117 protein-coding genes and 5 pseudogenes (2 of these 122 cut by a window edge) are annotated in these 113,755 nt (G+C 52.0%); 45 read left to right on the top strand and 77 right to left on the bottom strand.

Annotation, left to right across the window (positions count from 1 at the left end; genetic code table 11):
- Nucleotides 1–860, top strand: the 3' end of a protein-coding gene (gene katE / locus FDX14_RS12670; RefSeq protein ID WP_042308832.1) for a catalase HPII. Its footprint begins 1,399 nt before the window's first position; the window shows 860 of its 2,259 coding nt (coding positions 1,400–2,259); its start codon lies off the left edge, out of view; the stop codon is at nt 858–860.
- 37 nt (nt 861–897) lie between these two features.
- On the opposite strand, the gene chbG is transcribed toward katE, so the two are convergent.
- From chbG to osmE, 7 genes are all read right to left on the bottom strand, one after another.
- Complete coding sequence (chbG, locus tag FDX14_RS12665) at nt 898–1,656, bottom strand: chitin disaccharide deacetylase (RefSeq protein WP_042308835.1); 759 nt, start codon at nt 1,654–1,656, stop codon at nt 898–900.
- Nucleotides 1,657–1,668: 12 nt separating this feature from the next.
- Nucleotides 1,669–3,024 carry a 6-phospho-beta-glucosidase gene (locus tag FDX14_RS12660; protein ID WP_038640160.1) on the bottom strand — a complete coding sequence of 452 codons (1,356 nt, stop codon included), beginning with the start codon at nt 3,022–3,024 and terminating at the stop codon, nt 1,669–1,671.
- A gap of 124 nt (nt 3,025–3,148) precedes the next feature.
- Nucleotides 3,149–3,988 (bottom strand): transcriptional regulator ChbR, encoded by an 840-nt coding sequence (gene chbR / locus FDX14_RS12655; RefSeq protein ID WP_003030617.1) that lies wholly within the window; start codon nt 3,986–3,988, stop codon nt 3,149–3,151.
- A gap of 13 nt (nt 3,989–4,001) precedes the next feature.
- Nucleotides 4,002–4,349 (bottom strand): PTS N,N'-diacetylchitobiose transporter subunit IIA, encoded by a 348-nt coding sequence (gene chbA / locus FDX14_RS12650; RefSeq protein WP_038640158.1) that lies wholly within the window; start codon nt 4,347–4,349, stop codon nt 4,002–4,004.
- 54 nt (nt 4,350–4,403) lie between these two features.
- Nucleotides 4,404–5,762 carry a PTS N,N'-diacetylchitobiose transporter subunit IIC gene (gene chbC, locus FDX14_RS12645; protein ID WP_006684840.1) on the bottom strand — a complete coding sequence of 453 codons (1,359 nt, stop codon included), beginning with the start codon at nt 5,760–5,762 and terminating at the stop codon, nt 4,404–4,406.
- A gap of 87 nt (nt 5,763–5,849) precedes the next feature.
- Nucleotides 5,850–6,170, bottom strand: coding sequence for a PTS N,N'-diacetylchitobiose transporter subunit IIB (gene chbB, locus FDX14_RS12640; RefSeq protein ID WP_003030620.1), 321 nt, complete (start codon nt 6,168–6,170; stop codon nt 5,850–5,852).
- 301 nt (nt 6,171–6,471) lie between these two features.
- Entirely contained in the window at nt 6,472–6,810 is a 339-nt protein-coding gene (gene osmE, locus FDX14_RS12630) for an osmotically-inducible lipoprotein OsmE (RefSeq protein ID WP_006684842.1), read from the bottom strand.
- A gap of 209 nt (nt 6,811–7,019) precedes the next feature.
- Between osmE and nadE the strand changes: the two genes are divergently transcribed.
- Nucleotides 7,020–7,850, top strand: a complete 831-nt coding sequence (gene nadE / locus FDX14_RS12625) for an NAD(+) synthase (protein WP_042308840.1) — start codon at nt 7,020–7,022, stop codon at nt 7,848–7,850.
- Nucleotides 7,851–7,976: 126 nt separating this feature from the next.
- A complete protein-coding gene (gene cho, locus FDX14_RS12620; protein WP_137349634.1) occupies nt 7,977–8,864 on the top strand; it encodes an excinuclease Cho in 888 nt (295 codons plus the stop codon).
- On the opposite strand, the gene ves is transcribed toward cho, so the two are convergent.
- Entirely contained in the window at nt 8,824–9,399 is a 576-nt protein-coding gene (gene ves / locus FDX14_RS12615; RefSeq protein ID WP_061381460.1) for an environmental stress-induced protein Ves, read from the bottom strand. The two genes, cho and ves, sit on opposite strands and share 41 nt — an antisense overlap.
- 132 nt (nt 9,400–9,531) lie before the next feature.
- Here ves and FDX14_RS25170 point away from each other — a divergent pair, with 132 nt between their 5' ends.
- Nucleotides 9,532–9,672, top strand: a complete 141-nt coding sequence (locus FDX14_RS25170) for a hypothetical protein (protein WP_154050572.1) — start codon at nt 9,532–9,534, stop codon at nt 9,670–9,672.
- A 25-nt stretch (nt 9,673–9,697) separates the two neighbouring features.
- Here the strand turns inward: FDX14_RS25170 and spy are convergent, their stop codons facing one another.
- The 6 genes from spy to astC all read right to left on the bottom strand — a co-directional run bounded on the left by spy (nt 9,698) and on the right by astC (nt 16,556).
- Complete coding sequence (gene spy, locus FDX14_RS12610) at nt 9,698–10,183, bottom strand: ATP-independent periplasmic protein-refolding chaperone Spy (RefSeq protein WP_003832537.1); 486 nt, start codon at nt 10,181–10,183, stop codon at nt 9,698–9,700.
- A 348-nt stretch (nt 10,184–10,531) separates the two neighbouring features.
- A complete protein-coding gene (astE, locus tag FDX14_RS12605) occupies nt 10,532–11,497 on the bottom strand; it encodes a succinylglutamate desuccinylase (protein WP_061381461.1) in 966 nt (321 codons plus the stop codon).
- Complete coding sequence (astB, locus tag FDX14_RS12600; RefSeq protein ID WP_061381462.1) at nt 11,490–12,833, bottom strand: N-succinylarginine dihydrolase; 1,344 nt, start codon at nt 12,831–12,833, stop codon at nt 11,490–11,492. Before astB ends, astE begins: the two co-directional genes overlap by 8 nt.
- A complete protein-coding gene (astD, locus tag FDX14_RS12595; RefSeq protein WP_137349633.1) occupies nt 12,830–14,308 on the bottom strand; it encodes a succinylglutamate-semialdehyde dehydrogenase in 1,479 nt (492 codons plus the stop codon). The genes astB and astD overlap by 4 nt, the downstream gene beginning before the upstream one ends.
- Nucleotides 14,305–15,339: an arginine N-succinyltransferase gene (astA, locus tag FDX14_RS12590; RefSeq protein WP_061381464.1), complete on the bottom strand. Its 1,035-nt coding sequence runs from the start codon at nt 15,337–15,339 to the stop codon at nt 14,305–14,307. The genes astD and astA overlap by 4 nt, the downstream gene beginning before the upstream one ends.
- Nucleotides 15,336–16,556: a succinylornithine/acetylornithine transaminase gene (gene astC, locus FDX14_RS12585; RefSeq protein WP_061381465.1), complete on the bottom strand. Its 1,221-nt coding sequence runs from the start codon at nt 16,554–16,556 to the stop codon at nt 15,336–15,338. The genes astA and astC overlap by 4 nt, the downstream gene beginning before the upstream one ends.
- 444 nt (nt 16,557–17,000) lie before the next feature.
- Between astC and xthA the strand changes: the two genes are divergently transcribed.
- From xthA to FDX14_RS12540, 7 genes and pseudogenes are all read left to right on the top strand, one after another.
- Complete coding sequence (gene xthA / locus FDX14_RS12570) at nt 17,001–17,807, top strand: exodeoxyribonuclease III (RefSeq protein WP_038640136.1); 807 nt, start codon at nt 17,001–17,003, stop codon at nt 17,805–17,807.
- A 223-nt stretch (nt 17,808–18,030) separates the two neighbouring features.
- On the top strand, nt 18,031–18,687 hold the full coding sequence (locus tag FDX14_RS12565; RefSeq protein ID WP_167371266.1) for a TVP38/TMEM64 family protein: 657 nt from the start codon (nt 18,031–18,033) through the stop codon (nt 18,685–18,687).
- Nucleotides 18,684–19,394 (top strand): TVP38/TMEM64 family protein, encoded by a 711-nt coding sequence (locus FDX14_RS12560; RefSeq protein ID WP_137349632.1) that lies wholly within the window; start codon nt 18,684–18,686, stop codon nt 19,392–19,394. The genes FDX14_RS12565 and FDX14_RS12560 overlap by 4 nt, the downstream gene beginning before the upstream one ends.
- Nucleotides 19,395–19,425: 31 nt before the next feature.
- Nucleotides 19,426–20,567, top strand: a pseudogene (locus FDX14_RS12555) (ABC transporter substrate-binding protein).
- Nucleotides 20,540–22,075, top strand: a complete 1,536-nt coding sequence (locus tag FDX14_RS12550) for an ABC transporter permease family protein (protein ID WP_137349631.1) — start codon at nt 20,540–20,542, stop codon at nt 22,073–22,075. Before FDX14_RS12555 ends, FDX14_RS12550 begins: the two are co-directional and overlap by 28 nt.
- The gene (locus FDX14_RS12545; protein WP_042308867.1) at nt 22,075–22,707 is read left to right on the top strand and encodes an ATP-binding cassette domain-containing protein; all 633 of its coding nucleotides are present in this window, start codon (nt 22,075–22,077) and stop codon (nt 22,705–22,707) included. The genes FDX14_RS12550 and FDX14_RS12545 overlap by 1 nt, the downstream gene beginning before the upstream one ends.
- A gap of 87 nt (nt 22,708–22,794) precedes the next feature.
- Nucleotides 22,795–24,102, top strand: coding sequence for a sulfurtransferase (locus tag FDX14_RS12540; protein ID WP_061381521.1), 1,308 nt, complete (start codon nt 22,795–22,797; stop codon nt 24,100–24,102).
- 44 nt (nt 24,103–24,146) lie between these two features.
- On the opposite strand, the gene FDX14_RS12535 is transcribed toward FDX14_RS12540, so the two are convergent.
- Both FDX14_RS12535 and FDX14_RS12530 read right to left on the bottom strand, forming a co-directional pair.
- Nucleotides 24,147–24,770, bottom strand: coding sequence for a CDP-alcohol phosphatidyltransferase family protein (locus FDX14_RS12535; protein ID WP_079224499.1), 624 nt, complete (start codon nt 24,768–24,770; stop codon nt 24,147–24,149).
- The gene (locus tag FDX14_RS12530) at nt 24,763–25,332 is read right to left on the bottom strand and encodes a carboxymuconolactone decarboxylase family protein (protein ID WP_137349630.1); all 570 of its coding nucleotides are present in this window, start codon (nt 25,330–25,332) and stop codon (nt 24,763–24,765) included. Before FDX14_RS12530 ends, FDX14_RS12535 begins: the two co-directional genes overlap by 8 nt.
- A 79-nt stretch (nt 25,333–25,411) precedes the next feature.
- Between FDX14_RS12530 and FDX14_RS12525 the strand changes: the two genes are divergently transcribed.
- On the top strand, nt 25,412–25,825 hold the full coding sequence (locus FDX14_RS12525; protein ID WP_170973591.1) for a pyrimidine (deoxy)nucleoside triphosphate diphosphatase: 414 nt from the start codon (nt 25,412–25,414) through the stop codon (nt 25,823–25,825).
- On the opposite strand, the gene FDX14_RS12520 is transcribed toward FDX14_RS12525, so the two are convergent.
- The gene (locus FDX14_RS12520; protein ID WP_170973592.1) at nt 25,785–26,045 is read right to left on the bottom strand and encodes a YnjH family protein; all 261 of its coding nucleotides are present in this window, start codon (nt 26,043–26,045) and stop codon (nt 25,785–25,787) included. The genes FDX14_RS12525 and FDX14_RS12520 overlap by 41 nt on opposite strands.
- Nucleotides 26,046–26,297: 252 nt before the next feature.
- On the opposite strand from FDX14_RS12520, the gene gdhA reads away from it, so the two are divergent.
- Entirely contained in the window at nt 26,298–27,641 is a 1,344-nt protein-coding gene (gene gdhA, locus FDX14_RS12515; protein ID WP_038640089.1) for an NADP-specific glutamate dehydrogenase, read from the top strand.
- An 89-nt stretch (nt 27,642–27,730) separates the two neighbouring features.
- Here the strand turns inward: gdhA and topB are convergent, their stop codons facing one another.
- The 3 genes from topB to FDX14_RS12500 form a co-directional block, all read right to left on the bottom strand.
- On the bottom strand, nt 27,731–29,677 hold the full coding sequence (gene topB / locus FDX14_RS12510; RefSeq protein ID WP_061381470.1) for a DNA topoisomerase III: 1,947 nt from the start codon (nt 29,675–29,677) through the stop codon (nt 27,731–27,733).
- Between the two features lie 4 nt (nt 29,678–29,681).
- Nucleotides 29,682–30,725 (bottom strand): selenide, water dikinase SelD, encoded by a 1,044-nt coding sequence (gene selD, locus FDX14_RS12505; protein WP_061381471.1) that lies wholly within the window; start codon nt 30,723–30,725, stop codon nt 29,682–29,684.
- Between the two features lie 116 nt (nt 30,726–30,841).
- Nucleotides 30,842–31,393, bottom strand: coding sequence for an NAD(P)H nitroreductase (locus tag FDX14_RS12500; protein ID WP_137349627.1), 552 nt, complete (start codon nt 31,391–31,393; stop codon nt 30,842–30,844).
- A 174-nt stretch (nt 31,394–31,567) separates the two neighbouring features.
- Here FDX14_RS12500 and sppA point away from each other — a divergent pair, with 174 nt between their 5' ends.
- On the top strand, nt 31,568–33,424 hold the full coding sequence (gene sppA, locus FDX14_RS12495) for a signal peptide peptidase SppA (RefSeq protein ID WP_137349626.1): 1,857 nt from the start codon (nt 31,568–31,570) through the stop codon (nt 33,422–33,424).
- Here sppA and FDX14_RS12490 read toward each other — a convergent pair.
- Nucleotides 33,421–34,512: a GlxA family transcriptional regulator gene (locus FDX14_RS12490; protein ID WP_137349625.1), complete on the bottom strand. Its 1,092-nt coding sequence runs from the start codon at nt 34,510–34,512 to the stop codon at nt 33,421–33,423. The two genes, sppA and FDX14_RS12490, sit on opposite strands and share 4 nt — an antisense overlap.
- On the bottom strand, nt 34,509–35,444 hold the full coding sequence (locus tag FDX14_RS12485; RefSeq protein WP_061381473.1) for a DMT family transporter: 936 nt from the start codon (nt 35,442–35,444) through the stop codon (nt 34,509–34,511). Before FDX14_RS12485 ends, FDX14_RS12490 begins: the two co-directional genes overlap by 4 nt.
- Before the next feature lie 200 nt (nt 35,445–35,644).
- On the opposite strand from FDX14_RS12485, the gene ansA reads away from it, so the two are divergent.
- Together ansA and pncA are read left to right on the top strand one after the other, a co-directional pair.
- The gene (gene ansA / locus FDX14_RS12480) at nt 35,645–36,661 is read left to right on the top strand and encodes an asparaginase (protein ID WP_042308891.1); all 1,017 of its coding nucleotides are present in this window, start codon (nt 35,645–35,647) and stop codon (nt 36,659–36,661) included.
- Nucleotides 36,662–36,674: 13 nt separating this feature from the next.
- The gene (gene pncA, locus FDX14_RS12475) at nt 36,675–37,313 is read left to right on the top strand and encodes a bifunctional nicotinamidase/pyrazinamidase (protein ID WP_137349624.1); all 639 of its coding nucleotides are present in this window, start codon (nt 36,675–36,677) and stop codon (nt 37,311–37,313) included.
- Between the two features lie 34 nt (nt 37,314–37,347).
- On the opposite strand, the gene FDX14_RS12470 is transcribed toward pncA, so the two are convergent.
- A complete protein-coding gene (locus FDX14_RS12470; RefSeq protein WP_042308893.1) occupies nt 37,348–37,701 on the bottom strand; it encodes a hypothetical protein in 354 nt (117 codons plus the stop codon).
- A 305-nt stretch (nt 37,702–38,006) separates the two neighbouring features.
- Here FDX14_RS12470 and chiD point away from each other — a divergent pair, with 305 nt between their 5' ends.
- Nucleotides 38,007–39,260, top strand: a complete 1,254-nt coding sequence (gene chiD / locus FDX14_RS12465; protein WP_042308894.1) for a chitinase ChiD — start codon at nt 38,007–38,009, stop codon at nt 39,258–39,260.
- A gap of 94 nt (nt 39,261–39,354) precedes the next feature.
- Entirely contained in the window at nt 39,355–39,699 is a 345-nt protein-coding gene (gene yajD / locus FDX14_RS12460) for an HNH nuclease YajD (protein ID WP_003832478.1), read from the top strand.
- A gap of 43 nt (nt 39,700–39,742) precedes the next feature.
- Here the strand turns inward: yajD and FDX14_RS12455 are convergent, their stop codons facing one another.
- Entirely contained in the window at nt 39,743–40,018 is a 276-nt protein-coding gene (locus FDX14_RS12455) for a YeaC family protein (RefSeq protein ID WP_079224512.1), read from the bottom strand.
- 42 nt (nt 40,019–40,060) lie between these two features.
- Complete coding sequence (gene msrB, locus FDX14_RS12450; protein ID WP_006684886.1) at nt 40,061–40,474, bottom strand: peptide-methionine (R)-S-oxide reductase MsrB; 414 nt, start codon at nt 40,472–40,474, stop codon at nt 40,061–40,063.
- Between the two features lie 341 nt (nt 40,475–40,815).
- Here msrB and gapA point away from each other — a divergent pair, with 341 nt between their 5' ends.
- Nucleotides 40,816–41,811, top strand: coding sequence for a glyceraldehyde-3-phosphate dehydrogenase (gene gapA, locus FDX14_RS12445; protein ID WP_003030697.1), 996 nt, complete (start codon nt 40,816–40,818; stop codon nt 41,809–41,811).
- Between the two features lie 72 nt (nt 41,812–41,883).
- A complete protein-coding gene (locus FDX14_RS12440; RefSeq protein ID WP_137349623.1) occupies nt 41,884–42,768 on the top strand; it encodes a D-hexose-6-phosphate mutarotase in 885 nt (294 codons plus the stop codon).
- A gap of 62 nt (nt 42,769–42,830) precedes the next feature.
- Here the strand turns inward: FDX14_RS12440 and FDX14_RS12435 are convergent, their stop codons facing one another.
- The 4 genes from FDX14_RS12435 to FDX14_RS12420 all read right to left on the bottom strand — a co-directional run bounded on the left by FDX14_RS12435 (nt 42,831) and on the right by FDX14_RS12420 (nt 45,785).
- Nucleotides 42,831–43,685 carry an aldo/keto reductase gene (locus FDX14_RS12435; protein WP_137349622.1) on the bottom strand — a complete coding sequence of 285 codons (855 nt, stop codon included), beginning with the start codon at nt 43,683–43,685 and terminating at the stop codon, nt 42,831–42,833.
- A 179-nt stretch (nt 43,686–43,864) separates the two neighbouring features.
- Nucleotides 43,865–44,215 (bottom strand): hypothetical protein, encoded by a 351-nt coding sequence (locus FDX14_RS12430; protein WP_137349621.1) that lies wholly within the window; start codon nt 44,213–44,215, stop codon nt 43,865–43,867.
- A gap of 10 nt (nt 44,216–44,225) precedes the next feature.
- The gene (locus tag FDX14_RS12425) at nt 44,226–44,468 is read right to left on the bottom strand and encodes a hypothetical protein (RefSeq protein WP_048214371.1); all 243 of its coding nucleotides are present in this window, start codon (nt 44,466–44,468) and stop codon (nt 44,226–44,228) included.
- A 570-nt stretch (nt 44,469–45,038) separates the two neighbouring features.
- Nucleotides 45,039–45,785 (bottom strand): MipA/OmpV family protein, encoded by a 747-nt coding sequence (locus FDX14_RS12420; RefSeq protein ID WP_042308904.1) that lies wholly within the window; start codon nt 45,783–45,785, stop codon nt 45,039–45,041.
- A 433-nt stretch (nt 45,786–46,218) separates the two neighbouring features.
- Between FDX14_RS12420 and yeaG the strand changes: the two genes are divergently transcribed.
- The 5 genes from yeaG (at nt 46,219) to FDX14_RS12395 (ending at nt 52,416) form a co-directional block, all read left to right on the top strand.
- Nucleotides 46,219–48,153 (top strand): protein kinase YeaG, encoded by a 1,935-nt coding sequence (gene yeaG, locus FDX14_RS12415; protein WP_042308906.1) that lies wholly within the window; start codon nt 46,219–46,221, stop codon nt 48,151–48,153.
- 202 nt (nt 48,154–48,355) lie between these two features.
- Nucleotides 48,356–49,639 (top strand): YeaH/YhbH family protein, encoded by a 1,284-nt coding sequence (locus tag FDX14_RS12410; RefSeq protein WP_042308907.1) that lies wholly within the window; start codon nt 48,356–48,358, stop codon nt 49,637–49,639.
- 154 nt (nt 49,640–49,793) lie between these two features.
- Nucleotides 49,794–51,284 carry a diguanylate cyclase DgcJ gene (dgcJ, locus tag FDX14_RS12405; RefSeq protein ID WP_042308909.1) on the top strand — a complete coding sequence of 497 codons (1,491 nt, stop codon included), beginning with the start codon at nt 49,794–49,796 and terminating at the stop codon, nt 51,282–51,284.
- Nucleotides 51,285–51,328: 44 nt separating this feature from the next.
- Nucleotides 51,329–51,844 carry a YbaK/prolyl-tRNA synthetase associated domain-containing protein gene (locus FDX14_RS12400; RefSeq protein WP_137349620.1) on the top strand — a complete coding sequence of 172 codons (516 nt, stop codon included), beginning with the start codon at nt 51,329–51,331 and terminating at the stop codon, nt 51,842–51,844.
- A 125-nt stretch (nt 51,845–51,969) separates the two neighbouring features.
- The gene (locus tag FDX14_RS12395) at nt 51,970–52,416 is read left to right on the top strand and encodes a DUF441 domain-containing protein (protein WP_042308914.1); all 447 of its coding nucleotides are present in this window, start codon (nt 51,970–51,972) and stop codon (nt 52,414–52,416) included.
- On the opposite strand, the pseudogene FDX14_RS12390 reads toward FDX14_RS12395, so the two are convergent.
- Nucleotides 52,393–53,191 (bottom strand): annotated as a pseudogene (locus FDX14_RS12390) (AraC family transcriptional regulator). The gene FDX14_RS12395 and the pseudogene FDX14_RS12390 sit on opposite strands and share 24 nt — an antisense overlap.
- 99 nt (nt 53,192–53,290) lie before the next feature.
- Between FDX14_RS12390 and FDX14_RS12385 the strand changes: the two are divergent.
- Nucleotides 53,291–54,478 (top strand): CynX/NimT family MFS transporter, encoded by a 1,188-nt coding sequence (locus FDX14_RS12385; protein WP_042308919.1) that lies wholly within the window; start codon nt 53,291–53,293, stop codon nt 54,476–54,478.
- A gap of 37 nt (nt 54,479–54,515) precedes the next feature.
- Here the strand turns inward: FDX14_RS12385 and FDX14_RS12380 are convergent, their stop codons facing one another.
- Entirely contained in the window at nt 54,516–55,223 is a 708-nt protein-coding gene (locus FDX14_RS12380; protein ID WP_042308921.1) for a CTP synthase C-terminal region-related (seleno)protein, read from the bottom strand.
- A gap of 198 nt (nt 55,224–55,421) precedes the next feature.
- Between FDX14_RS12380 and FDX14_RS12375 the strand changes: the two genes are divergently transcribed.
- Entirely contained in the window at nt 55,422–55,769 is a 348-nt protein-coding gene (locus tag FDX14_RS12375) for a DUF488 domain-containing protein (RefSeq protein WP_042308923.1), read from the top strand.
- 7 nt (nt 55,770–55,776) lie between these two features.
- Here FDX14_RS12375 and FDX14_RS12370 read toward each other — a convergent pair whose 3' ends face one another.
- Nucleotides 55,777–56,028 (bottom strand): putative hemolysin, encoded by a 252-nt coding sequence (locus FDX14_RS12370; RefSeq protein ID WP_079224523.1) that lies wholly within the window; start codon nt 56,026–56,028, stop codon nt 55,777–55,779.
- 186 nt (nt 56,029–56,214) lie between these two features.
- Between FDX14_RS12370 and FDX14_RS12365 the strand changes: the two genes are divergently transcribed.
- From FDX14_RS12365 to yoaJ, 3 genes are read left to right on the top strand one after another with little or no spacing between them, the layout of a single operon-like run.
- A complete protein-coding gene (locus tag FDX14_RS12365) occupies nt 56,215–57,240 on the top strand; it encodes a sensor domain-containing diguanylate cyclase (RefSeq protein ID WP_137349619.1) in 1,026 nt (341 codons plus the stop codon).
- A gap of 47 nt (nt 57,241–57,287) precedes the next feature.
- Entirely contained in the window at nt 57,288–57,386 is a 99-nt protein-coding gene (locus FDX14_RS12360) for a YoaK family small membrane protein (protein ID WP_038640017.1), read from the top strand.
- A gap of 2 nt (nt 57,387–57,388) precedes the next feature.
- Complete coding sequence (gene yoaJ, locus FDX14_RS12355; protein ID WP_137349652.1) at nt 57,389–57,463, top strand: protein YoaJ; 75 nt, start codon at nt 57,389–57,391, stop codon at nt 57,461–57,463.
- Between the two features lie 48 nt (nt 57,464–57,511).
- On the opposite strand, the gene FDX14_RS12350 is transcribed toward yoaJ, so the two are convergent.
- Nucleotides 57,512–57,760, bottom strand: a complete 249-nt coding sequence (locus tag FDX14_RS12350) for a GlsB/YeaQ/YmgE family stress response membrane protein (protein WP_137349618.1) — start codon at nt 57,758–57,760, stop codon at nt 57,512–57,514.
- A gap of 361 nt (nt 57,761–58,121) precedes the next feature.
- Here FDX14_RS12350 and fdhF point away from each other — a divergent pair, with 361 nt between their 5' ends.
- Nucleotides 58,122–60,269, top strand: coding sequence for a formate dehydrogenase subunit alpha (gene fdhF, locus FDX14_RS12345; protein ID WP_061381492.1), 2,148 nt, complete (start codon nt 58,122–58,124; stop codon nt 60,267–60,269).
- Between the two features lie 52 nt (nt 60,270–60,321).
- Here fdhF and FDX14_RS12340 read toward each other — a convergent pair whose 3' ends face one another.
- The 10 genes from FDX14_RS12340 to FDX14_RS12295 all read right to left on the bottom strand — a co-directional run bounded on the left by FDX14_RS12340 (nt 60,322) and on the right by FDX14_RS12295 (nt 68,149).
- Nucleotides 60,322–60,966, bottom strand: a complete 645-nt coding sequence (locus tag FDX14_RS12340; RefSeq protein WP_042308932.1) for a hypothetical protein — start codon at nt 60,964–60,966, stop codon at nt 60,322–60,324.
- Between the two features lie 219 nt (nt 60,967–61,185).
- Entirely contained in the window at nt 61,186–61,368 is a 183-nt protein-coding gene (locus FDX14_RS12335) for a DUF1869 domain-containing protein (protein WP_003832433.1), read from the bottom strand.
- A gap of 3 nt (nt 61,369–61,371) precedes the next feature.
- On the bottom strand, nt 61,372–61,734 hold the full coding sequence (gene yeaR / locus FDX14_RS12330; RefSeq protein ID WP_061381493.1) for a DUF1971 domain-containing protein YeaR: 363 nt from the start codon (nt 61,732–61,734) through the stop codon (nt 61,372–61,374).
- Nucleotides 61,735–61,907: 173 nt separating this feature from the next.
- Nucleotides 61,908–62,546 (bottom strand): leucine efflux protein LeuE, encoded by a 639-nt coding sequence (gene leuE, locus FDX14_RS12325; protein ID WP_137349617.1) that lies wholly within the window; start codon nt 62,544–62,546, stop codon nt 61,908–61,910.
- 139 nt (nt 62,547–62,685) lie between these two features.
- The gene (zinT, locus tag FDX14_RS12320; protein WP_137349616.1) at nt 62,686–63,336 is read right to left on the bottom strand and encodes a metal-binding protein ZinT; all 651 of its coding nucleotides are present in this window, start codon (nt 63,334–63,336) and stop codon (nt 62,686–62,688) included.
- A gap of 88 nt (nt 63,337–63,424) precedes the next feature.
- The gene (locus FDX14_RS12315) at nt 63,425–64,015 is read right to left on the bottom strand and encodes an ATP-binding cassette domain-containing protein (protein ID WP_042308939.1); all 591 of its coding nucleotides are present in this window, start codon (nt 64,013–64,015) and stop codon (nt 63,425–63,427) included.
- Nucleotides 63,999–64,793: an ATP-binding cassette domain-containing protein gene (locus FDX14_RS12310; RefSeq protein WP_079224531.1), complete on the bottom strand. Its 795-nt coding sequence runs from the start codon at nt 64,791–64,793 to the stop codon at nt 63,999–64,001. The genes FDX14_RS12315 and FDX14_RS12310 overlap by 17 nt, the downstream gene beginning before the upstream one ends.
- On the bottom strand, nt 64,787–65,599 hold the full coding sequence (locus FDX14_RS12305) for an ABC transporter permease (RefSeq protein ID WP_042308942.1): 813 nt from the start codon (nt 65,597–65,599) through the stop codon (nt 64,787–64,789). The genes FDX14_RS12310 and FDX14_RS12305 overlap by 7 nt, the downstream gene beginning before the upstream one ends.
- Nucleotides 65,589–66,563 (bottom strand): ABC transporter permease, encoded by a 975-nt coding sequence (locus FDX14_RS12300; RefSeq protein ID WP_061381523.1) that lies wholly within the window; start codon nt 66,561–66,563, stop codon nt 65,589–65,591. Before FDX14_RS12300 ends, FDX14_RS12305 begins: the two co-directional genes overlap by 11 nt.
- Nucleotides 66,563–68,149, bottom strand: a complete 1,587-nt coding sequence (locus FDX14_RS12295; protein WP_061381497.1) for an ABC transporter substrate-binding protein — start codon at nt 68,147–68,149, stop codon at nt 66,563–66,565. Before FDX14_RS12295 ends, FDX14_RS12300 begins: the two co-directional genes overlap by 1 nt.
- Nucleotides 68,150–68,577: 428 nt before the next feature.
- Between FDX14_RS12295 and FDX14_RS12290 the strand changes: the two genes are divergently transcribed.
- Together FDX14_RS12290 and FDX14_RS12285 are read left to right on the top strand one after the other, a co-directional pair.
- Nucleotides 68,578–70,665, top strand: a complete 2,088-nt coding sequence (locus FDX14_RS12290) for a TonB-dependent receptor (protein WP_137349615.1) — start codon at nt 68,578–68,580, stop codon at nt 70,663–70,665.
- A gap of 341 nt (nt 70,666–71,006) precedes the next feature.
- On the top strand, nt 71,007–71,297 hold the full coding sequence (locus FDX14_RS12285) for a Bor family protein (RefSeq protein ID WP_042309317.1): 291 nt from the start codon (nt 71,007–71,009) through the stop codon (nt 71,295–71,297).
- Nucleotides 71,298–71,425: 128 nt separating this feature from the next.
- Here the strand turns inward: FDX14_RS12285 and FDX14_RS12280 are convergent, their stop codons facing one another.
- Nucleotides 71,426–71,632, bottom strand: a complete 207-nt coding sequence (locus FDX14_RS12280) for a hypothetical protein (RefSeq protein WP_137349614.1) — start codon at nt 71,630–71,632, stop codon at nt 71,426–71,428.
- Between the two features lie 166 nt (nt 71,633–71,798).
- The gene (gene pdeG / locus FDX14_RS12275; protein WP_137349613.1) at nt 71,799–73,322 is read right to left on the bottom strand and encodes a cyclic di-3',5'-guanosine monophosphate phosphodiesterase PdeG; all 1,524 of its coding nucleotides are present in this window, start codon (nt 73,320–73,322) and stop codon (nt 71,799–71,801) included.
- 237 nt (nt 73,323–73,559) lie between these two features.
- On the opposite strand from pdeG, the gene FDX14_RS12270 reads away from it, so the two are divergent.
- The 4 genes from FDX14_RS12270 to yibB all read left to right on the top strand — a co-directional run bounded on the left by FDX14_RS12270 (nt 73,560) and on the right by yibB (nt 76,222).
- Complete coding sequence (locus FDX14_RS12270) at nt 73,560–73,832, top strand: hypothetical protein (protein ID WP_042308953.1); 273 nt, start codon at nt 73,560–73,562, stop codon at nt 73,830–73,832.
- 149 nt (nt 73,833–73,981) lie between these two features.
- Entirely contained in the window at nt 73,982–74,521 is a 540-nt protein-coding gene (locus FDX14_RS12265; RefSeq protein ID WP_042308955.1) for a cytochrome b, read from the top strand.
- Nucleotides 74,522–74,721: 200 nt separating this feature from the next.
- Nucleotides 74,722–74,964, top strand: coding sequence for a DinI-like family protein (locus FDX14_RS12260; protein WP_061381500.1), 243 nt, complete (start codon nt 74,722–74,724; stop codon nt 74,962–74,964).
- Between the two features lie 400 nt (nt 74,965–75,364).
- Entirely contained in the window at nt 75,365–76,222 is an 858-nt protein-coding gene (gene yibB, locus FDX14_RS12255) for a protein YibB (protein ID WP_137349612.1), read from the top strand.
- Nucleotides 76,223–76,352: 130 nt separating this feature from the next.
- Here yibB and FDX14_RS12250 read toward each other — a convergent pair whose 3' ends face one another.
- From FDX14_RS12250 to FDX14_RS12205, 10 genes are all read right to left on the bottom strand, one after another.
- The gene (locus FDX14_RS12250) at nt 76,353–77,312 is read right to left on the bottom strand and encodes a YbgA family protein (RefSeq protein ID WP_137349611.1); all 960 of its coding nucleotides are present in this window, start codon (nt 77,310–77,312) and stop codon (nt 76,353–76,355) included.
- Between the two features lie 13 nt (nt 77,313–77,325).
- Complete coding sequence (locus FDX14_RS12245; RefSeq protein WP_042308962.1) at nt 77,326–77,856, bottom strand: DUF3833 domain-containing protein; 531 nt, start codon at nt 77,854–77,856, stop codon at nt 77,326–77,328.
- A complete protein-coding gene (locus FDX14_RS12240) occupies nt 77,853–78,380 on the bottom strand; it encodes a hypothetical protein (RefSeq protein WP_137349610.1) in 528 nt (175 codons plus the stop codon). Before FDX14_RS12240 ends, FDX14_RS12245 begins: the two co-directional genes overlap by 4 nt.
- A complete protein-coding gene (locus FDX14_RS12235; protein WP_042308966.1) occupies nt 78,380–78,862 on the bottom strand; it encodes a DUF2878 domain-containing protein in 483 nt (160 codons plus the stop codon). Before FDX14_RS12235 ends, FDX14_RS12240 begins: the two co-directional genes overlap by 1 nt.
- Nucleotides 78,859–80,079, bottom strand: coding sequence for an SAM-dependent methyltransferase (locus FDX14_RS12230; protein WP_042308967.1), 1,221 nt, complete (start codon nt 80,077–80,079; stop codon nt 78,859–78,861). Before FDX14_RS12230 ends, FDX14_RS12235 begins: the two co-directional genes overlap by 4 nt.
- Nucleotides 80,076–80,798 (bottom strand): DUF1365 domain-containing protein, encoded by a 723-nt coding sequence (locus FDX14_RS12225; RefSeq protein ID WP_137349609.1) that lies wholly within the window; start codon nt 80,796–80,798, stop codon nt 80,076–80,078. The genes FDX14_RS12230 and FDX14_RS12225 overlap by 4 nt, the downstream gene beginning before the upstream one ends.
- Before the next feature lies 1 nt (nt 80,799).
- A complete protein-coding gene (locus FDX14_RS12220; RefSeq protein WP_042308970.1) occupies nt 80,800–82,056 on the bottom strand; it encodes an NAD(P)/FAD-dependent oxidoreductase in 1,257 nt (418 codons plus the stop codon).
- On the bottom strand, nt 82,053–82,772 hold the full coding sequence (locus FDX14_RS12215; RefSeq protein WP_042308971.1) for an SDR family NAD(P)-dependent oxidoreductase: 720 nt from the start codon (nt 82,770–82,772) through the stop codon (nt 82,053–82,055). The genes FDX14_RS12220 and FDX14_RS12215 overlap by 4 nt, the downstream gene beginning before the upstream one ends.
- Nucleotides 82,769–83,203 carry a nuclear transport factor 2 family protein gene (locus tag FDX14_RS12210; RefSeq protein WP_137349608.1) on the bottom strand — a complete coding sequence of 145 codons (435 nt, stop codon included), beginning with the start codon at nt 83,201–83,203 and terminating at the stop codon, nt 82,769–82,771. Before FDX14_RS12210 ends, FDX14_RS12215 begins: the two co-directional genes overlap by 4 nt.
- Nucleotides 83,204–83,407: 204 nt before the next feature.
- Nucleotides 83,408–84,136: a MerR family transcriptional regulator gene (locus FDX14_RS12205; protein ID WP_042308973.1), complete on the bottom strand. Its 729-nt coding sequence runs from the start codon at nt 84,134–84,136 to the stop codon at nt 83,408–83,410.
- Nucleotides 84,137–84,174: 38 nt separating this feature from the next.
- Here FDX14_RS12205 and FDX14_RS25425 point away from each other — a divergent pair.
- Nucleotides 84,175–84,330: pseudogene (locus FDX14_RS25425) on the top strand (integrase); the annotation flags it as partial.
- 101 nt (nt 84,331–84,431) lie between these two features.
- Here FDX14_RS25425 and icd read toward each other — a convergent pair.
- Entirely contained in the window at nt 84,432–85,682 is a 1,251-nt protein-coding gene (gene icd, locus FDX14_RS12195) for an NADP-dependent isocitrate dehydrogenase (protein WP_042308974.1), read from the bottom strand.
- A 201-nt stretch (nt 85,683–85,883) separates the two neighbouring features.
- Here icd and rluE point away from each other — a divergent pair, with 201 nt between their 5' ends.
- The 7 genes and pseudogenes from rluE to FDX14_RS12160 all read left to right on the top strand — a co-directional run bounded on the left by rluE (nt 85,884) and on the right by FDX14_RS12160 (nt 91,523).
- A complete protein-coding gene (gene rluE / locus FDX14_RS12190) occupies nt 85,884–86,507 on the top strand; it encodes a 23S rRNA pseudouridine(2457) synthase RluE (protein ID WP_137349607.1) in 624 nt (207 codons plus the stop codon).
- A 9-nt stretch (nt 86,508–86,516) separates the two neighbouring features.
- Complete coding sequence (locus FDX14_RS12185; protein ID WP_042308976.1) at nt 86,517–86,978, top strand: NUDIX hydrolase; 462 nt, start codon at nt 86,517–86,519, stop codon at nt 86,976–86,978.
- Nucleotides 86,979–87,031: 53 nt separating this feature from the next.
- Nucleotides 87,032–88,138 (top strand): tRNA 2-thiouridine(34) synthase MnmA, encoded by a 1,107-nt coding sequence (gene mnmA, locus FDX14_RS12180; RefSeq protein ID WP_061381741.1) that lies wholly within the window; start codon nt 87,032–87,034, stop codon nt 88,136–88,138.
- Between the two features lie 34 nt (nt 88,139–88,172).
- Entirely contained in the window at nt 88,173–88,814 is a 642-nt protein-coding gene (hflD, locus tag FDX14_RS12175; protein ID WP_042309320.1) for a high frequency lysogenization protein HflD, read from the top strand.
- 3 nt (nt 88,815–88,817) lie between these two features.
- Nucleotides 88,818–90,188, top strand: coding sequence for an adenylosuccinate lyase (purB, locus tag FDX14_RS12170; RefSeq protein WP_016153410.1), 1,371 nt, complete (start codon nt 88,818–88,820; stop codon nt 90,186–90,188).
- 589 nt (nt 90,189–90,777) lie between these two features.
- Nucleotides 90,778–91,227, top strand: a complete 450-nt coding sequence (gene aac(6')-If, locus FDX14_RS12165; protein WP_202614065.1) for an aminoglycoside N-acetyltransferase AAC(6')-If — start codon at nt 90,778–90,780, stop codon at nt 91,225–91,227.
- Nucleotides 91,228–91,284: 57 nt separating this feature from the next.
- Nucleotides 91,285–91,523: pseudogene (locus FDX14_RS12160) on the top strand (DinI-like family protein).
- Between the two features lie 265 nt (nt 91,524–91,788).
- On the opposite strand, the gene FDX14_RS12155 reads toward FDX14_RS12160, so the two are convergent.
- From FDX14_RS12155 to FDX14_RS12055, 21 genes and pseudogenes are all read right to left on the bottom strand, one after another.
- Nucleotides 91,789–92,559, bottom strand: a complete 771-nt coding sequence (locus FDX14_RS12155) for an LEM-3-like GIY-YIG domain-containing protein (protein ID WP_121528922.1) — start codon at nt 92,557–92,559, stop codon at nt 91,789–91,791.
- A gap of 228 nt (nt 92,560–92,787) precedes the next feature.
- Entirely contained in the window at nt 92,788–93,372 is a 585-nt protein-coding gene (locus FDX14_RS12150; protein WP_121528921.1) for a DUF4376 domain-containing protein, read from the bottom strand.
- Nucleotides 93,373–93,383: 11 nt separating this feature from the next.
- Nucleotides 93,384–95,270: a prophage tail fiber N-terminal domain-containing protein gene (locus FDX14_RS25625; RefSeq protein WP_161959059.1), complete on the bottom strand. Its 1,887-nt coding sequence runs from the start codon at nt 95,268–95,270 to the stop codon at nt 93,384–93,386.
- A gap of 41 nt (nt 95,271–95,311) precedes the next feature.
- A pseudogene (gpJ, locus tag FDX14_RS12140) lies at nt 95,312–98,696 on the bottom strand (phage attachment tail tip protein J).
- 71 nt (nt 98,697–98,767) lie between these two features.
- The gene (locus FDX14_RS12135) at nt 98,768–99,445 is read right to left on the bottom strand and encodes a tail assembly protein (protein WP_121528919.1); all 678 of its coding nucleotides are present in this window, start codon (nt 99,443–99,445) and stop codon (nt 98,768–98,770) included.
- Nucleotides 99,343–100,077 carry a C40 family peptidase gene (locus tag FDX14_RS12130; protein ID WP_121528918.1) on the bottom strand — a complete coding sequence of 245 codons (735 nt, stop codon included), beginning with the start codon at nt 100,075–100,077 and terminating at the stop codon, nt 99,343–99,345. The genes FDX14_RS12135 and FDX14_RS12130 overlap by 103 nt, the downstream gene beginning before the upstream one ends.
- An 11-nt stretch (nt 100,078–100,088) precedes the next feature.
- Nucleotides 100,089–100,784, bottom strand: a complete 696-nt coding sequence (locus FDX14_RS12125; RefSeq protein WP_121528917.1) for a phage minor tail protein L — start codon at nt 100,782–100,784, stop codon at nt 100,089–100,091.
- Between the two features lie 9 nt (nt 100,785–100,793).
- Nucleotides 100,794–101,123 carry a phage tail protein gene (locus FDX14_RS12120; protein ID WP_121528916.1) on the bottom strand — a complete coding sequence of 110 codons (330 nt, stop codon included), beginning with the start codon at nt 101,121–101,123 and terminating at the stop codon, nt 100,794–100,796.
- A gap of 9 nt (nt 101,124–101,132) precedes the next feature.
- Nucleotides 101,133–104,285, bottom strand: coding sequence for a phage tail tape measure protein (locus tag FDX14_RS12115; protein ID WP_121528915.1), 3,153 nt, complete (start codon nt 104,283–104,285; stop codon nt 101,133–101,135).
- Nucleotides 104,257–104,574 carry a phage tail assembly protein T gene (locus tag FDX14_RS12110; protein WP_121528914.1) on the bottom strand — a complete coding sequence of 106 codons (318 nt, stop codon included), beginning with the start codon at nt 104,572–104,574 and terminating at the stop codon, nt 104,257–104,259. Before FDX14_RS12110 ends, FDX14_RS12115 begins: the two co-directional genes overlap by 29 nt.
- 17 nt (nt 104,575–104,591) lie before the next feature.
- Nucleotides 104,592–104,996, bottom strand: coding sequence for a phage tail assembly chaperone G (gene gpG, locus FDX14_RS12105; protein WP_121528913.1), 405 nt, complete (start codon nt 104,994–104,996; stop codon nt 104,592–104,594).
- Between the two features lie 45 nt (nt 104,997–105,041).
- Complete coding sequence (locus FDX14_RS12100; protein ID WP_121528912.1) at nt 105,042–105,785, bottom strand: Ig-like domain-containing protein; 744 nt, start codon at nt 105,783–105,785, stop codon at nt 105,042–105,044.
- Nucleotides 105,786–105,795: 10 nt separating this feature from the next.
- The gene (locus tag FDX14_RS12095; protein ID WP_121528911.1) at nt 105,796–106,197 is read right to left on the bottom strand and encodes a phage minor tail U family protein; all 402 of its coding nucleotides are present in this window, start codon (nt 106,195–106,197) and stop codon (nt 105,796–105,798) included.
- A complete protein-coding gene (locus tag FDX14_RS12090; RefSeq protein ID WP_121528910.1) occupies nt 106,194–106,778 on the bottom strand; it encodes a phage tail protein in 585 nt (194 codons plus the stop codon). Before FDX14_RS12090 ends, FDX14_RS12095 begins: the two co-directional genes overlap by 4 nt.
- A gap of 3 nt (nt 106,779–106,781) precedes the next feature.
- Nucleotides 106,782–107,024 (bottom strand): DNA breaking-rejoining protein, encoded by a 243-nt coding sequence (locus FDX14_RS12085; RefSeq protein WP_252182529.1) that lies wholly within the window; start codon nt 107,022–107,024, stop codon nt 106,782–106,784.
- Between the two features lie 25 nt (nt 107,025–107,049).
- A complete protein-coding gene (locus tag FDX14_RS12080) occupies nt 107,050–107,373 on the bottom strand; it encodes a DUF2190 family protein (protein ID WP_001107910.1) in 324 nt (107 codons plus the stop codon).
- 88 nt (nt 107,374–107,461) lie between these two features.
- A complete protein-coding gene (locus tag FDX14_RS12075) occupies nt 107,462–109,576 on the bottom strand; it encodes a ClpP-like prohead protease/major capsid protein fusion protein (protein ID WP_161959058.1) in 2,115 nt (704 codons plus the stop codon).
- A complete protein-coding gene (locus FDX14_RS12070; RefSeq protein WP_161959057.1) occupies nt 109,494–111,029 on the bottom strand; it encodes a phage portal protein in 1,536 nt (511 codons plus the stop codon). Before FDX14_RS12070 ends, FDX14_RS12075 begins: the two co-directional genes overlap by 83 nt.
- Nucleotides 111,026–111,232 carry a DUF6148 family protein gene (locus FDX14_RS12065; protein WP_121528907.1) on the bottom strand — a complete coding sequence of 69 codons (207 nt, stop codon included), beginning with the start codon at nt 111,230–111,232 and terminating at the stop codon, nt 111,026–111,028. Before FDX14_RS12065 ends, FDX14_RS12070 begins: the two co-directional genes overlap by 4 nt.
- A complete protein-coding gene (locus tag FDX14_RS12060; RefSeq protein ID WP_121528906.1) occupies nt 111,229–113,337 on the bottom strand; it encodes a phage terminase large subunit family protein in 2,109 nt (702 codons plus the stop codon). Before FDX14_RS12060 ends, FDX14_RS12065 begins: the two co-directional genes overlap by 4 nt.
- Nucleotides 113,324–113,755: the 3' portion of a DUF1441 family protein gene (locus tag FDX14_RS12055; RefSeq protein ID WP_121528905.1), read on the bottom strand. Its footprint extends 60 nt past the window's final position; 432 of the gene's 492 nt are visible here — the last part of the coding sequence; its start codon lies beyond the right edge, outside the window — the gene reads right to left on this strand; its stop codon occupies nt 113,324–113,326. Before FDX14_RS12055 ends, FDX14_RS12060 begins: the two co-directional genes overlap by 14 nt.

Genomic DNA, 113,755 nt, shown 5'->3' with positions numbered 1-113,755 from the left:
ACTGGCCACGAGAAACGCCGCCGGGGCCAAAACGTGGTGGATTTGAGTCGTATCAGGAGCGCATTGACGGGAATAAAATTCGTGAGCGTAGCCCCTCTTTCGGCGAATACTATGCCCACCCTCGCCTGTTCTGGTTAAGCCAGACGCCAATAGAGCAACAGCATATTATTGGCGGATTCAGTTTCGAACTCAGTAAGGTGACCCGGCCTTATATTCGCGAAAGAGTGGTCGATCATCTGGCGCATATTGATACTACGCTGGCGCAGTCCGTGGCCAGCAACCTCGGTTTTGAGCTGACCGAAGAGCAAACCCAGATCTCCCCTCCGCCGGATGTCAACGGATTAACCAATGCGCCTTCGCTTAGTCTATATGCGGGTTCAAAAGGTGATATCAAAGGCCGCGTGGTCGCCATTCTGCTCAATGATCAGATAAAGGCGGACGATCTGCTCACCATTATGCAAGCCCTGCAGGCGAAAGGCGTTCATGCCAGGTTGCTCTATTCCAGAATGGGTAATGTGGTTGCCGACGATGGCTCCGTCCTGACGATCGCGGGCACCTTTGCCGGCTCGCCGTCGCTGACGGTTGATGCGGTTATCGTTCCGGGTGGGAATATCGCGGATATCGCCATGAATGGAGATGCTAAATATTACTTACTCGAAGCGTATAAACACCTGAAACCTATCGCCCTGGCTGGAGATGCTCGCCAGCTTAAAGCTGCATTGAATATCACAAATCAGAGTGAGGAAGGCGTGGTAGAAGCGGACAGTGCAGACGCACAGTTTATGGATACCCTGCTGACACTGATGACTGCGCATCGTGTCTGGTCGCGAGCCGGAAAAATCGACGCGATCCCTGCCTAAAAAAATGCGGCGCATAATGGCGCCGCAAACTCAGGAATTACACGTTCAGAAAACTGCCAAGACGATAACCGCGCTCCGCAATAGCATATTTCAGTGACGAAGACGTCAGTACGTCAAGCTCAGTTAAGCGGGGGTAACAGTAGGCACTTTGACGAATAGTGTCATCAATAAAGGCTGGATGACACATAACTTCCAGTGAGGACTCTCCCCGGTCTGCTGAGGCGTCAAGCGTTTGTAAAAACAGCGCCTCAGAAATCGCTTCGCCATAAAACTCGCTGCTGAATCCCTGGGAAGTACGCAACCGGTCGGGTAAATCAGACGCCTGGAATACCGCCTGACGATCGATACGCAACGCAATCCCTCGTTCGGCTGCAAAGCTTGCGACAATGGGGAAAATCTGCGGGAACATATGCACATGGTGATGACTATCCAGATGCGTCGGTTCCCGCCCAAACAGGTCTATAAAACGCTGATACTGTGCGGCCAGCTCTTGCGAAATTTCATCCAGCGGCAAAGCATCTTCCTCTGCCATCTGCCAGATCCATTTCCCCAGCAATCCGTCACGTGTAAGGCCCGGCATAGGCGTCAACGGTCTGCCCAGCGTCAGAACAAAGTGCATCCCGACGGCAAGTGCAGGTATGTCACGACTCAGCTGTACCGCATGGTCAATCGCCGCGCCATTCACCAACGCCGTCGTCGAGGTGACCACGCCATTGCGGCAGGCTTCAACAATGCCGTAGTTTTGTCCTTTACTCAGGCCAAAATCATCCGCATTTACAATCAGTACGCGTTCCATAGCCGACCTCAGTTAGTGTTGTTCGCTTTTCAGTTTCTCAATGCACCCGGCGAAATTTGGCAGCCATTGTTCATGCGCCAGAATCAATTCACGCGCGAGGACTTCAGCATCGCGGTCAGAATGCACCAGCGGGCTCAGGTTCAGTGCCAGCAGCACGTCATTTAGCTCGCCGCTCAGTGCCGCGTTGCTCGCTGCCACTTCAAAACCTTTAATGGTATAGATAAGACCAAGGACTTTCTCATCAAAATGAGTAATACGTGGGTGTGGCGTGGCGCCGTTGCGTCCCAACGTGCAGGTCATTTCTACCGCCCAGTCCGCAGGAATGTTATCGACATGCCCATGGTGTGGAATGTTGACATAGTGTTCGGTCTGCTTGTCGTTGTAGATAGCGTTGATCACTTCACAGGCTGCATCAGAGTAATAAGCGCCACCGCGCTGCTCCAGCTCTTTCGGCTTAACGTTCAGCTCAGGATTTTTATAGAGATCAAAAAGTTGTTTCTCAACTTTCTGTACCACCTGAGCGCGTGCCCCGCCTTTATAGTATTCACCCATTTCAATCGCCAGCATCTCTTTTGGCTTGAAGTAGTAGAGCAAATAAGAGCACGGCAGCAGTTTCAGCGAACGAATCAGTCCTTCACTAAACGGCAGGTCAAAGATGTTCTTCACGGTAGACGCTTTCAATTCGCCCGATGCGACGCCATCCAGCAGCTCATCAAAACGTGACACGCCGTTCACCAGTACGTCTTTGATAAAGACCATATGGTTCAGACCGAACAGATCGATAGATAAATCATCGCTCTCTTTGAGCGCCAGCACATCGCTAATGAACATTTTCATGCCGACGGGAATATTACACACGCCGATGAATTTCTTGAAATTCGTATGACGATAGACCGCTTCAGTCACCATCCCGGCCGGGTTAGTAAAGTTAATCACCCACGCATTAGGGCACAGTTCTTCCACATCTTTCACAATGTCAAAAATAACCGGAATGGTACGCAAACCTTTGAACAGACCGCCCGCACCGTTCGTTTCCTGTCCCAGATAACCGTGGCTCAGCGGGATACGCTCATCCTTCTCACGGGCTTTAAGTTGCCCTACTCGCAGCTGAGTGGTAACGAAATCCGCATCTTTCAGCGCTTCGCGGCGATCCAGCGTTTTATACAACTTCATCGGGACGCCCGCTTTGTCGATCATCCGCTGGCAAAGGTCAAAAATAATGTCCAGCTTCTCTTTACCACCCTCTACATCAACCAGCCACAATTCAGAAACCGGTAATTCGTGATAGCGCTTAATAAAGCCTTCAAGTAATTCAGGGGTGTAGCTGCTCCCGCCACCGATAGTGACGACTTTTAATTTCTGGCTCATACGTTCTCCCTTCAGTGTCAAAACACTGACATGTATTATGCTCAACCCGTATCTCAGGTATAGCGTGGCTGTCCCGACGCTATTTAGGGCAAGCTATAAAAAATGAGTTATTGGAAAATAATATCTACTGATTAAATTCAGTTAATTTCTTACGATAGCTATTTGGCGTAAACGACGTCAGTTTTTTAAACGTTTTAATAAACAAACTTGGACTACTGTAACCAGACTCATAAGCAATATCCGTTACAGAATAGTTAGTCATTTCCAGCTGTTTTTTAGCAAAATTAATGCGAATTTCATTAATGATCTGCATCGGCGTTTTACTGTAATAACGCTGGGTTGCGCGGGTCAGATACTCCTGGGATTTCGCGGACAGGTGTACCATATTTTCCAGCGCATTCTCGCTAAACTGCCGTTTGTCGTGCATGGTCTCGACGGTGGTCTTAAGCCACTGAGGAATATCATCCAGCACCTGCTCTTCGCGATGATGGCGCAGTCGATTAATAATATAGAAGGTGACCACTTCTACAAATTCATCGAGTCCGCTCTCACGAAAGTTCAGTGATGCAATAACCGTTTCAATGTAGGTAAGAAACGAGTTATTCGCCCGATAGACCTGCGATGCAACGAAACAAAATGGCAGCAGCGGGTGGTAGTGCTGTTCAAAAAAACGTTTACTGATACCGACGTTGAGGATCCTTGTCGCACCGAAATCATAGAAACTCTGGTGATGCGATCCCAACGGGATAAAAACAAAGTCCCCGCGCTCAAGCAATACGCGTTTACCGTTGATTTCCTGATAATAGCGTCCGGTTAAAACCAGCGTAAACTCATAGTAGTCATGCTGATGCAGCCCACTGATGCTCTCAGTTTTGTTATAGATGAACACATGGAAATTTTTGCCATTAAACAGTTGCTGTTCATAGACGGTTTTGATTTCCGGTGCGTTAATCTGTAGCTGCATTGCGCACTCCTCGCTATTTCAGCTTCTCGTGAAGTTCAATCAGTTCAGTGACCAGCTCGCGCGCCAGCATCGACGTCATCAGGTGATCCTGTGCGTGGACCAGCACCAGGCTGACTTTCATTTTACCTTCGCCCTGATCGCCTTCAATCAATTTCGTTTGCACGAGGTGCGCTTCGTTCAACGCCAGGCGAGACTGATCCATCATGGTCTTCGCTGCTTCAAAATCACCCTGCTTGGCCATTTTGAGCGCGCCGTATGCCAGGCTACGCGCCTGACCCGAATTGATGATGAGCCCCATCACCACTTCTTCAAGTTCTTCTGCTTCTGACTGCGTGTCGACGATATTCTCGATATCCAACATACTTTTTCCCTCTGGTTCAGTCCGGCATGACGGTGAAGCCATGCCGGATTAAATTTAGAATTTCAATGCGTTAGCGATATCTTCTTCGCTTTCTTCTTGATCAATAACGTTCTGAGCTTTGTTGGCTACCACCACGAACGGCAGGTAAACCAGCGTTGCGATACCGAGGTTGAACAGCGCGACCAGCAGAGCGGCGACGCTACCGTTGGTGTTAAAGAACGCGCCCAAACCGGTTGGCATGGTCCACGGTGCGATGTTGGTAATCGGTGGAATAATGCCTGAGTAGTAAGCTGCCAGCGTAATCGCCGCCAGAATCGGCTGCACCAGAATGAACGGAATAAACATAACCGGGTTCATGATGATCGGCAGACCGAACAGGATAGGTTCGTTAATCTGGAAGAGACCTGAAGGCAGTGCCAGCTTAGCAACCTGACGATAGTCTGGACGACGCGATGCCAGGAAGATAGCGATAATCAGACCCAACGTTGCCCCGCTACCCCCAAGGAAAATATAGGAGTCGAGCATCGGTTTCGCCCAGACGTGGAACGTCTTACCGGCTTCCAGCGCGGCGTCTACGGAACCAAACTGTTGGTAGATAGAGATGTTTTCCAGCGCCCATGGCGTCATGATTCCGCTGTCCAACGCAGTCAGCGCCAAAGAACCGTGAATACCAAAGAACCACAGCAGCGGAACAAAAATCACATAGGCCCAACCCACTACGCTACCCAGCGATGCCAGCGGCGTTGAAATGGAATCCATAATGATCTGATGGAAGTTGGTACCCCAGGTGTTCAGCGCCCAGGCGATGATCCCCATAATGGAGAGAATAAGGAAGCCAGGAATCAGCGCAGAGAAGGAACGCGATACGGACGTCGGTACGCTATCAGGTAATTTAATCACCCAATTACGATGGACCACAAAAGTGAACATTTCCGCGACCACCAGGCCGATAATAATACCGGAAATAATATTGGCACCACCCAACCAGTTAGCACCAACAGCATAGGCTTCACCCACGCTATATGGCGTTACGGTCATAAACGCGGCGACAGATAACAACCCGGCAGCCAGTGAGTCGACCTTGCGTTCTTCCGCCAGCGCCATACCGATAAAGAACGGCGCCATCAAGGACATGATACCCAACGTACCGTTATAGACGTTTCCACCGATGCCCTTCAAACTATTCAGCGTTTCAATAGTTGAAGCATCAAGTCGAATGCCCATCGAATAAAAAAACGACCCCTCCCCAAAGCTCAGGAAAACGTTATTAATTAATACAAACATTGCCCCTGCGAGGGTTAACGGCATCAAACGAATAAAACCGTTTTTGATTGCATTAACGTGTGGCTGCTTTCCAATTTTTACAGCAAAAGGAAGGAGTACCTTTTCAAGTGAAGCAATAGCGTTACTCATAGAAAAATACCCTTAAATACCGCAATTAGTAATTGCGGTGAATGTTAATGAAATAACTCTTTGACGGGAAAAATTAAAATAAAATAATTAATTTGCTGCGGCTTTTTTAATTGCTGCAACAGCAGCCTTAAGCACGCCTAAACCATCGACTTTGCCATACAGCAGCGAGTCAATTACTTCCACAGGCTTGTTGGGTAACAAACGCTGAATTTCGGGCAACATATAAGCAATTTGTGGACCTAATAACACAACATCGGCCGCTGGGCCTTTTTCTCCAGCCAGCGTTTCAGGAAACGCTTCAATAATAACCGGCACTTCGTATTTTTCGGCCTGAGCACGCATCTTCGAAACCAACAATGAAGTCGACATGCCCGCAGAACAAAACAGATAAATGTGTTTCTTTTCCATTAAAACGATCCTCATGTGCGATTATCTGTCAACCAGACACTCCGCAAGCCATAACCTGCATCCATGCTCTGGGTAACTTGCGTCAGCTAAATTACTTTTTTAGGTGGCTGAAACGAGTATACGGGATTGTACCGGTGGATGGTATTTCCTTGACCAACTAAATTGTCTCTCCTTGACCTGTCGTTATGACCCCCCTCACATTTCGGGCAAATAATTCGCGGCAATAAATAAGATCGTGCGGCACAAAAAAACCGGCGCGATGGCCGGTTGTTCAGAGTGCTCAGGCAATAAGCAGTTGTTACTACTTCGCTGCCTGTGGGTCTGTGTCGTACTCTGCGCAGGTCTGGTAGCCAGAGTTGATCACATGGCCGGTATCGTCTAAAGCAACAAAATAGGTTTCAGCTTTACCATCTCGTTGACCCAGGATGTAGGTCTGACAGGTCCCGCGCGCATGGATCATGCTTACTTCTGAAGAAGGCTTACCGGCAATCTGCGCGACTTGCGCCCGACTCATCCCTTTCTTCACATCCTTCACTACGGGCTGAACAAATTGGTCTTTGGTACGATCATAGGCCGTACACCCCGCCAGCATAGTCAAAACAGCCGCTGCACCCAGAATTCCTGTTAGATTCTTGTTCATTTTTTCGTCCTCTTGTTTTTCAGCGTGTTATGTAAGCCTGGAGCACAACAACACATTTTTCAAGCAATCAGATGATACTTAGGCCGTTTCGGAAAATTCTATTAAAACAAAATGATGTTATATCAGGCTTGCATCCCTTGTCGTTTGGGCCTCAACGCGTTAGCTTTAACATATCATTTTTTATCATTTTATTTTTCACAGGGGGTTGCATGACTCTGCAGCAAGAGATAATCAAAGCGCTTGGCGCAAAACCGCACATTAATGCAGAAGAGGAAATTCGTCGCAGCGTAGATTTCCTCAAATCATACCTGCAAACTTACCCCTTTCTGAAATCACTGGTGTTAGGAATTAGCGGCGGACAAGACTCAACACTCGCCGGGAAGCTCTGCCAAATGGCCATTTCCGAGCTCCGCCAGGAAACAGGGAATGACGCGCTACAGTTTATTGCGGTGCGTTTACCATATGGAGTTCAGGCTGACGAACAGGATTGCCAGGACGCCATTGCCTTTATACAACCGGACCGCGTACTCACCGTCAATATTAAAGGTGCGGTGCTGGCCAGCGAGCAGGCGCTGCGCGAGGCGGGTATTGAGCTGAGTGATTTTGTGCGTGGCAATGAAAAAGCACGTGAACGTATGAAGGCGCAATACAGCATCGCCGGTATGACCAGCGGCGTTGTCGTGGGTACCGATCATGCAGCAGAAGCCATCACCGGATTCTTCACCAAATATGGCGATGGCGGTACTGACATCAACCCAATATTCCGCCTGAACAAGCGCCAGGGTAAACAACTGCTTGCCGCGCTGGGTTGCCCGGAACATTTATATAAGAAAGCACCGACCGCCGATCTTGAAGACGATCGCCCTTCTCTGCCGGATGAAGCCGCATTGGGCGTGAGCTATGACAACATCGACGATTATCTGGAAGGAAAAACCCTGGCTGCCGACGTCGCGAAAATAATTGAAGGTTGGTACGTGAAGACTGAGCACAAACGTCGCCCACCCATCACCGTGTTTGATGATTTCTGGAAAAAAGCGTAATTTTTTCTGCCTCAGGCCGGATAGCGCCCCTCTTGCTGCTCTCCGGCCTAAGGGGCATGGCCATGCCGCTTTTTTAATCGCCCCTCAGCTGTTATACTGGATGGATAACCAGCAGCGGAGTGAAAAGTGGTACGCCGTCAATCAGCCCCTCGCCTGACATTAGAGGCAGCAGCAATTTATGAATATCCTGAGCATCTGCGCCCATTTTTGAGTGCGCTTCCCGCTGTGCCCGGTGTCTATCTGTTTCATAGCGAAAGCGACACCATGCCGCTTTATATAGGCAAAAGTGTTAATATTCGCAGCCGCGTGTTGTCGCACCTGCGTACCACGGACGAAGCGGCAATGCTGCGCCAGTCCAAACGCATTAGCTGGATTTGTACGGCTGGAGAAATTGGCGCCCTACTGTTAGAGGCGCGGCTGATCAAAGAGCAACAGCCTCTGTTTAACAAACGTCTGCGGCGCAATCGTCAGCTTTGCGCCCTGCAGCTCACCGACCAGACTGTGCAGGTTGTTTACGCACGAGAGATTGATTTCTCCCATTCCCCCAATCTGTTTGGTTTGTTTGCCAATCGTCGTGCCGCGCTACAAACATTGCAAAGCATCGCCGATGAACAGCAACTGTGCTACGGCCTGTTGGGGCTGGAGCCCCTGAGTCGCGGGCGCGCCTGCTTTCGCTCAGCGCTAAAGCGCTGCGCCGGAGCGTGCTGTGGGAAAGAGAGTCCGCAGGCGCATCATTCGCGCCTGCTGGAAGCGCTGGAAAGAGTGCGCGTCATCTGCTGGCCGTGGAACAATGCCATTGCGCTGCAAGAAACCCGCGCTGAAATGACTCAGTACCATATCATCAATAACTGGTTTTGGCTGGGCGCCGTTGCAACGCTGGATGAGGCGACAACCCTGGCGAGAATGCCGGCTGGCTTTGACCATGATGGCTACAAAATTCTCTGTCGGCCTGTTCTGTCTGGCAAATACGATATTATTGAACTGAATCCGGAGAGTGTCCCGGCATCCAGTTAATCTCGCTGAACAGCAGTTTCCCCTCACGCTCCAACAGGCGCAGGGTGTGTTTACCGTCGTGCCAGCTCGCGCCCTGATCGGCCGTCAGCAGTTTCTCACCCAATTGCCAGGCGCCACTGATAACAAACACAACGCCGCCACGAGAACCAAAGGTCGTAAAAGTGCGATCGGCAACTCTGACTTTCGCCTGGCAAACATCTCGTCGGGTCATGATATTAAAATCCATCGACATCCGTCCTTCCGTCAGCTTTGCTTTTACTACCTTGTCACCAGCAAAAGTAAAAGGTTGATGCTGTTTCAGGGTGTGAGTGAACATGTTCGCCTCTTCCAGGGTCACTTCACCTCCTTCCAGCAAGGTAATAACGCGTTCTACGCCCGGGAAAAGAGAAAACTCTCCGTTCGCTGCAAGGGAGGCGATACTCGCCCGCCAGTGAAAATCGCGTGTTGCTGGCGGAAAACAGCAAATCTCTCGCGTTTCTCCCGCCCCATTGCGCCACAGACTAACCGGCATTTTGCGGATATCGAAATATTCCATCACCCCTCCAGAAAGGCGTAGCACGTCAACCTGCCGTGAACAGCCAGCCATAAATCATCATTGTGATATTTACCCTGCAGAGTATCGTTATCGGCAACAGGGTTGGTTAGCCTTAGCGCTGAATACGGTATTTTGCAAAAAAGATTAACGCATCATCCTGGCGAGAAAGAAAAAACCGCCGATCCTGCCCACATCGTTAAACGTGTTGTGGACAAGAGCGGCGGTCTTGAGTTTGTTGCACACTGTGCGGCACTGAACGCCGACACAGCATGACTAATTTAGTGTAGACGCCTGGCGTTTACTCAGCAGCTTCCGGCATTTTACCTTTCTGCGCTGCGCGTTCTGTCAGACGCTTCTCAAAATTGGCATTAAACTGCTTTTTCTGTTCCGGCGTCAGAATGTTGTAAATCTTGTTCTGGGTTTCCATGTGCGCCAGCATGTTGGCTTTGCGCTGTTCTTCCATCTTCGCAATCTGCGCTTCGGCTTTCGCTTTATCGAAGCTATCGCTGGCGATGATGTCGTGCATTGCGCGGCGTTCTTCCAGCGGCGGACGTTTCATCTGATCGCGCTGACCTTTCATAATTTCGCGAATCTGCTGTTTCTGCGCGTCGGTCAGGTTCAGGTCTTTGAACATCATGTCGTGATGCGGGGCGAACTTCCCGTTGTGATGCATCATTGGTTTGGCATCCGCTGGCGCAGCTGTTGTGGTGTCAGCAGCATGGGCCAGGTTTGCAGCGCCCAGCGCCAGGGTAGAGGCAACAAACAGAGCAGTCAGTTTACGCATAATTTCTATCCTTTCTTTCAGTTATTTTTACGACATTCATGCGACTCTTATGCAATGTGATGTCGTGTTGACGAGATTAACTTTACCGGCTTAAGCGTCAATTAATCAGAGCAACGGTAAAACAATGAAAGTGTAAAAAACAAACTTTCATCAATTATGGAGAAAAAAAGAATAAATTGCGCAGAGTTGAAATGAAAAATTACAACCAGATGATTTTGAAAGAATTATGAAGAACTATACCTGAACTGTGATTATTAAGGAAGCAACTTACCAGGAATAATCCGTAATAAAGCTAAAGCGCACGTAAAAATAAGCCCTCAGAAATAAACCTGAGGGCGGTTATATTTATCAAAACCTTTCGAGCATCAATCCGGCCCGTAAACCACAGGCCACGTTTGGGTTCGGAAAAAGAACGTATTCAACGTCATGGGTGACGATAAAACGTTCATCTCCGTCCTGCGCCAGTAACGTTCCCTCGGTAAAAGGGGTAAAGTTGAGCGTCTGGTTATCCATGTGGAGAATAAAATCGTTGCTCCGCCGTGTTATCTGAGAGACCACACGGTAGCGCAGCGGGGAGGTTTCTCCCGTAGACACTCGCTCGCCCCGCAGCAGCTTCGCCATCGCATCTGCTGTGCGTGCAAACTGGGTCAGATCGTTTTGCCCGAACGGCAGCGCTTTACCCAGCTCCAGCGTACAGGCCAGCGCGCCAAAATGTTCAGCGCTAAAATGGGTGAAGGTGCCGCCTGGGGTCTGGTGGAAAACCAATGCCTCCAGCCCCGCATCACCGAGCCAACCCAGAAAATTTTCGTCCCAGGCAACGTTGCGTTGTGGCAACACGCCAAAGCGCAGATGCTGTGAGCCGCGAATCGCGGTGTGAAGATCCAGATGCCAGCGCACAGGCTCTTTCGTGCGCGAGTAAAAATCTTCCAGACACAGCTCAAGCTCATGAGCTCTATGCGTTTCTTCACTCTCGGCAAAACTCTGCCACCGGCCACCAAACATACGGTTCAGGTCGCTATGACAATAACGTTTCCCCGCAGCCAGCGCCTGCGGATTACCGAGAATCACCAGCAGGCGCCATGTTAGCGCCAGCTCACCGTTAAACAGTCTGGTCAGCAATGAATCAAGTATTTCTACCGGCGCGGTTTCATTGCCGTGAATCCCCGCAGAAAGCACCAGCGACTGTTCAACCGGCGCAGTTGGTGTCAGTTCCAGCACCCCGTGACCAAGCCATTGCCAGACAAAACCGTGAATTGTGCCCTGCGTTTTCTCCGGTACGCTACCCGCGAGTGTCAGGGCCAGAAAATTATCCATGGCTCGTTGTCTCCTGCTGGAAGGGATAAACAGAGCCGAGATTGAGCAATTGCGTCAGTGAATCCAACGCTTCACGCCCTTCGCGCAACAACTGCGGATCCGCGAGGTCCGTTGCGACAAGGCGATCGCGATAGTAGCGGTCGACCCAGTTATTCAGCGTATTGAACAGCGTGTCGTTCATGATAACCGCCGGATTCACGGCCTGCAGCTCCTGTGGGGTAAGCACCACTCGCAGGCGTAAACAAGCCGGGCCGCCGCCGTTGGACATGCTTTCGCGCAAATCAAAGACCCGCAGGTCATCGATCGGATTGTCATCTGCAAGCAAGCGGTTCAGATATCGCCACACGCCAGCATGCTCCCGACATTCCTGCGGTAAAACCAGCATCATCGAACCGTCGTCACGACTCAGTAATTGGCTGTTAAACAGATAGGTCGTTACCGCATCCTGCACCGACACCTCTGCGGTCGGAACTTCCAGCGCAGTAAAACCAGCCACCTGACGTCGTAGTTGCTCTAACAACGCTTGCTGTCTGACAAACGCCTGCTGATGACAAAACAGCACCTGACGATTCGACACCGCAATCACATCGTTATGAAACACGCCAAGATCGATGACGTCCGGGTTTTGCTGAGCAAAAACAAGCTGATGTGGATTGACCTGATTGAGTCGGGCTACGGCTTCACTGGCTTCACGGGATTGCCTCGCCGGGTAGCGCCTCGGCTGTGACGCGTTCCCCTCTTCACGACCGTAAATAAACAGTTGTACGCCGGGATCGCCATAGTCCCCGCCGAGTCGGTTATGGTTTGCCGCCCCTTCATCACCAAACAAAGCAACCTGAGGCAACGCGCCGTGAATCGCAAAGGTACTTTCATCGCGGAAAATCGAGCGTAACAACGCTTCGGTCGTCGGCGCTTCCAGCGAACGGTGGAACTTATTATTCAGATTCGCCACCGTCAGATGCACTTTTCCGTCCAGTGAATCTGCCGAAGGACAGACCGTTGCCGCATTCGCCACCCACATAGGTGATGCGGAGCTGGCGCTGGAGAGCCAGTGCGGCGCCTGACGCGCCACCTTGTCCAGAATCTGCTCATCACTGCCGCAAAAGCCCAACTGACGCAGCGCCGGGATATAGGGACGTTCATGAGGCGGGATCACCGCCTGAGGGAATCCCGCATCCGCCAGCGCTTTCATTTTTAACAAACCCTGCTTCGCCGCCAGACGAGGGTTCGACACCTGAAAACGGTGGCTGGTCGAAGCCTCATTACCAAATGACAGTCCCGCATAGTGATGGGTCAGCCCCACCAGACCATCGAAATTTACCTCACGCGCTTTCATCGTTTATCCTCGCGAGAGAAATCCAGACCGGGGCTGAGCGCCGACGGCAGAGTTAAGGCCGGCGATTCCAGGCTCGCCATCGGCCAGGCGCAATAATCGGCGGCATACCACGCGCTGGCGCGATGGTTGCCGGAAGCGCCCGCGCCACCAAACGGCGCGGTGCTTGCCGCGCCGGTTAACGGTTTATTCCAGTTAACAATCCCGGCCCGCGCCTCCAGCAGGAGCTGATCAAACTGGCTGCGATCGGGTGAAACCAGCCCGCAAGACAACCCAAAGCGGGTGTTGTTCGCCATACGAATCGCGTCATCAAAGCTGTCGTAGCGCCAGACGCCGAGCAGAGGACCAAAAACCTCTTCATCGGGTACGTTTGGCACGTCGGTCAGCTCAATAATACCAGGGGTCAGCAGCGACGTTCCGGCTTTCACCATGCGTGGCGCCAGCAGCGTGTGCCCCCCCAACGACGCCAGACGTTGCCAGGCATCATAAACGTGCTGTGCAGCCTGTTCAGAAATCAGCCCACCTAAAAACGGCTGCGGTTCTGCATCCCAGTGACCCGGCATTAGTCGTTGGCTGACTTCCACCAGACGCGCGAGGAACGCGTCCCCCTGCGCGCCGTTTTTAACCAACAGGCGACGGGCGCAGGTACAACGCTGCCCGGCGGTGACAAACGCGGATTGAATGGTCAGATGTACTGCCGCATCTATATCTTCCAGGTTCTCAATGATCAGCGGGTTGTTGCCGCCCATCTCCAGCGCAAGGATTTTTTCTGGCTGGCCGGATAACTGTCGATGCAGCTGATAACCGGTATTGGCACTGCCGGTAAACAGCAGACCATCCAGATCATCCAACGCGCTCAGCGCCTGCCCCGTTTCGCGTCCGCCCTGCACCAGATTCAGCACGCCCGGCGGCAAGCCCGCCTGCTGCCACAGTTTTGCCACGGCTTCACCGGTCCACGGCGTCAGCTCGCTGGGCTTGAAAATCAACGTGTTGCCTGCCAGCAGAGCCGGAACAATATGGCCATTGGGCAAATGGCCCGGGAAGTTATACGGGCCAAATACCGCCAGCACGCCGTGCGGTCGATGGCGCAACGTCGCCGCGCCATCCGGTAGTTCACTGTGCTGCTCCCCGGTACGCGCATGGTAAGCTTGCACAGAGATAGCAATTTTATTGATCATCGCCGTCAGTTCCGTGGCAGCTTCCCAGCGCGGTTTGCCGGTTTCCCGGGCGATAATCTGCGTTAACTCGGCTTTATTGCTTTCCAGCAATGAGGCAAATTTTTCAACAATAGCCTGACGTGCGCTAAAGGGGTGTTTAGCCCAACCGGCAAAGGCTGCGCGCGCAGCACGGCACGCCTGCGCCACCTGGGTTGCATCGGCGTCATTGCCCTGCCACAGCACATCACCGCTTACCGGATTCGTTTTCACCCGACGCTCGCCAAGCCCCGTCACCCAGTCGCCGTTTATCCATAATGTCATGCTGTTTTCTCCTCTGCACAAAGACGCACAAAACGTACATGGTCGCCCGCCTGACATTTCAGGGCGTCCAGTTGCGCCGCCGTCAGTACCAGACGTTGGGTATCCGGGTCAGCGCGAACCAACATGACGCGGAAGTTTTGATAGTTTTCATTGGCGACCAGACAGGCCGGGTAATCGCCGGTTGCAGGCTGACCTTCCGCCACCTCCACCAGTCTGCTTTTACGAATCGCCCGTACCCGGTCGATATCGCATTCCAGCGTCGGCCCGCCGTCGAAAATGTCGACATAATTGCGGTAGCGAAATCCTTCTTTCTCCAGCACCGCTCGCGCTGGTGCGGTTTGCGGATGTACCTGACCAATTACGCTTTGCGCTTCATCAGACAAGAAATGGGTATAAATAGGATGCTTGGGCATCAGTTCAGCAATAAAGGCTTTTTGTCCGGTGCCGCAGAGAAAATCCGCCCGGCTGAATTCCATGGAGAAAAAGCGTTTGCCGAGGCTTTCCCAGAAGGGGGAGTAACCGTGCTCATCGATTACGCCGCGCATCTCGGCCACGACCTTTTCATTAAACCGGTCACGAAATGCCGCCATAAACATAAAGCGCGACTTAGACAACAAATAGCCGTTGCCCTCTTTACGCCAGTCGGGATCGAGGAACAGAGAGCAAAGCTCGCTGCTACCCGTGTGATCGTTGCTCAGAAACAGCGTCGGCAGCGCGTTATATACGTTCAGTTCTTTCGAGGCATGCACCAGCGTGCCAACCCGATAGTTGTACCAGGGATCGTTAAGCCCCACCGCCACTTCGATGGCACAAATCCCTGCCACGGTTCCACTGGCGCTGTCTTCAAGTACAAAAACATAGCCTTGCTCACTTTTCGGCAACTCACCGCGCCAGGTTTGTAGCGAGCGCTCGATACGCGCCATCAGCGTGGCTTCATTCGCCGGTAACGAGGTCAGCCCACCGCCGGTCTTACCGGCCAGTTGCATCAGCGCGGTGATATCAGCGCGTTCAATAGGACGAATCACCATCATGATGAACCTCCTGCTTTAATGCGTTCGCAGGCCAGCGCAAAACGATCCAGTCCGCTAGCAACCTCTTCTTCGCTGACGTTTAACGCTGGCGCAAAGCGCACCACGTTAGCGCCGGCGATCAGCACCATCACTCCGGCATTGGCCGCCTCTTGCGAGATGAGTTTCGCTTTCCCGGCAAATTCCGCGTTCAGTACGCAGCCGATCAGCAGGCCGAGCCCACGAATTTCACTAAACAGTCCAAAACGTTCGTTAATGGCGTTAATACGCTCCACAAACCAGTCGTGGCGCTGCTTAACACCGTTGAGCATATCCGGGGTGTTAACAATCTCCAGCAGTTTGCCCGCCACCGCCGTGGCCAGCGGGTTTCCGCCGTATGTTGTACCGTGCGTACCAACCGTCATCACGCTGGCACAGTCTGCCGTCGCCAATAACGCGCCGATGGGGAAACCGCCGCCCAACGCTTTGGCTGTCGTCAGCAGATCTGGCGTAACGCCATAGTGCATATAGGCATACAGTTCGCCGGTACGGCCTACTCCGGTCTGGACTTCGTCAAAAATCAGCAGCGCATTGTGGCGATCGCATAATTCACGCAGCCCCTGTAAGAATTCATTTGTTGCCGGTACTACGCCACCTTCACCCTGCACCGGTTCAACGATGACCGCACAGGTGGTGTCATCAATCAGTTGGCGGGCTGAGTCGAGATCGTTGTAGACGGCATGGCGGATATCCGGCGGCAGCGGCGCGAAATCTTGTGAATAAGCAGGCTGTCCTCCGGCGCTGACGGTGAACAGCGTGCGGCCATGGAAAGCATTTTTAAACGCCACGATGCCGCTCTTCTGGCTGCCAAAACGATCGTGAGCAAATTTACGCGCCAGCTTTAATGCCGCTTCGTTTGCCTCCGCGCCGGAGTTACAGAAGAAAACACGCTCGGCGAAGGTGGCGTCAATCAGCTTTTTCGCCAGACGCAGCACCGGCTCGTTGGTGTAGCCATTTCCTGTGTGCCAGAATTTGCTCGCCTGGTCGTTTAATGCCTCGCGCAAAGCCGGATGGGCGTGCCCCAGCGCGTTAACCGCAATGCCTCCCGCGAAATCGATATACTCTTTACCCTGCTGATCCCACAGACGTGAACCTTCACCACGCACCGGAATAAAAGTAGCCGGAGCGTATACGGGCATCATCCATTCATCAAAATTTTCACGCGTAATTGACAGAGACATAGCGACCTCAACGGTAAATAAAAAGTTATTTATATGTTAATAAATATAGTATTTGCGGTGTAAATGTAGATTGCAGGGTTCGTGCCAGCCAGCAAAAAAAGTGCATAAACAAAGGTCGGTGACGGAATATCAACAGGTTACAACGTGGCGATATTCACTTTACGCGCATAAAAAGTGAATATGTTCGCGCATCAGGCGACTAAATAGAGGAAAAACCGCAGTTTTATTCAGTTGCCAAATATAATTCTGGAATTGTGATCGTATACGAAATTTATCGGAAATTATTGCTCTGTTCTGACGCGCCTCGCGCCAAAACGGTGCAGTTTTTGCTCCATCGTTAACACCATTGGCAATCATTGTTGGAATCAGGTGACAAGAAGCAGTCAGCCAGCGGAAATTCTGCTACCATCCTTGCACTATTCATCTTGCAAAACGGCAGCGACTATGAAATTTGTCTCTTTTAATATCAACGGCCTGCGTGCCCGTCCTCATCAACTGGCAGCCATTGTCGAAAAACACCAACCGGATGTGATTGGCTTACAGGAGACAAAAGTCCACGACGACATGTTCCCTCTCGAAGAGGTAGCAAAGCTGGGTTACAACGTCTTTTATCATGGTCAGAAAGGTCATTACGGCGTGGCGCTGCTAACGAAAGAAACGCCAATCGCAGTGCGTCGTGGCTTCCCGGACGATGGCGAAGAAGCGCAGCGTCGTATCATCATGGCGGAAATCCCATCCCCTCTGGGCAGCATTACCGTGATCAACGGCTATTTCCCGCAGGGCGAAAGCCGTGACCACGAAACCAAATTTCCGGCCAAGGCCGCGTTTTACCAGAATCTACAAAACTATCTGGAGACTGAACTGAAACGCGACAATCCGGTATTGATCATGGGCGATATGAACATCAGCCCAACCGATCTCGATATCGGCATTGGCGAGGAAAACCGTAAACGCTGGCTGCGTACCGGTAAATGTTCCTTCCTGCCGGAAGAGCGTGAGTGGATGGAGCGTCTGCTGGGCTGGGGTCTGGTGGACACCTATCGTCATGCTTATCCTGAAAAAAATGACCAGTTCTCGTGGTTTGATTACCGCTCAAAAGGCTTTGATGATAACCGTGGCCTGCGTATCGATCTGCTGTTAGCGAGCAACCCACTGGCGGAGCGCTGCGAAGAAACCGGCATCGACTATGAGATCCGCAGCATGGAAAAACCGTCCGATCATGCGCCGGTATGGGCTAAATTCCGCGTCTGACCTCCTGCGATTTTTCACTCTCCGGGCCTCGCCTGGAGAGTCTGTTTATTCTGTGTAAAATCAATAAATCGACGGTAATACATTGTTGTGTCCGGGAATTTATTATATCTTCGCGCGCACTTTTCGCTGACGAAAACGCTGCGTTACACTCGGTTTTACAGGAGAACCCCCATGAAAAAGAAGTTCGCATAACGCAGAATACCGGCTGCTGATCGTCGCGGTCCTGTTCTGCATTCTGGCGGGAGTTTTCCATTATTTCGGCCTGACCGACCTGATAACCAATTTCCAGCATTTACAAGACGTCATCCGCCAAAGCGGCATGTTCGGCTATACGCTTTATATATTGCTGTTCATCATCGCGGCGCTGTGTCTGATCCCCGGCAGCATTCTGGTGATCGTCGGCGGTGTGCTGTTTGGCCCTGTCACAGGGACGCTTGTCTCGTTAGTGGCGGCAACCGTCGCCTCGGCGCTGTCGTTTTTGCTGGCTCGCTGGCTTGGTCGGGATCTACTGCTGAAATACGTTGGGCACACGGCGACTTTTCAGGCAATCGAGAAAGGCATTGCCCATAGCGGATTGGACTTTCTGATCCTCACCCGACTCGTCCCACTGTTCCCCTATAATATTCAAAATTACGCCTATGGGCTGACGGCGATTCCGTTCTGGTCATTTACTGTGATATCTGCGGTAACCACCTTGCCCGGCATCTTTATCTATACGCTGATGTCGCACGAACTGGCCAGCGAAGGCATGACTCTGGCATTTATCGGCAAACTCAGCGTTGCGGGCCTGGCGTTATTCATTCTTATTCAGGCGGCAAAAGCCTGGGCCAGATATAAACATATCGATCCGTCGTCCAGCCACGAGTGTGCAGGTAAATGACAAAGCTGAACAAAGCGCGATTAACCCGCTATTACCGGACAGGATTAATAGTTGTGCTGCTGCTCGCGCTGATGGCATGGATGTGGATACCTGGCGTCAGTGATTTTCTCCGGGACAGCCTGGCGGCGTTTACTACGCTGGATCAACACGCTCTCGAGAACTTCATTCGTTCGTATGGGACCCAGGCGGCGGTTGTATCGTTCTTCCTGATGATCTTACAGGCCATCGTCGCGCCGCTTCCCGCCTTTGTGATTACGTTTGCCAATGCCTCGCTGTTTGGCGCGTTTTGGGGCGGTGTACTGTCCTGGAGCAGCGCGATGGTCGGCGCAGCGCTGTGTTTTTTTATTGCCCGCGTTTTGGGTCGCAGTGCGGTGGAAAAGCTGACCGGGAAAACAGTGCTGAACAACATGGACACTTTTTTCGAACGTTATGGCAAGCACACTATTCTCATCTGTCGCCTGTTGCCTTTTGTGCCCTTCGACCCGGTAAGCTATGCCGCAGGCCTGACCTCGATTCGTTTTCGCCACTTTCTCCTCGCCACCGGCTTCGGTCAGTTACCCGCCACGATTGTCTATTCGTGGGCCGGTAGCCTGTTAACCGGCAGTACATTTTGGTTTGTTACCGGCCTGTTCATCCTGTTTGCCCTGAGCGTGGTGATTGCAGGAGCAAGAAGCCTTTACCTTGAGCGTCAACGGAAGAAAACCTGAGACATACGCCATTTTTAGCAATGGAGATATTATGCGTTACTGCTTATTGTGCCTGAGTTTGCTGCTCTGCCCGCTGGCGGCTTTTTCCCAGGACGCCAGCTGGCAGCAAATCAAAAATGACGCCCGCGGTCAGACGGTATGGTTCAACGCCTGGGGTGGCGATAACGCCGTTAATCAGTATCTCGACTGGGTTAGCGGCGAGATGAAAACGCACTATGCCATTAAGCCGACGCCGTTAAACGCATCCAGACCGAGGCGGCATCCGGGCGAACAACCGGCGGATCTGTCGACTTATTGTGGGTAAACGGTGAAAACTTCCGCACATTAAAAGAAGCGGGTCTGCTGCAAACCCAGTGGGCGCAGGCGTTACCTAACTGGCGCTATGTTGATACCCGGAAACCGGTCAGCGAAGACTTTGCCATCCCCACGGAAGGGGCAGAATCGCCATGGGGCGGCGCACAGCTAACCTTCATTACCCGGCGCGATCTCACTGCCCAGCCGCCGCAATCCCCGCAGGCGTTACTTGAATTTGCGCAGGCGCATCCTGGCACAGTAACCTACCCGCGCCCACCAGACTTTACCGGAACGGCTTTTCTCGAGCAGTTGTTGATTATGCTCACCACGGAACCGCAAGCATTGAAAGTTGCGCCGGATGCCGCCACATTCGCCAACGTTACCGCTCCATTATGGCATTATCTTGACGCTCTACACCCTGTACTATGGCGTGAAGGCAAAGATTTTCCGCCCACGCCTGCGCGGATGGATGCGTTGCTGAATACCGGTACGCTGCGTTTATCATTGACCTTTAACCCAGCCCACGCGCAGCAAAAAGTGGCCAGCGGCGAATTACCCAAAACCAGCTATAGTTTTGGTTTCTCACAGGGCATGATCGGCAACGTGCATTTTGTCACTATTCCGGCGAATGCCCGCGCCAGCGCCGGAGCCAAAGTCGTGGCAAACTTTCTGCTGTCTCCCGAAGCGCAACTGCGTAAAGCTGACCCTGCTATCTGGGGAGATCCTTCGGTGCTTGATCCGCAAAAACTGCCAGACGAACAGCGTGACGCCCTGCTGACGTATATCCCGCAAGGACTCCCTGCCGTACTGCCAGAACCACATGCAGCCTGGGTAAACGCTCTGGAACAAGAATGGCTACGCCGCTACGGTACGCATTAATTCTGTTGCTGTGGGGCATCATGACGGCAGTTTATCTGCCGCTGGTGCCTGCAACGTTCTCTCTGCTAGCCCCAGCACTTCGCACCACGCACTGGCTGGCGCTCTTTGACGATCCTCAACTCCCGCAGGCGTTGCTGGCAACGCTGGTTTCCGTAAGTCTGGCGGCGTTCGGCGCACTGACCATTGCGCTGTTGGCGATCCTCTTTTTGTGGCCTGGCGCTGGCTGGGCGCGACTGTACTCACGCCTGCCGTTGCTGCTGGCGATCCCGCACGTCGCATTCGCGACCAGCATGCTGTTGATTTTTGCCGAAGGCGGCATGCTCTGGCAGTGGCTGCCTTTTCTCAACTCGCAACCGGACCGCTATGGGATTGGACTTGGCATCACGCTGGCGGTGAAAGAGAGCGCCTTTTTGTTGTGGATCCTCTCAGCCCTGTTGAGTGAAAAACAACTTTCACAGCAGGTTATCGTCCTGGATTCGCTCGGTTACAGCCGTTTGCAATGCCTGAACTGGCTGGTTCTGCCCTCCATCGCCCCTGCGTTAGGCAAAGCCATGCTGGCAGTCGTGGCCTGGTCACTCTCCGTTGTGGATGTGGCCATCGTCCTTGGCCCCGGAAATCCGCCCACGCTTGCCGTGCTGAGCTGGCAATGGCTCAGCCAGGGTGATGCCGAACAGCAGGCCAAAGGCGCACTCGCCAGCCTGCTGCTGGTGTTGTTGCTATTTATCTTCGCGCTGGTGGGCTATCTGTTCTGGCGTGGCTGGCGGAGCATGATTCCAGCAGTAAACGGAATACGCCTGCGTTTTTCGTCCGCTACAATCGCACGCCCGCTGGTACAACTTTTGCCCATCAGCGGAGTGGTATGCGCCCTGGTACTGGCGCTTTGCGCCAACTATTCATCGCTCAACAGCGAGGCGCTCAGCAATAGTCTGCAACTGGGACTCATCTCCAGCGTGCTGGGATTACTGATACTCTTTGCGTGGCTGGAATGGGGACCGCAAACCGGACACCGTTGGGTCTGGCTGCCCATTCTCCTGCCCGCGCTGCCGCTGGTCACCGGACAGTATCTGGTGGCGTTATATACCGGACAAGATGGGCTGATGACGACCATCATCTGGGGCCACCTGCTGTGGGTGATGCCGTGGATGCTGTTTGTGCTCAAACCGGCGTGGCAACGCATTGACCCACGATTGATTCTGATTGCACAAACGCTGGGCTGGGCGCGAGGCCGCATATTTTGGCGGGTAAAATGCCCGCTGCTGTTACGCCCGGCACTGATCGCCTTCGCGGTTGGCTTCTCGGTCAGTATTGCCCAATATATGCCAACCCTGTGGTTAGGAGCCGGACGCTATCACACCCTGACCACCGAGGCGGTGGCATTAAGCAGCGGCGGCAGCACGGCTATTTTAGCGACACAGGCGCTATGGCAACTTCTGTTACCGCTATCCGTTTTCGTACTGACGGCGTTTTTCGCCGCGTGGCTCGGCCGCTTTCGACAAGGACTCCGTTAATGCTCATCGTTCAAAGCCTTTCAGTGTACCGGGGCGCGACAACGCTACTGAAAGACGTGAATTTCCAGGTTAACAAAAGTGACATTGTCACTATCATGGGACCTTCCGGTAGTGGTAAGTCTTCGCTGTTTTCGTGGATGGTCGGCGCATTATCCCCTCAGTTTCAGGCTTCAGGCGAACTGTGGCTCAATGAACGGCGCATAGACACGCTGCCCACCGCGCAGCGCCAGATTGGCATCCTGTTCCAGGATGCGTTGCTGTTTGACCATTTCAGCGTTGGGCAGAATTTACTGCTGGCCTTACCCGCCAGTTTGCAAGGATCCGCCAGACGCCATACTGTTGAAAACGCCCTTACGCGCGCGGATCTGGCAGGATTTTATCATCGCGACCCGGCCTCACTCTCCGGCGGCCAACGATCGCGTGTCGCCCTGCTGCGCGCACTGCTGGCTCAGCCTCAGGCGCTGCTGCTCGATGAACCCTTTAGCAGACTGGATGCGTCGCTACGCGATACCTTTCGCCAGTGGGTCTTTACCGAGGTGCGCAAGTTGAATATTCCGGTGGTACAAGTTACGCATGATGCGCAGGATGTCCCGCCAGCAGGTCGTGTATTACAGATGGAAAACTGGGCGTGAATGTGGCGATATGCTGCGTTAACGCAAGGTTTTAACTTAACCGGCGGCACAGAATGTCGTCTTCTTTTTTCAACGTCGGGCTATTCGATGAAACGTGTTTCTCAAATGACCGCGCTGGCACTGGCTTTAGGGCTCGCTTGCGCTCCTTCCTGGGCTGCTGAAACAGCACAGACCCTCACCCTCAACCAGTTACAGCAAAAGCAAGGCGCGGCGATCGATACCCGTCAGAGCGCTTTTTACAACGGCTGGCCGCAATCGCTCAATGGTCCTTCCGGACACGAACCCTCTGCACTGAACCTGTCTGCCGCCTGGCTCGACAAAATGAATGATGAACAACTCAATGCCTGGGTTAAGGCGCATCAGCTCAAAACCGATGCGCCGGTGGCGTTGTATGGCAGCGATAGCGAGATGCAGGCCGTTAAATCCCGCCTGCAGAAAGTCGGTTTTAGCCATATCTCCACCCTCAGTGACGCTCTTGCGGATCCTGCCCGCCTGCAACGTCTGCCGCACTTCGAACAACTGGTTTACCCGCAGTGGCTGCACGACCTGCAGCAGGGAAAAGACGTGACCGCCAAGCCGTCGGGTGACTGGAAAGTGATTGAAGCCGCCTGGGGAGCGCCGAAGCTGTATCTGCTCAGCCATATCCCCGGTGCGGGCTACATTGATACCAACGAAGTCGAAAGCGAACCGCTATGGAATAAAGTTTCCGACGCGCAGCTTAAAACCATGCTGGCGAAACACGGCATCCGTCACGACACCACGGTGATCCTCTACGGTCGCGACGTCTACGCCGCCGCGCGCGTGGCGCAAATCATGCTGTATGCCGGTGTGAAAGATGTGCGTCTGCTCGACGGCGGGTGGCAAACCTGGTCAGATTCCGGTTTACCGGTGGAACGCGGAACCCCGCCGACGGTGAAAGCGGAGCCTGATTTTGGCGTTGCTATCCCTGCCCAACCACAGCTGATGCTGGATATGGAACAGGCTCGCGGCCTGTTGCATCGCCAGGATGCATCGCTGGTCAGCATCCGCTCGTGGCCTGAGTTTATTGGTACCACCAGCGGCTATAGCTACATCAAGCCAAAAGGTGAGATCGCAGGCGCACGGTGGGGCCACGCGGGGAGTGATTCCACGCATATGGAAGATTTTCATAATCCGGACGGCACCATGCGCAGCGCGGATGATATCGCCGCCATGTGGAAACAGTGGAATATCACGCCAGACCAGCAGGTTTCTTTCTACTGCGGCACCGGCTGGCGTGCTTCAGAAACGTTTATGTATGCTCGTGCGATGGGCTGGAAAAACGTCTCTGTTTACGACGGTGGCTGGTATGAGTGGAGCAGCAATCCGAAAAACCCGGTCGCCAGCGGTGAACGTGGTCCGGACAGCAGCAAGTAAAATGGTCACGATTGCCGGATAAGCGCATCCGGCAACGCAAGACATTACGCCTGACGCTGAACCGATTTCAGCGTCAGATATCCGCTCCAGATCCGGGTAAACGTCGTCATCCAGCACAGCGCGCCAAAGACCCACGCCAGCACGGCAAAATATCCCGGGAACAAACAGCCCAAAACAAACAGCAAAATAGTCTCGGTGCCTTCGGTTAGCCCTCCCAGATAATAAAACGATTTATGCGCGTAGCCTGGGTTATCAATATCGTATTTCGCTGCCAGGGCAGCGAAGGCGAGGAAGCTGCTACCAGTACCCATAAACGCAAACAACAGCCAGCCCCCAGCCAGTGCGTTTTGCGCAGGTGCGGCAAGAATAAAACCAAACGGTACTAAGGCGTAAAACAGAAAATCGAGTGAGATATCGAGAAATCCTCCCGCGTCGGTTAGCCCTCTGCGCCGTGCCAGCGCCCCGTCCAGCCCGTCAAACAAGCGATTAAGCACAATGACCACCAGCGCCGCCAGATACCAGCCTAACGCCAGAAATGGCAGGGCCAACACGCCAATAGCAAAACCGACCAGCGTCAGGCCATCCGGGGTAATCGCTGGTTTATCAATAATGCCCACACCGCGATGCAACAGCGGTTTTAACCGTGGATGAAGATGACGGTCAAGCATGCGGGCGTCCTTTAAAACTGTCGCACAGTCCTTGCGAAGGAATATCGAGGGCGGCATTAAAACGCGCCGAGAGATTTTGAAACGCAATCAGCGCGGTCATTTCAGTAATGACGTCATCGGTAAAATGCTGCTTCATTTGCGTTTTCAGCGCATCGTCAACCTGCGGTGGCGTGGCGGTCACCGCATCCGCATAGGCCAGCGCTATGCGCTCTTCTGCGTTAAACAGCGTTGATTCTTGCCAGTTGGCGACCTGCAAGACTTTATCCAGCGCGCCACAGCGTTCCGCCAACCGCAAACTGTTGGCATCAACGCAGAAAGCACAGTGGCACACCTGAGAAACGCGGGTCATTAACAATGCGCGCATCACCGGCGTTAAGCGCGCCTTTTTACGCTCCAGAAATCCGACAAACAGCGCCACCAGCCAGAACAGAAACGGCATCCGCCCCCACCAGCGCGTGGGATGCAGCACATCGCCATAATGTTTTTTCTGCGTCGCGACGAGCAGTTGCAAACTGGAGGGAATACGCGTTAACGGACTTACCCACGAGTGAGGATCGTTCAACGATGACTCCTGAATACTTTAGATAACTCAAAGATAAATATAGTATGTCATTTTCTGCTGTTAGATCTTGATGAATATGATGAAAACCCTCGACGTGGTCGCTGCTATCATTGAACGTGATGGCAAAATTTTACTGGCTCAACGTTCGCCGGATGCGGATCAGCCAGGCATGTGGGAGTTTGCTGGCGGTAAGGTTGAGGCGGGCGAAAGTCAGCCCGAGGCGCTGATCCGTGAACTGCGTGAAGAGTTAGGGATCGACGCGGTCGTTGGGCGCTATATCGCCAGCCACCAACGTGAGGTTTCGGACCGGCTGATCCATTTACATGCCTGGCATGTGCCGTCTTTTCAGGGAGAACTGAATGCGTATGAACATCAGTATATTGTCTGGTGTTCACCCGAAGAGGCGCGGCGTTATCCGCTGGCGCCTGCCGATATCCCACTGTTAGAAGCCTTTATTCTTTTACGCGCCGCCAGACCAGCGGATTCGTGCTGATCGTTTTATCATCGCGCTGGCACTGAAGCAGTACACCATCCGCTTTAATCACCGCCCCTTCGGAATAGTTTTGATCCTGGTAAATACAGCACTGACTACAGGGCTGCGCTCGCTGCCCGCTGGAACTGAACACTTCCGGCGGCACATTCACCTGCACATCCGGGCGATAAAGCTGATTTGCCAGCGTCGCGCAGGACACCAATACCAACGCTCCTGCCATGATTAAACGGCGCATATTCTTTCCTTTGTGACTGACAGTTATGCTCAGTATAACGGTATAAATCGGCAGAAACTTTAGTCCCTCCCGTCATCGTTTTTGGTTATGACCCACGCCACGATATTAATTTACTTAGCGGGGTTAATTTTTTCTTGCGTCCCGTCACGCTGCTGGTGGTATAGTCAAAAACTGCAAAACACTTAACACAAATATCAAAAATATAACCATATCAATACATAAGAGGTTTTTATATCTATGGATCAGACATGTTCTCTGGAGTCGTTTCTTAACCATGTACAAAAGCGCGACCCAAACCAAACCGAGTTCGCGCAAGCCGTTCGTGAGGTAATGACGACACTGTGGCCCTTCCTTGAGCAAAACCCACGTTATCGCCAGATGTCACTGCTGGAGCGTCTGGTTGAGCCGGAGCGCGTGATCCAGTTCCGCGTAGTCTGGCTCGACGATCGTAATCAGGTACAGGTTAACCGTGCGTGGCGCGTGCAGTTTAGCTCCGCCATTGGCCCATACAAAGGCGGTATGCGTTTCCACCCTTCCGTAAACCTGTCGATCCTGAAATTCCTCGGCTTCGAGCAGACCTTTAAAAATGCCCTCACCACGCTGCCGATGGGCGGTGGTAAAGGCGGGAGTGACTTCGACCCGAAAGGTAAAAGCGAAGGTGAAGTGATGCGTTTCTGCCAGGCACTGATGACCGAACTGTTCCGCCATTTAGGTCCTGATACCGACGTCCCGGCGGGTGATATCGGCGTGGGTGGTCGTGAAGTCGGCTTTATGGCCGGGATGATGAAAAAACTGTCCAACAACAGCGCCTGCGTCTTTACCGGTAAAGGTCTCTCTTTCGGCGGTAGCCTGATTCGCCCGGAAGCAACCGGCTATGGTCTGGTGTACTTCACCGAAGCGATGCTTAAACGTCATGGCCTCAGCTTTGAAGGCATGCGCGTGGCGGTCTCTGGCTCCGGCAACGTTGCACAATTCGCCATTGAAAAAGCCATGGAATTTGGCGCCCGGGTGGTGACCGCCTCCGACTCCAGCGGCACCGTGGTCGACGAAAGTGGATTTACCAAAGAAAAACTGGCGCGTTTGTGCGCGATCAAAGACAGCCGTGACGGTCGCGTGGCGGATTACGCCCGTGAGTTTGGTCTGACCTATCTGGAAGGCAAACAGCCGTGGTCGGTTCCGGTCGATATCGCCCTGCCGTGCGCCACCCAGAACGAACTTGATGTCGACGCGGCACGCGTACTGATCGCCAACGGCGTGAAAGCTGTCGCCGAAGGGGCAAACATGCCGACCACCATCGAAGCTACCGACCTGTTCCTCGAAGCGGGCGTACTGTTCGCGCCGGGTAAAGCCGCCAACGCCGGTGGCGTAGCGACCTCTGGGCTGGAAATGGCGCAAAACGCCGCACGTCTGGGCTGGAAAGCGGAGAAAGTGGACGCGCGTCTGCACCACATCATGCTGGATATTCACCATGCCTGCGTTGAATACGGCGGCGAAAGCAAACAAACCAACTACGTACGTGGCGCCAACATCGCGGGCTTCGTGAAGGTTGCCGACGCGATGCTGGGCCAGGGTGTGATTTAATATTGTCTCTGTAGAACCGTAGGCCGGATAAGGCACGGGGGCCGCATCCGGCAAAGCCTGATGGTGCTACGCTTATCAGGCCTACAGACCTACACGCCTGCCTCTTCGGATGGCGGGCTTTTTTTTGCCGGGCGTTTACGCGGCGCGCTCTTTTTCTTATCGCCACCACTGCCACCCGGCGCGACAATTCCCCGGAAGCGCCGTACCGGTGTACTGCGCGCCTGATCGATGAGTTGATACAGCGTTCCCACCAGCGGCTGCATGAAATCCTGATAACGACACTGTTTTTCGCTGATTTGGGTCAGAATAGATTCCCAGTGCGCGGTCATATCCGGACGCGTCGCCATTTCCGGCAGCGAGTGAAACAGCGCTTTTCCGGCATCGGTTGAATGGATATAGCGCCCTTTTTTCACCAGGAATCCGCGCTTGAACAGCAGCTCGATAATCCCGGCGCGCGTCGCTTCCGTACCTAATCCATCCGTGGCGCGTAGGATCTTTTTCAGATCTTTATCCTGCACAAAGCGCGCAATCCCGGTCATCGCTGACAGCAGCGTCGCGTCGGTAAAATGGCGTGGCGGCTGAGTCTGACGTTCAACCACTTCGCCTTTTTCGCACAGCAATTCATCATCTTTAGCCACCACCGGCAACGGCGTTCCGTCGTTATCTTCATCGCGCTCTTTGTTGCCAAGCAGCGTGCGCCATCCAGCCTCCGCCAGAAAACGCGCTTTGGCGACAAACTTGCCTTTGGCAATATCCAGCTCAATAACGCACTTACGGAATACCGCATCCGCACAAAACTGCATCAGATACTGACGGGCAATCAGGTTGTAAATTTTCGCTTCGTTGTCATTCAGGTTGATGGACGAACTGCGCGCGGTAGGAATAATGGCATGGTGGGCATCCACTTTTTTATCGTCCCAACAGCGGTTTCGCGTATCGGGATTTACCGCCGGTTGCGGGAGCAGATCCGGCGCATGAACGCTAATCGCGTTCATTACCGCATGACGTCCGGCAAAATGTTCTTCCGGCAGATAACGGCTATCCGAACGTGGATAGGTGATCAGTTTATGGGTTTCATACAGCTTCTGGCAGATATCCAGAACGTTCTGCGCACTCAAGCCAAAGCGTTTCGCCGCTTCAATCTGCAACGCCGACAGCGAAAACGGCAGCGGCGCGGATTCTGATTCCCGTTTATCGTTATAGCTGGTGACGAGCGCCGGCTGGCCGTTAATACGGTTCACCACGTGTTCGGCCAGCGTACGATTCAGCAAGCGCCCCTCTTCGTCCTGATACGGCTCACATGCTTCGCTGGGCTGCCAGATAGCGGTAAACCGCTCGTCGGCGGGCGTCACGATATGCGCTTTCACTTCAAAGAAATCTTTGGCGACAAAGTTTTCAATCTCTTCATCGCGACGCACAACCAGGCCGAGCACCGGCGTCTGTACGCGCCCGACCGAGAGTACCCCTTGATAGCCCGCGTTACGCCCAAGAATGGTGTAAGCGCGGGTCATATTGATGCCGTACAGCCAGTCGGCCCGCGCGCGCGCCAGAGCCGACACGCACAGCGGGATGAACTCACTGTTGGCGCGCAGACGCTCAATAGCCCGTTCGACAGCCTGCGGGTTGAGGTCGTTGATCAGACAACGTTGCACCTGCTGGCGCTTTTCGGGAGCCAGTTGCAGGTAATCCAGCACTTCATCCACCAGCAGTTGTCCTTCACGATCGGGGTCTCCTGCGTGAATAACTTCGCTGGCTTCATGCAAAAAGCGCTTGATAACGTTGAGCTGTTTGGTCACCGAAGGACGCGGCTGCAGTTGCCACTTTTCCGGGACAATCGGCAGATCGACCAGACTCCAGCGCGCATAACGGCTGTCGTAGGCGTCTGGCTGCGCCTGCTCAAGCAGGTGACCAATGCACCAGGTCACCACTTGTCCGTTTCCGCATTCAATAAAACCGTCACCTTTGCGATGCGGCTTTGGCAGCACATCGGCGATAGCGCGCGCCAGACTCGGTTTTTCGGCAATAAACAACCGCATCGAGTTAACGGATCTCAACCATGGCGCGACCGCCACGAGCTTCCACTAACTCACCAATTGCAGTGAGATCGATACCAAACTGCGCCGCTGCCGCTTTCACTTCGGCTTCCGCTTCCGGCGTTACCGCCAGCAGCAAACCACCAGAAGTTTGCGGATCGCAGAGCAGGTCGCGTACCGGCTGCGGCATTTCACCCATCAGGTGTCCGTAGCTGGCAAAGTTACGCTGGGTACCGCCCGGCACTGCGCCCTGCGCGATGTACTCTTCAACGCCTGGAAGCTTAGGAATATCCTGGTAGACAATCTGCGCCTGAACGCCTGCGCCCTGACACATCTCGCTCAGATGTCCCAGCAGACCAAAACCGGTAACGTCGGTCATGGCTTTCACGCCCTCGATATCGGCAAATGCCGCACCGGCAATGTTCATCCGACACATCACTTCAGTCGCCAGCCCAATATGTTCGTCCTTCAGCAGCGATTTTTTCTCTGCGGTAGTCAGAACGCCAATGCCCAAAGGCTTGGTCAGGAACAGTTTACATCCCGCCTCGGCGGTGCTGTTTTTCTTCACGCGTTCAGTCGGCACAACGCCGGTAACCGCAAGGCCGAAGATAGGCTCCGGGGCATCGATAGAGTGACCGCCCGCCAGCGCGATACCCGCCTGACGGCAGGCAAAGCGTCCGCCTTCGGTCACTTCGCGGGCGATTTCCGGCGCCAGCTTATCAAGCGGCCAGCCCAGGATAGCAATTGCCATAATCGGTTTGCCGCCCATAGCAAAAATATCGCTGATGGCGTTGGTGGCGGCGATGCGGCCAAAATCAAACGGATTATCGACAATCGGCATAAAGAAATCGGTGGTGCTGATAACGCTGGTGCCATTACCCAAATCGTAGACAGCGGCGTCATCGCGGGTTTCATTACCCACGAGTAAGTTTGGATCAACAAACTTCGCCTGCTCGCTGTGCAGGATGGTTTCCAGCACTTTAGGGGAAATTTTACAACCGCAACCGGCTCCGTGGCTGTATTGCGTTAAACGAATAGCTTGCTCGCTCATGGACATCTCCTGTCATTGCAATTCGGATATGGTAGCGCTCATTCCATGATGTGGTAAGAGTGACTGTCTGAATTCAGGTGTCTTTGCTCATAATCCAGACAGTTTTGCCGTTGATATCAGAAATAACGAACAAAAGCGCTCGGATCGGCCAGGCTAATGGTCGTGGACGCTTTTAGCTGCGGCGTACCCAAATAGAGAAAACCGACGATCTTATCCTGCGGGCGGCAGTCAAACGCTTCGCGAACTTCCGCGCTTTCCGTTAATGCGCCGCTACGCCAGATACCGCCAAAACCCTGGGCAACAGCGGCCATCTGCATGGCCATTACCGCGCAACCGGCAGACATTTCCTGTTCCCACAGCGGAACCTTGTCGTTTTCTTCACATTTCGCGACGACGGTAATGATCAGCGGGGCGCGAAACGGCGCCGTCCGCGCTTTTTCCTGCGCTTTCTCGTCGCTGCCTGCGGCAATAGCGCCTTTTTCAAGCACGGCGCTAAAGCGTTCGCGCCCTTCCCCCTCAATGACAAAGAATTGCCACGGTTGCAGCGTTTTGTGGTCTGGCGCGCGCATTCCCGCCCGCAGAATGTTTTGCAGTTGCTCTCCCGCCGGTGCCGGTTCGACAAGACGAGAAGCGCTACAACGGGTGATGAGTAATTCGAGTGCATCCATTTGTTTAACTCCAACAATGAGATTTATTCACAAAATTAACACGTGAGCGGATTTTGTTACAGCACAGGCGGTGATTCCTGCTGACAAGTGCCCGTTGGGTCATTACGATAGCCACATCTTAACGCCTTTTTCGGGATAACCGGGTGGCGTGTTGTTAATCGGTAGGGAGAATACATGCGAACCCTGTGGCGATTTATTGCCGGATTTTTTAAATGGACATGGCGATTACTCAATTTCGTCCGTGAATTAGTGCTTAACCTGTTCTTTATCTTTTTGGTGCTGGTTGGCGTGGGGATCTGGATGCAGGTCAGTAGCAGCAACACCAGTGAACATGCTGAACGTGGCGCACTGCTGCTGGATATCTCGGGCGTGATTGTCGACAAACCTTCGAGCACCAGCCGCTTGAGCGTCATTGGCCGTCAACTGTTTGGCGCCAGTTCTGACCGACTGCAGGAAAACTCCCTGTTTGATATCGTGAATACCATTCGCCAGGCGAAAGATGACCGCAACATCACCGGCATCGTGATGGATTTGAAAAACTTTGCCGGGGCCGACCAGCCTTCAATGCAGTACATCGGTAAAGCGCTGCGGGAATTCCGCGACAGCGGCAAACCGGTCTTTGCCGTGGGCGATAACTTCAGCCAAGGGCAATATTACCTCGCCAGTTTTGCCAACAAAATTTACCTTTCCCCACAGGGGTCCGTTGATCTGCATGGTTTTGCCACTAACGGTCTGTACTACAAGTCCCTGCTGGATAAACTGAAAGTCTCAACGCACGTGTTCCGCGTCGGTACCTATAAGTCTGCGGTAGAACCCTTCATCCGCGATGATATGTCCCCTGCCGCGCGCGAGGCCGATAGCCGCTGGATCGGCGAGCTGTGGCAGAACTATCTCGATACGGTCGCCGCCAACCGTCAGATCCCAGCCCAGCAGGTGTTCCCCGGCGCGCAGGCGATGTTGGACGGTTTGACAAAAGTCGAGGGTGATACCGCAAAATACGCGCTCGACAACAAACTGGTGGATGCCCTTGCCTCCAGTGCCGAAGTCGAAAAAATACTGACCAAACAGTTCGGCTGGAGCAAAGCGGATAAAAACTTCCGCGCCGTCAGCTACTACGATTACTCACTGAAAACCCCGGCGGATACCAGTGAGAGCATTGGCGTCATCTTCGCGAATGGCGCGATTATGGACGGTGAAGAAACCCCAGGGAATGTGGGCGGCGACACCACTGCCGCACAGATCCGCGAAGCGCGTCTTGATCCGAAGGTAAAAGCCATTGTTTTGCGAGTGAACAGTCCTGGCGGCAGTGTCAGCGCCTCCGAAGTGATCCGCGCTGAACTGGCTGCGGCAAAAGCGGCGGGCAAACCGGTCGTCGTGTCGATGGGCGGCATGGCGGCATCAGGCGGGTACTGGATCTCCACGCCAGCCAGTTACATTGTGGCTAACCCCAGCACGCTGACCGGTTCAATCGGGATCTTTGGTGTGATTAACACCGTGGAGAACAGTCTGGATTCCATTGGCGTACATACCGACGGCGTAGCCACTTCCCCGCTGGCGGACATTTCCATCACCAAAGCGTTACCGCCTGAAGTGCAGCAAATGATGCAGCTGAGCATCGAGAACGGCTATAAGCGCTTTATCACACTGGTCGCGGATGCACGTAAGACAACGCCAGAGCAGATTGACAAAATCGCTCAAGGCCACGTCTGGACCGGCCAGGATGCGAAAGCCAACGGTCTGGTCGACAGTCTGGGTGATTTTGACGACGCCGTCGCGAAAGCGGCTGAACTGGCCAAACTGAAACAATGGCACATTGAGTATTACCAGGACGAACCCACATTCGTGGATATGGTCATGGACAGTATGTCAGGTTCGGTTCGCGCCATGCTGCCCGCCGCCATTCAGGCAATGCTTCCGGCTCCGCTGGCTTCTGCGGCAAGTACGGTAAAAGCTGAAACCGATAAGTTGGCCGCGTTTAACGATCCGCAAAACCGCTATGCGTTTTGCCTGACCTGCGCCAACGTTCGTTAACTGTCAAATGCTGCCCCGGATGGGGCAGCATTGATTCGGGTATTCCGACAGTCCCCAGGCGTACAGCCAAATTCCCGACTAAACATGCGAATAAAGTGCGCGCAGTCGCTAAACCCCAGACGCAGCGCAATCTCCGTTACGCTCTCTCCAGAATTTATCAACAGCCAATGGGCATAGCGCAATCGGGCGCTACGGATAAACTCCCCCGGTGACTGAGAGAACTCAGCATTAAACAACCGGGTCAACTGCCGTGGACTCAGATTGACTTCTGAGGCAAGCCATTGGGTTGAGATAGGTTTAACCAACCCTTTCTCAATCAAAAATACGGCCTTACGTAAGCGGCTATCGCTCACATGCGTAAAGCCTATCGCTCTGGAAACCGCCACGGAAGTGCCGTCTATTCGGTTAGGCACTGACATCTGGAAAATGGCTTTTGTGGCTCTATCGGGGCCACAGTGCCGACGAATAAGCTCCGTCGCCAGCCCGATCGTTGAGATACCGCCCGGGCAAGTCAGTATCCCCTTTTCTTCATGGAAATCGACGCCGGTTCGGGCAGTCAACAGAGGAAATTGCGCCTTAAAATCGTTCAGATGCCAGGGATGGACCGCCGCAGTTAATCCCTGTAGAAAACCCTCCTGCGCCAGAACAAAGCTGCCAGTACAAACACCGACCAGCGGAATATTCCGCTGACGGGCAAGATGCAGGTAACGCCGCGCGGCAGGGTCCGCTTTTGCCATACTGCGCAATAGCCCACCGATCACCACGATATAATCGAACTGCTCCGGGGCAACAAATGCGCTATCCGGCATCATCGCCATGCCCGAACTGCTTAAAACAGGCTGTTCTGGCGTAGCGCTCATCAGACGCCAGGAACAGCGGATCTTCTGGCTGTCATCCCCCATATCCGCCGCGTGACGCAGCGCATCCGTCAATCCCGCCAGTGCCAGTAAAGGAAATTCAGGCCACAGTACAATCCCGACATTTAATTGCGGCCTCAGGGGCATCGCTGTCTGGTTCGCATCAATGGCGGTGATAATATCGCGATCTGCTTTTCCACCTGGGGGCAACGCAATGTTGTTTTTCTTCACTTCAGGCTCCGGTTTAAACCCGGGCGATGGCGCAAAATTGCCCGGGACGGTAATGAAACACAAAGCAATCCTGTCAGTATCAACAGCGCCCCTACGATAAACGCAGGCTGTAGAGATTCTCCCAGAAACATCACGCCGGCGATAATCCCCATCGCAGGCGTCATCAGAACCAGCGTTCCCAGCGAAGCAACATGATAATTACGCAGCAGAGTAAACCAGATTAGATAGCTTGAAAATGCGACGACCAGCGTCTGGAAAGTCAGACTAGCAATCAATGTCGAGGTCATATGTATCGTCGTTTCACCCAGCATCAAACCAATAAGCAATAACACAATACCGGTGATAGCGAGTTGATAAAACAACGTACACGATGAAGGAATGGTGGCGAGACGACTGCAGCGAATCACGACGCTGGACGTTCCCCAGGCAATGCCCGCAAACAGCCCGCACAAATCGCCTGCCAGACTCCACTGCGTATTCCCGTCATGCGCAACCCACATCACGGCGACGGCAATCCCGAAAAAGGCGATGCCCAACCCGCACCACTGCAGGCGGCTCAGGCGTTCCTCAGGCAAAATAATATGTAACCCGACGGCGGAAAACAACGGCGCGGTGTACAGATAAAGCGCCATATGAGAGGCAGTCGTCAGCGTTATTCCGACAGAAACCAACACGAACTCAAGCGCAAAAAGCAGCCCAACGATAGTACCCATTCTGGCAATACTGCGCTCACGCAGGCGGCCAAATATATTATCCCGGCGGTGAAAAAGCAGTCCAATCAGCAGCGCGGCGATTGCAGAACGCAACCCCACCTGAAGAAACGGTGACATATCATCAGCCGCGGATTTAATCGCAACCTGTTGACTACCCCAGACACCGCAAATCACCACCATCAGCAAAATAGCGGCATTATCAATTCTCTTTCTGATCATTTCTCGATCCGTAAAAGTACGCGTAAAAGAAGGTCGATACTGTAGGACTGAGGGGGGAGAACCACACTGTATAATCGGGACAACGCACTGAACGTAAATGACATATTGATCAGACAACCGGTATGCGTCATTTGCGCTGTCTTTTTTCAGGAGGGACTTTATACTGCGCCTGTTTATGCACAACTTAATCTGTGACGCCCATGCAAAAGAAATCGATTTACGTTGCCTATACCGGCGGTACCATTGGTATGCAGCGCTCAGAACAGGGTTATATCCCTGTTTCTGGTCATCTCCAGCGCCAGCTGGCATTGATGCCTGAATTCCACCGCCCTGAGATGCCAGACTTCACCATCCATGAATACGATCCGCTGATGGATTCTTCTGATATGACGCCGGAAGACTGGCAGCATATTGCGGAAGACATTAAATCGCACTATGACGATTACGATGGCTTTGTCATTCTGCACGGTACAGACACCATGGCGTTTACCGCTTCGGCGCTCTCTTTCATGCTGGAGAATCTCGGCAAACCGGTCATTGTGACAGGGTCACAAATTCCGCTGGCAGAATTACGCTCCGATGGACAAATTAATTTGCTGAATGCGCTCTACGTTGCAGCGAATTATCCGATCAACGAAGTGACCCTGTTCTTCAATAATCGACTGTTTCGCGGCAACCGTACCACCAAAGCGCACGCTGATGGTTTTGACGCCTTTGCCTCACCCAATCTTGCCCCATTACTGGAAGCCGGGATCCATATCCGTCGACTGGGAACACCACCAGCGCCCCACGGTACGGGCGAGTTGATTGTTCACCCTATCACGCCCCAACCGATTGGCGTGGTCACCATTTATCCTGGGATCTCTGCCGATGTGGTACGCAACTTCTTGCGCCAGCCGGTTAAAGCGTTAATTTTGCGCTCTTACGGCGTGGGCAATGCGCCACAAAATAAAGAGTTTCTGCAAGAGCTAGAAGATGCCAGCTCACGCGGCATCGTGGTGGTTAACCTTACGCAGTGTATGTCTGGCAAGGTGAACATGGGCGGTTATGCGACGGGGAACGCGCTGGCGCATGCTGGCGTTATCGGCGGGGCGGATATGACGGTCGAAGCAACCCTCACCAAACTGCACTATTTGCTGAGTCAGGGGCTGGATACGCAGAGCATTCGTCAAGCAATGTCGCAAAATCTGCGTGGCGAGCTCACCCCAGACGAATAAAGGAGTCTATGCCATGGCCCGAACCTTACTGTTGGTCGATTTACAAAATGACTTTTGTGCTGGCGGCGCCCTCGCCGTCCCGCAAGGTGACAGCACAATCGATATTGCCAACCGCATGATCGACTGGTGTGCATCACGCGGTGACAGCGTCGTCGCCAGTCTGGACTGGCATCCAGCTAATCATGGTAGTTTTGCCAGCCAGCACCAGGTCGCGCCTTACAGTCAGGGGCAACTGGATGACCTGCCGCAGACGTTCTGGCCCGATCATTGTGTGCAAAACAGCGAAGGGGCCGCCCTGCATCCTCTGCTGAACCAGCGCGCGATAGCGCAAACGTTCACTAAGGGCGAAAACCCGCTGGTCGACAGTTATAGTGCGTTTTTTGATAATGGTCGTCGTCAGGCAACCGCACTGAACGCATGGCTGCTCGAACATCGCGTTGCCGAGCTTGTTATCATGGGTCTGGCTACCGATTATTGCGTCAAATTTACCGTTCTGGATGCGCTCGATCTGGGCTACGCCGTCAGCGTCATCATCGACGGTTGTCGTGGCGTCAATATTCACCCACAGGACAGCGCAAACGCTTTTATGGAAATGTCGGCGGCGGGTGCGACTTTGTATACGCTGGCAGATTGGGAAGAAACCCAAGGTTAAAATAAAGGGTGCCCATATATAATGGGCACCTTAGTTATACTTTAACGAATTCCATAATAATCATAAATACGCCCTGTAAATATGACAAAGCACCTCTTCCCACAGCAAGAAAAGCCAAGACTTTCCACAATAGTAAACCTTGATACCGTATAGTGCTTGCGGTGATAGCCCACAAAGAAAGCGGTGTATAAATTAGAATAACCGATGTAAATGCGATTAATACCACCAACCCAGTGTCAGCCGACATCGTGCCATGCTCTAACTGATAAGTGAGGGTATAAAAAGACCCAGCTAATAACGCGCCAGGCAGAACTCCCGTTATCCAGTAAGTGAACCCCAGCGGATAATCTCCTTTTAACCATGAAACAATACATTTCCAGGCAGACATTTTTTAACTCATCTATTGATTATTTTCTGATAATGAAGTTGTTTATTACGTTGTTCAATAGATAAATTTTCAAATAAGAATAATGCCTATATTGATATGAATAATGAATAAATTAACCAAACAAATTACTTAATAACCTATTTTTGAAATTTCTCTCGCTTCAGTTCTCTTCCTCCACACAATCGTCCCTACGTGAACCATCTCGCAGATTTAACGTAGCGGCAATGCTATGGTCCAATGGTTGTTTTTTCGCCACGCCATTTCCGTGGCGTGTTTACTTGTTTAAATGTCAAAGAGGAACACCGATGAAACTATTGCCTTTGTTGGCAGCATTCCCCCTGCTCTGCGCCAGCGTTGTTTCCGCCAATTCACTGATGTCAGTTGGTTACTTTAATGGTGGCGGCGATGTCACTGCCGGTCCTGGTGGCGATATCAATAAACTGGATGTGCGCCAGATAACCCACCTCAACTATTCGTTTGGTCTGATCTACAACAACGAAAAAGACGAAACCAATGCCGCCTTAAAAGACGCAAGCAAGCTGCATCAGATTTGGCTTTCAGAGAAGGTGCAGGCTGATTTGCAGAAAATCCCGGAACTGCGTAAGCAGAACCCGAATCTGAAAGTTCTGCTTTCTGTTGGGGGCTGGGGTGCGCGTGGATTCTCAGGCGCGGCGGCGACGAAAGAAACACGTGCAGTATTCATTCAGTCTGTGCAGGAGATCATTGAGAAATACGGTCTGGATGGCATCGACCTCGACTGGGAATATCCGGTCAATGGCGCCTGGGGACTGGTCGAAAGCCAACCAACCGACCGCGCTAACTTTACCGCGCTGTTAAAAGAGCTGCGGGCAGCATTGGGGCACAAAAAGCTACTGACCATTGCCGTGGGCGCGAATGCGGAAAGTCCGAAAAGTTGGGTGGATGTGAAAGCCATTGCGCCATCACTCGACTATATCAATCTGATGACCTATGACATGGCCTACGGCACTCAATATTTCAACTCAAACCTGTATGATTCGACGAAATGGCCGACGGTCGCCGCCGCTGATAAGTACAGTGCGGACTTTGTGGTTAATAACTATCTCGCCGCCGGGTTAAAGCCGAGCCAGATGAATCTGGGTATTGGTTTTTATGGACGCGTGCCAAAACGCGCTGTTGAACCGGGAATTGACTGGAGCAAGCCTGACGCGCAGAAGAATCCTGCCACCCAACCCTATTTCGAAGCAGCACAAATTGCGTTGTTCAAATCACTGGGCGTCGATCTGAGCAAAGATACCTATGTGAAGTACAACGATATCGTGGCGAAGCTGATCAACGATCCGCAGAAGCGCTTTAGCCAGCATTGGGATGATGAGGCGAAAGTACCGTGGCTGTCGGTACAGTCAGCAGACGGGAAAACGCTCTTTGCCCTCTCCTATGAAAACCCGCGCTCGGTGGCGATCAAAGCCGACTATATCAAGAGTAAGGGGCTGGGAGGCGCTATGTTCTGGGAATACGGTGCGGATGACAACAATCAACTGGCTAAGCAGTTGGCTGATTCATTAGGCATCAAACACTGATCCCAACGCCTGACACAATAGGTTATGATTACCGAATTCCGCTGCGCCAGCCTTTGGCGCAGCTCTTCATTTTCTATTGGAGGCATGAGCTTTTATGGCTTTTATCCCTAAAAATTACGCCCGTCTGGAAGTTGGTTACCGGGAAAAAGCGCTTAAGCTCTTCCCCTGGGTCTGCGGACGTTGTTCCCGTGAGTTTGTCTATTCAAATTTGCGCGAGTTGACGGTACACCATATCGATCACGATCACTCCAATAACCCGGAAGATGGTAGCAACTGGGAAATGTTGTGCTTGTATTGCCACGATCACGAACATTCCAAATATACAGAAGCGGATCAGTATGGCTCAACGGTGGTTGCCGGCGAAGATGCGCAGAAGGCTGTCGGCGAAGCTAAATATAATCCATTTGCCGATCTGAAGGCGATGATGAACAAAAAATAACAGCGACAGCGGGCCCGACATCGTGACTGCCGGGCCAGGATTCTCAGGATTTGAACGTTGCAATAGGTTCGGGCGTAATACCAAATTCGACTTTTAGCTGCTGCTTGCTCTTCATCACCATCTCACCGTTGGTATCAATCGTCATATGCTGCGCATCAACGTTGTTGCGCGCCTGCCATAACATCACCAGCTGTAAGCTGTTCTCTTTTTGTTCCGCCGTTAGCGCCACGCCATCCGGCCATTTTCCGAGTTCAACGGCGGTAGATAAGCGCTGATAAACTTCCGGCGTCATGCTGTTGATCATCTCATCAAGATTCATGTTAAATCCACTCTCCGTAGAATAATTTGCTGAATCGTTTCTTTAACCCTTAATTTGTTCACCGTTTTCGCCATCGGTAAAGTTCAAAGAGGCTGAGTTAACGCAGTAGCGCTCACCGGTAGGTTTTGGGCCATCCGGGAAGACGTGTCCCAGGTGCGCATCACAGTTCCCACAGCGGATTTCAATGCGCTGCATACCATGCGAGGTATCTTTTATGTAACGGATAGCCTCTTCGCTCACAGGCTCGTAAAAGCTGGGCCAGCCGCAGCCAGAGTCATATTTTGTCTCGGAACGAAATAGCGGTTTATCGCAGATCAAACAGTGGTAGATGCCGTCACGCTTGTTATGCAGCAAACGCCCGGTAAATGGCGGTTCTGTCCCGTGATTTTGCGTCACGTAGAACTGCATTTCTGTTAAATTTTTTTTCAGTTCTTCTGGAGAAGGTTGATTAGCCATTTGCTCACATCTCGCTTTATCTAAACTCACATCACGAGACAGATTCTAACAAAACATTAACACCGGAGTGCGAACTTTTGTTCTAAACTTGATCCTTGCGAAATGGCAGCCTGCAATTCGTGATCATAATCACGTTTTTATCTTGATTGCCCTTTAAAATTCGGGCCGCCGACCCCATGTGGTTTCAAGCCCAAAGGAAGAGTGAGGCGAGTCAGTTGCGCAAAGCTTAGGCAGCAGATTGATTTGTCGCAATGATTGACACGATTCCGCTTGACGCTGCGTAAGGTTTTTGTAATTTTACAGGCAACCTTTTATTCACTAACAAATAGCTGGTGGAATATATGACTATCAAAGTAGGTATCAACGGTTTTGGCCGTATCGGTCGCATTGTTTTCCGTGCTGCTCAAGAACGCTCTGACATCGAGATCGTTGCAATCAACGACCTGTTAGACGCTGACTACATGGCTTACATGCTGAAATATGACTCCACTCACGGCCGTTTCAACGGTACCGTTGAAGTGAAAGACGGTCATCTGATCGTAAACGGTAAAAAAATCCGTGTTACCGCTGAACGTGATCCGGCTAACCTGAAATGGGACGAAGTTGGTGTTGACGTAGTAGCTGAAGCTACTGGCCTGTTCCTGACAGATGAAACCGCTCGTAAGCACATCACTGCTGGCGCGAAAAAAGTGGTTCTGACTGGTCCGTCCAAAGATAACACTCCGATGTTTGTTAAAGGCGCTAACTTTGACAAATACGAAGGTCAGGACATCGTTTCTAACGCTTCCTGCACCACTAACTGCCTGGCTCCGCTGGCTAAAGTTATCAACGACAACTTCGGCATCATCGAAGGTCTGATGACTACTGTTCACGCGACCACCGCTACTCAGAAAACCGTTGATGGCCCGTCTCACAAAGACTGGCGCGGCGGCCGCGGCGCATCCCAGAACATCATCCCGTCCTCTACCGGTGCTGCTAAAGCTGTAGGTAAAGTACTGCCAGAACTGAACGGCAAACTGACTGGTATGGCGTTCCGCGTTCCTACCCCGAACGTATCCGTTGTTGACCTGACCGTTCGTCTGGAAAAAGCTGCTTCTTACGAAGAAATTAAGAAAGCAATCAAAGCTGCTTCCGAAGGCCCGATGAAAGGCGTTCTGGGTTACACCGAAGACGACGTAGTATCTACCGATTTCAACGGTGAAGTTTGCACTTCCGTGTTCGATGCTAAAGCAGGTATCGCACTGAACGACAACTTCGTGAAACTGGTATCCTGGTACGACAACGAAACCGGCTACTCCAACAAAGTTCTGGATCTGATTGCTCACATCTCCAAATAAGTTGAGATGAAACAGTAATCTGTAAGAGCGACTACGGTCGCTCTTTTTTTTGCCTGAAGAAAGGATTGCGTAATGATTAATAAAATTTTTGCACTTCCGGTAGTCGAACAAATTGCCCCGGTCCTCTCCCGCCGTCAGCTTGATGAGCTTGAGGTCATTGTTGTCGATCACCCGCAGGTTAAAGCCTCTTTTGCGCTGCAGGGCGCACATCTTCTTTCCTGGAAACCAAACGGTGAAGAAGAAGTCCTGTGGTTAAGTAACAATACGCCGTTTAAAACCGGTGTTGCGCTGCGTGGCGGCGTACCGATTTGCTGGCCGTGGTTTGGCCCTGCCGCTCAGCCTGGCCTACCGTCTCATGGTTTTGCCCGTAACCTGCCATGGACGCTGAAAGCGCATAACGAAGACGAGAACGGTGTAGTTCTGACGTTCGAACTGCAAAGTAGCGCTGAAACGCGTCAGCTTTGGCCGCACGAGTTCTGTCTGCTGGCCCGTTTCAAAGTGGGCGCCACCTGCGAGATGGAGCTGGAAGCGCACGGTGAGTTTGAAACTACCTCCGCGCTGCATACCTATTTCAATGTGGGTAATATTGCGGCAGTGAAGGTCAGCGGTCTTGGCGATCGTCTGATCGATAAAGTGAATGATGCCAAAGAAGACGTACTGGCTGATGGTATCCAGACCTTCCCGGACCGTACCGATCGTGTCTATCTGAATCCGGAAGCATGCAGCGTCATTCATGATGATGCGCTGAATCGCAATATTGACGTAATCCACCACCACCATCTGAATGTCGTGGGCTGGAACCCAGGCCCGGCGCTGTCTGTCAGCATGGGCGACATGCCGGATGACGGCTACAAAACGTTTGTTTGCGTAGAAACGGCTTACGCCACGGCACCGCAGAAAACCACCGAAGAAAAACCGTCTCGTCTGGCACAAACGATTCGTGTTGCTAAACGCTAAGATCGTGTTAGTTGCCTGATAGTGTTTGCGCCGTCAGGCAACTCAGCACGCCATGCGGCAAATCAGGCCATATCCAGCGCCGTTTTACCTTTTGGCGCCGGATATGCCTTATCTAACTGCTTCAGCTCATCGGCAGAGAGCCTTATCTCCAGTGCCGCGGCGTTCTGTTCGACATGCGCCACGTTTGCGGCTTTTGGAATGGCCATCACCCCCGGAAGACGAATAACCCATGCCAGCAAAATCTGCGCAGCGCTGGCATTGTGGGCGCGCGCAATGTCATTGACCACTGGGTTAGAAAGCAAGTTCCCCCGGAGCCGCCCTGCCTGAGCCAGCGGACTGTAGGCCATAACCGGCATCTGCTGTTGCTGGCACCATGGCAGTAAATCATATTCAATGCCGCGCGATGCTAAATGATAGAGCACCTGATTAGTTGCACACTGCCGTCCACCCGCAACCTGCCATAATGCCTGCATATCATCGTAATCGAGATTAGAGACGCCCCAGCGGCGGATTTTCCCCTGCGCGATGAGTATTTCCATAGCGTCGACGGTGTCAGCAAATGAAAAGTCTCCCGTCCAGTGCAACAAATAGAGGTCCAGATAATCAGTTTTCAGACGACGCAGACTGGCTTCGCAGGCGGCGATCGCTTTCTGACCCGCGGCATTCCATGGGTAAACCTTCGAAACTAAAAAAGCGCTATCACGCCGACCGGCCAGCGCCTCGCCAACAACCTCTTCCGCTGCACCATCTGCGTACATTTCGGCTGTATCAATCAATCGCAGGCCAAGATCCAGCCCAGCCCGTAACGCGGCGACTTCATCCCGACGTCGGGCTGAATCCTCGCCCATATACCATGTCCCCTGCCCAATAGCAGGCAGCGATACCTGCTCCGTAAACATCACCTGTTTTGCTGTCATCGCACCCTCCTGTGTTAATGCACCACAGTAAAGCAAAACAACAGACATGTGTCCTGTTATGGTGCACAAATTGCACCATCATAGTTTGGCGTGTCGCCCGTTAATGCGATTAAAGTAAAAAGCCCAGGCTCTGATGCAGTCCCGGGCCGAAATAACGAATAATTATAGCTGTACAGCGCTTATTTCAACCGACCTAAATATTTACCTTCTTTCATGGCGTTAATTTTTCCATTTTTATAGACGATGACGGAAATCAAGCCCGCACTGTAGGATTGTGCATCCGCATTGTTTTCATCGTTTGCCGCAGGGCTGCCATTAATATATGCAATACCATCAGCACCACGTTTAAAGTCCACGCCCAGTTTATTCACATGCACGGGTGTGGTTTTGCTGGCGTGCACCGGGGCATTAGCATCGCTGACCTGAGTTTTGTGTTCATGCTGTAATTGCTGACGATATGCTTCGCTGATAGCATAAGCAGGCGCAGCAGATAAAGCCACCAGCGCAGCGATAATAATTAATTTCTTCATGAGTTAAACCTTAGTATTTATCGTGTTTGTGGTGATGGTCGGAATGGGTACCATCAGAGCTATACAAATTTTGCGCGTTTTCCAGGGCCTGTTTTTCAGCCGCGGCATTGATTGTCGCCTGACGGTTTTGTTCGGCGATGTAGCAGGCATCGCGGCTGATCCCTTTGCTTTCGCATGCACTCATGCGTGAAGCCTCGCTGGTGCATCCAGCCAGGATCCCGCCCATCACAGCTATCATGATTAACTTTTTCATTATTTATACCAGGTTTTACTCAAGATATCCTCGTGGCATATTTAAGGCCTTACCACGAGAGTTGCTATCACTACTTTTAAAGTTTAATGAATATCGGCAATAGGATATTTAATGTCAATTTTAATTTTTTCAGACAAATACCTAAAGGATGTAAAATAAAAACAAATGATTAATTTTTATTTTTTCCACCTGAAAGTTAACATTCAAAATAAGCCCAAATAGTTATCAGTTATCTTTATGCCACTTGAGAATAAATACCCCGCGCATCGCGATACAACAAACCCTGTATTATCAATAAATTATGAAGCCAGAAAACGACAGCCCAGAACAATAAATCATTAAGGCATGGCGATATTACCTCATGCAAAAAAACAATAGCTATCAGGCTAATCAAATGAGAGGTTTATTTTTAGTAACGGCAAAAGAAATACCAGGTTAAATAATCGTTGCGGCCAGGCGAAACATAAAACCACTATAAAAATGCAATCTCATGTTTTAGATCAATATTCATCCCCGCAAAACATAAAAAAGCCTGCATGTCTGCAGGCTTGTGTTTGACACGCAGTAGCATCAGAACTTGTAGGTCACACCTACCGAGAAGATGCCAGACCAGGACTTATCGACCATCGGGCTATCCTTCACTTCATCACTCAAACGCACATAACGGCCAGTGCCGTATACGTTCCAGTTGCCAAGGAAGTTATAGCTCGCGGTCAACTCCAGGTATGGATCCCATCCATCGTCAGCGCTGTAGCTTTTCAGACCACTGCGGCGAGACTCGTGATTGGACACGCCATAATAATAGTCGTTGTAGTTTTCGCTGCTGTACTGCACACCGATACCCGGCGTCAAAGTCAGCGCACCGTTAGTGTAACGGTAGAGCCATGCCAGATCCCAGATAAAGCCGTTGCTGTTATCCAGGGTATCACCCGCCAGAGCGGTACGCAGGAAACCATACTGGGTGTTATGTACATACGAGAGGCCAGCCATCAGGCTGCTTTTACGCTTGTCGAGTTGGCGCAAAGCATGGCTGTCGCTGTCACCCGGCTTGAAGTGGGTCGGATCATAGTATGCCATGATGGAGAGCTTATCTGCCGCGTCATTCCACAGATAGTAGCCGCCACCCAGACCGTGGAACCAGACGTTATCGCCTTCATAGGTGACAACCGGAACGGGATAAACATCGCGGTCATACTGTTTGTACGGGCTGTTAATCACGCCGACACCTGCACCAACAGTCCACTGGCTTTCCGCCTGTGCGGTGCTAACTGCGGTTGCGGCAAGGACGCCAAGTGCCAGAAGTTTGAGTTTGGTCACAATCCATAATTCCTTATTCAAATGTGTAGCGGTCAAAGTGTAATCGCCAATACGCTTCAGCCCAACTATTTTACGTATTAGTCCAGGAATGTAACCCCCTAATTTCTCAATGAGTGATGACATTTTGCTTGCAGGACAGTGAACACTGCATGAAATCTGCCCCATTTCTTTACATAAGGTGTGCTTTTTTTGCTGATGAGTTATTGATATGCCGTTGAAATTCATTTGCGCATCCATGCAAGTTTTGCAAATGCCATCTACGCTTAATTTTAGAAGGTGTATCACCGAATACGTTGATCTCCTGACCATCAAAATGGCATGAGAGTTGCTTATTTCTTCAGCAGCGACGTCGTTCAGTTTACCTCTTCAGGGGCCTCTACTATTCATATGAACGGCTCTTAACATGTGCTAAAAAACGAAAGGACGGCATACCATGAATATATTCGATCACTATCGCCAGCGTTATGAAGCTGCCAAGGACGAAGAGTTCACGCTGCAGGAGTTTCTTACCACTTGTCGGCAAGATCGCAGTGCTTATGCCAACGCGGCAGAGCGGCTATTAATGGCTATTGGTGAACCTGTCATGGTTGACACTGCCCACGAACCTCGTCTTTCTCGACTCTTTTCGAATCGGGTAATTGCACGCTATCCCGCTTTCGAAGAGTTTTACGGCATGGAAGACGCCATTGAGCAGATTGTTTCTTATTTGAAACATGCAGCTCAAGGTCTGGAAGAGAAGAAACAGATTCTGTATCTGTTGGGGCCTGTGGGAGGGGGGAAATCATCTCTCGCTGAACGACTCAAGTCGCTGATGCAGAGAGTTCCGATTTATGTCCTGAGCGCCAATGGCGAACGTAGCCCGGTTAACGATCATCCGTTGTGCTTGTTTAATCCACAGGAAGACGCGCAGATCCTGGAAAAAGAGTATGGGATCCCGCGTCGCTATCTCGGGACGATCATGTCGCCATGGGCGGCGAAACGTCTGCACGAGTTTGGCGGGGACATCACGAAATTCCGCGTCGTCAAAGTCTGGCCGTCTATTCTGGAGCAGATCGCTATCGCCAAAACGGAACCTGGTGATGAAAACAACCAGGATATCTCTGCGCTGGTCGGGAAAGTGGATATTCGTAAACTCGAACACCATGCTCAGAACGATCCTGATGCCTACGGTTACTCGGGTGCGTTGTGCCGCGCTAACCAGGGGATTATGGAGTTCGTAGAGATGTTTAAAGCACCGATTAAAGTGCTGCATCCTCTGCTGACCGCCACCCAGGAAGGAAACTACAACGGGACAGAAGGTATCTCTGCCCTGCCGTTTAACGGAATTATTCTTGCCCACTCGAACGAGTCCGAATGGGTGACGTTCCGCAATAACAAAAACAATGAGGCGTTCCTTGACCGTGTTTACATTGTCAAAGTGCCTTATTGCTTGCGGATCTCCGAAGAGATCAAAATCTACGAGAAATTGCTTAACCACAGTGAGCTGACCCATGCGCCTTGCGCACCAGGCACGCTGGAGACGCTCTCTCGCTTCACCATTCTTTCTCGCCTGAAAGAACCTGAGAACTCGAGCATTTACTCGAAGATGCGCGTTTACGATGGCGAAAGTCTGAAAGATACCGATCCAAAAGCGAAATCCTATCAGGAGTATCGGGATTACGCCGGGGTCGATGAGGGTATGAACGGTCTGTCCACGCGTTTCGCGTTTAAGATCCTCTCTCGCGTCTTTAACTTTGATCATGCCGAAGTCGCGGCAAACCCGGTGCATCTGTTCTACGTCCTGGAACAACAAATCGAGCGTGAGCAGTTCCCGCAGGAAATGGCAGAACGTTATCTTGAGTTCCTGAAAGGCTATCTGATCCCTAAATATGCTGAATTTATTGGCAAAGAGATTCAGACGGCTTATCTCGAATCCTATTCCGAATACGGACAGAACATATTCGACCGTTATGTCACCTACGCGGATTTCTGGATTCAGGATCAGGAGTATCGTGACCCGGATACCGGTCAACTGTTCGATCGCGAGTCGCTGAACGCAGAGCTGGAGAAAATTGAGAAGCCAGCTGGTATCAGTAACCCGAAAGACTTCCGTAACGAGATCGTCAACTTTGTTCTGCGCGCCAGAGCGAATAACAGCGGTCGCAATCCAAACTGGACCAGTTACGAAAAACTGCGCACGGTGATTGAGAAGAAAATGTTCTCTAATACCGAGGAGCTGCTGCCGGTTATTTCGTTCAACGCCAAAACCTCGACTGACGAGCAGAAAAAGCACGACGATTTTGTCGACCGTATGATGGAAAAAGGCTACACGCGTAAGCAGGTACGTTTACTGTGCGAATGGTATTTGCGCGTACGTAAATCGTCTTAAGAGCATAAATGGCCCGGACAATTTATCCGTTTACCGGGCCAATATTTCTTCTGTACGCGAAATCATTCAAGAGGTATCAAGGCGGCAAATGAGTGAATTCCCAGGAGCGTACATAAGTACGTGACTGGGTGAGCGAATGCAGCCAACGCGGAGACAACTTGAAGGATGAAGCGTAAGTTGGCAAATGCAGTACGGGGGGCTTATGACCTGGTTTATTGACCGGCGTCTTAACGGCAAAAACAAGAGCACGGTAAACCGCCAGCGCTTCTTACGCCGTTATAAATCGCAAATTAAACAGTCGATCTCCGAGGCCATTAACAAGCGTTCGGTGACTGATGTGGATAGCGGCGAATCTGTCTCTATTCCTACCGATGATATTAGCGAACCGATGTTCCATCAGGGGCGCGGTGGTCTGCGCCATCGCGTGCATCCGGGTAACGACCATTTTGTGCAGAATGACCGTATTGAACGTCCACAGGGCGGAGGCGGCGGTTCGGGAAGCGGACAAGGCCAGGCGAGTCAGGATGGCGAGGGTCAGGATGAATTCGTCTTCCAGATTTCTAAAGATGAATATCTCGATCTGCTTTTCGAAGATTTAGCTCTGCCAAATCTTAAACAGAATCAGCAGCGTCAGCTAACGGAGTACAAAACGCACCGGGCTGGTTTTACCTCTAACGGTGTGCCAGCCAACATCAGCGTGGTGCGCTCCCTGCAAAATTCACTGGCGCGCCGCACGGCAATGACGGCAGGTAAGCGTCGCGAACTGCATGCGCTCGAAGCGGATCTGGAGACCATCACAAAAAGTGAACCCGCTCAGTTGTTGGAAGAAGAACGGTTACGCAAAGAAATTGCCGAACTACGGGCAAAAATCGAACGTGTGCCATTTATCGACACCTTTGACTTACGCTACAAGAATTATGAAAAACGGCCCGATCCTTCCAGTCAGGCGGTGATGTTCTGTCTGATGGATGTCTCCGGTTCGATGGATCAGTCGACAAAAGATATGGCAAAGCGTTTTTATATTCTGCTGTATCTGTTCTTAAGCCGCACCTATAAGAACGTGGAAGTGGTTTATATTCGCCACCACACCCAGGCGAAAGAGGTAGATGAGCATGAGTTCTTCTACTCTCAGGAAACCGGGGGAACCATTGTCTCCAGCGCGCTGAAGTTAATGGATGAAGTGGTGAAAGAGCGCTACGACCCTGCCCAGTGGAATATCTATGCCGCACAGGCGTCGGATGGTGATAACTGGGCGGATGACTCACCGTTGTGTCATGAGATTCTGGCGAAAAAACTGCTGCCGGTAGTGCGATATTACAGCTATATCGAAATTACCCGCCGCGCGCACCAGACTTTGTGGCGTGAATACGAACATCTGCAATCAACCTTTGAAAACTTTGCGATGCAGCATATCCGCGATCAGGATGACATTTATCCGGTATTCCGCGAACTGTTTCATAAGCAAAGTACCACCAGCAATAATTAAGCGACCACTTTCAGCCGAGGCTTCGGCTTCGGCTGATTACATTACCCTGTATCATGATCGTGACATTTTGCAATGGTTTATCCCGCCGCTTCGTTAGAGCGAATGTGGAGCATGTGGTAAAATCGCATCTCTAACCTATGGGCTGTAATTCATTATGAAGTTGCATCATAAAGCGCTCAGGCTCTTTATCTCAGTCAGCGTTATTGTTTTGACATCTTCTTTTTTGGTTTATGAACTCATTGCCAGCGATAAGGCAATGAATGCCTATATGCGCTATATCAATGAGAAAGCCGACTCCTCCTTTCTCTATGATAAGTACACCAATCAGAGTATTGCAGCCCATCTGATGCGCACCTTTTCATCCCCTAAGGAACCCGCATCGGTCGAACAACAAAAAGCGTTCTGCGATGCTTTCGATAGCGTTAACGGTACACATGGGCTCAATCTCACAACGCATAATTACCTGCCATTACACGGTACGCTGCAGACCACCTCAACCAAATGTAGCGGGCAACTCGAAGACGTATTCCTGCTACCCTCTTTTGACCGGGCGGTGAACGTCAATCGCCTGCAAAAAGATTACGGTCAGGGATTAGGAACGCTGGAGTATAAATTTCGCTACTACGTCGATCTCAAGAATAACTACGTCTATTTTTATAATCTGATCGACTCACGGAAATTTGCGATACACAACTGGACATTTTTGCAAAAAGGCTCGCTGGGCATCGATCAGAATGATATTGACGGTATTTTCACGGGTCGCACGGTGATTTCCAGCATTTATGAGGATAACCTGACCGAGAAAAAGGTGATGAGCTTTTTAACCCCGGTCTACTATGCCGGTAAGCTAAAAGGCGTGGTGATGGTGGATATCAACAAAGAAAATTTAAAGAATATTTTCTATACCAGCGATCGTCCTCTGGTCTGGCGCTATCTTAACGTGACGCTCTCTGATATCAGCTCAGGTAAAGAGATCCACGTTCACCAAAGTGAGACCAATCTATTCCGCTACGTTCACTACGAGAAGGACATCCCTGGTGGCATACGCGTCACCTTATCTCTTGATTTTATGTACTTTATCGTCTCATCGTGGAAAATATTCGTCTTCTATCTCCTGGCAACGATACTGCTGCTGAATATGGTCAGAACTCATTTTCGCTTGTATCACAACGTCACACGGGAAAATATCAGCGATGCGATGACCGGACTCTATAACCGTAAAATTTTGACGCCGATGCTCGAACAACGTTTGCAGCAGTTGGTCAACACGGGAACCCTCGTGACCTTTATCGCCATTGATTGCGATAAGCTAAAAGTTATTAATGACACATTGGGGCATAAGGAAGGCGATCGCATTATCACCCTTCTGGCCAAGGCCATTCAGAGCTCTATTCGAAAAAGCGACTATGCCATCCGCCTTGGCGGGGATGAATTTTGCATCATCCTTATCGATCATCCCAGTGAATTAACGCACAGCATGCTGGAACGGATTCGCTACAACTTACAAATTATTGCGCAAGATATATCAATCAGCTTCTCTGTCGGGATTTATAATATGCAGCCAAACGACACCATTGATGATGCTTACAAAGCATCGGATGCGCAACTCTATCTGAACAAACAGAAAAAACGCGCCGATGCGTAATCATTTTTCAGCCAGGATTTTTATTGTTGTACCAGGAGCAAGTCATGACGGAAGTGAACAAAGGTAACGCAACGCATCAGCGTTTAATTTCGCTGTTATCAGAACAGGGCGCGACGTATCGTGTGGTTAGCCATGAAGCCGTCGGCAAATGTGAAGCGGTCTCTGAAATTCGCGGTACTGCACTGGGTCAGGGCGCAAAAGCGTTGGTCTGTAAAGTAAAGGGTAACGGCGTTAATCAGCATGTACTGGCGATTCTATCTGCTGACCAGCAGGCCGACCTGAGCCTGTTGGCCGGTCATATCGGCGGGCTGAGAGCATCGCTCGCCAGCCCGGCGGAGGTCGATGAACTGACAGGTTGCGTATTTGGCGCCATCCCACCGTTTAGTTTTCATCCGAATCTCAAACTGGTCGCCGATCCGCTGCTGTTTGAACGTTATAATGAAATTGCGTTTAATGCCGGAATGCTGGAGAAATCCGTGATCATGGATACTGCTGATTACCTGCGAATTGCACAACCGGAATTAATTTCGTTCCGCCGCGTTCAATCACAGCCGAGTTAGCAGTAAAAAACGTCACATCGTGCATTAGCTCAAAAAAAATCATTATCATTAAATAAAGCCTGTTCCGTCACGCGTTTACGCGTACAGTAAGCAGGCTTATTTTTTCTTTTGGCAAGGAAACTACGATGTTTGATGTCACTCTGCTGATCCTCCTCGGACTGGCAGCTCTGGGCTTTGTCAGCCACAACACCACTGTCGCTGTTTCAATTCTGGTGCTGATCATCGTCCGTGTAACCCCTCTGAATACGTTCTTTCCGTGGATTGAAAAACAGGGCCTGACCGTCGGGATTATTATTCTGACTATCGGCGTAATGGCCCCGATCGCCAGCGGAACGCTACCGCCCTCCACGCTCATTCACTCCTTTGTAAACTGGAAATCCCTGGTCGCGATTGCCGTCGGCGTGGTGGTCTCCTGGCTTGGCGGGCGCGGCGTCACGTTGATGGGCAGCCAGCCCCAGCTTGTTGCCGGTTTACTGGTCGGTACGGTGCTGGGCGTGGCGCTGTTTCGCGGCGTGCCGGTGGGGCCGCTTATTGCGGCAGGTCTGGTCTCATTGATTGTTGGGAAGCAGTAGCAAGTCAGCTCAGATAACGGCCTGGAGTCTGCCCCAGGCCTTTTTTGAACATCGTGATAAATGCGGTGGTTGAATCATAACCGAGCATTTGCGCGACCTGCTGCACGTTATGACCATCGATCAGCGCCTGCAGCGCCAGAATCAACTGCAGCTGATGACGCCAGCGGCGAAAGCTCAATCCCGTTTCTTTGACGACCAGCCGGGCAAGGTTGCGCTCACTCATCGCAAATACGCTGGCCCACTGCCCCAGCGTCTGCCATTGGGCGGGCTCTCGCGCCATCGTCGCGACCATTCTGCGGATTTTCGGATGATCGGAAACCGGCAACTGCAGTTGCTCCTGCGGCTGCTGCGGGAGTTCATCAAACAGCACCTGCGTCAGTCGCTGAGTTGACGGTTCCAGCCGCTGGCCGTCCGTTTTCGACGCCAGCGCCAGAATAAGCTCCCGACACAAGGGAGATATCTTTAGCGTACAACAGCGATCAGGCATCACGACGGCATGAGGTTCAATAAACAAGAAACACAATTGTGCGCCTACGGTTACATGGTTACTGTGCGGAATTTCACCAGGGATCCACACCGCATATTGGGGAGGCACCATCCACATGGCATTTTCGACCTCGCAGGTAATCGCGCCATGCAAAGCCAGAATCAACTGCCCCTTACGATGCTGATGCAGCGGACTAAAGAGTTCATCTTCCCGGGCCTGAATGCAGAACGCCACCGCGGCATCATGGTGAAGGTCAGGTTCATACCCATCCAATCTTAGTCCCAACATAAGAATGTCCGATTTTAGCGATAAACTGTCATTTTAGCTTGATTCACTCATGGCGTAAAAACGCTAAGGTATCGCCTCGCCTGACAAGATGAGGAAAAAATGATAAATACGCCTTCTTCCCGCGGTAAAAACGCTGCTTTGCTGATCGCGGGTATCCTGATGATTGCCACCACGCTGCGCGTTACCTTTACCGGTGCCGCCCCGCTATTAGATGCAATTCGTGCCGACTACGGTCTGAGTACCGCCCAAACGGGACTGTTGACCACCCTTCCGCTGCTGGCCTTCGCGCTGGTATCCCCTCTGGCCGCAGCCGTTGCGCGCCGCTGGGGCATCGAACGCAGCCTGTTTGCCGCTATGCTGCTGATTTGCGCCGGTATTACGATACGCTCGCTGCCCTCACCGGGATTGCTGTTTATCGGTACCGCTATCATCGGGTGCGGAATCGCCCTGGGCAATGTCCTGTTGCCGGGGCTGATAAAGCGTGATTATGCCCAGCATGTGGCAAAACTGACTGGCGCATACTCGCTGACCATGGGCGCAGCGGCGGCGCTGGGTTCAGCCATGGTTGTTCCGCTGGCGTTAAATGGATTTGGCTGGCGCGGCGCACTGATGGTGTTGATGGTTTTTCCGCTGCTGGCGCTGGTTATCTGGTTACCCCAATGCCGTCAGACGACCAATGCCAGCCTGAGTAACTCACGCGCATTACATTCCCGTGCAATCTGGCGCTCCAGCCTCGCCTGGCAGGTGACCCTGTTTCTGGGAATCAACTCACTTATCTATTACGTGATCATCGGCTGGTTGCCCGCCATTTTAATCAGCCACGGTTACAGCGAGGCGCAGGCCGGTTCATTGCACGGTTTACTGCAACTGGCGACCGCCGCGCCAGGGTTATTGATTCCCCTCGTCCTGAACAGATTCAAGGATCAGCGAGCCATCGCCGCCCTGGTTTCGGTAATGTGTGCCGTTGGCGCGGCGGGATTCGCCATAATGCCCGACCAGGCTTTGCTGTGGACCATTCTGTTTGGCTTTGGCTCAGGTGCGACCATGATCCTCGGCTTGACCTTCATTGGCCTGCGCGCAAGCTCTGCACATCAGGCCGCGGCGTTGTCCGGAATGGCGCAGTCTGTCGGGTATTTACTGGCCGCCTGCGGGCCACCGTTGATGGGTAAAATTCACGACCTCAACGGTAGCTGGCTGATTCCATTAGCGGGTGTCGCCGGGTTAGCGGTGCTGATGGCCGTGTTTGGTCTGTGCGCAGGGCGCGATCGGGAGATCGCGAACGCATAATGTAGCGGGCAGGTTAGCTAACCTCCTGCCCTACATTTTATCCCCGCGCGGCGCGGAGCATCGCCTGGACTAACGGCACGGGTTTACCCGCCAGCGCGCCACGTTCATGCTGAAAGAGTGTGCCAACAAAAAAAGGATGCGTTACCAGTTCAATGGCGCGAATATCTCCGGCATCATCCCAACCGGTCACCCGGAGATCGCCGCTCTCAAGCTCGGCAGCAAAAGCGTCCGACACACCATAGTTGCAGTGATACCCCTCAGAGATAGCATCGCGTCCATAGGCTTTCGCAATCAGCGTATTGGCCCGGAGCTCAATATCATCCGTTTTTTCTACCAACGAGCAGGTCAACGGCGCGATCACCATTCGCCCAGTGGTATCCGTTTCGGCATGCGCGGCATCGCTCCAGCCCAGCACGTTACGGGCATACTCCAGTATGGCGTGTTGGAAACCACCACAGGTGCCTAAAAATGGAATGCTGTTTTCGCGTGCGTAGCGTATCGCAATCAGCGCACCTTCTGGGTGTCGATAGGGGCTGCCTGGCACGACCCAGATGGCATCGTAGCCAATCAGATCTTCGCTGCTATTGATATCAGAAGTGGTTAGCCAGTCATAATCAGCCACCAACTCCAGCACGGCAGCAGCATCATCAATAGCAAGGGGAATAGCCTGGTGCGCCACAATATCGGGGTTGTAATCGCCCACCAGCGCAATGCGAAGCGTATCTTTTATCGGGGAAATGTCCATTAAGGTTTCCTTATGTCCAGACAATGAGGGACAACATAAGGAGCCTCAGCCTACCGACTTTTCATCGGTATCACAATCCCTTAAATTGGGAGTCCAGGCTGGCAAAATGCTATAATGGTCACGTTTTAGGATCTTATTTAACCGTAATAAAAATGATGCTAAATAGCAAAGCGGCAGCTTAACAGAGCGGATGAAGAGATGAATATTCAGTGTAAACGCGTGTATGACCCGGCAGAAGCAAGCGATGGTTATCGCGTCCTGGTCGACCGGTTGTGGCCACGTGGGATAAAAAAGACTGATCTTGCTTTCAATGAATGGAATAAAGCGCTGACGCCGTCATCAGATTTACGTAAAGCATTTCACGCAGAACTGATTGATTTTGCGCACTTCTCTCAGCAGTACCGTACCGAACTGGCCCAACAGCAGCAGGAAGGAAAGCGTCTCGCAGAGATTGCCCGGCAGCAAACCTTAACGCTACTGTATGCGGCGAAGAATACTCAGCAAAACCACGCGCTGGTACTGGCTGAATGGCTACGTCAATACTAACAGCGGATCACTTCCCCGCTGCCGGATGGTCTCTACGCCAGAGTTCCCATTCATCGATCGTTTCCCCTCCGGGGAGTTTGCAGTCAGACCTTACCCCTTGCGGAGTCTGTATCGCAATCAGCGAGCCGCCCTTTTGTTCGCAATACACCGATGCCGGATTCGCCATGCCAATTTTCGGTGGCATTGGCGCTTCTGGTTGCGGGGTACTACACCCTGCCAGCACCAGCATGCCGGGCAAAACAACAAACGCCAGTTTCATATCTACTCCTGTTAAAAATCTTATTTTGGCAGGTTACCCCGACTTTCCATCTATCTCCATGTTTTCCTGCTAACTATCCATTTTATGTTTACATTCTGAGCTGGATAGCTTGTTTCATCTTACACCTTGATGTTCTATCATGCGGACAACACCAGCCTTGTCATTACTCAGGAGTATTTACACCTCATGTCGGACATGATCCTCGCCAGAGTCTCACAATCCTTAGCCACGGAGCAGACTGTTGAGAGTCTGGTTCGGCAACTTCTGGAGATGCTGGAGGTGGTGACAGAGATGGAATCAACCTATTTAACCAAAGTCGATTTAGATGCTCGCCTGCAGCATATTTTGTACGCGCGCAATAGCAAACAAATGCAGATCCCGGAAGGGCTATCCGTCCCGTGGGATGAGACGCTATGCAAACACGCCATCGAGGATAACTGCCTGTACAGCGACAACGTGCCCGCACGCTGGCCGGAATGCAGCGCAGCCCGCGCGCTGGAAATCACCACGTTTCTGAGCACGCCTGTTCATCTTCCGGATGGAACGTTTTACGGTACGCTCTGCGCCACCAGTCGCCGCCAGCAGGCATTGAGCGAGCGAGGTGAACAGGTGCTGCATCTGTTTGCAGGACTGATCGCCCAGTCTATTCAAAAAGAGTCGCTGGTCGCTCAGTTACGCGAAGCCAACGCCGCGCTGATTGCTCATTCCTACACCGATGCGCTGACCGGGTTACCGAACCGGCGCTCGATTTTTGAAAATGTTGAAACCCTATTTTCGCTTGCCCGACATCTCCAGCAGAAGGTCGTCGTTGCCTATATTGATTTGGATGATTTTAAACTGATTAATGACCGTTTTGGTCATGAGGTTGGCGACCAGTTCCTGATCCAGATAGGACAGCGTCTGCTCCACGAATGCGGCGACAATGATATCCTTGGTCGACTAGGCGGTGACGAATTTTTAGTCGTTAGCCTGTCGCCGGAAAGTGAAAGCGATCGATGCGAGCGCCTGCAAAAGGTGAAAAATCAGCTGCAACAGCGAATTTGTGGCGACTATAACTTGGGCAGCGTCCATCTGTTTTATCCTGGAGCCAGTCTGGGCGTGGTGGAAATTGATCCGCATGAGACCGATGTAAACTGTGCGCTTCACATGGCAGACAGCGCAATGTACAAAGATAAAAAGCGGCAGGATAAAACCACTTTTGTCGTACATTAAGCCCTGCTATGCTGGCTCGTCTTTAAATAACTCTGGCAGATAATCCTATGCGACTCGGTATTATTTTTCCCGTCATCATTTTTATTTCCGCTGTCGTTTTCTTATCCTGGTTTTTTGTTGGCGGTTACGCTGCGCCGGGTGCATAACGATGAAAAAAACAACGCTCATTATGATTTGCGTGGCTATCATCGTGGTTCTGGGTACGGAACTAGGCTGGTGGTAACCAATAAAAAGGCCACACTTCAGTGGCCTTTCATCTCTGTATCGATAGTTAGCTTTTGATCTTTCTGTAGATAAACAACACCACGATCGCGCCGATAACCGCTACGACGAAACTACCGAAGTTGAAGCCATCAACTTTACCAAAGCCAAAGAAGGTACTGATCCAGCCGCCAACCACCGCACCAACAACCCCTAAGACAATGGTCATAAAGAATCCGCCGCCATCTTTACCCGGCATAATCCATTTTGCCAAAATCCCCGCGATAAGACCGAAAATTACCCATGAAAGAATGCCCATTATTTTCCTCACTTATGCTTTTAGGTTAACGATTGACTCGTTGTATAAAAGCATAGCATAGCGCTGAAAAATTAAAATTTGTGATCGGTATCACCTGTGTTTTTCATCTTTTTCCGATGTTTCATGGAGTTAGCCCAGCGTCAAAACGGTGATATTTTTGACGCTTCTCGTCAATAGTGACGAATCGACAGTCATTCCTCTCTGCTCCTTGGGCAGCACCCCTGCCAATGCTGGGTTTTCATCTTTGGCATGCTTTATGCTTTAACAGCCCGTCACTACGACACATCGTAGCCCGTGATATCTATTCACGTGGCTTCGTCTACAATTCGCGCTATTTCAGCATTTAACAGGTCTGTTATTGATGAAAAAAATCACCAGTGTATGCCCATACTGTGGGGCCGGGTGCAAGCTCAAGCTTGTTGTTGAAAATAACAAAATCATCCGCGCCGAAGCCGCTGAGGGTGTAACGAACCAAAATCAGTTATGCCTGAAAGGCTATTATGGTTGGGACTTTCTGAACGACACCCGCCTTCTAACTCCCCGTCTGACTCGCCCGATGATCCGTTATGAAAAAGGGGGAAAATTCACTCCCGTTAGCTGGGATGAGGCCATTCGTTACACCGCTAAGCGCTTATCTGAAATCAAAAATACCTATGGTCCTCGCGCCATCATGACGACAGGTTCCTCCCGGGGAACAGGCAATGAGACCAACTACGTGATGCAAAAATTCGCCCGTGGGGTGCTCAACACCAACAATGTCGACTGCTGTGCCCGCGTCTGTCACGGCCCTTCCGTTGCGGGTCTACAGGAAACGCTGGGCAATGGCGCAATGAGCAACTCCATCAGCGAGATTGAAAACTCAAAATGCCTGCTCATCTTTGGTTATAACTGCGCGGACTCACACCCCATAGTGGCCCGTCGGGTGATTAAAGCTCGTCAGAACGGCGCGAAAATCATTGTTTGCGACCCTCGCCGTATTGAAACCGCCCGTATCGCCGATCAGCATTTGCAGTTAAAAAATGGCTGCAACATGGCGCTGGTCAACGCTTTTGGCCATGTGCTTATTGAAGAGCAGCTTTACGATCGCGAGTACGTGCATAAACATGCCGAAGGTCTGGAAACATACTGGGAAACCGTTAAGGACTACGCCCCCGAAGCCGTAGAACATTTAACCGGCGTCCCTGCGCAACAGGTTCGTCAGGCGATGCGTACATTTGCCGCGGCGCCATCGGCAACCGTGATGTGGGGGATGGGCGTCACGCAGTTTGGCCAGGCCGTTGATGTGGTGCGTGGACTGTCGAGCCTGGCCTTACTGACCGGGAATCTGGGACGTCCAAATGTCGGTGTTGGCCCGGTACGCGGGCAAAATAACGTGCAGGGCGCATGTGATATGGGCGTACTGCCTAACCAGTTTCCGGGGTATCAGGACGTGACCGATTTTGCCGTCAGGGAGAAATTCGCCACCGCCTGGGGGATTGACGTTAATCAGATGGATGACAAGGTCGGAACGCGCATCACCGAAGTTCCGCATCTGGCGATTGAGGGCAAAATCAAAGCCTACTACATCATGGGCGAGGATCCGCTGCAAACCGAGGCTGATTTGGGGCTGGTCCGGGAAGGATTTAACGCGCTCGATTTTATCGTCGTGCAGGATATCTTCATGACCAAAACGGCAGAGATGGCCGACGTCCTGTTGCCGGCAACATCATGGGGCGAACACGGTGGCGTCTTTACCTGCGCCGATCGTGGCTTCCAACGTTTCGAGAAAGCGATTGAACCCAGCGGGGATGTAAAACGTGACTGGGAAATTATCAGTCTGTTGGCCAGCGAAATGGGCTACCCGATGCAGTATCAAAATAACCAACAAATCTGGGATGAAATGCGCGAACTGTGCCCGCTGTTCTATGGCGTAACCTATGAGAAAATGGGTGAAATGGGCCATGTTCAGTGGCCTTGTCCGGATCTCGATCACCCAGGAACACCGTATCTTTATGCACACAGCCAGTTTGATACCGCTAATGGCAAAGGCAAACTGTTTGCCGCGCCGTGGCGCGCTCCTGCTGAAGTCCCTGACGAGACCTATCCTCTGGTGTTGTGTACCGTGCGCGAAGTTGGGCACTACTCCTGCCGCTCGATGACCGGCAACTGCGCGGCATTACAGGCGCTGGCAGATGAGCCAGGATATGTTCAAATCAACACCGATGATGCAGAAAAACTGGGCATCCGTCATCGTGACCTGGTGTGGGTAAGCTCGCGCCGAGGCAAGGTCATCAGCCGTGCGGATGTCTCCGAGCGTATTAATGCCGGAACAGTGTATATGACCTATCAATGGTGGATTGGCGCGTGTAACGAGTTAACACAGGATAACCTTGATCCGATCTCGAAAACGCCGGAAACCAAATATTGTGCTGTCAAAATTGAGCACATTACCGATCAGGGATGGGCGGAGAAGTATGCCGCACAAACGTACAGCGAAATGAAATCACGCTTATGTGAGGCCATTGCGTAAAGTATCGCCCTGACCGCCTGAGTCTGGCCTTCCAGACTCAGGCTTTATCCAACTACTTCGCCAGTTGCGGTTCACTGAAACGAATAGCGGCAGACTCGTGCTGTTTATCCCGTTGCATAAAACCGAGGTTCATCAGAAACAATCCCGCCATAAACGGCAGTTCGTACAATTCTTCAATCAAATCGCCGTAACTGGCATTATGCAAAAAGACAGGCGCCAGCAGGCGATGATGCTCCACTGTATCGGATATCAAAAATGCGCAGACGGTGATCGCAAGTAGCCACAGCGGTAGCGGTTCATTGCGCAAGCGCCGGGCAATATCCTGGCGTAAGTTCTTCGACAGCAGGACCGGCAGAATAATCATCGCAATTAACACGACTGAGATAGCTCTGAACAGCAGTTTAGGATGCTCCGGGAAGTAATCACGGCCCCAACTGGTGCTTCGGCCCAGCAATACCAACCACCATACTGCCGCCCAAAGCCAAAATTGCTTCTCGCCTGCAGGACGTGATAAAGGCCGGATGTAGCAGAGAGTAAATACTGCACCAAACAATAACCATAGCGCCTGGCCATTTTCAATCCATGTGACGACCGCGCCATTGAGCAGAGGAAGATGCCAGTTCGCAGTGAACGGGATTGCTACGAGGACAAGTCCAAGAATGAATGCGGATAATGTAAGTCGGGTATTCAATTTCATAAGCGCAAAGTTCTGTATTGTTACTATTTTGCGATCATAACCCCTATGAATGATTAACTATTAGCAAACGATGCGAATTTCTTAAGGTATTCTTAAGAAATCTTTTTCCGGACCGCGATCTATTCGACTCAAATAAAAAAACCGCCCTGCGCTATCAAAACGCCGTGCGGTTTTCAATTTAAAAATCAATCAGTTCAAACGGTAGCAGAAGTTAAAGCCCTACCACCCGCAGACTTCATGCTCATTTTCGGTATCATATGAACGGACGGTATTGACCAGGTCTTTGACCACTTCTGCCGCGACATCCGGAACCAATAATGTCATCGGCGCTTCGGTCTCGTAATCGACAGACACACCATTGCTGTTATTGGTTACTGTGACGGTATAGGTTGCTTTGCCCATGATTTACTCCTTGCCAGTGCGCACGACTTTTCGTTGATTTGCACTCTCCATCAACACTTCAGGGGCAACGAAAAAATCGATATTAAAGTAAGTGTCGTCGGTCATTACTTCGATGTTATGCCATTTTTCCGGCGGGAAAACGCCAAACTGACCGGCTTCAATCACCATCACCTCTACAGGCTCCAGGCTGTGTTCATCTGCGTAGCCGAGATATTTAACCGCCCCCTGCATAACTGACAGTCGAGGATAAACCCCGGCACGGGTGCCTTTATCAAGGTGGCGTTCGAAAATTCCGGCAGGTGCAGTTTCTTTGTTCCAGAACGGAGTTGAGCGTGTATGGATATGATTCTGTGGAATTTGAAGCATTTTTCTTCCCTTTTCCAGTCAACAACCAGCGAGTCTTATTCAACCGCTGCTGTGCACAGAGTACGCCTCAAAATATACATTTAAAATACCATTTATTGGTTATAACCAGCAGCTGATATGCGTGGGGAAGAAAAGCTAAAAATTGAAGCCCGCCATATTCAGCGGGCCAATGATTACGACTGAAGCGTCGCCAGACGGGCAGCAAAACCAACGAAAATCAGACCGATAAGAGAGTTACCCACCTTAGCCAACTTCTTCTTGGTGCGAATGTACTGGGTCACAAACACGCCGGAGAAAATAAGGAAGCTTAAGTAGAAAAAGCTCACGATCTCAAGCGTAATGGCCAGAATAAAGAATGACAGCCCTGAGTGCGGCGCATTGACATCAATGAACTGCACGAAGAATGAAACATAAAACAGGATAGCTTTTGGGTTAGTCAGGCTCAGAATTAAGGCGCGCTTAAAAATGGCGCCAAACGGGACTTCCTCAGCCGCGGCGTCGCTCGCCTTCGATTTCAGTGTTGCGTACAGGATCTTCGCACCGAGATACAGCAGATAAAAAGCGCCGAGATAACGAACGATATTAAACAAAACAGGCGTGGTTTTGATCAAGGCGGCAACACCGGCATAGGCCAAAAACATCAACACAGCATCACCGATAAACACACCGCTTGCGGCGAGATAACCGCCCTTCACACCCCGACCGACGCTATTCTTCAACACAAATATCGTATTTGGCCCCGGAACCAGCACGATAAAAATAGCTCCCACCAGGTATGTCCAGTAATTCAGAACTCCATACTCTGCAAACACGTTAACCTCTTCCTGAAAAAACACATGCACTTGCTGCAAGACAATATGCTAACGAATGCGCAGGGGGATGGAAAGAGAAGGTTGTTAATTAAAATACCCGCCACGGACGGCGGGTATGTACAGATAAACTTAGTCCGGATTAATGGTGCAGCATCTCATCCACCACCTCTTCACCTTTCAACTGATAAGGATAGTAGGTAGGCCAGTTCTCCATCTCTTCGAGCAAGGCTGCCTGCGAGGTATTTCCCATAAAAATATGGAAGTGGCTTGACTTGCGCGGAGCAATTATATGATCGCTGAACTGGACGTATTTAGGCGCTTTGCTATCAGCAGCTTTACACTCAAACAAATAACGTACACCTTTCTTGCCTGATTTATAGTGCAAGATTTTATATCCGGCATAGTCGTATTTGCATGATGTAACCTGATTACCGGTATGAAATTCCATCACACCGTTTTCAATACCGATGGTGTCTACGTTAGTTGCATAGCCTTGACGGTAATAATCTTTAATCTGTTCTGCCGTTTTGCTTTTATCTTTCTCCGCTTTCTTTTTGAATACCGGATCAAGCTCGCCACTGACCAGGTACGGATAGACAGATTGCCACATGCCATCCCAGTCGGTTAGCGCTCTGTTCTGTACCTGATTATTATCAAACACACCTTCTGACGCCTTTTTTTCTGTTTCACTCATTGGAACACCATGGGAATGGTGACCGTGAGCCAAAACCTGACCACTGGCTAAAAGCATCCCCAGAGCGATTGCCAGTTTTTTAAAATGAATAGCCAAAATTTCACCCTCAAATCATTTGCGAGTGAAATGTTATAATATAACATCACAATTTAATCAATATCGTTACTTACCAGAACGGGTAAAATTACGGCGTAAGCAGCGTCCGCGTGCAGATCTGATCAAGCAGCGCCTGCTGATGGCTGATAATCAGCATGCCTAATGGTCGACGCTGGCATTCTTCGAGCAGCAGTACCCAGATATCTCTTTGAATGGAAGGATCGAGCTGGGCGGTAATCTCATCGGCAATAAGAAAACGGGTACGCGGGTCCAGCGCACGAAGTATGGCGATTCGCGCCAGTTCACCACCAGAAAGCTGGCCAGGGCGACGGGTTAACCATTCCGGTTTGATATGCAGGCGGGTAAGGATTTCTGCGCCAGGCCGCCAGGCGTCATGAACCGCATCGCCGGTGCTACGCCGTGGGTTAAAGGTTAATTCCGGATGCTGCGGTACCAGTTGCACCGGGCAATATTGATGCATCGGTAGTGGCTGGTCATCGATAAGAATGTCGCCCGAGGTCGGCTTTTGCCAGCCCGCCAGTACACGTCCCAACGTCGTTTTGCCGGTTCCGCTGGGCGCACAAATCCCAATACGTTCACCGGAGTGCAATGAGAAAGAAAGGTTTTGCCACAGCACCTTCCCTCCCTGACGAATCACGACATCACGACAGCACAGCATCCCGCACTCCAAACAATTGATTTCTCTCAGGCAGAGCCTGCCATTGACGTTGCAGATGCTCGCTAATTTCCCCGCGCAACAGCTGTTCACGACTAACGTTATCCGACACGCTTCCCTGGTGCAGCGCGACGATGCGATCCGCATGGCGGGCCGCCAGCGTGAGATCGTGCGTCACCCATAAAACACCAGCCCCCTGTTCACATAAACCACGCAACTGCTCAAGCAGTTGATTAGCCAATGGCGCATCAAGCCAGGCGGTAATTTCGTCGGCCAGAATATAGCGGGCCTGACTCAGCGACGCGTGACAGGCCAGAACACGTTTCGCCATACCGCCCGAAAGCTGACGCGGGAAAGCATCTAATACGCTGGTTTCCAGTTGACTACGCTGGAGCAATTTTTCTATTTTTCCGGCATTCCAGGTTTGGCCGGAGAGCTGACTTGCTCTACGTAAATGCTTTTCAATTGAGAGCAGCGGATTCAGCGCCTGAACGCCTTGCGGGACATAGCTGAAGGTATTGCCCCGACATTCGCGGATGTCTTGACTGTTCAGCATTTTGCCATCAAGGGTTATGGCGCCGTGCAGACGCAAATTTTCCGGTAAAAGATCGAGCAGACATTGCAGGAGCAAACTTTTCCCTTCACCGCTTCCCCCAACTAAAGCCACCATCTGGCCGGGTGCAACGTCGAAAGAGATATCCTGCAACAGCGGAGACCATTTTCTCGCGCCGAACCAACGATAACGCGCCACGTCCAGCGAGACCTGTTTCAAACTCAACATATGTCACCTCGCAACCATAAACGATGCACTGCCCTCGCGAGCTGATCGAATAACATCACCAGGCTGAATAACATCAGCCCCGGAAACAACACTAACCACCAGTCGCCATGACTGATGAACCGCAGAGCATCCGCCAGCAGCAGGCCCAACGAGGGTTCATGCGGCGCTAGTCCAAAACCAAGGAAACTCAACGCCGCGCTGTGCAGCACCGCATGGGGAAACATCAGCAATGTCCCCGTGAGCCATTGGGGTAACAATGCCGGTAGATAGTGATGTCGCCAGCAGTAAAAATGACCATGTCCCAGACGCCATGTCAGCGTCAGATAATCGCTATGGGCAACGCGCTCGGCCTCAGCACGCAGAATCAATGCGAGGCGCGGCCAGTGGGTTAGCGCCACCGCCATGATCACCCCACTTTTCCCGCCGCCCAGCGTAAAACAAATCAAAATAAGCAGCAGCAGATGCGGCATCGACAGCATGGCATCAGTTATCAGACGCATAAGCACGTCTAGTCGAGGATGCAGGCGCGAAACCGCCGCCATAATTAACGCAATGAAGCCGCTGCACAAGGCCGCGCCAATACCAATTTGCAGACTGGTTAATGCCCCCTGAAAGCAACGCACCCACAGATCGCGACCGAGGTTATCGGTACCGAACCAGTACAGCGCATCGGGGGGCAGATGACGGGCAAGTAAATTCACGCTCAACGGGTTGTCCAGCGTGGCTGCGCCATACACCGCAATGATTAGCAGGCAGCTAAAAGAGAGCACCAGACGAATAAGCGTCGGCGTCGGATTATAGAGCATCGGGTCGCTCCAGAGCACGGTTCAACACATGAACAAACCAGGTAGAAAGTGAATTGCCAATGAAAACCAGCACGGTGCTAAATAAGACGATCCCCATGAGTAACGGTAGATCGCCCCGCAATCCGGCATCAATGGTCGCCTGCCCAAGCCCGGGATAAGCAAAAACCTTTTCTGCCAGCAGTGCGCCCCCCAACAGTTCTCCCAGCGAGGCGAACTGCAGGCACAGCGCGGGCGTGATAGCGTGGCGCAGAACCTGATGGCGCAACAGCGACCAACCTTTGTCACCCTGAGAGCGCGCAAAACGGACAAATTCGCTCTTCATGACGCTGGCGATACTTTCCCGCGTATGAAGCGTAATCTGCCCCAGCCCCAGCAAACTTAGCGCACAAACAGGAAGCACCAGATGGCGCAGACGCTCGGTTAGTGTCGCCATATCACTGTTGTTGCCCGGCTCCCACGCACAGCATACCGGGAATACCGGCCAACGAACGGCAAATAATGCCAGCAGCAGCATGCCAATCCAGAAGGTCGGCAACGAGGAAAGCAGATAGCTGAGGCGACAAATTGCTTTATCCGGCCAGCGATTCAGGTAGCGTCCGGCGACAAATCCCATTGCCGTCCCCACTATACCGGAGAGCAGCCATGCGCCGCTAAGCAGCGCAAACGAGGTAGCAAAACGCTCCTTGATCACGCTGGCAACCGGCGCATTAAACAACATCGAGTAGCCGAGATCGCCCTGCAATACACGTATAAACCAGCTACCAAAACGCTCCCACAGCGGCTGGTCCAATCCCCAGCGAGCGGCGATACGCGCATATTGTTCCGGCGGCACGTGCAGGAGATCGTTGCCGATATAGGCGCGAATCGGATCGACCGGAGAAAAGCTGAGCAGCACAAAAGTGCCAGCCGCAACCAGCACTAATAACACTATCAGCCGGAGAAAATGGCCCACTACAGACTTCATCAACGGCAGGTCCAGGTCCATTCATCCAGATTATTGAGCAGTGACCAGCTCCCGTGAATTTCCGGTGCGCCTTTGCCTAAGTCAATACATGGATTTGCCAGGTAAGTGTGCTGAATATTCAATAACCATGCCCATGCGGCATCGCCCTGTACACCAGCGCCTTGCTTGCCATCCCACTCAACCTGTTGCCAGAAAGGCAGCGCTTTTTGCCAGTCCGGTGCATCAATAGCCTGTTTGAGATGCTCTTCAACGACAGAATTACTGTAGTAACCGGGATTGTAATACTCCACGCCCGCAGCCTGATTGCTGTAATGATGGAACAGCTCCATGGGATCCAGGCTTCCCCAACCAAACAGCGTCGGGTTGGCATGCATATGACGCTCAACGGTTTCCCAGCTTCCGGATTGCAATGATACCTGGATACCCACAGGCTCCAGCATCGCACGGACTGCTTCGGCTAAATCCCGGCGGGTACTGTCACCGCTGGCATACCATAAAGTCAGGCGCGCCTCTTTGCCCTCTTTCACTCGTACACCGTCTTTCCCCACTTTCCAGCCAGCTTCTTCCAGAATCATTCGTGCTTTTTCGCTGTCGCCATCTTTGAACGCGACTGACTGCCCCTGCCACGGCAGGCCTTGAACCGCGCTATAGGCGGGGATCGCATGACCTTCCATAACCTGCTCGGCGAGCTGCTTACGATCAATAGCGTAATTGATGGCGCGTCTGATCGCGACATCGGCTGTGATATCGTTACCAATTGGATAACCATTGGCGTCTTTTTTACCTGCAGGAATCATCGGGAACACAATGCCCCGGTTCTCCACGCTGTTACGCACCCACAGTTTCAAATTCTGCTGCTGAGGGGCGACCGCCATCGAAGGCGCAATACGTACTAATCCCAATTGCCCACTGCGCGCTGCGGCATAAGCGTTATCTTCATCAAGGAAAACAAACACCAGCTTGCTGAAATCATTTTTCTTACCGGCATACCAGGGGTTAGCCTCCACAATCAGTTGCTGCCCGGGTTGGAAACTCACCAACCGATAAGGACCTGCACCAATCGGATGTTTGGCGAATGTTTTTTCGTTATATAGCTTTGCCGGAACAATGCCTAAAGATCCCAGCACATTCACAAAGGTGCTCTGCGGGTTACTCAGTGTCACTTCTACCGTGCGGTTATCTTTCAAACTGGCATGAGCGAAGTTCCCCATGTCAATTTTCCCACCGCTTTTTGCTGCTTTGTTATAGGTGAACACAACATCTTCAGCGGTTAGCGGCGAACCATCAGAAAATTTAAGGTCAGGTTTTAGCGTCAGCGTCCAGGTTTTGCCATCAGCGCTGGTCACCACCTTCTCCGTCAGCAGGTTTCCCCAGCTCATATCTGCATTTTGTTTTAATAACGGTGCATGCAAAAGCAAATAGCTGCCATGACTCCAGCCCAACATCGGGTCAAACCCTTCCGTTGGCTCTGGTCCAATCGCCAGTTTTAACGTCTGACCTGCGTCCGCATTCTGCGCGGCGAGGAGTGGTGAGGTTAATGCGAGAGTCAATGCACACGTCAGGAGTGCCAGCTTGCCTTTGATCATTATTTTATCCAGATTTGCGTTATGTATATGCCGCTTAACGATGCCTTGTCGTTAAGCAGTCTCCTGGGAAAGGGATTATGGCGAAGAGAATTGGCGAAAAAAATGATGCGGCGCAGAAAAGTATGACGATTTTCTAAAATTATCATACTTTTTTCTGATACTCCGTTATGAGTACGATATGAATCCCAGAAACAGTTTAAAATTTAGCGATTTATTCATTAACATATTAATTTATATCCAATAGTTTCACATGAAGACTATTCTAATCCCTACCATTCCCTGCGCTAACTTAATGACAACTTATGTATATTTATTCAAGAAAAACACCAGAAGTGACAAGTTATGTAAATTTGTAATGATAATTATTTGTATTATCATTTCCATCAATTATCTTACTGCCTTTGAATTTTAACAAAGGAAGTTTGACTATGCGTTTAAAACCTGTTGCCTCTGTCGTTCTGTCCTGTCTGGGTTTCACCAGCCCCCTGGTTTTTGCTGAAGATGTAATGGTCGTCACCGCCTCCGGTTACGAAAAGAAAATTACCAACGCAGCGGCCAGTGTTTCCGTAATTTCGCAGCAAGAATTACAAACCAATAAATATAATGACTTAGGAGAAGCCTTGCGTTCAGTAGAGGGCGTGGATGTTGAAAGCAGCACCGGTAAAACCGGTGGTCTGGAGATCAGCATCCGTGGTATGCCTGCGAGCTATACCATGATACTGATTGACGGTATTCGTCAAAACGGCAGCAGCGATGTAACGCCAAACGGCTTCTCTGCCATGAATACCAGCTTTATGCCACCGCTGGCGGCAATCGATCATATCGAAGTGATCCGCGGCCCAATGTCGACGCTTTATGGCTCCGACGCAATCGGTGGCGTGGTGAATATCATCACCAAAAAAAGCACCGATAAATGGAGCACCTCCATCAATACTGGCGTTAACCTGCAAGAGAGTAATAAATGGGGTAACAGCACGGTCGCCAACTTCTGGTCCAGCGGTCCGTTAATCGCAGGCGTGCTGGATATGCAGGTTCGCGGGAGCACAACCCAGCGCCAGGGTTCAAGCGTCACCTCTTTGAGCGATACCGCCTCTACTCGCGTACCCTATCCTACTGAATCTGAGAACTATAATATCGGCACCCGACTGGACTGGAAAGCCAATGAGAACAATACGTTGTGGTTAGATCTCGACTCTGCCAGACAGCGCTATGACAATGACGATGGACAGTTGGGCAACCTGACGGGGGGTTATGATAAAACGCTGCGCTATGAACGCAACAAAGTGACTCTCGGCCACGATACCGCTTTAACGTTCGGCACCTGGAAATCATCCCTCGGCTGGAATGAGACCGAGAACAAAGGCCGACAACTGGTCTCCTCCGCACTCACGCCGGAAAACGCTGGCCGCGCCGGTGATGCGCGTGAACTGAAAAACACTAACGTCATTCTGGACTCGGTGCTACTGACGCCATTAGGTGACTCACACCTGTTAACCCTTGGTGGGGAATACTGGGATGCGCGAATGAAAGACGGTGTTGTACTGGCCAATACCGGCGAGACGTTCCACCAAAAAACGTGGGCAGCCTACGCGGAAGATGAATGGCATATACTCGACTCATTGGCGTTAACCGCAGGTACCCGTTATGAGCATAATGATGTGTTTGGCGGCCACCTGAGTCCTCGCGCCTATATGGTTTGGGATGTCTCCGATGAGTGGACGCTCAAAGGCGGTGTTACTACAGGTTATAAAGCGCCCTCACTCAGCCAGTTGCATAACGGCATTAGCGGCGTAACTGCGCAAGGAACTGTTAATACTGTAGGTAACCCTGACCTCAAGCCGGAAGAAAGTATCAGCTACGAAACCGGGCTATATTATGAAAACGAGGCCGGACTGAACGCCAACGTTACCGGCTTCTATAGCGAATATAAAAATAAAATTGTCTCGTATTCTATCGATGATAATACCAACAGCTATACCAACAGCGGTAAGGCAAGGACCGATGGTATTGAATTCGCCAGCACCTTCCCTCTCTGGTCGGACGTACTGAGTTTATCCCTCAACTACACCTACACACAGAGCAAACAAAAAGATGGTGATAATAAAGGCGCGCCGTTGAGCTACACCCCCAAGCATATGGCTAACGCTCGCCTGAACTGGCAGGCTACAGAAGATATGAACGCCTGGTTGAGCGCCCGTTATCGCGGTAAGGCGCCACGCTTTACCGAAAATTACGAGAACCTCAGCGCGGTACAAAAGGCGGTGTATGACGACAAAGGCGCGGATTTAAAAGCCTGGACCGTTCTCGATATGGGAATGTCTTATAAGTTGACCAAAGACCTGACGCTAAATACGGCAGTCAATAACGTACTGGATAAAGACTTCAGCGAAGTTAAACTGTACCAGGTGGGCCGTAATAGCACCTATGCAGGTGATTACTATCAGACTGCGCAATCCACCACTGGATACGTAAATCCAGGCCGTAATTATTGGGTTTCTTTAAACTATCAGTTCTAATTTTAAAATGTTTTATTGGCAGGGCTATCTCTGATAGCTCTGTTCAAATACGTAACTGTTCGAGACCTCACTTATATAGTATTGATGTTTCCGAGAAAAACACATTAACTCCCATATATTTTATCCACTTTAATGCTGACATTGATAAAATGTAAGCTGATATCGCAAGCAATCACTAATGTTCTACAAAGTCGAAACAGAAAATTCATTACTCATTTATCTAACTAAATAATAGATAAACAGTCAGCATAATAGTGCCAGACATAAGTGCTGGTCGGATATGTACCAGCAGCATTAAAGAAGATCATTTGCTCTCTATCCCACACTATAAAATGGTAAAAATGAAAAAGTTAATGATTGCAATTATTGCGGCAACAGCTCTATCCGGTTGCGCTCAGCAAACCTTTAAAATCAACAACGGCATTGCAGAAAAACCCTCTCAGGAAACCAGACAGAATTTTTTCATTAATGGTATTGGCCAGTCACAAACCATCGATGCAGCTTCTGTATGCGGCGGTGCAGACAAAGTTGTTCGTACAGAAGTTCAGGAGTCTGGTATGGATGTTTTCTTGCGCATCATCACGATTGGCATCTATACTCCTCGGGAAGCCAGAGTATATTGTTCTAAATGATATTTTAAGCAGGTGTTTTCAGGAATACCTGCTTAACTTTACTGATGGTTAATAATATTGATCATTACTGAGAAATGGCATTAGCAACACAACAAACATCGTAATAAAACATAAGAACAATTAAACAATTAGTACAGAAATATCCCTTCCAGTATCAGTAAGTACGTTGCCAAAACAATAGCTCCGGCGATACCGCCTACAAACAGAACTGCAGCAATAGCTAATTGATCGTGGTTTGAGTACTGAACTCTAGTGCGCGCAGCCAACTTTTTCTTATGTACTACCGTCACTTCGCGACTTGAAGTGTGTCCCTTAGTAAAGGTTATATCTGTCATACTGTTATCCGTTTGCTGTATGTGAGAACGCAAATAACCGCTACACAACTAAGGATATGCTCTTTGAATAACACAGTCTGAGATTCATCTCACGATAAAGAAAAAACAGGTTTTCTACGGCCAATTCCTCCCCATTCTCACTTCTATCAACAAGATACCTTCCATTTTATTCGACAAAAACCTTCACTTTGGGTTTTGAAAGCAGAATAAGAATAAACTCAGTAAAAGTGACCGGTTTATAAAAGTAGTACCCTTGCAGGAAAACAATGTTGTTTTTGTTGAGATAATCAAGCTGCGCCTTCGTTTCAACACCTTCAGCAACAATGCTTAATGACAGCTTACGTGCCAGGTCGAGGACACAATCTAAAATTCGGGTTGAATCAGGCAGGTCATTTACCCGTCCCACAAAACTCTGATCGATCTTGATATAGTCAATGTGCAGATCATGCAAGTAAGAAAGTCCAGAATAGCCTGTACCAAAATCATCTAACGCAATGACAAAACCATTTTCATGAAGCGTATTGAGCCTCTGCACAAGATCATCATCCACATACAACGGTTCTCGTTCAGTCACCTCGATCACCAAATTTAAATCATTACGGCTGAAACTGTCTCTGTAGCGCAGGCACTCCTCCACAAACGTAGGGGAAGTGATATGGGTTGCGCTGAAGTTAATTCCGACATGGAAGCCGGATGACAATTTGCTGGCGATGGAGTTCATATTCGCAGCGACCTGCCTCATCAAGCTTTGAGTAAGCGGCACTATCAGACCTGATTTTTCGGCAACTGGAATAAAAGAGGCCGGAGAGATATATCCAGCCCTTGGGTGCTTCCATCTGGCCAGCACCTCGACACCGCGTAACGTTCCATCGCGACCATTTACGATTGGTTGATAAAAAGGCACTATCTCCCCTTTATCTATCGCTCTGCGCAACGTTTCTTCAGGGGTATCATCCTTATTCAAATATTTATCGATGGCATAAGCCACAGCGACCGAGATCAGCAGGATGAAAATCAGAATTCCCAGACCATTAGTGACGAGCCTTTTTAAGCTAAATAATGGAGGCTGTTCGAAAATAATGCTGAAGGGATACTTTGCAGAATTCACTTGACCAGACTGCTGCGCACTCGCCTTGAAGACTTTCACTTCCGTCGATGAACCAAGCACTTTGTCGCCTACCCGCAATGAATAGGTCAGTCCTTTTAATGGGACATTCAATGCGCCCCGGATATGCACCCCACTTATCGTGATAATGATACTACTTGTTTGAAAATGAGTCTGATAAAGTAAAACGGGTATCTCATTCACGGTATTTTGTGCAGAGGCCAACAGCAAATTCGTATCAGGTATCACGGGTATCTGTTTCAACAAGATCCGATTACCTGGCAGTGAGGTACACCAAACCGTCCCTTGCCGGATAATAATCAGCGTTCGTAAATGGGGCCGAAGCGCAGCTTCAGTTCCGAGCTGGTATTGGCTCTCCAGGTCGCATTTTTTTTCAGCGATGCGCTTAGCGGTACCCGTTGCCTGAAAAGCTTCATTAAGTATGTTGTCCATATTTTTCGCGGCATATCGTGCCCCACCAAGAGCTTCCATTGATGAGGAATACCAAAGCTGCATATTGAGAATAAAAACACCGATTACGAACAGACATATCGCAGCAAGTATCGGTAACAGTGCTTTGCGCATTCTTATATCCTGTGGCGAAAAATGAACACGTTAAAACGGACGTTGACTGAATCATGTTTGTCTCTACAGAGCATGGTCGACAGCAACATAAATCGCCATGAAGCCAATCACTTTTTCTAAATCTCATCATAACGCATTGATTAATAGTAAATAATCATTGTGCACTTTCAGAGCAATAGCAGTATTGCCCCACATTTAATTTGCTATGATGAGAAGGCATAATCAGGAGGAGAGCAAATGAAAATCTTTATTACTGACAATGACGGAAATCTGATCCCCATTGATGGAAAAAGCGTTGTCATCGAATTGAATAATGGCAAAACGATTGAGATCGCCGAGGAATACGGCAGAGATGACATCCCGGAAGGGATCAATCTCTGGGGAGGACGGGAACCATCTCCTTCCCTCCCATTTGAGGAAATCAAGGCCAGAACTGAAAGCCTCGGCGTTTACCCCATTGCAGCCAATGCTCTACACGTTTTCCCGTACAAAATTTCGTCGAAAAATTGAATCCTGACAAACTCGCAATGATCCCCTATCAACTATGCGATCGTTTTACCCGAAATAGAAATAACAAAATCCTAATCTCTTAATGAATATAAGGATTTGTTAAGCTCAATACGATACGGTTGCGGTGGCGCATCATTCGAGGAAAAACAATGAGCAGATTCTCAAGACTTCAGATTCACTTGCACTGGCTAACTCTGGTGTTAATCGCGATAACCTATGCCACAATGGAATTTCGCGGTTGGTTTCCCAAAGGCAGTGCCTCCTATCTGTTGATGAAAGAAACACACTATAATACAGGGGTATTTGTCTGGTGTTTAATGATAATACGTTTAATTCTCAAACATAAGTATGAAGATCCAGCTATCACACCTACGCCCCCCCAGTGGCAGAGGATATCAGCCAAATTAATGCATATCATGCTCTATGTCTCTTTTCTGGCGCTACCGTTATTAGGTGTCTTGACGATGGCTTACGGTGGAAAGAGTTGGTTTTTTCTAGGTTTAAACATCCCCTCTTTCGTTCATAGCAATGATGAAATAAAAGCCGTCGTGAAAGCTATTCATGAAACTCTGGCAAATGTAGGCTATTTCTTGATTGCAGCCCATGCTGGCGCGGCATTATTTCATCACGCCATACAGAAGGACAATACACTTTTAAGAATGATGCCTGAACATAAACATCTGAAATGATGAGATTAGAAACATAGGCACTAAAAAACGTAGAAAGCATTAGTTTATTTGTTATTCACTATAATGCTTATGTTTCTTTCTATCCCCTCATAACATAATCATCCCCGGGGGACGTCAATTCATATTGACGGTCCCCCTTGTATATCAGATAAAAACACAGTATAAACACTGTATATCCATACAGATAAAGGCAAGTGGCAATGTTCGTGGAACTCGTTTATGACAAAAGGAATTTTGATGGGCTGCTCGGTGCAAAAGAGATCATTTTGGGCGAATTGAGAAAGAGAGTGCACCAGATCTTTCCAGATGCTGATGTCCGGGTTAAACCGATGCTGACCCTACCAGCAATAAACACTGATGCCAGTAAGCACGAGAAAGAACAGATTAGTCGCACTGTTCAGGAAATGTTTGAAGAAGCCGATATGTGGCTGGTCTCAGATTAATTACTCTAATTTGCTGCGACTTAAATCCTTGAAAGATTGTCGGCTACCCGCCGTTATGTTCTGGCATACGACGCAGTCGCAGCAACACTCATCACTGAGCACATATCATTTGTCCAGTCCGGGTATCTTTGCTTCTGTAGCTTAATTACTCCAGATACCGCAAAATAAACCAAGAAGAAATAGTATCATGGTGTATTATATCACATAAAATAATAAACAATTACAACTTATAATTCCCAGGAGCCATAGGTACAGCCTGTTGTTTATCATTTCAAATATCACATTATGCTTTCCGCCCCATGTTAATACTGATAGAATATCGAAATATAAAAAACTATGTAAATTTATTACTAATACTTTGGTAGTTTTTTGATAAATAAAGAAAATGGGCTGCATATAAATGAATACATCTATTACCATCGTTACAGCGTTTTTCGATATAGGACGAGGAAATTGGACGAGTGATAAAGGTTTCTCTCCTCATTTAGAGAGAACATCTGATACTTACATTGAGTATTTTAAAAATCTGTCTGAATTAGATAATGAGATGGTCATATTTACATCTAGTGATCTTAAACCAAAAATAGAAAAAATTAGAAATGGTAAGCGAACTGTTGTAATCTCTTTAGATATCAATAATAAATTCCAACATATTAAAAATAAAATTTCACAGATTCAGAAAGATGATGAATTTAGAAATAAACTTGAAACTCGCCAACTAATAAACCCAGAATACTGGTCCTCAAACTACGTATTCGTTTGCAATCTAAAATCATACTTCGTAAATAAGGCAATAGCGTTAAACCTTGTTAATAATAATATGGTTGCATGGGTTGACTTTGGTTACTGTCGTAATGCAGAAGTCATAAATGGTTTATCCCAATGGAATTATCCATTTGATGTAAACAAAGTCAACTTATTTACGGTAAAAAAAGGGTTGACTGTCAAAACGCTTCATCAGGTTTTCGACCACATGATTAATAATCGTTCTTATATTATTGGCGGTGCAATTGTTGCAACAAAAAACAAATGGAAGGAATTTTATGAATTGGTTTGCCAGTGCCAAATAAAAACGCTTAGAAACAATATTGTTGATGATGACCAGGGTATTTTTATAATGTGCTACCATTATAAACCTCAATTAATCAAACTAAATCATCTCGGTAAGAATCGATGGTTTAATTTTTTTAAACTGTATGGCAAGAATGATTTTAGTTCTTTTTCACGAAGGTTAAAAGTAACACTTATCGGGAAATAAGATTAAATTGTAGACATACACAATACCGATAAAGGTAAAGCTGACGTCTACTATGAGCGAAGAGCGGTAATTAAAGGTTTCGAACACTACATAAATTATCACTCTGCTCGGTTCTGTTTATCAGTCATGATCAATTAACAGTCAGTCGCAATGCTAATTCTTGCGGGTAGGGATCAAAGTAATTCTGCGTCAGCAGATAATCGTCCGGGTATTCCGCCAGATAATGTTTCAGCAACGTCACCGGGGCCAGGATGGGCAGTAGTCCTGCGCGGTAATGAAGGATCACCTCGCGCAACTCGCCGCGCTGACGCATTGTTAATTGATTATGGAAGTACCCCTGAATGTGCATAAGCACGTTTGTGTGGTTTTTACGTGAGGCGGGTTTCTTCAGAATTGTCATTAAATTATCCCGGTAAACCGCAAAGAAAGCCTCCAGATCCTCCCATTCATGCAGTGATGCGACAAATGGGCCAATTTGCCTATATCCGGCCTGATGGTGAGCCAGCAATTGCAATTTATAACGGCTATGAAAATCCAGTAGAGCCCGCCGCGTCAGGCCATTTTTGCGCAGCATATTGAGCTCATGTAGGGCGAAAACCCTTTCGACGAAGTTTTCGCGTAGGACCGGATCGTGCAGCCGCCCGTCTTCTTCTACCGGTAGCCACGGATATTTCTCCATCAGCGCGGCGGTAAACAGTCCCACCCCGTCTTTACGCCCGCGATTGCCTTTATCGTCATATAAGCGCACACGTTCCATGCCACAACTGGGGGATTTTGCACAGACGATAAAACCGGACAGTGTGTCCAGCCCTGCCAGATACCGCTGGCAGAAGTCAGCCATTTCGTCGGTCACGTCTTCGTGAGGTGCGTGACTAAAACGCATGCGAATATCCCCGACAGTCGTTTGCACCAGGCGCAGCGCTGGCCGAGGGACAGGCAAACCTATCGCCATCTCCGGGCAAACAGGCTGGAAAGTCACCCACTGGGCTAGTTTCTCCATCGCAAATTCTGCCCGTTTATGCCCGCCGTCAAAGCGGACGGCAGATCCCGTTAAACAGCCGCTGATCCCAACGATGGGTTGCATTTTCATGACCTCTTCCTCACTATCGCGTTTTACGGGAGAAGAAAAGCGTCACCGTACCGACGGTGAGGCCAAATTTCTTCATCTCCGTTTTATTAAACAGATGGTTAGCATCCTGCATGTACATCCAGTCGTCAAAATTCAGCAACCAGGTTCTGCCGCTGGCTTTCACATTCATGCTGTAATGCCAGTTGAACGCGTTGCCCGCTGCTTGCCCCTTCGCCACGCCTTCAATGTCACCGGCAGTACCTTCGTAACGATCGGCGCTAACTTTACGGATATGCCATACCCGCTGCTGTTTCTCTCCATCGTCGTACACAAAGCGTTCGTTGAGGGTCAATGTGTCTCCCACCACATCGCCGTTAATATCGACATGGAAGCGACGAAGCTGTTTACCGCTGCGGTCCTGAATCATCCCCCATGCTTGCGTTTCTCCCTGAAAATACTGAAAGATATCCAGCGTCGGCTGCTGTTGCCGATAGTCGGCAATTTCAGCGCTACAACCAGCCACCTGCATCAGCAAGGGCAGGCTCAGGGCCAATAAACGTTTCATTTTTCACCTCCAGTAAGCTGCTGACGCAGCTCAGGATATTGCGTGCGGGAACCCAGCCAGACAGAGAGAAAGTTTTCGCTGAACGCCGCCGACTGCGGTGGGCCAAGCGGGATAAAGTGCCTTTGAACCGCTGAAGCGCGATACCAAAACTTCCCCTGCTTATCTTGCAATACAAAAGCCAGTTGCGTACCTGGCGCGACGTCTGGCCATATCTCACTCAACATGCGAAGCCAGGACTCACTCTGCGCTTCCCGCTCGAGAATACCCTGCGCTCGCCACTGATCGCGGGTGGCATTAACCAGTTCTTGCCGTTCAATATTGCGCTGATAGGTGATAATCAGTGCTTGATCCTCTTTCAGCCCGCGATAGCTCCCATCCGGCGTGCGCAGTTGTGAGGTATAGATCGTGAATGGTCCCCAGGAGAGCGTCGCATCGCCGACTTTCCGCCAGCTTAACCAGTCAGCGGCACCGGCAAAAGGCGCCGTCGCCATGACGCCCAGCAGTATCAATAGGGCAGGTTTCATTAGTGTTTCCCCATGAAAATATGAAAAAACAGCATCAACACCAGCCAGCCCGCCGCCATTAAGCCAACAACAATAAATGTTGGTTCCAGAAAAGTAATGGCCCCCAAACGCTCTCCTATCACATAGGCGATCGGCCCACCACCGGTGGCCATTATGGCCAGCAGCCATCCCGGCAAGGTAGTCGAGCAGGTGAGGTGCGTCCACAGGACAGCGAACATGAGCCAAAGCGCAACCATCCATAACGGCAACAATGCTTCGCCGTGAAAATTAATCAACCCCGTCAACGCCCACAGCGCATCCAGACCACTACCCACCGCTGCCATCATTAACGCGTACAGACGTTGCGCAGACGGCAGCAAGAAGCAGGCCAGAATAGCCAGCCCAAGCCATAACGCCAGGCCGCGCTCACGAAATAACACCACCATGAGCCAGTACAGATCGAACCCGACAGCCAGGATAAAGACCTGTAAATGGCGGTTCATGGACGTTCCGCCGTCAGTTGCACCACGCTGATCGTGCGGGCGTTAAAACCGGCTTCGCAGTAGCCGAAGTAGTACAGCCACATACGGCGAAAACGCTCATCAAATCCCAGTTTTTCAATGTCATGCCAGGCGTGAACAAATCCTTGTCGCCAGTGCGCAAGCGTCCGGGCGTAGTCGGGCCCCATATCGAACAGATTACGAACCACAAAGTCAGTATGCTTTGTCATCAGGCCGCTCATCGCGGTGATACTGGGTAAAAAGCCCCCTGGAAAGATATAGCGCTGAATAAAATCAACGCCTTTGCTGTATTCGCGATAGCGCTGATCCTGAATGGTAATGGCCTGAATCGCCAGTTTTCCCCCACGACGCAGTCGCGCCTGGCAGGTACGGAAAAACGTCGGCAGATAACGCTGACCAACCGCTTCGATCATTTCGACCGACACCAGTTTGTCGAATTCCCCGGTCAGGTCGCGGTAGTCGCACAGCAGGACGTTGACTCTCTCCTGTAAACCTGCGCGGGCAATCCGCGCTTTCGCCCAGGCAAACTGTTCCTGAGACAGGGTCGTGGTGGTTACACGGCAACCGTAATGGCGTGCGGCGTATTCCGCCATAGCCCCCCAACCAGTACCAATCTCCAGCAGGTGGTCATTCGCGGTCAGTGCCAGTTGCTCGCAAAGCCGCGCCATTTTGGCCTGCTGAGCCTGCGCTAAAGACTGCTCGGGGCAGGTGAATAAGGCGCTGGAATAGAGTAAATCCTCATCAAGAAAGTACGCATAAAATGCATTACCGAGATCGTAATGCGCGGCAATGTTTTCTTTTGCTTGTTGCCGATGGTTGCGACGCTTCCAGTGACGCAAACGCTCGGCGGGTCGGCCAAGCAGGCGAAAACCGCTTTCCAGGCGTCCCAGTAGGGTGCTGTTAAGCGCAAATATTTGCAGTAACGGCGTGAGCTGTTGCGTTTCCCACTCTCCGTCCATCCAGGCCTCAGCCGCCGCAAGACTTCCGCCTTTCAGCACCCGCCAGTACACCGTGGGCGAGAGAATATGTACTTCAGCGCGTAATTCAGCTGAAACATCACCAAAATGTAAGGTCTGCTCCCCTTCCCGCATCGTGACAGAACCCTGGCGAAGGCCGCTCAGCATGCGGAAAATAAGCCAACGCGCCACACGCAGGTTGCGCGGAACATCAGGTTCAAGCGCAAAGACGGGATCGGTCATGATCGTTCACTCCTGCTGACGGGATGGTTGTAGAGAGGAACTCGCTTAAGCCACAGTCGTAGCGCCTGCCAGTAAATCGCTAACACCGTTTTCAGCGTCATTAACGGCAGTCGTAGCAGCAACGCGCGTAAACTCGCCTGCGTCAACGGCTCGCGTTTGAGCATCAGGCTGGCATCAAAAATCTTCTCTGCCTGGTGGTTTTCGATATGCATATGCAGCGTTTTACCCGGCGGGTTAAATCGCCAGTGATAGACCATATCCATCGGGTTAAACGGCGATACATGGAACGCTTTTTCCAACGGACGCTTTTCCTGTGCGTCTACAGCGTAGTAATGTCGCTCATTCCATGGCGTATTGCGGACTTCCGCCAGTACCCAGCGCAGACGCTGTGAACGGTCATAGCAGTAGTAAAAATTGACCGGGTTAAAATGAAAACCGAAATAGCGCAGCTGTGTCAGAAGCATTACACGCCCCCCGGGATGTTCGCCCGTCAGGCAGGCAAGCTTATTCAACACGCTCTCTCTTAACGGTGTCCCCAGAGGGTAATCCGCATCATGAAAAGCTGTCGCGGCGAAGCGATTACGTTTCACGCCTACGCCCGAAAGCTGTGCGAGTTCATCTAAATCGAGCCACGCCATAAACACCTGATAACTAAACTGGTGTGTTGCTGGCTGGAGGCGGCGATGGCGCAAAACACCGTGGTACAGGCAGCTGTTCATCTTAGCCCCCCTCTCCTGCGGCAATGCCGTGTACTACATCGAGCGCGCTGCGCACGCCATCCTCATGAAAGCCGTTGTACCAATAAGCCCCGCAGAACCAGGTCCGACGCAGGCCGTTGATCTCAGTGCGGCGCGCCTGCGCGCGCCAGCTGTCGGGATTAAACAATGGGTGCTCGTAGACAAAGCGTCGCAAGACGAATCGCTCGTCAATAGGGGTGTCCGGGTTGAGGGTCACGCAGAATAGCGGGCTTCCTTCGGGTAATCCCTGGAGAATATTCATGTTATAGGTGACACAGGCGCTGGCGCGATCTTGCCCACTCAGGCGGTAATTCCAGCTTGCCCACGCGCGTTCGCGTACCGGTAACCAGCGGCGATCGCTGTGCAAAACGACCTCGTTACGCTGCCAGCTAATTGCGCCCAGCACGTCGAGTTCTGCGGTGGTGGCATCACCAAGCACGACCAGAGCCTGCGAAGAATGACAAGCGAAGATCACCTGATCAAACGTCTGTACTGATCCTGCCAACTGGATTTTGACGCCGCTGTCGTGACGAATGACCTGCTGAACAGGCGCATTGAGGTGCAATGCCAGACGCTCACCCAGCTTCGCCAGCATAACGCGAATGTACTCGCGCGATCCGCCTGGGACCACGTACCACTGCGGACGATGCCAGATATCCAGCAGGCCGTGGTGTTCAAAGAAGCGTAAGAACAACGGCAACGGAAAACGGCGCATTTCCTGTAGCGAAGATGACCAGATGGCTGCGCCCATCGGCAGAATATAATGACGCGCAAAGAACGCGCTGAAATGGTGCTGGTCGAGGAAGGTCTGTAGCGTGGCGTTGGCATCGACATCATTCAATGCCCGTTTAGCCAGACGATTAAAACGGACAATCTCTTTCATCATTCCCCAAAATGCGGGTTTGAGCAGGTTCTGACGTTGGGCGAACAAGGAAGTCAGAGTATGACCGCTGTACTCCATACCGCTTTGCGTATTATGCACCGAAAAACTCATCTGCGTTTTTTGCCCCTGGATACCGAGTTCACTCAGCAAGCCCATAAAACGCGGATAAGTTCGGTCGTTGTAGACGATAAAGCCGCTATCAATCGCGAAATTCCCCTGTGGAGTCGCTATATCTACCGTCGCAGTATGGCCGCCAGGGGTCGACGCCGCTTCAAAAAGCGTCACCTGATGATGTCCGGCCAGACGCCAGGCGCAGGTTAATCCGGCAATACCACTGCCAATGATAGCAATTTTCATGAACGCACCATCCTGCGCAGCAACGTGCGCTGGAGACTCTCAGGCAGCACGGCCAACAGACGCAGCAACACGCCAAAACCTGTCGGGAAGGCAATACTATTTTTTCCTTTCGCCAGGCCACGACGAATAGCCTTCACCGCCTGCTTTACACTCACCTGCCCGGGCATAGGAAAATCGTTTTTACGGGTAAGCGGGGTATCAACAAATCCTGGCGAAACGACGGTCACGGCAATACCTTTTGGCTCCCAGTCCAGACGCAAACTATTGGCAAACCAGGTTAGCGCGGCTTTAGACGCACCATAGGCTTCCGCCCGTGGGAACGGCAGCCAGTGCGCCATCGAACTGACCAGCACCACACGGTTACCGGAAGTTAACTGCGGCTGAAGCGCTGCCAGGCAGTTGATGGGGCCCTGATAATTCGCCGCCATCACCCGTTCAACCTTCCCTGCATCTATCCAGCCGTGGTCGAGATATTCGCAAGTTCCGGCACAAAGAATAACCAGTTCGGGTTTGCAGTCCGCCAACGCCTGGCGACAGGCGTCCCTGTCTGTCATATCGAACAGGCGTACTGTGATGTTGGCGTGGGATTGGCGCAGTTGTTCCAGCCTTTCGGGATTGCGGCCACAGGCAATCACGTGACAGCCGTCATCGGCCCATGATTTTGCAAGCCCGGCGCCAATCCCTGAACTTGCGCCAGTAATGAGGACAGTCATCATGCGCGCACCTTCCTTTTAACGTGGCGAACGGCCCAACCCAACAGCGGCAGATGCTCATAGAGCATCTCACCGGCATCGTAATAATCACGCTGGCGAAAAATCTTCTCGCCATGTGTCTCGACCATTGAACATCCCGGCAAAGATCGTATTTTTCCGCCAGCAATACGCGGATGCGACCAGTACATTGTCCACGTCACAGCAAACCGCCCGGTCTCACACAGTGGAGGGTCAATGGCAAAACGGCAGGCATTCACATTCGCCAGGAGATGCGAGAAATAGCGCTGAATGGCAAACAGCCCATTATGTTCCCCGAAGGGATCGACAAGTACCGCGTGCACGTCGTACAAACCGGCAAGCGCGGGGACGGGCTGGCGATCCAAATTGGCGTAGTAATCCACAAACCTGTCGATAACGGATGGCGGTGCGCGCATAGCTCTTACCCTTGTGTGAACCACATTACGTAGGCGGTATAATTAAAACTTACACAAACACTTTAATTTGTCCAAGTTTATACTAAAAAATAATTATAAATTCATTTAATTCAATAAATTAAAATTTAATATTTTTGAGGAAATTTATTCGTAAGCCACTAAGGTAGTGGCCAATCAACACACAAGAAAGGTAATAACAGAGAATTAAAGCGGGATCACTTCGAGGGAGTTGACCTGCTGTTGCCAGAGGTCTATCTGTTTTTTGCGCGCTACGGTGAGTTTGCCGGACGTCACCAACAGCCATTTGCGTTCGGGGAAAATTTCAGGCGCAAGCATCGCGGGCGGTACAGGAAGCACATCAATACGATGTCCCTGTCCAGTGCGACCAAGCGCTTCAAGCCAGATCTCGCAGGGGTCGGTAAGATGCCAGCCTGTAATCAGGTAGTTATCGCCCGGCGCACGCTTATCCCCTTCCAGGCAAAACGAGGTGTAAGAAATAATAATACCATCAAGGATTTCACGCAGCGTCATGATAGCAGGCACGTTAGCTGATACCTGGCTTCGCAGAGGGCGCAGCACCTCGCTCACCAGTTCAGGGCGGGGATATTCGCGACCGGCATCATAAATAAGCTGGCGCAGAGAGTCTATTTTCCCTTCGTTCAAGCGCTGCAGCATACTCTCTTGCAGAGCGAGCCAGTTATTCGTTCGCCGGGCACCAGGGCGGGACAGCAACGGTTTAACCTGGCTTATCGGTACGCCTTTTTTCACCCAATCGAGAATTTTAAGCGCCTGTTGGATATCGTCATCGCTATACAACCGGTGCCCACCATCCGTACGTTGTGGTTTGAGAAGTCCATAACGACGTTGCCAGGCGCGCAGCGTTGTGGCGGTTATTCCACAAAGCCTCGCAAATTCACCGATGGAATAGGACATACAGAGCACCTAATAACCAATAATACTTTCAATATACTACGAACCACGAGCAACAATCACTTTCAGAAAGAAGATATAAAGCACAAGGGATTGATATCCACAAATTATTGGAACATAAATCAAGAAAAATGACAGACAAATATCACGACGACAGGGGTAAGGATTGGACAGTTGTCGAAGTAAAAACGGGGTGAGCACGCCTGGTTTTTGGGGAAGCATTTTGGGGAAACAATGTTGCAGGCACAAAAAAACGGGAACCTCTCGGCTCCCGTTCTCATACAACCCAAAATCTGGATTACATGTTTTCGATGATCGCGTCACCAAACTCTGAACATTTCAGCAGTTTAGCGCCGTCCATCAGACGTTCGAAGTCATAGGTTACGGTCTTGGCGTTAATCGCGCCTTCCATACCTTTAACGATCAGGTCAGCCGCTTCGACCCAACCCATGTGGCGCAGCATCATTTCTGCAGACAGAATGATAGAGCCAGGGTTCACTTTATCCTGGCCTGCGTACTTCGGTGCAGTACCATGGGTCGCTTCGAACAGCGCACATTCGTCACCGATGTTCGCGCCTGGCGCGATACCAATACCCCCCACCTGTGCTGCCAACGCATCAGAGATGTAGTCGCCGTTCAGGTTCATACAAGCAATCACATCGTACTCAGCAGGACGCAGCAGGATCTGTTGCAGGAACGCATCGGCGATAACGTCCTTAACCACGATTTCTTTGCCGGATTTCGGGTTCTTGATTTTCACCCACGGGCCGCCATCAATCAATTCACCACCGAATTCTTCACGCGCTAACTGGTAACCCCAGTCTTTGAACGCGCCTTCAGTGAACTTCATGATGTTACCTTTATGTACCAGGGTAACAGAATCACGATCGTTCGCGATGGCATATTCGATCGCCGCACGAACCAGACGCTTGGTCCCTTCTTCAGAACACGGTTTGATACCAATACCACAATGTTCCGGGAAGCGAATTTTCTTCACGCCCATTTCTTCACGCAGGAATTTAATCACTTTCTCAGCATCTGCGGAGTCTGCTTTCCACTCGATACCCGCATAGATATCTTCGGAGTTTTCACGGAAGATAACCATGTCGGTCAGTTCAGGGTGTTTAACCGGGCTTGGCGTACCCTGGTAATAACGCACCGGGCGCAGGCAGACATACAGGTCAAGTTCCTGACGCAGAGCAACGTTCAGAGAGCGAATACCGCCGCCAACTGGCGTGGTCAGTGGACCTTTGATGGCAACACGATATTCACGAATCAGATCAAGAGTTTCAGCAGGCAGCCAGACGTCCTGGCCATAAACCTGAGTGGATTTCTCGCCGGTGTAGATTTCCATCCAGGAGATTTTACGCTCGCCTTTATAGGCTTTCTCGACAGCAGCATCGACAACTTTGATCATCGGTGGGGTTACATCAACGCCGATACCGTCGCCTTCAATGAACGGGATAATCGGATTTTCAGGAACGTTGAGTTTGCCGTTTTGCAGGGTGATCTTCTTACCTTCCGCCGGAACAACTACTTTGCTTTCCATTCACCTCTCCTTCGAGCGCTTCTGGTTTGCTCGTCTGTCATCGCGCTGCATGTGCATTGGCGTCCTGCTGCACGACTGCGTTAGAGCAATTTTTTGTTAATGATTTGTAATGAGCGTGTCAATACTACCCTATTGTTCGTCGCCATGAAAGACACTCGTTCTTAGGCTATAATGCGGCAATTGACATAATCTGAAAATACCATGCAAAAAACTTCTTTTAGAAATCACCAAGTTAAGCGATTCAGCTCACGACAAGTCACTAAGCAGCGTAAAGAAAACCAGCCAAAACGCGTGGTTTTGTTCAATAAACCCTACGATGTTTTGCCACAATTTACTGACGAAGCGGGACGCAAAACGTTAAAAGATTTTATTCCTGTGCCAGGCGTGTATGCTGCGGGTCGTTTGGATCGGGACAGTGAAGGGCTTTTAGTGCTGACCAATGATGGCGCATTACAGGCGCGGTTAACGCAGCCCGGCAAGCGCACGGGGAAAATTTATTATGTTCAGGTTGAGGGAGAACCTACGCCCGAAGCGCTGGAAGCCCTGCGCACTGGCGTAACGCTTAACGATGGCCCCACGCTGCCTGCAGGCATTGAAGTGGTAGAAGAACCCGCCTGGCTGTGGCCGAGAACCCCGCCCATTCGTGAACGGAAGAATATTCCCACCAGTTGGTTAAAAGTCACCTTATATGAAGGCCGCAACCGTCAGGTACGGCGTATGACAGCACATGTTGGGTTTCCTACGCTACGCCTCATCCGCTATGCCATGGGTAATTACACGCTGGATAATCTCGCTAACGGCGAATGGCGGGATGCAACTGTATAAGGAATCGGTATGTTCAAACCACACGTTACGGTCGCCTGCATTGTGCATGCAGAAGATAAATTTTTAGTCGTTGAGGAAACCATAAACGGCAAAGCCTTGTGGAATCAACCTGCCGGGCACCTGGAAGCAGACGAAACCCTGGTACAGGCCGCCGCTCGTGAGCTATGGGAAGAGACAGGCATCAACGCACAGCCGCAGCACTTCATTCGGATGCACCAATGGATTGCGCCGGACAGAACGCCTTTTTTACGTTTTCTGTTTTCTATCGAACTTGCCAATATGTGCGCTACTGAACCCCATGACAGTGATATTGATTGCTGTCGCTGGGTCAGCGCAGAAGAGATTCTCTCAGCGCCAAACCTGCGCTCACCGCTGGTTGCCGAGAGCATTCTCTGTTATCAGAGCGGGCAGCGCTATCCGCTGGCAATGATCGGTGAATTTAACTGGCCGTTTACAGAGGGTGTCAAGTAAAGGGCTGCGTGCTAGAATATGCCGCCTTGAAGTTCAATGTCGTGAGTATTCCTATGTCTGAAAGCCCAAAAAAAGTGATCGTCGGCATGTCCGGCGGTGTCGATTCCTCCGTTTCTGCCTGGCTGTTGCAACAACAGGGCTATCAGGTAGAAGGCCTGTTCATGAAGAATTGGGAAGAGGACGATGGCGAGGAATATTGCACAGCGGCTGCCGACCTTGCGGATGCACAGGCTGTCTGTGACAAACTTGGCATTGAACTGCATACCGTTAACTTTGCTGCAGAATACTGGGACAACGTCTTTGAGCTGTTTCTTGAAGAGTACAAAGCGGGTCGTACGCCGAACCCGGATATTCTGTGCAATAAAGAGATAAAATTTAAAGCCTTCCTCGAATTTGCCGCTGAAGATTTAGGTGCCGATTACATCGCCACCGGTCACTACGTGCGCCGCGCTGATGTCGACGGCAAAAGCCGCCTGCTGCGAGGGCTTGATGGCAATAAAGACCAGAGCTATTTCCTCTATACGCTCGGCCATGAGCAAATCGCGCAAAGTCTGTTCCCGGTCGGCGAACTGGAAAAACCACAGGTGCGTAAAATTGCCGAAGATCTCGGTCTGATTACCGCCAAGAAAAAAGATTCCACGGGTATCTGCTTCATCGGCGAACGTAAGTTCCGCGAATTTCTTGGTCGCTACCTGCCCGCTCAGCCTGGCAAAATCATCACCGTTGACGGCGAAGAGATTGGCCAGCACCAGGGACTGATGTACCACACTCTGGGCCAGCGTAAAGGTCTGGGCATTGGCGGTACGAAAGAAGGGACGGAAGATCCATGGTATGTGGTGGATAAAGACGTTGAGAACAACATTCTGGTTGTCGCTCAGGGTCACGAACACCCACGCCTGATGTCCGTTGGCCTGGTGGCACAACAGCTGCATTGGGTCGATCGCGAACCGTTCACCGGCACAATGCGCTGCACGGTGAAAACCCGCTACCGTCAGACCGACATTCCATGCACCGTTAAAGCGCTGGATGCTGAACGTATTGAAGTCATTTTCGACGAACCGGTTGCGGCGGTAACGCCGGGTCAGTCGGCTGTCTTTTACAATGGCGAAATCTGCCTCGGCGGCGGAATTATCGAACAACGCCTGCCTTTGCCGGTCTAATTATTTACACATTTGATACAAGGAAGCAGTGAACGTGGCAAAGAATTATTATGACATCACCCTCGCCCTGGCAGGTATATGCCAGTCGGCACGCCTGGTGCAAGAACTGGCGCACCAGGGGCATTGTGATGCCGATGCGTTACACGTTTCACTTAACAGTATCATCGACATGAACCCCAGCTCGACGCTTGGAGTCTTTGGCGGGAGTGAGGCGAACCTGCGACTTGGCCTTGAAACGTTGCTCGGCGTGCTCAACGCCAGCAGTCGTCAGGGGCTGAACGCGGAACTCACCCGCTACACGTTAAGCCTGATGGTACTGGAGCGTAAGCTGTCAGCGGCCAAAGGCGCTATGGACACGCTGGGAGACCGTATCAACGGCTTACAGCGCCAGTTGGACCATTTTGATTTGCAGTCAGAAACGTTGCTGAGCGCGATGGCTGGCATTTATGTTGACGTCATCAGCCCACTCGGCCCGCGTATTCAGGTCACGGGTTCCCCTGCTATCCTCCAGAGCCCACAGGTTCAGGCTAAAGTACGCGCTTCGCTATTGGCTGGCATTCGTGCAGCAGTGCTCTGGCATCAGGTTGGTGGAGGCCGTCTGCAACTCATGTTTTCTCGTAATCGCCTGACGACTCAGGCAAAACAAATTCTTGCTCATTTAACCCCGGAGTTGTGATCTATGGAATTATCCTCACTGACCGCCGTTTCCCCTGTCGATGGACGCTACGGCGATAAAGTCAGCGCGCTGCGCGGGATTTTCAGTGAATACGGTTTGCTGAAATTCCGTGTACAGGTTGAAGTACGCTGGCTGCAAAAACTGGCCGCGCACGCAGCGATCAAGGAAGTTCCTGCTTTTGCTGCCGACGCAATCGGTTTCCTTGATGCGATCGTCGCTAACTTCAATGAAGAAGATGCCGCGCGTATCAAAACCATTGAGCGTACGACTAACCATGATGTGAAGGCAGTTGAGTATTTCCTGAAAGAAAAAGTGGCTGATATCCCGGAACTGCATGCCGTTTCCGAGTTTATCCACTTCGCGTGTACGTCAGAAGACATCAACAACCTGTCTCACGCGCTGATGTTGAAAACCGCTCGCGACGAAGTAGTCCTGCCATACTGGCGTAAGCTTATCGACGCAGTGAAAGATCTGTCCGTACAGTATCGCGATATCCCTCTGCTCTCCCGTACCCACGGTCAACCTGCCACCCCGTCTACGCTGGGCAAAGAAATGGCTAACGTGGCTTACCGTATGGAGCGCCAGTACCGCCAGCTTAACCAGGTCGAAATTCTCGGTAAAATCAACGGTGCCGTGGGTAACTATAACGCCCACATCGCCGCTTACCCGGAAGTAGACTGGCATCAGTTCAGCGAAGAGTTTGTTACGTCGCTGGGCATCCAGTGGAACCCGTACACCACGCAGATTGAACCGCACGACTACATTGCCGAGCTGTTTGATTGCATCGCACGTTTCAACACTATCCTGATCGACTTTGACCGCGATGTCTGGGGTTACGTGGCGCTGAACCATTTCAAACAGAAAACTATCGCTGGCGAAATCGGTTCCTCCACCATGCCGCACAAGGTTAACCCAATCGATTTCGAAAACTCCGAAGGCAACCTGGGTCTGTCTAACGCGGTACTGCAACATCTGGCGAGCAAACTGCCGGTTTCCCGCTGGCAGCGAGACCTGACGGACTCAACCGTTCTGCGCAACCTGGGCGTCGGTATTGGCTATGCACTGATCGCGTATCAATCCACACTGAAGGGCGTGAGCAAACTGGAAGTGAACCGCGATCATCTGCTGGATGAACTGGACCATAACTGGGAAGTTCTGGCCGAGCCGATCCAGACCGTGATGCGTCGCTATGGTATTGAAAAGCCTTACGAGAAGCTGAAAGAACTGACCCGCGGCAAACGCGTTGACGCTGAAGGTATGAAGCAGTTTATCGACGGTCTGGCCCTGCCGGAAGACGAAAAAACTCGCCTGAAAGCAATGACGCCAGCCAATTACATTGGTCGCGCCGTCACTATGGTTGATGAACTGAAGTAATCTGTATTGCGCCGGAGAGCAATTGCGCCTGTTCCGGCCACCAGTTTATGTCGTATGCTAGCCGGATAAGCGTCAGCGCCTTCCGGCTTTTTTCGCCAGTGATAGCCTCCCTTCCCCCGGTTTATTAAATGTTTATCCCCACAGCCACATAATCAGCGTTAGACTATAAAATTGATTTTGTAAATTCAGTAAATACAGTTAATTATCATAAAATCAATCAGTTAATAAAAAACAGTCTTGGACAATTACGGGCAATGTAAGCCATTTCATCGCCCCAAATCATGCCCCAAACTGATTTTCGCCCCCAAATTTGCCCCTATTTAAGGGGCTTCCCCGAGCATAGTGGAAACCTTTTCAGTACGCCATGATCAGCCTCTCGTAGTGTAACATCACACTTCCACTGACTGTCCTTGCAGAGGCTGAAAAATATCCTGCATCAGGAGTCTTGTAGAATCCCACCGGGAGGAAAACAGGTTAAGAAAATACCAGCTTAAAATATAAAGATTGATGAGAGTGCTTTTTTGAGACTAAATAGTGGTTACAGGCATGATTTTGTTTCGAACTTCGTTATGGCTGATGGGAGTGTACCTTGCAAATTCGACTAATGGATGAAGCTTCTTTGAGCATGTGGGTTGGACTTCGAAGTCAGCTATGGCCAGACCATAGCTATGAAGATCATATTCTGGATGGCCAACACATTTTATCTTGTCCCGATAAATATGTTTCATTCCTGGCAATAAATAACCAGAGTCAGGCAATAGCGTTTGCCGATGCCGCGGTTCGCCATGATTATGTGAATGGTTGTGAAAGCAGTCCGGTGGTTTATCTTGAAGGGATTTTTGTTATTCCTGAGCAGAGAAGCCATGGCGTTGCCAAACTACTGGTTGCAGCCGTACAGGATTGGGGAGTGGCGAAAGGTTGCACCGAGATGGCAAGCGATGCGTCTTTAGATAACCATATATCCTATCAAATGCATCAGGCTTTAGGCTTTGAAGAAACCGAACGTGTGGTATTTTTCAGAAAAAGAATAGCTGGTTAAAAGTCGCCACCACAAAAGAGGAAGGCCTGTACTTAAATAGTATCAATGAGAGGGGTTATGTTCATTGAACTGGTTTACGATAACGGACATGTTGAAGGTTGAGTTGGTGCCAGACAACTTATTTTGCCCGAACTAACGAAGCGAGTGTGCCAGATTCTCCATGATGCAGACGCTAAGGTTAAACTAATGCAGACTAACGGTTTGAATAGCGATGTCAGCAAATGCGACCAGGAAAGCTGAACCGTATGCTGGAGGATATGTTTGAAGAGGCTGATATGTGGCTAGTTCAGGACTGAAGCACTATTGCCCACGTACGTGGGCTTTGAGAAAAACAAGTAACTCCGCTACCAAGACTTCAAATCAGGTTGGATATTTCATAGATGGTTTGTATTAAGAGGTTAGCGGTTATAAGCATTTAGATGTATTAGCTCAGAGTTGATCTGACGGTTTTCACTGGCAGCACACAATCAAATCTGACAGTCTGCTTTGAGCGAAATAAGACGTTGCCACTTTTTCCCAAAAAAGTACTAACAGAAACAGTGGCCTTTCACTATTTAGACATCAAAAATCTGGAGAATATTTCACAGGAGACATGGCACCTTTCTTTCTTAGAACGTCCGGAATCTTTTTACCAAGGTAAATTTTTGCTATATCAGGAGGGGCAAGTCTTCCCCTGAATCCAAAGCGGGATTTTTGAGTAGATTCAAACTCATCATCTGCATCCCATGAAGGCATCTCGGGGAAATTCTCACGGGTAGATTCAAGCCACTCATCAGCTATATAAACCCCTCTGACGATTCCCCTCACTGTAGCCAGTATAAATTCAGCCTTACGAGCACGCTCAACACGCACACGCCAGCTAAATCGTACGGCATCATAGAGGTCTACATCCTTTGAACTTCTATTCACGGAAATCATCAGGACTTTATGTTGGAACACGACTGTTTCGGGCTGGTATGTTGCGATTAATTCTTTGATGTGTGCTGGACCATATTCATTACTGCCAGCACCGCTCATAATGTTAGTTAAACCGGGGTAGGCGTCGATAAGTGCAGCTTCAACCTCGTACGCGGTCTTTTCATCGGCCATACCGTGCCGGTGGATTACATGGATGACCTCAAGACCAGCCAACCTTATCTCTCGAAGTTGCTTGAGTTTATTACTGAGCAATTCATCATCAACCGCAGCGACTTCACCGCGCATATGAGCAAATACTCGATTCCCTTTCCCTTTCCCTACGTAAAAGGTACTTCCATCCCTTGGATCAATTAATCGGTATACATACCAGCCAAGATGTTCCATTACTCCCGGAGGAAACTCCTTGATATCCATGCCATAACTCCTAGTACTTGATTCATGAGGCATAAGCTAAATATAGCAATGTCGATTAACAACTAATAGTACCAATTAATCTCCCCTATAATTGATATACCGAAGAAAAAGCAACGTCCGCTTATGGCACAGACCTGCCTGTCACATTAGGTTTAGGTCTGTGCCATAGCTGTTCAGGTCAGGTCTGATTTAATACAATTTAGGCGTTTAGAAAGGTGAACCAGCACATTACTTCCACTCACTCCAGCCAACTGGATATTCAGCAATGGCATTAACATCTGTAAGTAACGCTACCTCCGATTTCATCTGCCTCTGCCGCTCGTGAACTCTGAAGCCGTACATTACCCTTGCCTGCACCATCGCTGCCTCCAGCTGTTGCAGGAACTCAAAATTCACAGGAACATCGTGGTTATCCGCATCCGTCCAGAAGAATCCTTCCGGTAACTTTCCTGTACTGCCAGCCATAACCACGGGCGCAAGACGCTCCTGCGATGCTTTGCCTCCATCCCACCGGCGATTGTCCAGTTCAAAAATAATGTTGGCGTTTTCCTGAACGTCCCGCCAGTTGCTGATTTCAGTCAGTTTCTGATTTCGTAAATCCTCCACCATCTTGTCAGTCATAATAAAAGGGGCTACAGGTCCATACTTTCCTGATTCAAGCTCGCTGTAGATACGGCGTCCATGCTCCTCAAAATCATTCTGACATGCAGTGAAAGGCAGAAACTCATCAAACTCTGCAAATTTAACCCTGCAGTTAATCGCTGTATGTTCTTTATTCGCCCACTCAGGAGCCTGAATGTCCTCAATATTCATACAATCTCCTGCTATGAAATTCGCTGAAAAAGACCAGCATAATATTGAAAATTATACCCAGATATACCATCCGATGAAGTGGTTATAACCCCACACGAACGCCATGTACCCGGCAAAGTGTATGTCTGGTTAGGACCCCAGATACAAAATGATGCTTCACGATTGCTGTTAGCTAGAATTCCACACGCCCGTAAGCTACTCCCTGCAAAATTTACACCGGGATTCAAAGGACTTCTGGATGGTTCCATCAATGCCAGCGCAAACGTACCTACAGCATGAAGAGCACCCGCTGGTGCACCTGCTGGTCCCTGCGGCCCTTGCGGTCCCGTAGCACCTGTTGCTCCTTTTGCGCCTGCCGGTCCTTGTGGTCCAGTAGCTCCTGTTGCACCCTTAGCGCCTGCAGGCCCCTGTGGTCCTTGCGGTCCAGTTAACCCGGTATCCCCTTTATCTCCCTTATCCCCTTTTGCGCCTGCCGGTCCCTGCGGACCTGCTGGGCCAGTTGCTCCAGTAGCCCCTCTGGCACCAGTTAACCCGGTATCTCCTTTGTCACCCTTTTCACCTTTTGCACCTGCCGGTCCCTGCGGACCAGCAGGGCCAATTGGTCCTGTTGCCCCCGTTAACCCGGTGTCTCCCTTGTCACCCTTTTCACCTTTTGCACCTTTTGCACCGGCTGGCCCCTGCGGACCTGGCGGACCACTGAGATCTTCACTTTCCTGTATCTCTTTAATGGTATCAGCGGCGGCTTTTGAGGCTGCACTTCTGGCCTGTTCTGCAAGAAGCTGTGCTTCATCCCTTGCCTGTCCACTTTCTTTCTCACTGGCAGCAGCAGCCTGTGCGCTGTTCCGGGCATTCAGGGCATTTTCCTGAGCTTCATCGCGCAGCGTCAGGGCCTCATCTCTGGCCTGTTCTGCGCTGGTGGCGCTCTCAGCGGCTTCATTTTTATGGTTCTCAGCCGTTTTGGCTGACTGCAGGGCTGACGCTCCACTTGAAGATGCCGATTCTGCACTGGCTGATGCCGCAATCTCTGATTTAGCGGCCTTGTCGCTGGATTCCCTGGCATGCTGTTCACTTAGTGCTGCAGCTGCTGCGCTGTTATTACCCTGTTCTGCAGCCTGTGTAGCAATGAGGGCGCTTTCACGCGCTGAGGTTTCAGATGCGGCTGCATTACCGGCATGCTCACCCGCTGTTTGTGCTGAAGAGGCGGCACTTTCGGCACTTCCGGCTGCAGACTGTGCCGAAGTACCTGCCTCCTGCTGCGCTTTCTGTGCCGTATCAGCGGAAGTTTTTGCCACTCCGGCCTGTTCCGTCGCTGTCTGTGCAGACTTTGCCGCACTGTCCGCATCTGCACCGCTGGCCAGAACGTCCTGTGCTGTCTGCCGGGCAGAATCTGTGGCAGATTGGGAAGACACATCAGCCGCATCGGCAGAGAGCGCTGCCAGGCGCTGTGACTCTGCCGCAGCCGTTGCAGACAACGCCGTCGCGTCTTTACTCTGCTCTGCTGACTGTGCGGCCTGTTCGGCGCGTTCCCGATCCTTCTCTGTTGCACCGCTCAAATCCACAACGCGGTTTACCATTTCCTCAAAGCGTTTCATCACCTCCGGACGAAGATCCGCATCCTTCGGCGCATCGAGGAACGCATTCAGGGTATCCGGCTCATCGGTCGGGGCCACATAAATATCGCCGGCCACTGAGGGAGGAAAACCTTCCCGCAGCAGTGACACACTGTAATAACCTGGTTCAGCCTCAATGCTGTAGTGGCCATTCGCATCCGTAACAGAGGATGACGTCACCTCAACCACAACGGTCGGGCTGGTTTTCCTGGCACTCAGCTGAATAGTGCAGTCCTGTACAGGTTTTCCCGCGCCATCTTTGAGAATGCCTGATATGAGTACCGGCATAATACCTCCATAAAAAAACCGCCCGGAGGCGGTTTCTGTTATTAACTGATTGTTATCCCGGCTGATGACTTTTTCGTCACAATAACCAGCAGGTCACTGATTCGGGAAAATGGATAGCCGCTGCTGTTACCGTGTGTACTGACGCTGAAACTCAGCGTCATCCGTCCGCTCCCGGCAGGCATATCAAGTGTTCGCGTAAAAACGGCCGGTACACCTCTGCTTGTCTGCTTGTATATCTCCACCCCGTTTTTCCTGACAGTCAGCGTACAGTCATCCCATACGTCATTACTGGTCTGGCTGTCATACGCTGCACCCTGAAAAGTAATCGCAGGAATGGAAACCTGTCGGTCAAAAGACTGGTCATCTTCAATCACGACTGTCAGTGTCCCGTTGGCGTACCGTTTTTCACCGTTACTGGTTATGAAGTAAGGAAACTCCCTGCCCGCTGCCTTAACAATATCTCCCAGGATACGCTCGGCCCGGAGTGTCCCCTTTATGGTGCAGTTTTCCTCAATCATCACATTGTTGAGAGCACCAGAATTCGCACTGATATGGCCGTTGATATCCGCATTACGGGCAGTAAGCCTGCCGTCAGGCGTCATTCCCGCCGCTGGTGATGCTCGGCGCTGTCAGATATTTGAGGAACACCTCGTTCATAAATATCTGATTACCCTGAGCCACAAACATCGGGGTCTCATTGCCGTTTGCCGGGTTGATAAACGCGATACGGTCAGCCGCCACCAGAAACTGGCTCACCTTTCCATCTTCCGTGTCCTCCATGCTCAGGCCCAGACCAGCCACATAGTGCCTGCCGTCTTCGGTCTGCTCTATCTTCACGCCCCACATGGCGTTCCATTTGCCGTTCGCGTCCTGCCACTCTTTCGAAAACTCATCCAGCCGGCTGGCGTTGTCTTCCGTCAGTTCCACCTTCTCCAGCAGTTCTTTCCCCAGGTGGCTTTCGGTGATTTCCCCTTTGAAGAAATCCAGGTAACCCGCCGCATCGTTGCTGGCCTGTCCTTTAGCCTCCACGAACGCCGATTTCCCGACCTGGTTCACGGCCCGGATATAGAAGTAATAATCCTTGCCGGGTTTGATATTCGCGTTTGCTGCAATCCAGTACAGCGCGGTGCCGAGATAACACGCACCGGTTTCCACCTGGCGGATATCGGCAATCTGCTTATCCGTAAACCAGAATTCATACTGCACCGTGGGGTCATATACCGCCTGGCGCGGGGTGGCGGTTATCTGAAAATAGCCGGGAGTCAGCTCAACATAAGAAGGTTCTGCCGGTGCGGCGATGCTGAAATCCGTGCTGGCCGGATCGCCCTGCTGGCCCTGGCTGTTCACCGCCCGCACCGTCAGGGTGTAGCGCCCCGGCGTCAGGTTACGGAAAGTATGCTCCGTTTTTGTCAGGGTCAGGCTACTGGCCAGCCGGTCGCTGTTATCTTCCGCTTTCACCGTCAGGCGCAGGGAGAAGTTAACCCCCTTAACCACACGCGGGGTATCCCATCGCGCCCGCGCCTGATACTGTCCCTCCTCTGCCAGAATCTCTGTGGTCAGGTGCTGCACGGCAGGCGGCGTGTTCGTGATACCGGTGTCCGGTAACGGATCAAACGTCGCCCCGTTGTCCACGGTGATCTCTTTCTCCGGAACATGCTGCACGGCGGTGATGGCATACGTGCCGTCATCGTTTTCCCGTATGGCCACGCAGCGAAACAGCCGCTGGCGCAGGTCCGGCAGTTTCAGCCCCCACACGCTGTACTCCGCCACGCCAGCGGGTAACTGGCTGACGGTCACGCGGTCCGGGGCGGGGTGCGCGGTGACCGCGACGGTAACAGGCTGGCCATTGCTGCCCACCAGGTTCAGCACCACATTGCCGCCTGCCGGTATCTCCACCTCACGGTCCAGCGTGAGCGTGCGCGTCAGGCTGTCGACCGACAGGATGCGTCCGCCCACGGTCACGCCAGCATAATCACTGTCGCAGACCTCGATAATATCGCCGGGAACGTGGCGCAGCCCTTCGGCCCCCACGGAAAAATCCACCGTCTGCGTTTCCAGCAATTCGGTGGTGATGGCCCACAGTCCTGCGCGGTGCGCCTGCCCACGGCTGGTACAGGCGAACGCATCCATCTTCAGAACATTGCGACCGTAGCGCCGGATGGCGGCGTCGTTTTCCACCAGCTCGGTGGACGTTTCCCAGCCGTTGTTCGGGTCGGTGTAACGGACCTCGGCGGCATTGTGTCGCTCTTTCAGTGCGCTGAAGCTGTAGATGAACGGCGCACCGTCAGCGGGCATCACCACATTACTCTGCGTATAGGTCCAGACTTTATCGGCGGGCCGGTCCTGCACAAACGTCAGGGTGCTGCCGTTCCAGACCGGCATACAGCGCATCAGGGAACAGAAGTCCCCCAGCACGTCCCACGCTTTACGCTGGTCCGTCAGATACGCATTGCAGGTGATACGCGGCTCCGTCCCGCCAAAACCATCAGGAACAGACTGATCGCAGTACTGTGCAATGGCATACAGCGCCCACTTGTCCACATCGGCAACACCAATGCGGCTTCCCATGCCATAGCGCGGGTGAGTCAGCATATCCAGCACACACCAGGCTGGATTATCTGTCCAGGCGGGTTTAAACGTCCCGTCCCATATTCCCGTATAAGTCCGTTTTAACGGATCGTAATTCGACGGCACCGGCACAATACGCCCGCGCAGGTGATAGTTTCGCGTGACCTGCTGGCTGCCAAACTGCTCCGCGTCCACTTTTACGCCGATAACAGCGGTATTCGGGTAACGTTGTTTCACATCGATGATTTCGGTATAACCCGACCATACCGTTTTGTTCTGCAGCAGGTCTGTCGTACTGTCATCAGTGAGACGCAGCATGCGGACTTCAAACGGTCGGGGCGGTAAATCATCAATCACCACGGATGCCAGAAACTGCGTGGTCGTTTTCCCCGTAATGGTGATATCCCGCTCCACCTGCCACTGGCCATCCCGGCGAAACTGGATCAGCATCTGTACGCTGGTCGGGTTGCGGTCGCCTTTGGTACTGGTGCTGACCAGCGACTGCACACCAAAGGTAAAACGCAGACGGTCCAGCGTTTTAGTGGTAATGGTGCGGGTCACCGGCTCTGACTTCTTCACCTCCACACCCAGCAGAGTTTCAGCGCCAGAGTCTTCGAACCCCTCCATCGCGGTCTGCTCATCCTCCCCCACGCGGTAAACCACGGTGACGCCGTGAACCATCGCGTTACCGTCGCTGTCGAGGACCGGCGTTTTGTTAATTCTGACACTCTTCAGCCCGTCCACCGGGCCTTCTATCGGCCCCTCGCAGATGGCATCAACAACGGTCAGCATCTGACTGGATTTCAGATCGTCAGGAGCCTCATGCGGCGTTTTACTGCTGCCACCACCCTTACCCATAATCTGTTCCCTCTGAAACGACAGAACCGCCCGGAGGCGGTTCTGTGTAAATACAAATATGCTGTAGTAAGTCAGCGACCGATGATCACCACCTGTCCCCCGCCACCTTCATCCCGGGTGCTGATTTCCTGGGAGATCGTGCGGGAGCCGACCAGCATTTCACCGTATAACACCGGCAGGGCATTACCCTGCGCCACCATGTTGTCCAGTGACGAAAACCAGGTGTTCTGTTTGCCGTTATCGGTCTGCCGGGAGGAGGGTATTTTTGCCTGGGGTGTCAGCATCTGCGCCACACCGCCCAGCATCATGGCTACCCCCATAGAAAACAGGACCGAGGATGCCGAAATAGCACCGGCAGATAATGCGCTACCCCAAAGAGCAAGAGTTGCCCCGCCAGTTAAAAAGGATGCGCCGATTGCCACGGCACCCAGCACCACCTGGAACAGACCACCTTTTCCAGCCCCTGCTATACGCGGCACAATATGAATAATGGCCCCGTCCGGCAGCGGCTCATGCAGACGGGCTGACAGACTGCCTTCATCCACATCCTGACCGGCGATGCGTATCTGATACCAGCCATCATTCATTTTCTGCCGGAAACCCGGTAACTGCATGGCCAGCGCGTAAATGGCCTCAGCCCCCGTTTTTATACTGAGGCTGAAGCGGCGGCCAAATCGTTGTAAATCCCCGTGAAGGCAGACTCGTGCCATGCCCGGTGTCGCCAGATTGAGTGTGTGCGGCGTTGCCATTTGTCGGTATACCTCTCGCGTTTACTTAGCTGGTCAGGAATATGGTGTAACAGTTCGCCGTCGCCGCAGTAAATCGCGGCATGGTTGGCAACCGATGAACCAAAACAACAAATCAGAATGTCTCCGGGCTGTGCCTCTGCGGCATTCACGCGGTAAAAACCGGTCGCCTCCAGATTATCCAGATAGAGATTATCTCCCTGCTTCCACCAGTCCTCCCCCCGCGCAAAATCCGGCATCTCAATCCCCGCCAGATGGTACGCATCGCGGAACAGGGTGTAACAGTCCGTCACGCCATGCTCAAAAGCCCGCCCGGTGAGGAATGGCACGCAGCGAAATTTGTATATCCGGTTATCGCAGACCAGCCACCACGGCAGGCCACTTTGCACCTGCAGGCGGCGATCAACATCGCTGAGAAACGGCAGGCCATCGGGATGGCTGTGTACCAGGGCCACCACATCACCTGCCGCCTGCGCCTGAAGGTAATCTGCCGGATCCATGCGAAAATACAGGGTTGGTTCAGCGGAAAGATTCTGGCAGGGAAAATACCGCTCCCCGGCTGGCGTGTTCACCACCCAGCCGCATGATTCAGCCGGCGCACACGCAGCGGCATGCGCCAGGAGTGTTTTTTTCATGGGTATATCCATCAGGAAAGACGGTTAATGGAGAGGAAGCAGCCGATGCGCGGCAGGTTATTACGCAGTTCGCACCCGGTACGGCATTTGCTGCAGGCATCTTTTGCCGGGTCTGCCGTGGGCTTGTCAAATTCATCCGCCACTGATGGCCCGGTATAACCACACTCCTGCGAACGGTAGGTCCAGTTGCAGACATCAGCCAGCATGATCCGCGCTGGAAACACGCTGCCGTCCGTTTCGGTCGGTGTGGCCAGCACGAAGGTCGCCGTGGTGGCTTTCAGCTCCGACAGTTGTTCAATCAACCAGCGGCTGACCACTTCCTGTTCCGGATCGGCCTCCGGGTTGCCGCCTGTAAAGTTCACCGCATCGAGAAAACGGGCGTATACGACATGCCTTACCACCGTGGCACCGACGAGGCTCTGCATATCTGCCGCAAGTCCCGTAACCATGCCAAACAGGTTCGACACTGCCAGCGTCGGGCGGGCGGAAGTTCCTTTCCCTACCAGGTCGAATCCGGTTCCCTGTATCGGGTAAACGTCGTACTTCCGGCCCTGCCAGGTGACCGGCTCGCCCTTCTCGTTCGCTTCATTTGAAAAATAGTAACGCTGGCCACCAAAGGCCGTCAGGTCGATTTCCCACAAATCAATGCGGGCCGACTGCTCGGTTTTCGTGGTTTCATTCAGCGTATCCTGTGGAATACCCTGCATATACCCCTCCTAAATGACAACCTGCTCAAACGTGGTGGTGTAAGTAACCCACATAGCCCCGACACTGACCGACCATTTCCGGCACACCACCCGGATTTGTGTCCAGGTATATGGCGGCGTCCACAGAAACGATTTCACGCCGCCATGCCGGGAAAGGAAAGCCTCCAGTCGCTGATGCTCCCCTTTGCGCACTTTGATCGTCACATTATATTTCGCCAGATTGCTGTTCAGGCCTGCGGGGCGACGTTGCTCATAGCCATCACCCATCTTCACAGTAATGACCTGCGGTTCGGCCTGCATCGTCATATCCGGACGAATTTTCCAGTGAAAGGTTTCCATGCTTAGTCCTCAGCTTAATCTGCCGCCGTCGCGGGATTGCTGCGCGAAAAAATCTGCAGCGGCTTTTCGTCCCACGTCATAAACCGCTTTCAGCGCCCCGGGGCCAATCTGTCCGTTGCTGCCATCCTGATTGATAATTTCGATGTGATACTGCGGCGCAAACATCGCCATCCCTCCCGCGCCAGCGGCAACCACACCTAACTTGCCATCAGCGCCCCGACGTAACGGCAGAATCGCCTCCGGTCCGGCTTCGCCCATCACGCCAGCCCCTTTTGCAAACGCAAAGTATGTTGGCCTGTCCACCACACTGCCGCTGTACCGGCTCAGACTGGCAGACTGGTAAACCCCTCCGTCAGCGTTTGCCGTTACCCCAAACCCCAGTGCATTTCCCACGCCTTTCACAACCTGCATCATCGCCATCTGCGCCATGATTTTTGCCAGGTCAGAGAGAAGAGAGGCGGTGAAAGATTTGAAGTTCAGTTTGCCGGTGGTGACAAATGTCGCCAGGCCGTTCCCCATACTGCTGAAGGCAGACGAAAACATCTGTTCGGCCGCACCCGCCGCACTGCCTGCATCCGCTGTGTAATTCTGAAAGGCCCGGGCGGCCCCGTTCTTCCAGTTCCTCTGTTCAACGGATAACTGCTGCCAGTAACGGCGGTTTTCATTCAGCTGCACGTTCAGGCTGTCACGAAGTTTTTGCTCTGCCTCGCTGTACTCTGTCGAACCGTATGTTCCTTTTTGCCGGCTGTCCCGTTCGAGTTGTTCCATTTGCTGTGCAAACTTCTGGCGGAGTGTGAGTTGTTCCTGATAACGCTGTTTCTGCACATCCCCCATGCCGGCAGTGGCCAGTTCGAGATCGTGCTGCTGGCGCTGCGACTTTTCTTCCAGTTTTAGCTGACTTGCCAGCTGAACCGCCTTTTTCTTCAGGTCATTGAGCGCACTCTGACGCCGAAGCTCTTGCTGTTTTACATCGAGCAGCGTCAGCGCCTGAACCAGTTCATCCTTGTGGGCCAGGACACTCTTTTCATCCGCCGTCAGCTTTTTACCGGACAGGTCGCTGATACGCTGCTGTAGCGCCAGCAAACTCTGGTACGCGTCCGTCATTTTATCGGTGGCGAGTCCGGCGCTCTGTTTTGCCTGCGCAATCTGTCCTTCCACCTGCGCCTGCTGCTGGCTGTACTGCAGCAGTAAACGACTGGCCTCATCATTACGTGTGGCGGCGGTTTTAGTCGTTTTCGGCTCTTTAAAGGCTTTTTCAATTCCCGCGCGGGCGGTCGCTATCTCTTTATCTGTCCATAGCGAGGCGATCCCGTCTTTTGCATCCTGTCGGTTTTTCGCAATCAGCCGGTTCAGCGACTGTTCAGCCTGCACACGTTTTTCCGTCTGCGTCGCGCCGCTTTTGACCAGCTGGTTAAACTCCTGCTGATTACGGATAGCCTGCGCCTGCTGCTCCGTGCGCTGTTTTTCTCGTGCCGCAGTAAGTCCTTCCTGCGCATACGCTTTATCGGCCTCATCATAAGCCGCTTTTTTCAGGGCGAGGCTCTGACGGGCATTTCTCAGGCGTTCAGCATCCGCCTTCTGCAGGGGAATGCTGCCGTTATAATCCGGATCCACTTTGAGATTACGCGACAGTGCCTGATATTCTTTTTCTGCGGCCTGCCACTGTGCAAAGGTATCCTGGCGTTTCATGGCGGCATCAGGATTACGTCCGACGCCCAGCATGGCATCCCACGCGCCGGATGCAGCGTTTTTTACCCAGTTCCAGGCTTTTTCCAGCGAACCGAGATTATCCTGTACGGCAGCAGCCCGCTGCATGACTGTGTCAGAGTATGCCTGCATGGCCAGCGCGGCGGCCCGCTGCGAATCCCCCGCCGCCTGCGCGGCAGAAATCTGCTGGTACTGCGTGGCGGTCAGAAAATGCAGGGAGTCGTTCAGCGCCGCCACGGCATTCACCGGATCCTCTTTCAGTTTTTTAAACTGGCTGATGGTTTCACTGATGTCCTGCCCGGTCGCCTGTTTCAGACGGGCTGCAGCATTCGCCACCCGGGAAAGGTCAGCGCCACTAAATACTCCACTCCCCACCACCTGCGCAAGCACCCCGGCGGCGTCGTGCTGCGTGACCCCGTTCCCGGCAATACTGCGGGCCATCGCCTGAAGCTGTCCGGCAGTTTTTCCGGCATAATTCCCGGTCAGGATAAGCTGTTTATTGAACTCTTCCCCTTCCTTCGTTCCCGTATACCAGGCTTTCCCCAGGCCCCAGACGGCAGCGGCAATCGCCGTGATGGTGCCGCCCACTGCCAGTCCCTTCGGCGACATCAGCGTGTCCAGCCATCCCGCACGGTTAGCAAGCGTCACGCCACTACCCCGCAGCGCCCCGATATCACCACGCAGAAGTTCGCCAAACAGCACGCCCAGTTCCCGACGCGTACCGGCACTTTTCAGACCCAGTGAACGGGTCGCCGTGCCCGCCTTTTCCATTTTTTTGATGTACACATCTGCCGCACTGCTGACACCAAGCTGGGCAGCTTTCACCCGTAACAGCTCAGTGGCAGAGAGTTGCTGCCGGGTCGCCTGCTCTTTGAGTTGCTGAATAAACCGGGCTTTTTGTTTAGTAGCGGCGGCCTCCGCATCGGTCAGCGTGCGGGTTTTCGCTGCCACCTCTGAAGTCAGCGCCAGATAATCCTGCTGTGCAATACTGCCGCTGTTTCTCGCCTGGCGGATTTGTGTCTGGATACGCTGCAGCTGTTGCAGGCCATTCTCCAGCGATTTAACGCTGTCAATCTGACGGTAAAAAGCCGCGCTCGCCTGATCCTGGGCTGCAGCTACCGCTGTGGCCTGCGCCCGCTCCTCCTGCATTCTCTGGCTCAGAGCCGCAATATGCCGCTGCGTCATGTCGACACGTTTTGCCACCTGGTCATATCCCTGCGCCGCCATGACCATCGCCTGTTTCTGCCGCGTGCCGGCATCAGACGCGGCAATACTCCCGTCCACATAGGCCCGGCCCTGGCTTTTAAGCGCTTCAATAAGATTTTTTTGCCGCTGTGTGACGATGTCGGTTTTCCCCGAGACCTCATCCAGCAGTTTTTTCACACGGGGCACTTCATTTTTAAAGTCTGCGGCATCGACACTTAAATCAATGACCAGGTTCGCTATCTGGTCCATAACGGACACCTCCGGTTATACCCTCACCCAGGCGCATCAGTTCATCATCAGTTTTTTCGGGGACCGGTTCAGCGGCACTTAACAGACGAAAATCGTCCGCATCCTGCGCGACCCCTGTCACCAGCCCGGTCACCAGCGCTTTCAGCGTCGCAAACTCCGCATCGAGCAGGGCATCACTGAAACTTTTCAGGGAAAAATGCTCCGCCCACTCCCCCAGTTCTGACGCACTCATTTCTGACAGCATCCGCCGCCAGTCCGGACGGCGGAACTCCCGCGCCAGTTGCATCACAAACGCCAGTTCCCGGGTCAGGGCTTTTCCGGTGTCAGCGCGTCCTGCTCAGACGTGTCGGCATCCTCACTGGCATCATCCGCAACAGGGACCACCATGCCGCTGAGCATCAGGACCTTATCCGCTGCCAGTCCCAGAGCGTCAAAAGACCACTGCGCACGGACCGCATCATATAAATGACGGGCGTCGTCTTCCTTCTTGCTTTCGCACAGCGAGCGGGACACCAGCCAGGCATTGATATCTACACCCATCTGCATAAACGCGGCCTGCCACTCCTGCTCCGTCAGCGCCTCCGGCAGGGCGTCATATTCCGCGGTGCGGCTCTGGATAAACATCAGGTAATCCACCCGCTGCAGGGCAGACAGTTCACTGAGCACGGCGGAATGACCACCGTATGTAAAGGTATCGGTTTTCAGAAACATGATTTTTTCCCGCAAAGCCCCGGAGCCGGGGCAGGAATAAGAAAATTAAGGGGCAGTGACCGTGACCGGGGCCACAGCGACCAGGCTGCCGTCCGTGGTGATACCGACGACAGTCACGCTGCCCGCTTTCACCCCTTTCACGGTGGCCACATTGTCCTTTTGCGTGACGGTGGCAAGCGTGGTATCGGATGATGCGATACGCAGGGATTTGTCCGTGGCATCATCCGGTTTGAGGGTAAAAGTCAGCGTGGTGGTGGCCCCGACCGCGACCGACGCATTTAACGGCTCAACGGTCACCCCGGAGACACTGACCACGGACGGCGCGTCTTCTTCAGCCAGGAAGGGACGCCCTACGCCACTGATTTTCACGGTGCGCGTCATCACCTCTTTGGCGGTAATGGTTTTACCGAGCGAACTCAGCCAGCCACGAAAGATATCGACGGTGCCGTTGGGGTATTTGATGCGAAAGGCACGGACCTCGCCAGAGTCAAACAGATCCACCAGCGTCTTCTGTCCGGTTTCGCCGGGTTTCCAGGCCAGCGTGGCCGTGGTGTCACCGACACTTTTCTGCCCCTGCGTGGTACTTTTCCAGTCAGCATCTTCATCATCAAGATAATCGTCATCTTCCGCATCGGCAGTCATTTCACCCGGCTGCAGATCTTTAATACCCGCCAGGCGCAGCCAGTCATCATCGGCAAGCGGATTGTGAAACGCGTCTCCGCGTCCGGTATACAGCCAGAACGTGGTTCCGGCGCCTTTGGTTTTTGCCAGTGGATTGGGTACTTTCATATCAGGTTCCTCAGTGGGTATAGGTGATCCGGTACGTGATTTCCGCCATACCCCACGTTGCCATTTCACTGTCCCGCTGGTAGTCATAACCCAGCGGCGTCATCGTATTGATAAGGTTTTCCAGGCCGCTGACCTCTTCCAGCGCGGGGAATATTTTCTCTTCCATCCACATATCAAGCTCCGCATCCGGTGCCTGCGCTTTCAGAAATACCGCCACATGGAGAACGGCCTGCCAGTCGTTTTCATCAAGCATCTGCCCGGCGAACTGCGCATCAGTCAGCCAGACAGCCAGCACGGGAAGCTCTTCGGCTTCAATAAAGACCGGCAAACCGTCGTGCAGCATGGCAGACGATCCGGACAGGGATTCAAGTTTCACCAGCACGGCGTGACGAATCCGGGTGTGTTTGTTCATCGGGTCAGATACAGCCTCAGTTGTTGTTTCAGCGCATACGCCAGTTGTTTAGGCATATCCTGCTCCAGCATGCGTTTTTTCTCCGTTTCAAACGCCTGCGTCAGCGGGGCAACCAACGGGATTTTGACAACATCGATCGGGTAGCGGTTTTTGCCGTTCACGCGTCGCATGACATGCCAGCGACCGTTCGCCAGTTGCTGAATAAAGGCATCCCGGAACAGATACGGGCCGATTTTCAGCACGCTGCCACGACGCAGGAGTTTCCCGCCGCGCCGGGACAGCCTGACCTGTGCACTACCAAGTTTGATGGCAGGCAGGTTGCCGCGATTAACGCGGATACGGGCATAGTTTTTTCCCGTTGCGCTCGCTTTCATGAGCCTGACGCGCTGTTTCACCAGCCGGAAAGGGATCCCTTTCTTCTGGTTATCACCTGCAACGACCTCTTTTGCGACACGGTGCGTGGCGGCGGACACTGCCGAGGCCGCCACGCGGTTGACTGCCCAGGCGCAGGCCTGCGGCACCATTCGCAGGTCCAGACTGTTCAGGTTACGAATGGCATTCTCCAGACCCTTCAGAGACATGATTCACTCCAGTGAAATCTGGTACTTTCCGTTGACACGCTGCCAGCGGGTGACGGTGAAATCCTGCCCCTGCCAGAGCACGGCCTGCTTTCTGGCGGGCCTGTACTGCGGGCTGAACACAATCAGGTGTGTCCCCTCCCCGGAAAGTGCACCCAGTTCAGCCGTAAATGTGGCCTCCGCAGCGACATACTCCGCCCCGTCAATCAGGACAGGCCGCCCGAAGCGGACAGCCGTCACCTCGTCCATCCTGGTGCTCAGGCGATCAAAGGGATTAGCCATTAAGCCGCACCGGCACAATCTCATCCCCTTTTGCCGCCGGCGCCCAGGTCACGCCCACCAGTGGCAGTCCGCCCGTCGCATCCAGCTGCACCTTACCGTCTTTCAGATACACTTTTTTCCCCGCCGCCATCACGTCGGTGGCCAGTTTGGGGACCAGAAAAACGCCGTGGGCGATGCCGTCTCCGGTGGCGCCTGCAGCAATATCGGTGACAGCGACGACGAACACATCGCCGGCCTGCACCAGATCGCCACTCTTTACCGCAGCGGTGGCCGTAATGGCGAGTGTGGTGCCCGCCTGTACATAATTCTTTGCCATAATGATTTTCTCCGGTCCGGTCACGAATGACCGGATTTCAGGCGTAAAAAAAGCCCTGACGGGCCATTCGGATGGTTATTTTTGGTGGTTACGCGGAACACTTCACCAGACCGCGGTGATCGACCGGCGCCACCCCGGCATCGATACGCACTTTGGTGGTCACGCCGTCGACGCTGAAACCGTCCTGCTGATCGATATACGGTGTATCCACACCATTGAGATAAGCCACTTCAATCGTGTCAGTGCCTTTGGCGGCAGCCAGATAAAAGGTGGACTGGCTGTTATCGTCCAGACGCGGCTCGGCGATGACGGTCGCAAAATCTTTCACCGGGTTAATAATGCCGGCGTTAATGTCTGCGCCTTTCACACTCGCGGACTTGATCACCTGGTTAGTGACGGACTCCAGTGCTGTCGGCACCAGCACGAATGCCGGACGAATATTCAGGTGACGCTCACCTTCTTTCTGGGTGCGCATCAGCTGGCGGGCTTTATCCAGTGAGGCCACATCCATCAGCGCCCCTTCCAGTACGTTCGCGTGCTTCGCCTTGTCGAACAGGTTCACGTTGTCCGTGGACATTTTCGGGTTGGCTGTCAGGATGGCATAAACCAGATCGGCAATGGTGGACTTCGCTGCCCGCCCCAGCTTCATCGGGACATCGGTCAGCATGTTCAGGTCGTCGTTAATGATGGCCTGACGGGTGATACTGAACAGTTCGCCGTAGGTTGCCAGAGCAATGGCAGCCTGCTTGTCCCCGGTGGTGACGTACTTATATTCCGCCCCCTCACGTACCTGACGCAGGGCATTAAAGCCTCCCATGCCCACACGGTGTGCCGTTTTAAAGTCAGAAAGCTGCCCCTTGCGCGTCCACTGTTCGTAGGTTTCCGGCGCCTCTTCCCAGCCCTGCAGAATGGCCTTGTTTGCCACATCCAGCAGAATGTTGCCGAAATCTGAGGTGCTGTGCGTGAACGCCATACCGACCATCTGCATCGGATTGAGTGTCGAGACACCCACGCCACGTTCGGTCAGTGACATACGCGCCAGTTCCCGCATGGTCATGGCGTTATACGGGTTATCGGCCTGGCTGCTTTCAAACCCCGCCCGTGCCATCAGGGAAGCCCGGATGCCGTCCCCGGCAAAGTTACCGTTGCCCGCATAGATATGGGAGAGCATCGGATTTTGTGTGTTCTGCGTCCCGCCCAGCGTATTGGTGGGGGTCACTCCCCGGCCCAGTGCCTCCAGCAGTTTGTCTTTCGCCGCGTCCACATTGCAGTCCACATCCGCAATGCACTGCGCCATCAGCTCGCCGTGGCGGTTACCGAACATACCAAACACATTCTGGATCCCGCTGATACGCTGGCGCTGCTCTTCCTGAAAACGGGCGCGCAGGGTGATTTCATCCGTCCCCGGAGCAGTGGTGGCAGGCTGGGGCGCCGGCGTGGTGGCCGCCACCGGCGGCGGGGTCACGATAGCCTGCGGCTCCGGCTGCGTCAGTGTCCCGGCGTTACCCTGGGGGGCAATAATCATGTTTTTGATGTTCTGTGGCATATGTTCAAATTCCTCAAGTCGTTTTGAATGCAGCTGAGCCATAGCCCGGACGGGCTGAATAACTTTGTCGGCAAAGCCTTCCCGGACACACTCGGCCCCACTCATCCAGGTCTCACTGGCGAGCAGAGCAGCAATATCGTCCGGTGATTTTCCCGTTTTTTCGGCGTAAATCGGGATGATGACACTTTCCATCTTGTCGAGCAGATCGGCATAGTCGCGGATATCAGAGGACTCACCGCCGGCTATACCGCGTGGGCGGTGGATCATCATCATCGCGTTTTCCGGCATGATGACGGGGTCGCCCACCATCGCGATAACAGACGCCATAGAACAGGCTACCCCGTCCACATACACCATTTTTCGCGCCGGGTGATTTTTCAGCAGGTTGTAGATAGCCAGCCCGTCGAAAATACTGCCGCCAGGGGAATGAATATGCAGGTTGATCTGCGTGATACTCCCCAGAGCCACCAGCTCTTCGGCAAACCAGTGTGCCGAAATCCCCCAGCCGCCAATTTCATCGTAAATACTGATATCGGCAGCGTTATCCGCCGCTGCGCGGATGGTGTACCAGGATTCAGCGCCGCTTTCGCTCTTCCCGCGCGCGGCTGCCATCGCCCTGGGTGGACTTTTCAGGGTCCTTTTTTTCCTCTTTAACATCGGATTGCTCTCCGGTTTCATGTGCCGGATCGGTGTCAAACACCAGTCCCAGCTTACGGTTTTCATCAGTTTCCGCCTTGCGGCGGCGTTTCACGTCGGCAGGTGCGCCCCCTCTGGCTCTCACCCAGTCACTTTCTGTAGCGGCCCCGCCACGTATCAGCACCCGCCAGGCGTTTGCCTCTTTGAGCGGGTCAATCCACGGCATGACAGGCCCGGAATACACCGCATTAAACAGTGATGACATATCCGTGCCGGCAGGTATCTCAATGGCACCGGAAGCCACCGCAGCAGCCAGCCAGCGCCGGTAGAGAGGACGGGTAAAGGCAGCAATAAAGCTGTCCTGAAGGATGCTGTACCCCTCCTGCGCCTCCACCAGCTCCTGACGCTGGGCGCTGTAGGTGCCGTCATAGTTTCTGGCAATGGAAGAGAAGCTGCCGCGCAGTCCGGCGGCCACCGCACGAAGCTGCCCCATCCGGAAAGATTCCAGACCTGCGTTCGGGCGGTCTGATTTGATCATCCCGATATCCTCCCCGGGATTCAGACCGTCAAACAACATGCCGGGCTGGATTTGTGTCTCTTTACGTTTCTCCGGCGCCACATAGCCGTCAGTGCCGACATCCTGCTTTTTGATGAACATGCCGAGAGACGCGGCAATCCGCGCCGCGATGCGCTCGCTGTCTTCGTACTCTTTCAGGTCCATCAGACGAATGATGACGGGGGCAAGAAGAGAAGCGCCGCGCGCCTGATTAAGACGGCGGGTAAAGCGCAGATGCAGCATATTTTCCGCAGTCACCTCTTTAACGGCGACTGCCGCCGCGCCCGCACCCGGCCAGGACTGGCAGACCAGATATTTCACCGGACGCCGCCACGCGTTGAAGTAAATCCCCTGCACCAGATTGCTGGCACTGTCCGTTTTTTCCAGCGGGATATAATCCGGCTCCAGCGCTTCAAGCCAGAACGGGACGCCAGCCACAGGTGACAGTCCGCTGATTTTTCCGGTCAGCACCTGAGTGAACACCTCCCCGTCACGCAGCCAGGTGCGCAGCATCAGCCTTTCCAGAACGGGACGGGTGTACTGCCCGGTTACATCCGGCGAAACAGACCATTCCGCCCAGCACCGGCGGATTTTTTCTGCCAGCACGCTGTCCAGCGTGCCCGCTCCCGTCAGGGGTTGCGGCTCCACGATGATCCCCTTCGCGCCGATGATGCGCTCTTCCATTTTGTCCAGAGCACCAATCACCAGATCATGATTGTTGTCAAACCACCGGGCCTGCTCCCGTAACGACTTCCCGGCCAGCTGGATTAACTGATCCCCGCTGCGATTTTCACGCTTCACCCTGTGGGTACGCGTGGGCGTGATGGCTTCATACGCCCGGATAGCCATCCGGGAGCGCAGACGGGACGCGCCCCAGCCGGGGGCCAGTGCACCAATCGCTTTATCCAGAAAATTCATGAGAACCTCGCCAGTGAATGGAGCTGTCGCTCGCAGTCCATAAGACGTAAGCGATCCTCGATCTCCTTACGCCCGCGTCGGATATCTCCCAGGCTCTCCATCGTCATTGACTGCCCGTTCAGGGTGATGGATTTCCCCTGAAGTACGGCAAGCTCCGCGTCAAAATAAGCCTGCTGAAGTTGCAATAACTGTTCCCGGGTCATAGCCAGCCTCCGCCGGACACGCCACCAAACGGCACTACCGTGTTGTGCTGTTCTGTCATCTCGTCTGTATCCTTCTCGTCCGCCACAGAATCAGGGGCGGTTGTCAGTGAATGTTTGCAGGCATGCGCAGACTGTTCAGGCAGACGCGCCCAGGCGGGAGGATTGTCCCAGTTGATACGCTCGTAACCGCGGATCATCACCAGAGCGTGGGCGTAACAGAGCAAATCCAGCGCCTCGTTTGCGCCCTTACCGGGTTTTGTCCATTTACCGTCCATGCCGCGCTCTTCGTAGGTCAGCTCCTCAAAAAACCAGTCCCCCAGCCAGTCAGGAATATGAACGTAGTTTGCCCCCGGCTCTTTGCGGTCGAGGGCTGAGGCGATTCGGTCTTTGAGGGCATTGGTCTGCAGGAGATAGAGCGGGACTTCGCCGCAGGCGCGGGCCTGTCGGTCACTGCGCCCGGTATTATTGGGATAGCTTTTGGAGAATATTTTTGGCCGCGCGGTACTGTCCCCCTTAAAGAGAAACACCCGCCCGGCAAGCCCCTCCCGCCGGCAGTGACGCCAGAACGCATACGCGTTATCCGTGACGCCATCCTCCCCACCGGAGTCCACCCCCATGCATAACACGCCCATTTCCTGTTCAGGATCGGCCACCAGAGGCCAGGCTCTTTCCAGAACATCCGTAATCAGCAAATGCCAGTCCTCCGGGTACGCGCCGGGGTTTATCTGCAGAGCCTCACCGCTCTCGTCACATCGCAGTGAGCGGGTAATATTGAAGCGGTCCACAATCCAGCGCTCACCATGACTGCCATAGCCCACCACCTGCACGACGAAACGGCGTTTTTTACCGCCCTGAACGTCCACAGTAGCGACAAGGAAACGGACGCCGTCGGGAACCCGTCGCGGGTGAAGTTTTTCTGCGCGGGCTATCAGCGTTTCGGCTTTACGTTGATCGAGGGATATACGCGGGAGGTAAGGCAGTCCCCAGTCTGTATTAATAACGGCTTTCAGCGTTTCTTCGCTGCCGGTGCGCTCATATTCCTCTTCCGCGGTCAGCAGTTTATAGACCAGTTGTTGCCACGTCTGATACGCCGCAGCCGGTCCCTCCATCCAGAAACTGGCGATACGTGAGCGCCGTGCTTCCCCGCTTATCTCGCCATTTTTACTGATAAGTTGCCCCTCTTTCAGCCAGACACCGCGGTTATTCAGTTCGCGTTTTTGTTCCGGCTGTATTAATGCCAGACAATGCGGGCACTGAATACGCGCCGCCTCGCTGGCGGCCATCAGGTCCGGGTTATCCCGGTATCCCACCATGTTTTCCATCGCAGGCTGGAACCAGTCGCCGCAGTGTGGACAGGGCCAGTACCACCGGCGGCGATCGCCCCGGTTATAAAGAGAAAGAATGCCGGTTGTGGGCGGCGCCTCATGCGGCGAAGAACGCCGCCATTTCACATCAGTGATTTCCCGCCCAGGTGAACTCTCTGCCAGCGTCATCCCCGCTGACATAAAGGTGGTGGTACGTTTGGAAGCCAGGGAAAAACCATCTCCCTCGCCATCGATATCTTCGGGAAAACGATCGTAGTCGGTCAGCGCCACCCGCTTGTAATCCGACGAAGAAAAGACGGTGATGGACGGCCAGCCGATTTTCAGGAATGAGCCATCACGAAACATTTTGTCGTGGACGTTGTTGTCATTTCGGGAAGGACTGAGCCGTTTTCTGACTTCAGGGCTGTGGTGGAAAGTGCGTGCCAGACGGGTTTTGGAGTGCTCGCGGGCTTTGGTTTCGGTCATCTGTACCACCAGCATATCAGCCGGATCGCAGACAATGCTGTAAACAATCCACCCGTCAATCAGCCCGAGAGTTTTACCTGTTCGCGCAGGCCCGGCGAAGATCACCGCATCATATTCCCGTTTTGACAGCGTGTTTATCGCTTCATTCATGTAAGGCGTTAACGTGTCATCCCAGGGAACCGCCGTATTGGCGCCGCGGGGCACAAACATATATTGCCTGACGCCTTCCGCCACCGGCATCCGGCGTGGTGGCCTCAGATATTCAGCGACTTCCTGACGCACCGCCAGGGCAGAGCCATACTTACTCCGCATCATCGTCAGTGGTCTCCTGCATTGCCTTAACTAACAGCATGCGGACTTCATCCACCACATCCTGCGCCTCGTTAAGCTGCTCCGCAGACCAGCCCTTATCCCTTTCCAGTTTGTCCGGCCAGACTTCCAGCACCTGCGTAACCGATTTGACGATTGCCGCCATTTGCTGACGGACATCGGGCAGCGGAACAACCTGTTTCATCTCTTTTTCCAGCCAGAGACGCCCCTTTTCAGAGTCGAACCAGTCCTTGCGCTCTTTCGGGGTCATCTTGTTGGGGTCCTGATGTTCAGCGGCCTGGGAAACGGGTGTTTCCATCAGTACGCGGATCACATCCGTCAGGAGATACAGCTTATTTTTTTCATTGCTTCCCGGTGCCAGGGGAACGCCCGAGAGACGACTGACAACCGTCTGGCGATGCAA

Origin of the sequence: Citrobacter sp. wls710, assembly GCF_005281115.1 — a bacterium.
GTDB classification, from domain to species: domain Bacteria; phylum Pseudomonadota; class Gammaproteobacteria; order Enterobacterales; family Enterobacteriaceae; genus Citrobacter; species Citrobacter werkmanii.
Note: the sequence above shows the minus strand (reverse complement) of the source record. Positions and strands in the feature narration are given on the sequence as shown.

Bases quoted from the DNA above. Each gene is read 5' to 3' on its own strand.
- FDX14_RS12265 (WP_042308955.1), top strand. From the start codon at position 73,982: ATGAGCAGATTCTCAAGACTTCAGATTCACTTGCACTGGCTAACTCTG.
- FDX14_RS12295 (WP_061381497.1), bottom strand. From the start codon at position 68,149: ATGATCAAAGGCAAGCTGGCACTCCTGACGTGTGCATTGACTCTCGCA.
- FDX14_RS12290 (WP_137349615.1), top strand. From the start codon at position 68,578: ATGCGTTTAAAACCTGTTGCCTCTGTCGTTCTGTCCTGTCTGGGTTTC.
- yibB (WP_137349612.1), top strand. From the start codon at position 75,365: ATGAATACATCTATTACCATCGTTACAGCGTTTTTCGATATAGGACGA.
- FDX14_RS12310 (WP_079224531.1), bottom strand. From the start codon at position 64,793: ATGTTGAGTTTGAAACAGGTCTCGCTGGACGTGGCGCGTTATCGTTGG.
- FDX14_RS12090 (WP_121528910.1), bottom strand. From the start codon at position 106,778: ATGTCTCTGAAGGGTCTGGAGAATGCCATTCGTAACCTGAACAGTCTG.
- FDX14_RS12185 (WP_042308976.1), top strand. From the start codon at position 86,517: ATGTTCAAACCACACGTTACGGTCGCCTGCATTGTGCATGCAGAAGAT.
- FDX14_RS12125 (WP_121528917.1), bottom strand. From the start codon at position 100,784: ATGCAGGGTATTCCACAGGATACGCTGAATGAAACCACGAAAACCGAG.
- FDX14_RS12385 (WP_042308919.1), top strand. From the start codon at position 53,291: ATGATAAATACGCCTTCTTCCCGCGGTAAAAACGCTGCTTTGCTGATC.
- FDX14_RS12485 (WP_061381473.1), bottom strand. From the start codon at position 35,444: ATGATCAGAAAGAGAATTGATAATGCCGCTATTTTGCTGATGGTGGTG.
- chbA (WP_038640158.1), bottom strand. From the start codon at position 4,349: ATGTTGGATATCGAGAATATCGTCGACACGCAGTCAGAAGCAGAAGAA.
- chbR (WP_003030617.1), bottom strand. From the start codon at position 3,988: ATGCAGCTACAGATTAACGCACCGGAAATCAAAACCGTCTATGAACAG.
- FDX14_RS12210 (WP_137349608.1), bottom strand. From the start codon at position 83,203: ATGCGCGCACCGCCATCCGTTATCGACAGGTTTGTGGATTACTACGCC.
- msrB (WP_006684886.1), bottom strand. From the start codon at position 40,474: ATGGCTAATCAACCTTCTCCAGAAGAACTGAAAAAAAATTTAACAGAA.
- FDX14_RS12235 (WP_042308966.1), bottom strand. From the start codon at position 78,862: ATGAACCGCCATTTACAGGTCTTTATCCTGGCTGTCGGGTTCGATCTG.
- nadE (WP_042308840.1), top strand. From the start codon at position 7,020: ATGACTCTGCAGCAAGAGATAATCAAAGCGCTTGGCGCAAAACCGCAC.
- FDX14_RS12365 (WP_137349619.1), top strand. From the start codon at position 56,215: ATGTCGGACATGATCCTCGCCAGAGTCTCACAATCCTTAGCCACGGAG.
- astD (WP_137349633.1), bottom strand. From the start codon at position 14,308: ATGACATTATGGATAAACGGCGACTGGGTGACGGGGCTTGGCGAGCGT.
- FDX14_RS12455 (WP_079224512.1), bottom strand. From the start codon at position 40,018: ATGAATCTTGATGAGATGATCAACAGCATGACGCCGGAAGTTTATCAG.
- FDX14_RS12070 (WP_161959057.1), bottom strand. From the start codon at position 111,029: ATGAATTTTCTGGATAAAGCGATTGGTGCACTGGCCCCCGGCTGGGGC.
- FDX14_RS12335 (WP_003832433.1), bottom strand. From the start codon at position 61,368: ATGGGCAAAGCAACCTATACCGTCACAGTAACCAATAACAGCAATGGT.
- FDX14_RS12560 (WP_137349632.1), top strand. From the start codon at position 18,684: ATGACAAAGCTGAACAAAGCGCGATTAACCCGCTATTACCGGACAGGA.
- FDX14_RS12240 (WP_137349610.1), bottom strand. From the start codon at position 78,380: ATGAAACCTGCCCTATTGATACTGCTGGGCGTCATGGCGACGGCGCCT.
- FDX14_RS12215 (WP_042308971.1), bottom strand. From the start codon at position 82,772: ATGATGACTGTCCTCATTACTGGCGCAAGTTCAGGGATTGGCGCCGGG.
- selD (WP_061381471.1), bottom strand. From the start codon at position 30,725: ATGAGCGAGCAAGCTATTCGTTTAACGCAATACAGCCACGGAGCCGGT.
- dgcJ (WP_042308909.1), top strand. From the start codon at position 49,794: ATGAAGTTGCATCATAAAGCGCTCAGGCTCTTTATCTCAGTCAGCGTT.
- FDX14_RS12425 (WP_048214371.1), bottom strand. From the start codon at position 44,468: ATGAAAAAGTTAATCATGATAGCTGTGATGGGCGGGATCCTGGCTGGA.
- gpG (WP_121528913.1), bottom strand. From the start codon at position 104,996: ATGTTTCTGAAAACCGATACCTTTACATACGGTGGTCATTCCGCCGTG.
- ansA (WP_042308891.1), top strand. From the start codon at position 35,645: ATGCAAAAGAAATCGATTTACGTTGCCTATACCGGCGGTACCATTGGT.
- osmE (WP_006684842.1), bottom strand. From the start codon at position 6,810: ATGAACAAGAATCTAACAGGAATTCTGGGTGCAGCGGCTGTTTTGACT.
- FDX14_RS12340 (WP_042308932.1), bottom strand. From the start codon at position 60,966: ATGAAATTGAATACCCGACTTACATTATCCGCATTCATTCTTGGACTT.
- FDX14_RS12205 (WP_042308973.1), bottom strand. From the start codon at position 84,136: ATGTCCTATTCCATCGGTGAATTTGCGAGGCTTTGTGGAATAACCGCC.
- FDX14_RS12380 (WP_042308921.1), bottom strand. From the start codon at position 55,223: ATGGACATTTCCCCGATAAAAGATACGCTTCGCATTGCGCTGGTGGGC.
- FDX14_RS12100 (WP_121528912.1), bottom strand. From the start codon at position 105,785: ATGAAAGTACCCAATCCACTGGCAAAAACCAAAGGCGCCGGAACCACG.
- astE (WP_061381461.1), bottom strand. From the start codon at position 11,497: ATGGATAATTTTCTGGCCCTGACACTCGCGGGTAGCGTACCGGAGAAA.
- FDX14_RS12315 (WP_042308939.1), bottom strand. From the start codon at position 64,015: ATGCTGTGCTGTCGTGATGTCGTGATTCGTCAGGGAGGGAAGGTGCTG.
- FDX14_RS12220 (WP_042308970.1), bottom strand. From the start codon at position 82,056: ATGAAAATTGCTATCATTGGCAGTGGTATTGCCGGATTAACCTGCGCC.
- FDX14_RS12120 (WP_121528916.1), bottom strand. From the start codon at position 101,123: ATGGAAACCTTTCACTGGAAAATTCGTCCGGATATGACGATGCAGGCC.
- FDX14_RS12155 (WP_121528922.1), bottom strand. From the start codon at position 92,559: ATGGATATCAAGGAGTTTCCTCCGGGAGTAATGGAACATCTTGGCTGG.
- astC (WP_061381465.1), bottom strand. From the start codon at position 16,556: ATGTCTCTGTCAATTACGCGTGAAAATTTTGATGAATGGATGATGCCC.
- FDX14_RS12430 (WP_137349621.1), bottom strand. From the start codon at position 44,215: ATGAAGAAATTAATTATTATCGCTGCGCTGGTGGCTTTATCTGCTGCG.
- FDX14_RS12535 (WP_079224499.1), bottom strand. From the start codon at position 24,770: ATGCTTGACCGTCATCTTCATCCACGGTTAAAACCGCTGTTGCATCGC.
- FDX14_RS12280 (WP_137349614.1), bottom strand. From the start codon at position 71,632: ATGACAGATATAACCTTTACTAAGGGACACACTTCAAGTCGCGAAGTG.
- FDX14_RS12095 (WP_121528911.1), bottom strand. From the start codon at position 106,197: ATGAACAAACACACCCGGATTCGTCACGCCGTGCTGGTGAAACTTGAA.
- FDX14_RS12545 (WP_042308867.1), top strand. From the start codon at position 22,075: ATGCTCATCGTTCAAAGCCTTTCAGTGTACCGGGGCGCGACAACGCTA.
- FDX14_RS12440 (WP_137349623.1), top strand. From the start codon at position 41,884: ATGATTAATAAAATTTTTGCACTTCCGGTAGTCGAACAAATTGCCCCG.
- FDX14_RS25625 (WP_161959059.1), bottom strand. From the start codon at position 95,270: ATGCCGGTACTCATATCAGGCATTCTCAAAGATGGCGCGGGAAAACCT.
- FDX14_RS12230 (WP_042308967.1), bottom strand. From the start codon at position 80,079: ATGACCGATCCCGTCTTTGCGCTTGAACCTGATGTTCCGCGCAACCTG.
- icd (WP_042308974.1), bottom strand. From the start codon at position 85,682: ATGGAAAGCAAAGTAGTTGTTCCGGCGGAAGGTAAGAAGATCACCCTG.
- gapA (WP_003030697.1), top strand. From the start codon at position 40,816: ATGACTATCAAAGTAGGTATCAACGGTTTTGGCCGTATCGGTCGCATT.
- FDX14_RS12520 (WP_170973592.1), bottom strand. From the start codon at position 26,045: ATGGCAGGAGCGTTGGTATTGGTGTCCTGCGCGACGCTGGCAAATCAG.
- FDX14_RS12375 (WP_042308923.1), top strand. From the start codon at position 55,422: ATGAATATTCAGTGTAAACGCGTGTATGACCCGGCAGAAGCAAGCGAT.
- FDX14_RS12075 (WP_161959058.1), bottom strand. From the start codon at position 109,576: ATGTTAAAGAGGAAAAAAAGGACCCTGAAAAGTCCACCCAGGGCGATG.
- FDX14_RS12525 (WP_170973591.1), top strand. From the start codon at position 25,412: ATGAAAACCCTCGACGTGGTCGCTGCTATCATTGAACGTGATGGCAAA.
- FDX14_RS12360 (WP_038640017.1), top strand. From the start codon at position 57,288: ATGCGACTCGGTATTATTTTTCCCGTCATCATTTTTATTTCCGCTGTC.
- FDX14_RS12350 (WP_137349618.1), bottom strand. From the start codon at position 57,760: ATGGGCATTCTTTCATGGGTAATTTTCGGTCTTATCGCGGGGATTTTG.
- fdhF (WP_061381492.1), top strand. From the start codon at position 58,122: ATGAAAAAAATCACCAGTGTATGCCCATACTGTGGGGCCGGGTGCAAG.
- FDX14_RS12270 (WP_042308953.1), top strand. From the start codon at position 73,560: ATGAAAATCTTTATTACTGACAATGACGGAAATCTGATCCCCATTGAT.
- purB (WP_016153410.1), top strand. From the start codon at position 88,818: ATGGAATTATCCTCACTGACCGCCGTTTCCCCTGTCGATGGACGCTAC.
- chiD (WP_042308894.1), top strand. From the start codon at position 38,007: ATGAAACTATTGCCTTTGTTGGCAGCATTCCCCCTGCTCTGCGCCAGC.
- FDX14_RS12305 (WP_042308942.1), bottom strand. From the start codon at position 65,599: ATGCTCTATAATCCGACGCCGACGCTTATTCGTCTGGTGCTCTCTTTT.
- spy (WP_003832537.1), bottom strand. From the start codon at position 10,183: ATGCGTAAACTGACTGCTCTGTTTGTTGCCTCTACCCTGGCGCTGGGC.
- sppA (WP_137349626.1), top strand. From the start codon at position 31,568: ATGCGAACCCTGTGGCGATTTATTGCCGGATTTTTTAAATGGACATGG.
- FDX14_RS12085 (WP_252182529.1), bottom strand. From the start codon at position 107,024: ATGGACGAGGTGACGGCTGTCCGCTTCGGGCGGCCTGTCCTGATTGAC.
- FDX14_RS12060 (WP_121528906.1), bottom strand. From the start codon at position 113,337: ATGATGCGGAGTAAGTATGGCTCTGCCCTGGCGGTGCGTCAGGAAGTC.
- ves (WP_061381460.1), bottom strand. From the start codon at position 9,399: ATGGAATATTTCGATATCCGCAAAATGCCGGTTAGTCTGTGGCGCAAT.
- rluE (WP_137349607.1), top strand. From the start codon at position 85,884: ATGCAAAAAACTTCTTTTAGAAATCACCAAGTTAAGCGATTCAGCTCA.
- FDX14_RS12395 (WP_042308914.1), top strand. From the start codon at position 51,970: ATGTTTGATGTCACTCTGCTGATCCTCCTCGGACTGGCAGCTCTGGGC.
- pncA (WP_137349624.1), top strand. From the start codon at position 36,675: ATGGCCCGAACCTTACTGTTGGTCGATTTACAAAATGACTTTTGTGCT.
- yajD (WP_003832478.1), top strand. From the start codon at position 39,355: ATGGCTTTTATCCCTAAAAATTACGCCCGTCTGGAAGTTGGTTACCGG.
- pdeG (WP_137349613.1), bottom strand. From the start codon at position 73,322: ATGCGCAAAGCACTGTTACCGATACTTGCTGCGATATGTCTGTTCGTA.
- mnmA (WP_061381741.1), top strand. From the start codon at position 87,032: ATGTCTGAAAGCCCAAAAAAAGTGATCGTCGGCATGTCCGGCGGTGTC.
- FDX14_RS12550 (WP_137349631.1), top strand. From the start codon at position 20,540: ATGGCTACGCCGCTACGGTACGCATTAATTCTGTTGCTGTGGGGCATC.
- FDX14_RS12410 (WP_042308907.1), top strand. From the start codon at position 48,356: ATGACCTGGTTTATTGACCGGCGTCTTAACGGCAAAAACAAGAGCACG.
- FDX14_RS12435 (WP_137349622.1), bottom strand. From the start codon at position 43,685: ATGACAGCAAAACAGGTGATGTTTACGGAGCAGGTATCGCTGCCTGCT.
- xthA (WP_038640136.1), top strand. From the start codon at position 17,001: ATGAAATTTGTCTCTTTTAATATCAACGGCCTGCGTGCCCGTCCTCAT.
- topB (WP_061381470.1), bottom strand. From the start codon at position 29,677: ATGCGGTTGTTTATTGCCGAAAAACCGAGTCTGGCGCGCGCTATCGCC.
- FDX14_RS12370 (WP_079224523.1), bottom strand. From the start codon at position 56,028: ATGAAACTGGCGTTTGTTGTTTTGCCCGGCATGCTGGTGCTGGCAGGG.
- yeaR (WP_061381493.1), bottom strand. From the start codon at position 61,734: ATGCTTCAAATTCCACAGAATCATATCCATACACGCTCAACTCCGTTC.
- FDX14_RS12080 (WP_001107910.1), bottom strand. From the start codon at position 107,373: ATGGCAAAGAATTATGTACAGGCGGGCACCACACTCGCCATTACGGCC.
- chbC (WP_006684840.1), bottom strand. From the start codon at position 5,762: ATGAGTAACGCTATTGCTTCACTTGAAAAGGTACTCCTTCCTTTTGCT.
- FDX14_RS12470 (WP_042308893.1), bottom strand. From the start codon at position 37,701: ATGTCTGCCTGGAAATGTATTGTTTCATGGTTAAAAGGAGATTATCCG.
- FDX14_RS12540 (WP_061381521.1), top strand. From the start codon at position 22,795: ATGAAACGTGTTTCTCAAATGACCGCGCTGGCACTGGCTTTAGGGCTC.
- FDX14_RS12250 (WP_137349611.1), bottom strand. From the start codon at position 77,312: ATGAAAATGCAACCCATCGTTGGGATCAGCGGCTGTTTAACGGGATCT.
- chbG (WP_042308835.1), bottom strand. From the start codon at position 1,656: ATGGAACGCGTACTGATTGTAAATGCGGATGATTTTGGCCTGAGTAAA.
- FDX14_RS12260 (WP_061381500.1), top strand. From the start codon at position 74,722: ATGTTCGTGGAACTCGTTTATGACAAAAGGAATTTTGATGGGCTGCTC.
- FDX14_RS12285 (WP_042309317.1), top strand. From the start codon at position 71,007: ATGAAAAAGTTAATGATTGCAATTATTGCGGCAACAGCTCTATCCGGT.
- chbB (WP_003030620.1), bottom strand. From the start codon at position 6,170: ATGGAAAAGAAACACATTTATCTGTTTTGTTCTGCGGGCATGTCGACT.
- FDX14_RS12400 (WP_137349620.1), top strand. From the start codon at position 51,329: ATGACGGAAGTGAACAAAGGTAACGCAACGCATCAGCGTTTAATTTCG.
- astB (WP_061381462.1), bottom strand. From the start codon at position 12,833: ATGAAAGCGCGTGAGGTAAATTTCGATGGTCTGGTGGGGCTGACCCAT.
- astA (WP_061381464.1), bottom strand. From the start codon at position 15,339: ATGATGGTGATTCGTCCTATTGAACGCGCTGATATCACCGCGCTGATG.
- FDX14_RS12500 (WP_137349627.1), bottom strand. From the start codon at position 31,393: ATGGATGCACTCGAATTACTCATCACCCGTTGTAGCGCTTCTCGTCTT.
- FDX14_RS12135 (WP_121528919.1), bottom strand. From the start codon at position 99,445: ATGGCAACGCCGCACACACTCAATCTGGCGACACCGGGCATGGCACGA.
- FDX14_RS12300 (WP_061381523.1), bottom strand. From the start codon at position 66,563: ATGAAGTCTGTAGTGGGCCATTTTCTCCGGCTGATAGTGTTATTAGTG.
- FDX14_RS12225 (WP_137349609.1), bottom strand. From the start codon at position 80,798: ATGAACAGCTGCCTGTACCACGGTGTTTTGCGCCATCGCCGCCTCCAG.
- FDX14_RS12245 (WP_042308962.1), bottom strand. From the start codon at position 77,856: ATGAAACGTTTATTGGCCCTGAGCCTGCCCTTGCTGATGCAGGTGGCT.
- FDX14_RS12150 (WP_121528921.1), bottom strand. From the start codon at position 93,372: ATGAATATTGAGGACATTCAGGCTCCTGAGTGGGCGAATAAAGAACAT.
- gdhA (WP_038640089.1), top strand. From the start codon at position 26,298: ATGGATCAGACATGTTCTCTGGAGTCGTTTCTTAACCATGTACAAAAG.
- yeaG (WP_042308906.1), top strand. From the start codon at position 46,219: ATGAATATATTCGATCACTATCGCCAGCGTTATGAAGCTGCCAAGGAC.
- FDX14_RS12065 (WP_121528907.1), bottom strand. From the start codon at position 111,232: ATGACCCGGGAACAGTTATTGCAACTTCAGCAGGCTTATTTTGACGCG.
- FDX14_RS12660 (WP_038640160.1), bottom strand. From the start codon at position 3,024: ATGAGCCAGAAATTAAAAGTCGTCACTATCGGTGGCGGGAGCAGCTAC.
- FDX14_RS12115 (WP_121528915.1), bottom strand. From the start codon at position 104,285: ATGGACCAGATAGCGAACCTGGTCATTGATTTAAGTGTCGATGCCGCA.
- FDX14_RS12130 (WP_121528918.1), bottom strand. From the start codon at position 100,077: ATGAAAAAAACACTCCTGGCGCATGCCGCTGCGTGTGCGCCGGCTGAA.